The organism is Marinobacterium sp. xm-a-127, from assembly GCF_013283425.1.
GTDB lineage: Bacteria > Pseudomonadota > Gammaproteobacteria > Pseudomonadales > Balneatricaceae > Marinobacterium_E.
The window spans coordinates 576,716-692,058 of the sequence record NZ_WBYH01000001.1 but is presented as its reverse complement, the minus strand read 5'-3'; the positions used below and the strand labels follow the sequence as shown (position 1 = coordinate 692,058).

At 47.8% G+C, this 115,343-nt stretch carries 120 protein-coding genes, 6 tRNA genes and 1 riboswitch (2 of these 127 running past the window's edge); of the genes, 47 read left to right on the top strand and 79 right to left on the bottom strand.

Annotated elements, in window-relative coordinates:
- The 5 genes from XMA127_RS03370 to ppnN form a co-directional block, all read right to left on the bottom strand.
- A protein-coding gene (locus XMA127_RS03370) for a VacJ family lipoprotein (protein WP_173480601.1) crosses the window boundary here: on the bottom strand, positions 1-387 show its 5' portion. Its footprint begins 315 nt before the window's first position; 387 of the gene's 702 nt are visible here — the first part of the coding sequence; it begins with the start codon at positions 385-387; its stop codon lies beyond the left edge, outside the window.
- A gap of 77 nt (positions 388-464) precedes the next feature.
- The gene (gene hrpA / locus XMA127_RS03365) at positions 465-4,379 is read right to left on the bottom strand and encodes an ATP-dependent RNA helicase HrpA (RefSeq protein WP_371731498.1); all 3,915 of its coding nucleotides are present in this window, start codon (positions 4,377-4,379) and stop codon (positions 465-467) included.
- A 99-nt stretch (positions 4,380-4,478) separates the two neighbouring features.
- Positions 4,479-6,065, bottom strand: coding sequence for an AMP-binding protein (locus XMA127_RS03360; RefSeq protein ID WP_173480599.1), 1,587 nt, complete (start codon positions 6,063-6,065; stop codon positions 4,479-4,481).
- A 1-nt stretch (position 6,066) separates the two neighbouring features.
- Positions 6,067-6,849, bottom strand: coding sequence for a class II glutamine amidotransferase (locus XMA127_RS03355; RefSeq protein WP_173480598.1), 783 nt, complete (start codon positions 6,847-6,849; stop codon positions 6,067-6,069).
- Positions 6,850-6,968: 119 nt separating this feature from the next.
- Complete coding sequence (gene ppnN, locus XMA127_RS03350) at positions 6,969-8,336, bottom strand: nucleotide 5'-monophosphate nucleosidase PpnN (RefSeq protein WP_173480597.1); 1,368 nt, start codon at positions 8,334-8,336, stop codon at positions 6,969-6,971.
- 169 nt (positions 8,337-8,505) lie between these two features.
- Here ppnN and XMA127_RS03345 point away from each other — a divergent pair, with 169 nt between their 5' ends.
- Positions 8,506-9,894 carry a PhoH family protein gene (locus XMA127_RS03345; protein ID WP_173480596.1) on the top strand — a complete coding sequence of 463 codons (1,389 nt, stop codon included), beginning with the start codon at positions 8,506-8,508 and terminating at the stop codon, positions 9,892-9,894.
- A gap of 10 nt (positions 9,895-9,904) precedes the next feature.
- On the opposite strand, the gene XMA127_RS03340 is transcribed toward XMA127_RS03345, so the two are convergent.
- A complete protein-coding gene (locus tag XMA127_RS03340; RefSeq protein ID WP_173480595.1) occupies positions 9,905-10,444 on the bottom strand; it encodes a pyridoxamine 5'-phosphate oxidase family protein in 540 nt (179 codons plus the stop codon).
- Between the two features lie 284 nt (positions 10,445-10,728).
- Between XMA127_RS03340 and mqo the strand changes: the two genes are divergently transcribed.
- From mqo to XMA127_RS03325, 3 genes are all read left to right on the top strand, one after another.
- Positions 10,729-12,231 (top strand): malate dehydrogenase (quinone), encoded by a 1,503-nt coding sequence (gene mqo, locus XMA127_RS03335; protein ID WP_173480594.1) that lies wholly within the window; start codon positions 10,729-10,731, stop codon positions 12,229-12,231.
- Between the two features lie 78 nt (positions 12,232-12,309).
- Positions 12,310-12,615, top strand: a complete 306-nt coding sequence (gene yidD, locus XMA127_RS03330) for a membrane protein insertion efficiency factor YidD (RefSeq protein WP_371731412.1) — start codon at positions 12,310-12,312, stop codon at positions 12,613-12,615.
- Between the two features lie 2 nt (positions 12,616-12,617).
- Positions 12,618-14,777: a hypothetical protein gene (locus XMA127_RS03325; protein ID WP_371731497.1), complete on the top strand. Its 2,160-nt coding sequence runs from the start codon at positions 12,618-12,620 to the stop codon at positions 14,775-14,777.
- Positions 14,778-14,807: 30 nt separating this feature from the next.
- Here the strand turns inward: XMA127_RS03325 and XMA127_RS03320 are convergent, their stop codons facing one another.
- Complete coding sequence (locus XMA127_RS03320; protein WP_173480592.1) at positions 14,808-15,620, bottom strand: mechanosensitive ion channel family protein; 813 nt, start codon at positions 15,618-15,620, stop codon at positions 14,808-14,810.
- 104 nt (positions 15,621-15,724) lie between these two features.
- On the opposite strand from XMA127_RS03320, the gene XMA127_RS03315 reads away from it, so the two are divergent.
- The gene (locus tag XMA127_RS03315; RefSeq protein WP_173480591.1) at positions 15,725-16,300 is read left to right on the top strand and encodes a TIGR04211 family SH3 domain-containing protein; all 576 of its coding nucleotides are present in this window, start codon (positions 15,725-15,727) and stop codon (positions 16,298-16,300) included.
- 25 nt (positions 16,301-16,325) lie between these two features.
- A complete protein-coding gene (locus XMA127_RS11925; RefSeq protein ID WP_256368146.1) occupies positions 16,326-16,460 on the top strand; it encodes a hypothetical protein in 135 nt (44 codons plus the stop codon).
- On the opposite strand, the gene XMA127_RS03310 is transcribed toward XMA127_RS11925, so the two are convergent.
- The 4 genes from XMA127_RS03310 to XMA127_RS03295 are packed head-to-tail and all read right to left on the bottom strand — an operon-like array spanning position 16,457 to position 18,978.
- Positions 16,457-16,660 (bottom strand): hypothetical protein, encoded by a 204-nt coding sequence (locus XMA127_RS03310; RefSeq protein ID WP_173480590.1) that lies wholly within the window; start codon positions 16,658-16,660, stop codon positions 16,457-16,459. The two genes, XMA127_RS11925 and XMA127_RS03310, sit on opposite strands and share 4 nt — an antisense overlap.
- A gap of 44 nt (positions 16,661-16,704) precedes the next feature.
- The gene (locus XMA127_RS03305) at positions 16,705-17,391 is read right to left on the bottom strand and encodes a M48 family metallopeptidase (protein ID WP_173480589.1); all 687 of its coding nucleotides are present in this window, start codon (positions 17,389-17,391) and stop codon (positions 16,705-16,707) included.
- Positions 17,392-17,417: 26 nt separating this feature from the next.
- Positions 17,418-18,407: an NAD(P)/FAD-dependent oxidoreductase gene (locus XMA127_RS03300; protein ID WP_173483632.1), complete on the bottom strand. Its 990-nt coding sequence runs from the start codon at positions 18,405-18,407 to the stop codon at positions 17,418-17,420.
- 7 nt (positions 18,408-18,414) lie between these two features.
- Positions 18,415-18,978, bottom strand: coding sequence for a glutathione peroxidase (locus tag XMA127_RS03295; protein WP_173483633.1), 564 nt, complete (start codon positions 18,976-18,978; stop codon positions 18,415-18,417).
- Between the two features lie 317 nt (positions 18,979-19,295).
- Between XMA127_RS03295 and XMA127_RS03290 the strand changes: the two genes are divergently transcribed.
- Entirely contained in the window at positions 19,296-19,778 is a 483-nt protein-coding gene (locus tag XMA127_RS03290) for a peptidylprolyl isomerase (RefSeq protein WP_173483634.1), read from the top strand.
- Between the two features lie 351 nt (positions 19,779-20,129).
- Here the strand turns inward: XMA127_RS03290 and XMA127_RS03285 are convergent, their stop codons facing one another.
- Together XMA127_RS03285 and rlmKL are read right to left on the bottom strand one after the other, a co-directional pair.
- Positions 20,130-21,344, bottom strand: a complete 1,215-nt coding sequence (locus tag XMA127_RS03285) for an ammonium transporter (protein WP_173483283.1) — start codon at positions 21,342-21,344, stop codon at positions 20,130-20,132.
- 244 nt (positions 21,345-21,588) lie between these two features.
- Positions 21,589-23,751: a bifunctional 23S rRNA (guanine(2069)-N(7))-methyltransferase RlmK/23S rRNA (guanine(2445)-N(2))-methyltransferase RlmL gene (gene rlmKL, locus XMA127_RS03280; protein ID WP_173483284.1), complete on the bottom strand. Its 2,163-nt coding sequence runs from the start codon at positions 23,749-23,751 to the stop codon at positions 21,589-21,591.
- 275 nt (positions 23,752-24,026) lie between these two features.
- Between rlmKL and rmf the strand changes: the two genes are divergently transcribed.
- Both rmf and XMA127_RS03270 read left to right on the top strand, forming a co-directional pair.
- A complete protein-coding gene (gene rmf, locus XMA127_RS03275) occupies positions 24,027-24,233 on the top strand; it encodes a ribosome modulation factor (RefSeq protein ID WP_173480583.1) in 207 nt (68 codons plus the stop codon).
- A 99-nt stretch (positions 24,234-24,332) separates the two neighbouring features.
- A complete protein-coding gene (locus XMA127_RS03270; protein WP_173484654.1) occupies positions 24,333-24,824 on the top strand; it encodes a peptide-methionine (S)-S-oxide reductase in 492 nt (163 codons plus the stop codon).
- Positions 24,825-24,851: 27 nt separating this feature from the next.
- Here the strand turns inward: XMA127_RS03270 and XMA127_RS03265 are convergent, their stop codons facing one another.
- Positions 24,852-25,889 (bottom strand): quinone-dependent dihydroorotate dehydrogenase, encoded by a 1,038-nt coding sequence (locus XMA127_RS03265; RefSeq protein WP_173495227.1) that lies wholly within the window; start codon positions 25,887-25,889, stop codon positions 24,852-24,854.
- A gap of 119 nt (positions 25,890-26,008) precedes the next feature.
- On the opposite strand from XMA127_RS03265, the gene XMA127_RS03260 reads away from it, so the two are divergent.
- Positions 26,009-26,860 carry an ion channel gene (locus XMA127_RS03260; RefSeq protein WP_173480580.1) on the top strand — a complete coding sequence of 284 codons (852 nt, stop codon included), beginning with the start codon at positions 26,009-26,011 and terminating at the stop codon, positions 26,858-26,860.
- A 4-nt stretch (positions 26,861-26,864) separates the two neighbouring features.
- On the opposite strand, the gene XMA127_RS03255 is transcribed toward XMA127_RS03260, so the two are convergent.
- Positions 26,865-27,746, bottom strand: a complete 882-nt coding sequence (locus tag XMA127_RS03255; protein WP_173495226.1) for a TIGR01777 family oxidoreductase — start codon at positions 27,744-27,746, stop codon at positions 26,865-26,867.
- Positions 27,747-27,826: 80 nt separating this feature from the next.
- Between XMA127_RS03255 and XMA127_RS03250 the strand changes: the two genes are divergently transcribed.
- The gene (locus tag XMA127_RS03250) at positions 27,827-28,441 is read left to right on the top strand and encodes a riboflavin synthase subunit alpha (RefSeq protein ID WP_173495225.1); all 615 of its coding nucleotides are present in this window, start codon (positions 27,827-27,829) and stop codon (positions 28,439-28,441) included.
- On the opposite strand, the gene XMA127_RS03245 is transcribed toward XMA127_RS03250, so the two are convergent.
- Positions 28,420-29,316 (bottom strand): LysR family transcriptional regulator, encoded by an 897-nt coding sequence (locus tag XMA127_RS03245; protein WP_173480577.1) that lies wholly within the window; start codon positions 29,314-29,316, stop codon positions 28,420-28,422. The genes XMA127_RS03250 and XMA127_RS03245 overlap by 22 nt on opposite strands.
- A 116-nt stretch (positions 29,317-29,432) precedes the next feature.
- On the opposite strand from XMA127_RS03245, the gene XMA127_RS03240 reads away from it, so the two are divergent.
- Positions 29,433-31,046 (top strand): GMC family oxidoreductase, encoded by a 1,614-nt coding sequence (locus XMA127_RS03240; RefSeq protein WP_173484652.1) that lies wholly within the window; start codon positions 29,433-29,435, stop codon positions 31,044-31,046.
- Positions 31,047-31,089: 43 nt separating this feature from the next.
- Here the strand turns inward: XMA127_RS03240 and XMA127_RS03235 are convergent, their stop codons facing one another.
- The 14 genes from XMA127_RS03235 to XMA127_RS03170 all read right to left on the bottom strand — a co-directional run bounded on the left by XMA127_RS03235 (position 31,090) and on the right by XMA127_RS03170 (position 39,706).
- Positions 31,090-31,476 carry a hypothetical protein gene (locus XMA127_RS03235; protein WP_173483291.1) on the bottom strand — a complete coding sequence of 129 codons (387 nt, stop codon included), beginning with the start codon at positions 31,474-31,476 and terminating at the stop codon, positions 31,090-31,092.
- A 14-nt stretch (positions 31,477-31,490) separates the two neighbouring features.
- Complete coding sequence (gene pepN, locus XMA127_RS03230; protein ID WP_173495269.1) at positions 31,491-34,094, bottom strand: aminopeptidase N; 2,604 nt, start codon at positions 34,092-34,094, stop codon at positions 31,491-31,493.
- An 11-nt stretch (positions 34,095-34,105) separates the two neighbouring features.
- A complete protein-coding gene (locus XMA127_RS03225; RefSeq protein ID WP_173498907.1) occupies positions 34,106-34,948 on the bottom strand; it encodes a DUF2797 domain-containing protein in 843 nt (280 codons plus the stop codon).
- The gene (locus XMA127_RS03220) at positions 34,941-35,210 is read right to left on the bottom strand and encodes a YeaC family protein (protein ID WP_173480573.1); all 270 of its coding nucleotides are present in this window, start codon (positions 35,208-35,210) and stop codon (positions 34,941-34,943) included. Before XMA127_RS03220 ends, XMA127_RS03225 begins: the two co-directional genes overlap by 8 nt.
- 80 nt (positions 35,211-35,290) lie before the next feature.
- Positions 35,291-36,151, bottom strand: a complete 861-nt coding sequence (locus XMA127_RS03215; protein WP_173480572.1) for a rhomboid family intramembrane serine protease — start codon at positions 36,149-36,151, stop codon at positions 35,291-35,293.
- Positions 36,151-37,113 carry a metallophosphoesterase gene (locus XMA127_RS03210; protein ID WP_173494669.1) on the bottom strand — a complete coding sequence of 321 codons (963 nt, stop codon included), beginning with the start codon at positions 37,111-37,113 and terminating at the stop codon, positions 36,151-36,153. The genes XMA127_RS03215 and XMA127_RS03210 overlap by 1 nt, the downstream gene beginning before the upstream one ends.
- Positions 37,114-37,115: 2 nt before the next feature.
- Complete coding sequence (locus XMA127_RS03205; RefSeq protein WP_173480570.1) at positions 37,116-38,000, bottom strand: NAD(+) kinase; 885 nt, start codon at positions 37,998-38,000, stop codon at positions 37,116-37,118.
- 96 nt (positions 38,001-38,096) lie between these two features.
- Entirely contained in the window at positions 38,097-39,011 is a 915-nt protein-coding gene (locus tag XMA127_RS03200; protein WP_173494670.1) for a 1-aminocyclopropane-1-carboxylate deaminase/D-cysteine desulfhydrase, read from the bottom strand.
- Between the two features lie 16 nt (positions 39,012-39,027).
- A tRNA-Val gene (locus XMA127_RS03195) sits at positions 39,028-39,103 on the bottom strand.
- Positions 39,104-39,147: 44 nt separating this feature from the next.
- A tRNA-Asp gene (locus tag XMA127_RS03190) sits at positions 39,148-39,224 on the bottom strand.
- Positions 39,225-39,228: 4 nt separating this feature from the next.
- Positions 39,229-39,304 (bottom strand) — tRNA-Val (locus XMA127_RS03185).
- A gap of 51 nt (positions 39,305-39,355) precedes the next feature.
- Positions 39,356-39,432, bottom strand: a tRNA-Asp gene (locus XMA127_RS03180).
- Positions 39,433-39,436: 4 nt separating this feature from the next.
- A tRNA-Val gene (locus XMA127_RS03175) sits at positions 39,437-39,512 on the bottom strand.
- 117 nt (positions 39,513-39,629) lie between these two features.
- Positions 39,630-39,706: transfer RNA gene (locus XMA127_RS03170), tRNA-Asp, on the bottom strand.
- A gap of 169 nt (positions 39,707-39,875) precedes the next feature.
- Here XMA127_RS03170 and XMA127_RS03165 point away from each other — a divergent pair.
- Positions 39,876-40,433, top strand: coding sequence for a SecY-interacting protein Syd (locus tag XMA127_RS03165; RefSeq protein WP_173495224.1), 558 nt, complete (start codon positions 39,876-39,878; stop codon positions 40,431-40,433).
- A gap of 21 nt (positions 40,434-40,454) precedes the next feature.
- Here the strand turns inward: XMA127_RS03165 and XMA127_RS03160 are convergent, their stop codons facing one another.
- Both XMA127_RS03160 and msrB read right to left on the bottom strand, forming a co-directional pair.
- Positions 40,455-41,126, bottom strand: coding sequence for a DNA-3-methyladenine glycosylase I (locus XMA127_RS03160; protein WP_173484647.1), 672 nt, complete (start codon positions 41,124-41,126; stop codon positions 40,455-40,457).
- Positions 41,126-41,524 (bottom strand): peptide-methionine (R)-S-oxide reductase MsrB, encoded by a 399-nt coding sequence (msrB, locus tag XMA127_RS03155; protein WP_173484646.1) that lies wholly within the window; start codon positions 41,522-41,524, stop codon positions 41,126-41,128. The genes XMA127_RS03160 and msrB overlap by 1 nt, the downstream gene beginning before the upstream one ends.
- A gap of 163 nt (positions 41,525-41,687) precedes the next feature.
- Between msrB and XMA127_RS03150 the strand changes: the two genes are divergently transcribed.
- From XMA127_RS03150 to htpX, 3 genes are all read left to right on the top strand, one after another.
- The gene (locus XMA127_RS03150; protein WP_173484645.1) at positions 41,688-42,902 is read left to right on the top strand and encodes a pyridoxal phosphate-dependent aminotransferase; all 1,215 of its coding nucleotides are present in this window, start codon (positions 41,688-41,690) and stop codon (positions 42,900-42,902) included.
- A gap of 80 nt (positions 42,903-42,982) precedes the next feature.
- Positions 42,983-43,351 (top strand): hypothetical protein, encoded by a 369-nt coding sequence (locus XMA127_RS03145; RefSeq protein ID WP_173480564.1) that lies wholly within the window; start codon positions 42,983-42,985, stop codon positions 43,349-43,351.
- A gap of 80 nt (positions 43,352-43,431) precedes the next feature.
- Entirely contained in the window at positions 43,432-44,319 is an 888-nt protein-coding gene (gene htpX / locus XMA127_RS03140; protein WP_173480563.1) for a protease HtpX, read from the top strand.
- Here htpX and XMA127_RS03135 read toward each other — a convergent pair.
- Positions 44,316-45,428 (bottom strand): ATP-NAD kinase family protein, encoded by a 1,113-nt coding sequence (locus tag XMA127_RS03135; RefSeq protein WP_173480562.1) that lies wholly within the window; start codon positions 45,426-45,428, stop codon positions 44,316-44,318. The two genes, htpX and XMA127_RS03135, sit on opposite strands and share 4 nt — an antisense overlap.
- Positions 45,425-46,582 (bottom strand): 4-phosphoerythronate dehydrogenase, encoded by a 1,158-nt coding sequence (locus XMA127_RS03130; protein ID WP_173484644.1) that lies wholly within the window; start codon positions 46,580-46,582, stop codon positions 45,425-45,427. The genes XMA127_RS03135 and XMA127_RS03130 overlap by 4 nt, the downstream gene beginning before the upstream one ends.
- A 162-nt stretch (positions 46,583-46,744) precedes the next feature.
- Here XMA127_RS03130 and XMA127_RS03125 point away from each other — a divergent pair, with 162 nt between their 5' ends.
- The 3 genes from XMA127_RS03125 to XMA127_RS03115 are packed head-to-tail and all read left to right on the top strand — an operon-like array spanning position 46,745 to position 48,225.
- Entirely contained in the window at positions 46,745-47,182 is a 438-nt protein-coding gene (locus XMA127_RS03125) for a hypothetical protein (protein ID WP_173484643.1), read from the top strand.
- Positions 47,179-47,763, top strand: a complete 585-nt coding sequence (locus XMA127_RS03120) for an SCO family protein (RefSeq protein WP_173480559.1) — start codon at positions 47,179-47,181, stop codon at positions 47,761-47,763. Before XMA127_RS03125 ends, XMA127_RS03120 begins: the two co-directional genes overlap by 4 nt.
- Before the next feature lie 9 nt (positions 47,764-47,772).
- On the top strand, positions 47,773-48,225 hold the full coding sequence (locus XMA127_RS03115; RefSeq protein ID WP_173495223.1) for a copper chaperone PCu(A)C: 453 nt from the start codon (positions 47,773-47,775) through the stop codon (positions 48,223-48,225).
- Between the two features lie 4 nt (positions 48,226-48,229).
- On the opposite strand, the gene XMA127_RS03110 is transcribed toward XMA127_RS03115, so the two are convergent.
- The 20 genes from XMA127_RS03110 to XMA127_RS03015 form a co-directional block, all read right to left on the bottom strand.
- The gene (locus XMA127_RS03110; RefSeq protein WP_173480557.1) at positions 48,230-48,739 is read right to left on the bottom strand and encodes a hypothetical protein; all 510 of its coding nucleotides are present in this window, start codon (positions 48,737-48,739) and stop codon (positions 48,230-48,232) included.
- Positions 48,727-49,278, bottom strand: a complete 552-nt coding sequence (locus tag XMA127_RS03105) for an elongation factor P hydroxylase (protein WP_173480556.1) — start codon at positions 49,276-49,278, stop codon at positions 48,727-48,729. The genes XMA127_RS03110 and XMA127_RS03105 overlap by 13 nt, the downstream gene beginning before the upstream one ends.
- Positions 49,279-49,387: 109 nt before the next feature.
- Complete coding sequence (locus XMA127_RS03100) at positions 49,388-49,600, bottom strand: cold-shock protein (protein WP_173480555.1); 213 nt, start codon at positions 49,598-49,600, stop codon at positions 49,388-49,390.
- 378 nt (positions 49,601-49,978) lie between these two features.
- The gene (locus XMA127_RS03095; RefSeq protein ID WP_173480554.1) at positions 49,979-52,174 is read right to left on the bottom strand and encodes a YgiQ family radical SAM protein; all 2,196 of its coding nucleotides are present in this window, start codon (positions 52,172-52,174) and stop codon (positions 49,979-49,981) included.
- Positions 52,175-52,252: 78 nt separating this feature from the next.
- A complete protein-coding gene (locus XMA127_RS03090) occupies positions 52,253-52,945 on the bottom strand; it encodes an ABC transporter permease (RefSeq protein ID WP_173480553.1) in 693 nt (230 codons plus the stop codon).
- Positions 52,942-53,661 carry an ABC transporter permease gene (locus XMA127_RS03085; RefSeq protein WP_254442789.1) on the bottom strand — a complete coding sequence of 240 codons (720 nt, stop codon included), beginning with the start codon at positions 53,659-53,661 and terminating at the stop codon, positions 52,942-52,944. Before XMA127_RS03085 ends, XMA127_RS03090 begins: the two co-directional genes overlap by 4 nt.
- Before the next feature lie 20 nt (positions 53,662-53,681).
- On the bottom strand, positions 53,682-54,419 hold the full coding sequence (locus XMA127_RS03080) for an ABC transporter substrate-binding protein (RefSeq protein ID WP_173484641.1): 738 nt from the start codon (positions 54,417-54,419) through the stop codon (positions 53,682-53,684).
- A 27-nt stretch (positions 54,420-54,446) separates the two neighbouring features.
- Positions 54,447-55,229: an ABC transporter ATP-binding protein gene (locus XMA127_RS03075; protein WP_173480552.1), complete on the bottom strand. Its 783-nt coding sequence runs from the start codon at positions 55,227-55,229 to the stop codon at positions 54,447-54,449.
- 124 nt (positions 55,230-55,353) lie between these two features.
- Positions 55,354-56,862 (bottom strand): fumarate hydratase, encoded by a 1,509-nt coding sequence (locus tag XMA127_RS03070; protein WP_173480551.1) that lies wholly within the window; start codon positions 56,860-56,862, stop codon positions 55,354-55,356.
- 155 nt (positions 56,863-57,017) lie between these two features.
- The gene (gene yegQ / locus XMA127_RS03065; protein WP_173483372.1) at positions 57,018-58,370 is read right to left on the bottom strand and encodes a tRNA 5-hydroxyuridine modification protein YegQ; all 1,353 of its coding nucleotides are present in this window, start codon (positions 58,368-58,370) and stop codon (positions 57,018-57,020) included.
- 26 nt (positions 58,371-58,396) lie between these two features.
- Entirely contained in the window at positions 58,397-58,948 is a 552-nt protein-coding gene (gene thpR / locus XMA127_RS03060) for an RNA 2',3'-cyclic phosphodiesterase (protein ID WP_173498906.1), read from the bottom strand.
- An 87-nt stretch (positions 58,949-59,035) separates the two neighbouring features.
- Complete coding sequence (locus tag XMA127_RS03055) at positions 59,036-59,965, bottom strand: hypothetical protein (RefSeq protein ID WP_173498905.1); 930 nt, start codon at positions 59,963-59,965, stop codon at positions 59,036-59,038.
- Between the two features lie 109 nt (positions 59,966-60,074).
- On the bottom strand, positions 60,075-60,833 hold the full coding sequence (locus XMA127_RS03050; protein ID WP_173498904.1) for an ABC transporter ATP-binding protein: 759 nt from the start codon (positions 60,831-60,833) through the stop codon (positions 60,075-60,077).
- The gene (locus XMA127_RS03045; protein ID WP_173483300.1) at positions 60,830-61,585 is read right to left on the bottom strand and encodes an ABC transporter ATP-binding protein; all 756 of its coding nucleotides are present in this window, start codon (positions 61,583-61,585) and stop codon (positions 60,830-60,832) included. Before XMA127_RS03045 ends, XMA127_RS03050 begins: the two co-directional genes overlap by 4 nt.
- 22 nt (positions 61,586-61,607) lie before the next feature.
- Positions 61,608-62,723: a branched-chain amino acid ABC transporter permease gene (locus XMA127_RS03040; protein ID WP_173480546.1), complete on the bottom strand. Its 1,116-nt coding sequence runs from the start codon at positions 62,721-62,723 to the stop codon at positions 61,608-61,610.
- A 1-nt stretch (position 62,724) separates the two neighbouring features.
- Positions 62,725-63,741 carry a branched-chain amino acid ABC transporter permease gene (locus XMA127_RS03035; protein WP_173480545.1) on the bottom strand — a complete coding sequence of 339 codons (1,017 nt, stop codon included), beginning with the start codon at positions 63,739-63,741 and terminating at the stop codon, positions 62,725-62,727.
- Positions 63,742-63,830: 89 nt separating this feature from the next.
- Entirely contained in the window at positions 63,831-65,180 is a 1,350-nt protein-coding gene (locus tag XMA127_RS03030) for a substrate-binding protein (RefSeq protein ID WP_173480544.1), read from the bottom strand.
- Between the two features lie 282 nt (positions 65,181-65,462).
- Complete coding sequence (groL, locus tag XMA127_RS03025; RefSeq protein ID WP_173480543.1) at positions 65,463-67,103, bottom strand: chaperonin GroEL; 1,641 nt, start codon at positions 67,101-67,103, stop codon at positions 65,463-65,465.
- Between the two features lie 47 nt (positions 67,104-67,150).
- The gene (locus tag XMA127_RS03020; RefSeq protein ID WP_173480542.1) at positions 67,151-67,444 is read right to left on the bottom strand and encodes a co-chaperone GroES; all 294 of its coding nucleotides are present in this window, start codon (positions 67,442-67,444) and stop codon (positions 67,151-67,153) included.
- A 219-nt stretch (positions 67,445-67,663) separates the two neighbouring features.
- Positions 67,664-68,167: an FxsA family protein gene (locus tag XMA127_RS03015; protein WP_173483301.1), complete on the bottom strand. Its 504-nt coding sequence runs from the start codon at positions 68,165-68,167 to the stop codon at positions 67,664-67,666.
- 441 nt (positions 68,168-68,608) lie between these two features.
- Here XMA127_RS03015 and XMA127_RS03010 point away from each other — a divergent pair, with 441 nt between their 5' ends.
- Positions 68,609-69,370: an SDR family oxidoreductase gene (locus tag XMA127_RS03010; RefSeq protein ID WP_173483302.1), complete on the top strand. Its 762-nt coding sequence runs from the start codon at positions 68,609-68,611 to the stop codon at positions 69,368-69,370.
- A 111-nt stretch (positions 69,371-69,481) separates the two neighbouring features.
- Positions 69,482-70,888 carry an MFS transporter gene (locus XMA127_RS03005; protein WP_173498903.1) on the top strand — a complete coding sequence of 469 codons (1,407 nt, stop codon included), beginning with the start codon at positions 69,482-69,484 and terminating at the stop codon, positions 70,886-70,888.
- 66 nt (positions 70,889-70,954) lie between these two features.
- On the opposite strand, the gene XMA127_RS03000 is transcribed toward XMA127_RS03005, so the two are convergent.
- On the bottom strand, positions 70,955-71,437 hold the full coding sequence (locus XMA127_RS03000; protein WP_173480538.1) for a YajQ family cyclic di-GMP-binding protein: 483 nt from the start codon (positions 71,435-71,437) through the stop codon (positions 70,955-70,957).
- Between the two features lie 67 nt (positions 71,438-71,504).
- On the opposite strand from XMA127_RS03000, the gene XMA127_RS02995 reads away from it, so the two are divergent.
- From XMA127_RS02995 to XMA127_RS02980, 4 genes are all read left to right on the top strand, one after another.
- Positions 71,505-72,404, top strand: a complete 900-nt coding sequence (locus XMA127_RS02995; RefSeq protein WP_173498902.1) for a 2-dehydropantoate 2-reductase — start codon at positions 71,505-71,507, stop codon at positions 72,402-72,404.
- Positions 72,405-72,475: 71 nt separating this feature from the next.
- Positions 72,476-72,656, top strand: a riboswitch (cobalamin riboswitch).
- Positions 72,657-72,780: 124 nt separating this feature from the next.
- A complete protein-coding gene (locus XMA127_RS02990) occupies positions 72,781-74,652 on the top strand; it encodes a TonB-dependent siderophore receptor (RefSeq protein ID WP_173498901.1) in 1,872 nt (623 codons plus the stop codon).
- A 3-nt stretch (positions 74,653-74,655) separates the two neighbouring features.
- Positions 74,656-75,216 (top strand): cob(I)yrinic acid a,c-diamide adenosyltransferase, encoded by a 561-nt coding sequence (locus XMA127_RS02985; protein ID WP_173498900.1) that lies wholly within the window; start codon positions 74,656-74,658, stop codon positions 75,214-75,216.
- 18 nt (positions 75,217-75,234) lie between these two features.
- Positions 75,235-75,585, top strand: coding sequence for a hypothetical protein (locus XMA127_RS02980; RefSeq protein WP_173483927.1), 351 nt, complete (start codon positions 75,235-75,237; stop codon positions 75,583-75,585).
- Positions 75,586-75,588: 3 nt separating this feature from the next.
- On the opposite strand, the gene XMA127_RS02975 is transcribed toward XMA127_RS02980, so the two are convergent.
- Entirely contained in the window at positions 75,589-76,386 is a 798-nt protein-coding gene (locus tag XMA127_RS02975) for a helical backbone metal receptor (protein ID WP_173480533.1), read from the bottom strand.
- Positions 76,387-76,510: 124 nt separating this feature from the next.
- Between XMA127_RS02975 and XMA127_RS02970 the strand changes: the two genes are divergently transcribed.
- Positions 76,511-77,011, top strand: a complete 501-nt coding sequence (locus tag XMA127_RS02970; protein WP_173480532.1) for a ZapG family protein — start codon at positions 76,511-76,513, stop codon at positions 77,009-77,011.
- A gap of 34 nt (positions 77,012-77,045) precedes the next feature.
- Here XMA127_RS02970 and XMA127_RS02965 read toward each other — a convergent pair whose 3' ends face one another.
- Positions 77,046-77,807 (bottom strand): Nif3-like dinuclear metal center hexameric protein, encoded by a 762-nt coding sequence (locus XMA127_RS02965; RefSeq protein ID WP_173480531.1) that lies wholly within the window; start codon positions 77,805-77,807, stop codon positions 77,046-77,048.
- Positions 77,808-77,902: 95 nt separating this feature from the next.
- Between XMA127_RS02965 and XMA127_RS02960 the strand changes: the two genes are divergently transcribed.
- Complete coding sequence (locus XMA127_RS02960; protein ID WP_173483309.1) at positions 77,903-78,991, top strand: S1C family serine protease; 1,089 nt, start codon at positions 77,903-77,905, stop codon at positions 78,989-78,991.
- A gap of 20 nt (positions 78,992-79,011) precedes the next feature.
- On the opposite strand, the gene hisD is transcribed toward XMA127_RS02960, so the two are convergent.
- The 9 genes from hisD to XMA127_RS02915 form a co-directional block, all read right to left on the bottom strand.
- Positions 79,012-80,322, bottom strand: coding sequence for a histidinol dehydrogenase (gene hisD, locus XMA127_RS02955; RefSeq protein ID WP_173480529.1), 1,311 nt, complete (start codon positions 80,320-80,322; stop codon positions 79,012-79,014).
- Position 80,323: 1 nt separating this feature from the next.
- Complete coding sequence (hisG, locus tag XMA127_RS02950; protein ID WP_173480528.1) at positions 80,324-80,968, bottom strand: ATP phosphoribosyltransferase; 645 nt, start codon at positions 80,966-80,968, stop codon at positions 80,324-80,326.
- 14 nt (positions 80,969-80,982) lie between these two features.
- On the bottom strand, positions 80,983-82,245 hold the full coding sequence (gene murA / locus XMA127_RS02945; protein WP_173483311.1) for a UDP-N-acetylglucosamine 1-carboxyvinyltransferase: 1,263 nt from the start codon (positions 82,243-82,245) through the stop codon (positions 80,983-80,985).
- Between the two features lie 21 nt (positions 82,246-82,266).
- Positions 82,267-82,506, bottom strand: coding sequence for a BolA family protein (locus XMA127_RS02940; protein WP_173480526.1), 240 nt, complete (start codon positions 82,504-82,506; stop codon positions 82,267-82,269).
- Between the two features lie 106 nt (positions 82,507-82,612).
- Complete coding sequence (locus XMA127_RS02935; protein WP_173498899.1) at positions 82,613-82,858, bottom strand: lipid asymmetry maintenance protein MlaB; 246 nt, start codon at positions 82,856-82,858, stop codon at positions 82,613-82,615.
- Positions 82,858-83,478, bottom strand: coding sequence for a phospholipid-binding protein MlaC (locus tag XMA127_RS02930; protein WP_173498898.1), 621 nt, complete (start codon positions 83,476-83,478; stop codon positions 82,858-82,860). The genes XMA127_RS02935 and XMA127_RS02930 overlap by 1 nt, the downstream gene beginning before the upstream one ends.
- Before the next feature lies 1 nt (position 83,479).
- Positions 83,480-83,938, bottom strand: a complete 459-nt coding sequence (gene mlaD / locus XMA127_RS02925) for an outer membrane lipid asymmetry maintenance protein MlaD (protein WP_173498897.1) — start codon at positions 83,936-83,938, stop codon at positions 83,480-83,482.
- Complete coding sequence (gene mlaE, locus XMA127_RS02920) at positions 83,938-84,720, bottom strand: lipid asymmetry maintenance ABC transporter permease subunit MlaE (protein ID WP_173483315.1); 783 nt, start codon at positions 84,718-84,720, stop codon at positions 83,938-83,940. The genes mlaD and mlaE overlap by 1 nt, the downstream gene beginning before the upstream one ends.
- Positions 84,717-85,529, bottom strand: coding sequence for an ATP-binding cassette domain-containing protein (locus XMA127_RS02915; RefSeq protein ID WP_173495219.1), 813 nt, complete (start codon positions 85,527-85,529; stop codon positions 84,717-84,719). The genes mlaE and XMA127_RS02915 overlap by 4 nt, the downstream gene beginning before the upstream one ends.
- 181 nt (positions 85,530-85,710) lie before the next feature.
- Between XMA127_RS02915 and XMA127_RS02910 the strand changes: the two genes are divergently transcribed.
- From XMA127_RS02910 to yjgA, 12 genes are read left to right on the top strand one after another with little or no spacing between them, the layout of a single operon-like run.
- A complete protein-coding gene (locus XMA127_RS02910; protein WP_173498896.1) occupies positions 85,711-86,697 on the top strand; it encodes a KpsF/GutQ family sugar-phosphate isomerase in 987 nt (328 codons plus the stop codon).
- The gene (locus XMA127_RS02905) at positions 86,697-87,233 is read left to right on the top strand and encodes an HAD family hydrolase (RefSeq protein ID WP_173498895.1); all 537 of its coding nucleotides are present in this window, start codon (positions 86,697-86,699) and stop codon (positions 87,231-87,233) included. The genes XMA127_RS02910 and XMA127_RS02905 overlap by 1 nt, the downstream gene beginning before the upstream one ends.
- Positions 87,230-87,820 (top strand): LPS export ABC transporter periplasmic protein LptC, encoded by a 591-nt coding sequence (lptC, locus tag XMA127_RS02900; RefSeq protein WP_173494685.1) that lies wholly within the window; start codon positions 87,230-87,232, stop codon positions 87,818-87,820. The genes XMA127_RS02905 and lptC overlap by 4 nt, the downstream gene beginning before the upstream one ends.
- Positions 87,795-88,304: a lipopolysaccharide transport periplasmic protein LptA gene (gene lptA, locus XMA127_RS02895; RefSeq protein ID WP_173498894.1), complete on the top strand. Its 510-nt coding sequence runs from the start codon at positions 87,795-87,797 to the stop codon at positions 88,302-88,304. Before lptC ends, lptA begins: the two co-directional genes overlap by 26 nt.
- Before the next feature lie 2 nt (positions 88,305-88,306).
- Positions 88,307-89,032, top strand: coding sequence for an LPS export ABC transporter ATP-binding protein (lptB, locus tag XMA127_RS02890; protein WP_173494686.1), 726 nt, complete (start codon positions 88,307-88,309; stop codon positions 89,030-89,032).
- 30 nt (positions 89,033-89,062) lie between these two features.
- On the top strand, positions 89,063-90,562 hold the full coding sequence (locus XMA127_RS02885) for an RNA polymerase factor sigma-54 (protein ID WP_173495218.1): 1,500 nt from the start codon (positions 89,063-89,065) through the stop codon (positions 90,560-90,562).
- A 52-nt stretch (positions 90,563-90,614) separates the two neighbouring features.
- Positions 90,615-90,905, top strand: a complete 291-nt coding sequence (hpf, locus tag XMA127_RS02880; protein ID WP_173483917.1) for a ribosome hibernation-promoting factor, HPF/YfiA family — start codon at positions 90,615-90,617, stop codon at positions 90,903-90,905.
- 12 nt (positions 90,906-90,917) lie between these two features.
- Entirely contained in the window at positions 90,918-91,376 is a 459-nt protein-coding gene (locus tag XMA127_RS02875; protein WP_173483916.1) for a PTS sugar transporter subunit IIA, read from the top strand.
- 2 nt (positions 91,377-91,378) lie between these two features.
- Positions 91,379-92,239, top strand: a complete 861-nt coding sequence (rapZ, locus tag XMA127_RS02870; RefSeq protein ID WP_173495217.1) for an RNase adapter RapZ — start codon at positions 91,379-91,381, stop codon at positions 92,237-92,239.
- A gap of 8 nt (positions 92,240-92,247) precedes the next feature.
- Complete coding sequence (locus XMA127_RS02865; protein ID WP_173483320.1) at positions 92,248-92,517, top strand: HPr family phosphocarrier protein; 270 nt, start codon at positions 92,248-92,250, stop codon at positions 92,515-92,517.
- A gap of 29 nt (positions 92,518-92,546) precedes the next feature.
- Positions 92,547-93,902, top strand: a complete 1,356-nt coding sequence (gene mgtE / locus XMA127_RS02860; protein ID WP_173480510.1) for a magnesium transporter — start codon at positions 92,547-92,549, stop codon at positions 93,900-93,902.
- Positions 93,903-93,904: 2 nt separating this feature from the next.
- On the top strand, positions 93,905-94,426 hold the full coding sequence (yjgA, locus tag XMA127_RS02855; protein ID WP_173494689.1) for a ribosome biogenesis factor YjgA: 522 nt from the start codon (positions 93,905-93,907) through the stop codon (positions 94,424-94,426).
- 9 nt (positions 94,427-94,435) lie between these two features.
- Here yjgA and XMA127_RS02850 read toward each other — a convergent pair whose 3' ends face one another.
- Genes XMA127_RS02850 through XMA127_RS02825 form a run of 6 tightly spaced genes read right to left on the bottom strand, consistent with a single transcriptional unit; the run spans position 94,436 to position 102,671 of the window.
- Positions 94,436-98,155 carry a YhdP family protein gene (locus tag XMA127_RS02850; RefSeq protein WP_173498893.1) on the bottom strand — a complete coding sequence of 1,240 codons (3,720 nt, stop codon included), beginning with the start codon at positions 98,153-98,155 and terminating at the stop codon, positions 94,436-94,438.
- A gap of 49 nt (positions 98,156-98,204) precedes the next feature.
- Entirely contained in the window at positions 98,205-99,683 is a 1,479-nt protein-coding gene (gene rng / locus XMA127_RS02845; protein WP_173495215.1) for a ribonuclease G, read from the bottom strand.
- A gap of 11 nt (positions 99,684-99,694) precedes the next feature.
- A complete protein-coding gene (locus tag XMA127_RS02840; RefSeq protein WP_173483325.1) occupies positions 99,695-100,279 on the bottom strand; it encodes a nucleoside triphosphate pyrophosphatase in 585 nt (194 codons plus the stop codon).
- Positions 100,279-100,770, bottom strand: coding sequence for a rod shape-determining protein MreD (gene mreD, locus XMA127_RS02835; protein WP_173483326.1), 492 nt, complete (start codon positions 100,768-100,770; stop codon positions 100,279-100,281). The genes XMA127_RS02840 and mreD overlap by 1 nt, the downstream gene beginning before the upstream one ends.
- Positions 100,763-101,599 carry a rod shape-determining protein MreC gene (gene mreC, locus XMA127_RS02830; RefSeq protein WP_173480504.1) on the bottom strand — a complete coding sequence of 279 codons (837 nt, stop codon included), beginning with the start codon at positions 101,597-101,599 and terminating at the stop codon, positions 100,763-100,765. Before mreC ends, mreD begins: the two co-directional genes overlap by 8 nt.
- A 34-nt stretch (positions 101,600-101,633) precedes the next feature.
- Positions 101,634-102,671 (bottom strand): rod shape-determining protein, encoded by a 1,038-nt coding sequence (locus XMA127_RS02825; RefSeq protein WP_173480503.1) that lies wholly within the window; start codon positions 102,669-102,671, stop codon positions 101,634-101,636.
- Between the two features lie 195 nt (positions 102,672-102,866).
- On the opposite strand from XMA127_RS02825, the gene gatC reads away from it, so the two are divergent.
- The 5 genes from gatC to XMA127_RS02800 are packed head-to-tail and all read left to right on the top strand — an operon-like array spanning position 102,867 to position 107,649.
- Complete coding sequence (gene gatC / locus XMA127_RS02820) at positions 102,867-103,154, top strand: Asp-tRNA(Asn)/Glu-tRNA(Gln) amidotransferase subunit GatC (RefSeq protein WP_173480502.1); 288 nt, start codon at positions 102,867-102,869, stop codon at positions 103,152-103,154.
- Positions 103,155-103,173: 19 nt separating this feature from the next.
- Entirely contained in the window at positions 103,174-104,625 is a 1,452-nt protein-coding gene (gatA, locus tag XMA127_RS02815) for an Asp-tRNA(Asn)/Glu-tRNA(Gln) amidotransferase subunit GatA (protein WP_173480501.1), read from the top strand.
- A gap of 10 nt (positions 104,626-104,635) precedes the next feature.
- The gene (gatB, locus tag XMA127_RS02810; RefSeq protein ID WP_173483327.1) at positions 104,636-106,087 is read left to right on the top strand and encodes an Asp-tRNA(Asn)/Glu-tRNA(Gln) amidotransferase subunit GatB; all 1,452 of its coding nucleotides are present in this window, start codon (positions 104,636-104,638) and stop codon (positions 106,085-106,087) included.
- A gap of 12 nt (positions 106,088-106,099) precedes the next feature.
- A complete protein-coding gene (locus XMA127_RS02805; RefSeq protein ID WP_173480499.1) occupies positions 106,100-107,470 on the top strand; it encodes an FAD-binding oxidoreductase in 1,371 nt (456 codons plus the stop codon).
- Positions 107,470-107,649 (top strand): oxidoreductase-like domain-containing protein, encoded by a 180-nt coding sequence (locus tag XMA127_RS02800; RefSeq protein ID WP_173480498.1) that lies wholly within the window; start codon positions 107,470-107,472, stop codon positions 107,647-107,649. The genes XMA127_RS02805 and XMA127_RS02800 overlap by 1 nt, the downstream gene beginning before the upstream one ends.
- Here XMA127_RS02800 and XMA127_RS02795 read toward each other — a convergent pair.
- Together XMA127_RS02795 and XMA127_RS11990 are read right to left on the bottom strand one after the other, a co-directional pair.
- A complete protein-coding gene (locus tag XMA127_RS02795; RefSeq protein ID WP_173498892.1) occupies positions 107,618-108,301 on the bottom strand; it encodes a DUF3108 domain-containing protein in 684 nt (227 codons plus the stop codon). The two genes, XMA127_RS02800 and XMA127_RS02795, sit on opposite strands and share 32 nt — an antisense overlap.
- A 209-nt stretch (positions 108,302-108,510) precedes the next feature.
- Positions 108,511-108,933: a cold-shock protein gene (locus XMA127_RS11990; RefSeq protein WP_371731415.1), complete on the bottom strand. Its 423-nt coding sequence runs from the start codon at positions 108,931-108,933 to the stop codon at positions 108,511-108,513.
- A 176-nt stretch (positions 108,934-109,109) separates the two neighbouring features.
- Between XMA127_RS11990 and XMA127_RS02785 the strand changes: the two genes are divergently transcribed.
- Positions 109,110-109,319 (top strand): SlyX family protein, encoded by a 210-nt coding sequence (locus XMA127_RS02785; RefSeq protein WP_173480496.1) that lies wholly within the window; start codon positions 109,110-109,112, stop codon positions 109,317-109,319.
- A gap of 24 nt (positions 109,320-109,343) precedes the next feature.
- Here the strand turns inward: XMA127_RS02785 and XMA127_RS02780 are convergent, their stop codons facing one another.
- The 5 genes from XMA127_RS02780 to mpl are packed head-to-tail and all read right to left on the bottom strand — an operon-like array spanning position 109,344 to position 113,625.
- Positions 109,344-110,120 (bottom strand): class I SAM-dependent methyltransferase, encoded by a 777-nt coding sequence (locus XMA127_RS02780; RefSeq protein ID WP_173480495.1) that lies wholly within the window; start codon positions 110,118-110,120, stop codon positions 109,344-109,346.
- Complete coding sequence (locus XMA127_RS02775; RefSeq protein WP_173480494.1) at positions 110,120-110,932, bottom strand: undecaprenyl-diphosphate phosphatase; 813 nt, start codon at positions 110,930-110,932, stop codon at positions 110,120-110,122. The genes XMA127_RS02780 and XMA127_RS02775 overlap by 1 nt, the downstream gene beginning before the upstream one ends.
- Positions 110,929-111,618, bottom strand: a complete 690-nt coding sequence (gene tsaB / locus XMA127_RS02770; protein WP_173480493.1) for a tRNA (adenosine(37)-N6)-threonylcarbamoyltransferase complex dimerization subunit type 1 TsaB — start codon at positions 111,616-111,618, stop codon at positions 110,929-110,931. The genes XMA127_RS02775 and tsaB overlap by 4 nt, the downstream gene beginning before the upstream one ends.
- Positions 111,619-111,628: 10 nt before the next feature.
- Positions 111,629-112,249 carry a flavin prenyltransferase UbiX gene (locus XMA127_RS02765; protein ID WP_173480492.1) on the bottom strand — a complete coding sequence of 207 codons (621 nt, stop codon included), beginning with the start codon at positions 112,247-112,249 and terminating at the stop codon, positions 111,629-111,631.
- Positions 112,250-112,257: 8 nt separating this feature from the next.
- Positions 112,258-113,625, bottom strand: a complete 1,368-nt coding sequence (gene mpl / locus XMA127_RS02760) for a UDP-N-acetylmuramate:L-alanyl-gamma-D-glutamyl-meso-diaminopimelate ligase (RefSeq protein ID WP_173480491.1) — start codon at positions 113,623-113,625, stop codon at positions 112,258-112,260.
- A gap of 129 nt (positions 113,626-113,754) precedes the next feature.
- Here mpl and XMA127_RS02755 point away from each other — a divergent pair, with 129 nt between their 5' ends.
- On the top strand, positions 113,755-114,735 hold the full coding sequence (locus XMA127_RS02755) for a class 1 fructose-bisphosphatase (protein WP_173495209.1): 981 nt from the start codon (positions 113,755-113,757) through the stop codon (positions 114,733-114,735).
- A gap of 80 nt (positions 114,736-114,815) precedes the next feature.
- Positions 114,816-115,343 carry the 5' portion of an inorganic diphosphatase gene (gene ppa / locus XMA127_RS02750; protein ID WP_173480489.1) on the top strand. The gene runs 6 nt beyond the window's last position, so the window shows 528 of its 534 coding nt (coding positions 1-528); its start codon is at positions 114,816-114,818; the stop codon falls past the right edge of the window.

Here is a 115,343-nt window from a genome sequence, read left to right as displayed (position 1 = left end):
GTCTTCATCGTTTTTAGGAATATCCATGGCTGATGCCACATCAAACAGACCACCAATACCGATGGTGGTGTTGATGAGAACGCGCGATAGATCCTGGGTTGCTTCAACGGGTTTAAGCTGAAGAACGTTATTAAAGAAGGTGACCACATCACGCAGATTATCAAAGAAGTTACTGACGCCCTGCTCGGCCACATCTGGCATGATAAAACGGTAACCTTGAGCAACCGGCTTAAGAATGGCGCGATCTAGGGATTCATTAAAGTTGAAGACACCACGGTTAAAGCCTTCCCAAGGGTCATTTAACTCCGAATCTTGAGCCACTGCTGTGACCGAATTGAGTGACAGACTCAGTACAAAAAGAGCCAACAACTTATTTAAAACGTTCATTAAAAACTACCTAATTATCCGTTAGCGCCTAACCAATGATTTATGAAGTATAGGCCAAGAATTCTTTAATGGATCTATTATCCAGAAACTTCTGTGAACCTCTGCTTAAGACGCTTCTCAGAAATTTTAAATTCTGTGCCAAGCTCTTGAGCAAACAGTGAGACTCGGTACTCTTCGATCCACCACTTAAAGTCGATCAACTCGCTACCCACTTCGCCAGTATCACGCGCTTTGGCAACGGCTGCTTCATACTGTTGTTGCCATTTAACCAGCTCATCCGACCACAAAACCTGCTGGCGTAGGGTTCTTTGGTACTTATCTAATCGCACTTCAATCGCTTTGAGGTAGCGCGGTAGATGTGCCAGCCACTGCGGTGGCGTCTCGGTGAGGTAGGTTTTATCAATCAATCGATCAAGTTGCGCACGAATGTCATTCAGTACCGGTACCGTCTCTAATGAGACCTTACCGTTCAACGTCTTCGATATGCGATGCACGCGTTGATGAAGTTCTATGACAAAGGCTGCAATGGTTTTGGCCTGCTCATGCAGATCGGCTCTCACCCGATCTCGAGTTTGGCTAAACTCCGACTCACTGGTAGGCAGATTATCCTGATCGATCAGGCTCAATGCCGCGGCCATGATGATCTGCTCTTGCAGGAAGCGTTCATTATATTTCTTACCCGCCTGCAGAATCGCTTGCGCCAAATTAGGCAGGCTTTTACGAATATCTTTAACCTGAGTTTGCAGTGAGATCAGCACCAAACGTGCCACACCTCGATGTGACTGGCGTTGTGCATCCAAGGGCTGGCTCAATAGGGTCAGCTCGACATTCTCACCCTTATCGATCAGTGCAGGGTAGGCTTCAACTTCGATACCGCCTGCATGTTTAACGGTTTTCTGTTTATCGAGTTTGCCAAAACTCCACTCCGTTAGTTCTGTCTCACCCCAACTCTGTTTAGGTGCTTGCTGAATCGCTGTCTGTGCCGCATCACCCAGTTTACGTTGTAGCTCGGACCAATCACGCCCCTGCCCTAATAGGTTCCCCTGTTCATCGATTACGCGAATATTGGCTTGATGAATCGGTTCAAGCTGCACACTTTTCAGCTGATCCACCTGAACACGGTGCCCAGTCAGACGCAGCAGCTGCAGTGACACAGCCTCAAACAGGTCACCATCACCAAACGCCAGTTTCTCCATTAACTCAGTGACATAGTTGGGGATCGGCACAAACTGTTTACGCTCAGCCTTAGGCAGGCCACGCAGCAACGCCTCAAGCTTGGCGGCCAACATACCCGGTACCAGCCAGGCTAGACGTTCAGTACTGAGCCTTGGCAGCAGTGGCAGAGGGCAATCAATACTCAAGCCATCATCGACCGCGCCTAACTCAAATTTGTAGCTCAGCTTTAAAGGCGCACCCTCGATCAACAATACTTCTGGGTACTGTTCATCTCGAACATGATCTGCCGAGCGTTGCAGCACATCCTGCTCGGTCAAAAAGAGCAGCTTAGGGGAGGCCTGTTCTGCTTTTTTGCGCCAAGATTCAAACCCAGCTCCGTTGACGATATCTGATCCCGCGTGTTGATCCAGACGCTCTAAGTAGAACTGAAACAGTGTCTCTTCATCGACCAACAGATCGCGTCGGCGCGACTTATCCTCAAGCGCGGCAACGGACTCTAAAAGATCTCGATTGTGTTGGAAAAACGGCGCCTTAGTCTGATATTCACCCTCGACCAGTGCACTTCGAATGAAAATTTCATGGGAGACTTCGCGATCGATCGGACCATAGTGCACCTTACGTTTAGGCACAATAACTAGGCCGTAAAGTCTGACCTGCTCACTGGCCACTACCTGAGCACGTTTTTTCTCCCAATGCGGCTCTAAGTAGCTACGTTTGATGAGGTGCTTAGCCAAGGGCTCAACCCACTCTGGGTTAATCTCGGCAAGGGTATGAGCAAACAGCTGACTGGTCTCAATCATCTCTGCAGCGACCACCCACTTCGGTGCCTGCTTAAATACGCCTGAGCCAGGGAATATTTTAAAGCGGCGGTTACGCGCACCAAGATACTCACCACGCTCCTGCTTGAAACCGAGGTGTCCCAAGAAACCCGAGATAATTGCTCGATGAACCTGATCGTAACTGGCTGGCTCACTGTTCTCTTTCAGATCAAGCGACTTGATGCTCAGATGCAGCTGTCGATGCAGATCTCGCCACTCTCGCATTCTTAGGTAGCTAAGGTAGTGTTTAGTACACCACTTGCGCAGTTGATTCTGGCTCAGCTCAAGGCGTTGCTCCTCAAAGGCATTCCACAAATTAATCAGAGTGATGAAATCGGACTTCTCGTCATGGAACAACTTGTGTTTTTCATCGGCTGCTTGGCGCTTATTCTGCGGACGCTCGCGAGGGTCTTGGACACTCAGCGCACTGGTAACGATCAATATCTCACGCAGTGAGTGCTGACGACCCGCTTCAACAATAATACGTGCAATCCTTGGGTCGACAGGCAAGCGCGCCAGCTGTTTACCCAAATTGGTGATTGAACGCTTTGCATCGACCGCTTGCAGTTCTTCAAGCAGTTTATAACCATCATTGATGAAGCGTTTATCGGGTGGATCGATAAAGGGAAAACGATCAATATCACCCAATCGAAGTTGCAGCATCTGCAGAATAACGGAGGCGAGATTGGTTCGACGAATTTCCGCATCGGTGAACTCAGGACGAGAGAGAAAATCCTCTTCCGAGTAGAGTCGAATGCAGGTGCCGGGAGCTACTCGCCCACAGCGACCTGCACGCTGGTTGGCGCTCGCTTGTGACACTGGCTCAATCGGTAAGCGCTGTACCTTAGATCGATAACTGTAGCGCGACATGCGAACCAGACCGGGGTCAATGACATAACGAATCCCCGGCACTGTCACGGAGGTCTCTGCCACGTTGGTGGCTAAGACGATACGACGCCCTGCTGAGCGACCCGAGGTAAAGACCTTGTTCTGTTCCGCTAACGACAGCCTTGCATAGAGCGGCATAATCTCGACATCTCTGAGATCAGCCCTGCGCAATTTCTCTGCACTCTCTCGAATCTCTCGTTCACCCGGTAAAAAGATCAGAATGTCGCCAGGCATACCACTCGGTTTAGCTCTGTCGATGGCAATGAGTTCATCGACAGCGTTGAGAATGCCCTGCTGAATATCACCACTCGCCTCATCATCCTCATCCGTGGATTCGTTCAATGGGCGGTAGAGTGTCTCTACCGGGAAGGTTCTTCCGGAGACCTCTATCACAGGTGCATCACCAAAGTGTTTCGAGAAACGCTGCACATCGATGGTTGCAGAGGTAATGATCAACTTAAGATCGGGGCGTTTAGGCAAAATTCGTTTGAAGTAGCCCAATAAGAAGTCGATATTGAGGCTGCGCTCATGCGCCTCATCGATGATGATGACTTCGTATTTGTTCAGGTATCGATCGTGCTGAGTTTCGGCCAGAAGGATACCGTCCGTCATCTGTTTAATCTGAGTCTCTTCGCCAATCTGATCGTGGAATCGAACTTGATAACCGACTCTAGAGCCCAGTTCAGTTTTCAACTCATCCGCAATACGACTGGCAACCGTGCGCGCGGCTAATCGTCGTGGCTGTGTATGTCCAATCAACCCTTTACAGCCTAACCCCAACTCTAGGCAGAGTTTTGGCAACTGGGTCGTTTTACCGGACCCGGTTTCACCTGCGACCACCACCACTTGGTTATGCTGGATTGCATCGAGTATCTCTTGGCGTGCACCCGTCACCGGCAGGTCTAGGTAGTCGATCGGTAGCAGAGCTTTTTCGGTCTTCTGCGCCACTATCGCTTCCGATCGCTCTATGCGTTCAACCGCCTTTTGCAGTGCCGTTTCATCGATTTCTGCTGCCTCGGAGAGTCGTTCCAATGCACGACGAATAGGGTATTGGTCGCGTATTTGGCAACGCTCGAGGCGGTCAATAAACGGTTTTAATGTCGGATGCACAATGGGACTCATAATTTTTGATAGCCGCGAATTTTACCCAACTGGTAAAAAGGCTGCCAGAGAAGCGATTAAATAGTTGGTTTGGCCCAAGGGTTAGGGTTAATCAACCAGTCCCGATCGTAATACTCGACCGACAGAGCTATGGGGCAGAGCCCGTCTCAGCTCAATAAGATGTGGGACTTTATAGGCCGTTAAACGTTGACGACAGTAGTTACGGATCATTTTCTGCGTCAAACGACGGTTGTTGGTCACTACGAATAGACGGAGCTTGATTTCGCCATCCTCCTGATAACTGCCGAAGGCACAATCGGTGATGTCAGGGTGCTGGGAGATGAGCGCTTCGACTTCAGAGGGGTAAATCTTAAAGTTTCCAACCAGTGAGATGACATCAGACTGGCGCTCAATCATATGCAGTGAACCATCTGGGTCCACACGTCCTATATCACCTGTCCTAAACCAACCTTGCTCAAACTGGGTGTCAACTTGACCGGCATACCCCAACATCACTTGGGGGCCTCTAATGCAGATCTCTCCTGCACTGCCTTGAGGCAGTTCACTGCCAGACTCATCTTGAATACGTACCTCAGTCTCTTGCAGCGGTCGACCGACTGCGCCGGTCACGAACCTGCCACTCGAGTCCAGCGTCACAACGGGTGAACACTCGGTTAGGCCATAGCCCTGCGAGATAACGCAGTGAGTGATCGCTTGCCATTGATCACCAATGGCTTGATTGAGTGGTGCACCACCTGACAGAGTGCATTTGAGCATTGAGAAGTCGAGTTGAGGAAAGAGCGGATGCTGTACTAAGCCCATAAAGAGTGGAGCCACACCGGCAAACAGGGTCGGGCGAAAACGATCAAACAGCTCTGCAATGTGATTGATCTCTTTGACATCCGATGCCATCTCAACCACCCCACCCTGACACCAGGTCATTAAACAGATCATTGAGGGGTAGCTATGATAGATCGGCAAGGGCATCAGTAATCTTTGCGGGCCAGAGATACCGATATCTACAAGCCGATGATTTAACTGCCCAACATTACTGAGCAGGTTTCTGTGACTCAATTGCACCGCTTTTGCCTGCCCCGTGGTAGCGCTGGTCAGCTGTATCATTGCCACCTCATCCACCTCTGATCGTGCACTGAGCATCAAGGAGTCTGAGTGATAGACAATCGCTTCACGAAATTGAAAATCCGCCAAATTGGGTGAGCGTTTGCATATATGGCGCCAAAGTCGCTTAAGTGGAAACAGAAACCAATTTGAAAAGTCTTCAGGGGAGCAGCTTACAGTGGTTAGGCCATGGCCTCGACGGACTGCTAATTCGGCTAAGTTAGAGTGTGAGTGACAGGCAATCAGTGCCTTGGCTTGCGTCAGTTTCGCGACCCGCTCTAACTCGGTGATATCAGCGGAGGTTGTCAAACAGACTGGAACCAAACCGACACGCCAAAGCGACATTAACAGCACCGGGTAGTGAGCACCATTGGGCATCTGAACAATGACTCTATCCCCTGCTGAGAGGTTTAGAACCTCGACAAACCATTGTGACACGGCGCGGCAGTGACCATTCAGCTCAGAGAAGGATAGCTGTGTATTACCCTCCCGTACGGCAGGTGCATTGGCGTATTGGTTTGATAACCATTGAGGCAGTTGCGAAAGGCTGTTTATTGAGAGGGGCAATTGAGACATCTTATTCACTGCGATAGAAGCAGGTCTCTCCCTCTTTGAATACCCGAGCTTCACCTGACTGAATAGGCTGCCATACCTCGTTATCGGTCAGTGGCTCTGTCGCGATCACTGTGACGATATCGTTCTCCTGTGTCTCCCCTCTAAAATCGACCGTCAAATCACAATCTTTTAGCTGAGCGACACCAAAAGGCGCGCGCCGGGTAATCCAATGCAATTTAGTAGTGCAGTATGAGAAGAGCCAGTCGGAGTCACACAGCAGCATATTGAAAACCCCTAGCGCACGAAGCTTATGACAGCACTGGGTAATCAATTCAAACAGAGGTTCCGATTTTTGGGGAGGTTCTGGAAAGGCTAGTCGAACCTGATCCAACAACCAACAGAAGGCATACTCCGAATCGGTGGTACCCACTGGTTTGTAAAAGCGTAGAGGCCAATCAAAAATCACCGGATCCAACTGTCCGTTGTGGGCAAAGGTCCAGGTAAAACCCCAGAGTTCGCGACTGAATGGGTGGGTATTTTCTAGATTGACTGAACCTACATTGGCTTGGCGAATATGGCTGATGACGTTCTTGCTTTTGATCGGGTAGTGACAGACCAACTGAGCAATGGGTGAGTCGACACTGGGTTGCGGGTCATGAAAGGCTCGCTGAGCCTTTCCTTCGTAGAAACCGATACCCCATCCATCCTTGTGCGGTCCAGTACCACCGCCACGCTGCATCAAGCCGGCGAAACTGAAACAGATATCGGTGGGTACATTAGCGCTCATACCCATTAACTCACACATAGCGACTCCCTGTCTTTAAGCTAGTGGAAGTATAACTGATTAAACGACCGGGGGCTGACCTCTATTTTGGAGATTAACTAGATTGCGGATGACAGGCTAAAGCCAGTCATCCTTCTAAGTTAACTAGCAAGCTTAAAGCAGGGAACGTAACCCGCAAAATCAATCTTCATTCGACGCTGCTCAATGAATCCATTCAACAATTTATCGAGTGCAGTGATCACCTCGGGATCGCCATCTAGGATGAAAGGCCCCTTTTCCGCAACCGCTTTAACAGCAGGCTCTTTAACGTTGCCTGAGACAATACCCGATAGTGCTTTACGAAGTTCTGACGCCAGTTCAGAGATCGGCTGACCTTTGTGAAGATTCAGCGCGGCCATATTGTCGTGTGTCGGTTCAAAAGGCAGTTGCAACTCGTAAGGTATCTGCAGTTGCCAGTTGAAGTGGTAAGCCTCACCGGACTCTTTACGCTGTTCGGTGACTCGGTTGAGACCCTCTTTCATCAATGCAGCCACTTTCGACGGATGATCAATCACAACCTGATACAGCTTGCTGGCCTCTTCACCGAGCGTCGCTTTAACAAACTGATCGATCTGCTCGAAGTAGGCCTCGCTACCTGCAGGGCCTGTAAAGATAAAGGGCATCTCTACATTGCGATTCTGTTCTTGAAGCAAGATGCCAAGCATGTAGAGAATCTCTTCTGCTGTGCCCGCTCCGCCTGGGAATACAATGACGCCATGACCGAGTCGCACAAAAGCTTCTAGGCGTTTCTCAATGTCCGGCATGGTAATCAGTTCAGAGACAATCGGATTGGGCGATTCAGCCGCAATGATGCCGGGTTCAGTAATGCCTATGTATCTTGGGTCGCTAATGCGCTGTTTAGCGTGTGCAATGGTGGCCCCTTTCATTGGACCTTTCATAGCACCCGGGCCACAGCCGGTACAGATATTGAGGCCTCTTAAGCCCAGTTCGTAACCCACTTTTTTGGTGTAGGCGTACTCATGGCGAGCAATAGAGTGACCGCCCCAACAGACCACAATGTTGGGTTTAATGTTGGGTCTTAGCGATTTAGCGTGTCTTAAAATGTGAAATACTGTATTGGTCAGTTTCTCACCTGGCGTTAAGCCCTCACAGACATCATTAAGCTCGTCTACTACATAGACAAGGTCTCGTAACACCGAGAAAAGGTGCTCACGAATACCATCGACCAACTCACCATCCACAAAAGCCGACGCTGGTGCATTGATCAGATCCAGCTGCACACCACGGTGTTTATTGACGATGTGCACATCAAAATCTTGGTATTTCTCAAGCACTTCGGCCGTACAGTCCATCTCACTACCGCAGTTGAGTACCGCCAAAGCGCATTGGCGAAATAGAGGGTATAGCCCAGAATCGCTTCGATCCCGAATACGCTCTACTTCATAGGGTGAGAGCATATCCAAACTCTCAAGAGGTTTGACACTGGCACTGACAAATAGATCGCTCATAACACTCTCCTTCGCGTAATCACGATGTTATTATTTACGTTTATACATGAAGGATAGATGACATTCAGCTAATCGGCAGAACATATTTGCCAAAGGCGAATGCATCGATTAGTTTAAAGTTATCGGTGAGTTTTTCATCGATCCCTCTCTGCTGCAGAAGGAACCGCCAATGAGCGCATCCAAGCTTTATATCCTTGATACCAACGTGCTGTTGCACGACCCCAAGTGTCTTGTCGAATTTAAAGAGCAAGATATTGCCATTCCGATGACCGTGCTTGAAGAGCTCGACGACATCAAAGATCGGAAGAAGAACGTAGCGGCAGAAGCGCGTGCTGCGATTCGCGAAATTGATAAAATTCTGAGCAACGCCAAAGACCCTTCAGAGATTCTAGACGGTGTGCAGATTTTATTGGATGGTAAAGAGCGCGAGATCGTATTTGGTAAGCTCTCCATCTACCCTGATCATGAACTGGCTCATGACAAAGGGTTCTTGCCAGCAGACCACAATAAAGACAACCGAATCATTAACTGCGCCCTTCACTTACAGCGAGTGCTTCCTAAGCGCCAGGTGATTCTGGTCACTAAAGATTTGAATATGCGTCTTAAGGCGATGGGAGCTGGCTTAAAACGCGTTGAGGATTACCGTACCGACCAGCTCGTCTCGGACATCGATCTACTCCCTGCGGGCCATCTTCATTTAGAGACCCCTTTTTGGGAGGGGGTTGATTCCGTTGAAAGCTATCACGAAAACGAGCACACCTGTCACAGAGTAGACCGCGAGGTGCTGCCAGAGACCTACCCTAATGAATATATTTGGGACGACTCGCAGGATTTTGCCGCTAAAACCAGCCGTGTCGAAGGTGACAAGGTCATCCTTCAGGATCTGGGCTACCAAAACCTGATGCAGCAAAACTGCTGGGGCATTTCACCCATCAATATTCAACAAGCCTTTGCCATGGAAGCGATGCTGGATCCTAATATTGATCTAGCCGTTCTGCTTGGGTCCGCCGGTTCGGGTAAAACCTTGGTTGCCCTAGCCAGTGCTCTGGAGTTGGTTATTGAACAGCGTCGCTACAATAAAATTATTGTCACTCGCTCGACGCCACCGGTCGCTGAAGATATCGGCTTTTTACCAGGCACCGAAGAGGAGAAGATGACTCCATGGATGAGTGCGATTAACGATAACTTAGAAGCGATGCACGAACAGGACGAACGCCCGCAAAGCAGTGTTAAGTATGCGATTGAGAAGGCTAACATTCAGTTCAAGTCTCTCAACTTCATACGTGGGCGAAGCATTCAGAACGCCATTGTTTTGATTGATGAAGCCCAAAACCTAACGCCGCAACAGATGAAAACGATCCTGACTCGCTGTGGTAAAAACACCAAGATGGTCTGCCTAGGAAACTTGGCCCAGATTGATTCAAACTACCTAACCGCACTCACTTCAGGCTTAACTTACATTGTTGAACGCTTTAGAGACTATGAGGGCTCTGCCAGCGTTCACTTTGAGGGAATCTTCCGCTCTAAACTGGCCGAATACGCCGAAGAGCATCTCTAAACATCCCGTTTTAGGGTACCAGTGCTGTGACTCCATCTGGGGTCACGGCCACTCTTTGATGACCCTCGCGATTTAGCTGCAGAAGATCAAACGAGCTGATCTTAATCTCCACCACACAGAACCAGTTCTGTTCGACAAATTCCACCAGTGGATCAATTTCTGAACCCGGTGGTAACTTGGTCGTGTAGTCCGCAACCGTCGGCCCCTCTTTGACCCTATCCCAACGTTCATCAATGGCTTCCTTGTCACTCATTAACGTCGCTAACCCTTCAGCTCGTAACTGCTGTTTTAACTGTGGATTCCAGAAGCAGAGTGAGACATTTGGATTATGTTGCAGCTGCAAAATTTTTGGTGATCGGGAGTCACTATAGAAACGCAAAAGCCAGTTATTCGATTCGATCTCTCTTAAGACAACAGAGCGTGATTGCGGTCGACCAGCATCATCCACTGTAGAGAGAGTAAACACCCTCCAAGGGTGCCCTTTTTCCACCAGCGCATCTTCAACAAATCCCCACAATTCAAGGGGTTTTAGACTTTTTAAGTCGATCATTGGATACATCCATCTGAGACATTGGTCTATCTTGAAAAACCGTCCATTTCGCCGAAGTCCAGTAACTACGTGGCTTATAGTTATCTGTCATAGCTGTATAACAAAACAGTTAGGCGATAGAGACTAGAAACCATGATGCGGCGCAATATAATTGGCACCACTGAAATATGGGTGACACATTTATCTGTTACCCACCGCCTCACTTCCAAGGCCTATTTGCCAAAAGCTTATAGGAGATTGAGTCGTAAGGCACATTTGTTCAACACACAGATGGTAGTCGAGTTATGGATTCAGAAGTAGATGTATTGTTAGTTGGCGCAGGAGCGATGAGTACGACGCTTGCCGTTATGCTCCAGGAGCTGGACCCTAATCTGAAAATGATGATGGTCGAACGTCTCAACCACGTGGCTAGCGAAAGCACCGATGGTCTTAATAACGCGGGTACTGGGCACGCAGCCTATTGTGAGTTGAATTACACCCCTCGCCAGGCTGACGGCTCAATTAACTGCAGCAAAGCTTTCTCAATTAACGAATGTTTTGAGATCAGCTTGCAGTTTTGGTCATACCTTGTGAATAAAGGTGCGCTTCCTCATCCTAAGAAGTTCATCAACACAACGCCCCACTGCAGTTTTGTCTGGGGTGAAGATAACGTCGATTTCCTTCGTAAGCGCCACCAAGCACTTTCACAGCACCCTCTTTTTGAGGCGATGGAGTACAGCGAAGATCCTGAGCAAATTCGCGAGTGGATGCCTCTAGTGATGCAAAACCGCGAAGATAACCAGCCGATTGCTGCTACTCGCGTGCGATATGGATCGGACGTTAACTTTGGTGAACTTGCGCGCTTCATGGTCAATTTCCTTGAAGTTAGTGGCAACTTCGAACTCAAACTGTCGTCAACAGTCCAAGATCTTAAACAGGAAGAGGATGGCCGTTGGTGCGTCAAACTGAAACACTCTGCTAAGCCAGACACCTACAAAGTCCGTGCGAAGTTTGTCTTCCTCGGTGCCGGTGGTGGAGCTCTACCTCTGTTGCAAAAATCTGGCATCCCTGAAGGTGAAGGGTACGGCGGCTTCCCAGTTAGTGGTCAGTGGTTGATCTGTAAGAACAAAGAGGTCATCGAGCGTCACCAAGCCAAGGTATACGGCATGGCCCCCATTGGTGCGCCACCCATGTCAGTACCCCACTTGGATACCCGTGTTATCAATGGTGAAAAAGCACTGCTGTTCGGTCCTTTTGCAGGGTTCACTACTAAGTTCCTAAAAAATGGCTCGTTGATGGATCTGCCGATGTCATTGAGCCCAGACAACTTGATGCCAATGATGTCAGTTGCCCGCAACAACATGGATCTGACCAAATATCTAATCAGTGAAGTAATGCAGACGCACGGTTCACGTGTAGAGTCACTTCGCAACTTCTTCCCAGATGCTGAAGAGAACGATTGGGAACTCTCTTACGCCGGTCAGCGTGTCCAAATCATCAAACCGGGCAATGAAACCAAGGGTAAGCTAGAGTTCGGTACAGAGGTGATCTCTGCAGCTGATGGTTCGATAGCGGCACTATTGGGCGCATCACCGGGTGCATCAACGGCAACCAGCACGATGATCTCGATCATCGAAGAGTGCTTTGCTGAGCGCATGCAGAAGTCGAACTGGTCCGAGAAGCTAAAACAGATGATTCCATCCTACGGTGAATCATTGGCGACCAATAGCGATCTTCTTCGCACGGTGCGGGCTAAAACGCTTGAGACACTACAACTGGATGAGAAAAAGGCCTCTCAAGCGGCCTAACTCTTTCTATTTCTGGGACCCCACCGGATTGGTTTATTGGCGTTAAAGGACTACCATTGCGTCAATAAGGAGTCCGGTGTGGTTAAACATTTTTTTGAACATCTTCTCGTACTGACGGTTCGGTTCTATCAACTGTTCATCAGTCCTGTACTGGGTCCGCGCTGTCGATTCTACCCAACCTGCTCTAGCTATATGATCGAAGCGATTCAACTGTACGGCCCCCTCAAAGGCACACTGCTCGGTTTAAAACGCATTGGACGCTGCCATCCAGGGTCTGATGGTGGGATAGATCCGGTTCCAGGCAGTGAGCTTGAGAGCAGTTATCAACAAGAACTTGCCGAACAAAGCTGCGGCTGTTCACACCCTGAGAACAAGGAGCACTGATCGTGTTTTCTACTGCCAGCCTTACAGGCATTGCTCTGCTCTACATGGCTCTTCTGTTTGCATTAGCGATTTTTGTTGAGCGTAAGGTAAGGAAACAGTCTGGTCTTAGCTTCCAGGGACCCATCTACGCCCTCTCATTAGCGGTCTTTTTTACCTCTTGGACCTTCTATGGCAGCGTTGGATTCGCGCTCGAGAACGGACTCCAGTTCTTTGCCATCTATATCGGTGCCATTTTAGGTCTACTCTTTGGTGCCAAAGCGATCAAAAAAATGGTTCTGGCCAAAGAGAGTTTTCGTTTAACGTCCATTGCCGATTTCATATCAACGCGTTACAGACGCTCTCAGCGCATTGCCGCTCTGGTGACCATCATTGCGATTCTAGGGCTGCTGCCTTACATCGTTCTTCAGTTGCGTGCGATCAATAGTGCGTTTGATGTACTGACCAACGACTCAGCAACCCAAGGTAGCTGGTCGGCTGCCATCATCACACTGACGCTCGCGTTTATTACGATTCTTTTCGGTGCCCGAAAAATTGATCCGACTGAACGTCACCAGGGCATTATTGCCGTGTTAGCCGCCGAGTGTCTGGTAAAGTTGTTTGCCTTCATTGCCCTGGGTCTGTTTGTCACCTTTGGTCTGTTTGATGGGTTTGACGATCTCCTCAAGCAAGCGGAGCAGGCCAACTTACAGTCGGTTTACAGCTTTGGTGGATCGGACAGTTTCTTAACCTGGGTTGCCCTAATCATACTAGGCGCAGCCGCCATCCTGATGCTGCCAAGACAGTTTCATGTCACGGTCGTTGAAAATCCGGGTACGACACACATCAAGAGCGCCCTGACGCTCTTTCCTATCTACACGCTTGGCATCAACCTATTTGTTATTCCTATCGCACTGGCCGGGCTGTTGCTCGGGCTTCCAAAAAGCTCTGGTGATCAGTTCGTTCTATTGATACCTAAGCTCGCTAATAGTGAGGTGATGGCCCTGGTGGGTTACCTAGGCGGATTCGCCGCCGCCACGGGTATGGTCATCGTTACCCTAATTACCCTAGCGACGATGACATCAAACCACTTGGTGATTCCCATCTGGCGTCGTTTTAAACCGGATCTCAATTTAGGCGCCTCACTGCTCCATCTGCGCTGGATACTCATTCTAGGCATTGCGTTAATTGCCCATCTGTTTGCCAACCAACTCGATGCACCTTACTTGTTAGTTGCATTGGGTTTAATCTCGTTCGCGGCAGTTCTGCAGTTAGCACCCGCTGGGTTAATCGGTCTATTTTGGCGTAAAGGGAATAGTTTAGGCGCAGCACTGGGCTTATTGTCTGGCTTTATTCTCTGGGGCTTCACCTTAGTGCTACCGCCTATGGTTGGTGAGGGCTGGATCGATGCCAGTGTTATGACGAATGGACTGTTTGGCCACTCATGGCTGCGTCCTAATGCACTGTTTGGACTGGAATTTTTACCCCCACTCGCCCACGGCGTATTCTGGTCACTCTTGTTTAACATCACGCTGTATGTGGTTGGCAGTAAACTCTACAAGCCTCGTAAGGTTGAGAGAGCTCAGACAGAAGAGCTGTTTAACGCCACTAACGAGATGTTAACGGACCGATATCGCAATGCCCGCCCCACTGGGCTTGAAGCCTATATTGAGCGTGAGCCGAAAACCCAAGAGGCTGAGCTTCTTCTCAACCGTTTTCTAAGCAGTGATGCGGCGGATCAGGTACTTGGCAGCATTTTGACGGACCTCCAGCTAGGTGCTCGCACTCATTTCACCATTGTCGAATTGATGGAGTTTCATCGACTACTCGAGCAACGATTAGCCGGCTCTATTGGCGCAGCAGGTGCACATTCAGCAATTGAAGAGTCTATTCGCTACTCCGACCGAGAATCCGCCGATCTAAAAGCGCTCTTCTCTCACATTGCCAGCGAATTAAAATTGAGCAGTTCAGAAACCGAAAACAGTCCTCTGTTTGAGTCGCTGCAAGATAATAACGAACAGCTTAACAACGAGCTCGCTAAGCTAAAAAATGCGAACAAGGTGTTAGAGGAGAAGGTTGATCGTCAGTACGAAGTGATTCATGGGCATCGCTTAGAGATACAGAAGCTAACCCATGAAAACCAGACACTGAAAGCACGATTGGGGCTCTCAACTGATGAGAGTTAGTACCCGCAGAGTAAAGAATCAGAGGAGGCTTTAGGCCTCCTCTTTTTTGAGATGAACATCCATTTGCGGGTAAGGAATAGAGATGCCTTCCGCATCAAAACGCACTTTAATCTCTTCGGTCAGTGCCCAACGGACCTCCCAATAGTCTTCGGTTTTAACCCATGGGCGCACAATGAAATTAACGCTGCTATCGGCCAATTCTGATACCGCAATTTTAGGGGCAGGATCCTCCAAGACTCGACTATCGGCCGTCACAACCTCTGTTAAGATCTGTTTTGCTTTACGCAGATCATCGTCATAACTGATACCAAAGATCATATCGATACGACGTGTCGGTCTACGGTTGTAGTTCGTGATGATCCCTGAATAGATCGAACCATTTGGCACAATCACTTCGCGGTTATCTCCGGTACGCATCACCGTATTAAAAATCGTGATCTCTTCAGCTACGCCGGATATGCCAGCCACTTCGACAAAGTCACCCTCTTTGAATGGGCGGAAGAAGATCAGCAAGACACCCGCAGCAAAGTTTTTCAACGAGTCCTGCAGTGCCAGACCGATTGCCAAACCTGCGGCACCGACCAGAGCGATCAATGAGGTGGTATCAACACCCAATTGACCCAGCGCGGCAACGATAACCAGCAGCGTCAACAGAATGCTGATGACGGAGCGGACAAAGTTGACCAGCATATTGTCCATTGATGTACGGTGCAGCCCTCTCTCAAGCAGTCGGGTTGCAAATTTGACTAACCAACGACCCACCACAAAGATGGCCAAAGCCGTGGCGATATTGATAGACCATGGGACTAAGTAGGTATCCATAAGAGATTGCAAATCAGGCATAGTTAAACGTCCAAAAAGGCTAAATTTAAGCTGCGGGTAAGGTTGATAGTGATAAAATCACCCCCATATCTACACTATAACCTAGGTAAAGCAGTTTCCCAGCTATGCGTTCAGTTTTTTCTCTATTTGCTCTTCTAATGTCAAGCCACCTCTATGCGGCTGATTACCATATCGCCGATGATGTTCAGCTCTTCATGCACAGCGGCCCCTCTTACGAATACCGCATCGTCTCTAGAGTTCGCAGTGGCGATCCCGTGACTCTGTTAGAGCGCGGCAAAGATTACACCAAGATCAAACTGGCCGATGGCAAAGAGGGTTATGTTCTCACTCGCTACTTAGCAGAGGGACAAAGCAAACTGACAGTTCTGCAGACTGAGCTACCGGATCTAAAACAGCAGCTAGCGTCGCTTAGTGAAGATTTGGCAAAGAAAAACGATCAAATCGCCCAACTCGAAACAGAGTTGGCAAGCTACCGCGATGAAGCGACTGACTCGACCACAGAGCTTGTCATCAAAGATAAACGGATTCGCGAACTTGAGTTTCAAGTCGCTAATATGGATCAATCAAACCTAATGCGCTGGTTAACGCATGGCGGACTGATCGCCTTAGCAGGTTTGATCGTTGGATTGATCCTTCCCCACCTTCCTCGTCGTAAGAAGAGACAGGATGAGTGGTTTTAATTAACAAAAACAGAGAGAAGTGAGTATGGAAATGGTTATTCTAGGCGCTCTGTGTATTGCTGCAGCACTGTACATCATCAGCACAAATATTCAGTCTAAAAAGCCTGTTCTGCAGCCGATTCGTATCGAAGAGCGCAGCCAGAAAAAGCGTCGCCGCTAAGCTAAGTCTTCATCGGTAATGGGACGTGGCGTAAAGTCTGCGATCCCATTTTCAATGGTCCATGCACGACGCCCCTGCTCGACACGAATAACACCTTTGAATCGTGCTTGAAGGTAAGGTACGACCTCTTCAAGGGTGTCGATATCACACAAAATCACACCACCACGATCATCTTCAGTCGAAAATAGAAACGATTGCACCGTACACCTCTAATAAACAGTCACGCCAGTCTAACAACTTACCTCTACCAGTTTAAGTAGGCGAAGCGATCTTTTATCTCTTGTTTGGCCAACTGATAGTCTGGAAAGAAGCGGCTAACCAGGGCCCAAAAGCGTGGACTGTGGTTCATCTCTTTCAAATGACAGAGTTCGTGAATGATCACATAGTCCTGCAGAGTGTGTGAAAGGTGTATCAATCGCCAGTTAAGCGTGATCTCACCGCGACTGGAACACTGCCCCCATTTACTCGTATAGCTGCCTATATTGACGGATGAGGGCTTTAGACCAGTGAAACTCGATAACTGCTCAGAACGTGCAATTAACTGCTGTTGGGCAGCCCCCTTTAGTGAAGATTGAAGCTGTCGTCTGATTGACTGATCTGTTGAGCGCGCATTGACTTTAACCCTGACGGAACGGCCAGTGTGACAGATTGTTTTCTCTTCGGGTGTTAATTGAGAGACCTTCTCAAGTTGGTAGTTGATGCCATTAACGACCAGAGTCTCTGAATGCAGATCAATGGAGTGCTTACTCAATGCTTTCTGCTGTTGTACTAGCCTAGGAGTGACCCAGGCCTGTTTGCTCAGAACCCATTGCTGAATATCAGCCTCACTAATGAATAGTGGTGCTTTGACAACGACTCTACCCCTGTCGATTTGAATCGACAGAGTTCGACGTCTACTGGATCGCTCTAGGGTATATTCGAACTCAATCAATCTGTGCCATCTTAACTATGCGGGTGTTAGGACAGACTACCGCTTGTACTATAAGAGTCAATAATGACATCGGCCAATTCATTGGCACTCTTCCAAGCTCCTGCCAAACCGGGCTCATTAATCCAGTCTCCACAGGCGCCAATCGAAAGCTCAGCATCCCACAGAGGTTCCGTTAATTGAGCACTCTGCAGAGTTCGACTGTAGAGCCAACGGTGAATTTTTGAGGCGCTGGGCTCTATCGATTCGCCCAGCCAATCAGACAATAACCCCTCTATTTTTTTCAGAAGAAGCTCTCGATCATCATCAATGTGTGCTTCGCTCCAAGATTCACGCATTTCAACTCGAACCAATAGACCCTCTCGGCCGGGTTTGTCACTCTCGACCACGATACGGTAGAACTCAGGATGCTCTCCCTCAATCACAGAAACTCCGTCTAAACGCGAGGGTCGCTTCTCTAACTGAAACAGTGCAATCCAATTGGCTGAAGTTGCTGCTTGCTCAGCTCGATGAGCAAAGCGTGGTGAGGTTTCCAGAAGAGGCACCGCCTGTGGCGCGGGGGCGGCAACAACTACCGCATCAAAATAGTCGATCAGTTCACCTTGATCATCTCGAATGAGTACACCCTGCTTATCACTCCACACGACACCTATACGGGTTTCAGTGTGAAGCGTAGTGCCTTTGAGTAGTTCACGAGTAAACAGACTGTTACGACCCGCGCCAATCTTGTACTCAACGGACTCATGTTGTGTGAGGCTAAAATTCGAGCGCGTGGTGCTCCAGGTCTCAATCACACCGGTTTCGGCATAGGCATTTAAGAAACGCTCAAACTCGCTGGAACAGCCATCTAGATAGGGTGCACCCAAGTCAGCAGAGAGTTGACCAACGCGAGTAGAGGCTAAACGCCCACCCGTTCCTCGTGATTTTTCAAATAGATCAACAGTAAAACCTGAAGAGGTCAGTCTATTGGCGAGTGTAGCGCCGGCTAAACCAGCGCCGATAATGGCTATCCTTGGCATATTCTTCCTATGAATTGGGCTCTACTGCAATGGCTTTTTCAACGGTATTAATGAAGCCTCTGTTTTCGGGTGACGTGACACTTGAGTAGACATCAATGACTTTACCATCACGGCCAATCAAGTACTTGTAGAAATTCCATTTCGGGGCGGTTCCTGTTGCAGCAATCAAATCCGCCCATAGAGGGCTTGCTTGATCACCACGAACCACAGACTTCTCAAACATCGGGAACTTAACACCGTAAGTTAAACGACAAAACTCTCTGATCTGCCCCTCCTCACGATACTCCTGGTTGGCGAAATCACCGCTAGGGAAACCTAACACTGCAAAGCCTTGGTCTTTGTACTTAGCATGCATCGCTTCAAGACCTTCATACTGCCCGGTAAAACCACACTTACTGGCTGTATTGACGATCAAGACCACTTTGTCTTTGTACTCTTCGCAGAGGTTGACCTCTTTTTCACCGGCTAGCTCACGAACGGTATGATTCAGCACGTTAGTGCAAGTATCAGCTGAGGCTATTTTAAAGCCAAAAACGGCTGCCAGTAGGGTTAATATTTTCATAAGCTTCATTGTGCGCCTCGGTGTTGATTTTTACTTCAATATTTACGCTCAGATAGAGGTTTCGGATGACCGATACAGAGGATGACAGGTTGAAACCTGTTAAGTACACGGATGTGCTGTATGCGGTAATTGCAGGAGCAAATTACTGTCACCGGTGCTTTGAACTATCTACGGAGTAACCGTGACTGGCTTCAGCCTGTCATCGGCTCTTAGTCATCGGTGATTTACCCTACAACCTGCCCTTGTAGTTTGTTAGCATAGTCGCCTACATTCACGGAGCACTGCGATTCACTAATGGTCTGCATCTCCAATATAAGGAGAGAAAGATGAAAATCGCTGACAAAACTGTTGTCTCTATTCACTACACTCTTACCAATGCTTTGGGCGAGACGATTGATAGCTCTGTAGGACAGGATCCTCTTGTCTACCTACAAGGTGCTCAAAACATCATTCCCGGTCTAGAAAACGCCCTAACTGGTAAAGCGGTTGGTGATGCACTTCAGGTTACCGTTGAACCGGCTGAAGGCTATGGCGAGATTCGTGATGAATTGATCCAAGAAGTTGATCGCAGCGCGTTCCAAGGCGTTGATGATATCGATGTTGGCATGCAGTTTATGGCTCAAACACCTTGGGGGGAGCAGCCTGTAACCGTTGTTAAAGTTGAAGGCGACCAGATCACTCTTGATGGCAACCACCAGCTTGCTGGTGAAACGCTCAACTTTGATGTTGAAGTGGTTGAAGTACGTGAAGCAACCGCTGAAGAAGTTGAGCACGGTCATGTTCATGGAGCTGGCGGTCACCACCACTAATCCACCATCGATCTAACATTAAAAAAGCCGAGTTAAATAACTCGGCTTTTTTGTGATTGTTGCAAGGGAACCTGCGAACAAGTCCATAGTATCTCAGCGAGACCTGAAATGTGCAGATACAAGGCGCTTCTCGCCGCTAATGGCCGTAGCCCTTAGCAAGAGGAGCAACGCCGTAGATGCATATTGCAGGCCACGCCCTTGGGGGCTTACAGTCAAATCCACCCTCTGTGTTGCGCTTTCTTGACTTAGCCCGCTAGGTCTTCGAAACCACGCCTTGATGATGAATTCGACTGTAAGCCTGAGATGCCATGGACTTATTCGCAGGTTCCCTAGAGCAACGGGATCAATCGCTTATTTGCGATCATCCGAAGTGGCTTCGATACGGTGAATACTTAGATCCGCACCACGGAACTCGTCCTCTTCATCCAGACGGATGCCCGCTACTGCATTCACAATACCGTAAACCAGGAAGCCACCGATCAAGGCCACTGCGATACCTGCAAGAGTACCCACAACCTGAGCACCTAGGCTTACGCCACCAAGACCGCCTAGTGCTTCGCTACCGAAGATACCTGCTGCAATACCACCCCAGGCGCCACATAGACCGTGTAGAGGCCATACACCCAGTACGTCATCGATCTTCCACTTATTCTGAGCCAGTGTGAACAGCCAAACAAATAGTGCACCGGCAATACCACCTACAAACAGCGAGCCAATTGGGTGTAGAACGTCAGAACCAGCACAGATCGCAACAAGACCCGCAAGCGGACCGTTGTGAATGAAGCCTGGGTCGTTCTTACCAAGAAGGGTCGCAACGATGATGCCGCCGACCATTGCCATCAAGCTGTTGACTGCAACCAGACCAGAGATACCGTCCAGTGTTTGAGCCGACATCACGTTGAAGCCGAACCAACCGATACATAGGATCCATGCACCTAGAGCGAGGAATGGAATGTTTGATGGTGGGAACGCCACAACACGATCGTTACGGTAACGACCTTTACGTGAACCTAGAACCAAAACAGCCGCTAGGCCGATCCAACCACCGACACCGTGGACTACGACAGAACCAGCGAAGTCGTGGAAGCCTGCACCAAAGGTCTCTTCAAGCCAGCCCTGGAAACCGTAGTTACCGTTCCAGATGATGCCCTCGAAGAACGGGTAGACTAGACCCACACAGAGTGCAGCTGCGATAAGCATTGGGTAGAAGCGAGCACGCTCAGCCACACCACCCGAGATAATTGCAGGAATCGCTGCCGCAAAGGTCATTAGGAAGAAGAATTTCACCAACTCATAGCCGTTACCTTCCGCTAAAGTGGCTGCATCGGCAAAGAAGGTGACGTCGTAGGCAATCCAGTAGCCAACAAAGAAGTAGACCACTGCAGAGAAACCGAAGTCGGTCATGATCTTAACCAGTGCGTTGACCTGGTTTTTATGACGGACAGTACCTACCTCAAGGAATGCGAAGCCAGCATGCATCGCGAATACCATGATGGCACCCATCAAAATGAATAGTGTATTGGAACTTTGTACCAGTGTTTCAACGGCACTGTTGATCGTTTCCACCCTTAATCTCCTCAAATTGCTTAGAAATGCACATATAGGGTGCAGCTCTATATTTCATGCACACTTTTGGTGCATTTAATGACTATGCGATGAGTTTTAGACGGCTTAATAAAAAAAGATAAAATGTTTTTTCTATCTACTTTCAATAACTTAAAAACTAATCACTCACTTTCAGCAAACTCCGTGCTGCAAGACTGTGCATTAGTTAGCAAGTAACGTACCAACTTTGGGCATTAAACGAATTTTATGCCTTATGGCGGATCTCAAAGCTGTAGTGAATCTTCGAGTTACGTTTGAAATCAGGATCAATCGTACGATGAGAAGTATCCACAATCTCAAAAGCGTCGAGCTGCTCGTAGTCCAACTTAAAGCGGCGATAGTTATTTGAAAAGATCAGAAGCCCACCGGGTTCAAGCAACGCCATTGCCCCTTTAATCAGCATAACGTGGTCACGCTGCACATCTAGGATGTCAGACATTCTCTTAGAGTTAGAGAAGGTCGGTGGATCCATAAAGATGAGATCGAAGGTCTCTGAACGAGGGCGATCAAGCCACTGAATACAGTCCGCTTGAACAAAATCAGCACGTTTAGCGTCAAGTTTGTTCAGTTCAAAATTGCGTCGGGCCCAATCGAGGTAGGTTGCCGACATATCGACACTGGTCGTGCTGATCGCACCACCGGCAGCCGCATGGACACTGGCGGTAGCGGTGTAACAGAAAAGATTTAGGAAACGTTTACCCTTAGCGAGAGACTGAATCTGTTGCCTAACAGGACGATGGTCTAGGAAAAGACCTGTATCTAGGTAATCTCTTAGGTTGACCTCGAACAGACAGCCATGCTCTTGTACCGTCAGCGTCTCACCCTGTTCGGTCTGTCGTTGATACTGATCGCTGCCCTGCTGACGCTTGCGTTGTTTCAATACAATCGAGTCTGTGCCCAAAGCAAACACTCTTCCTACAACGGCCATCACATCTTGAAGTCGCTTAAAGGCCTTTACAGGATCGACTTTCGCAGGCGGCGCATACTCCTGAACCACAATCTGATCAGCGTATCGATCGATTGCGACCGCGTACTCTGGCAAATCAGCGTCATAGACTCGGTATGCCTCGATTGACTCACGTTTCACCCACTTAGAGAGCTGTTTAAGGTTTTTCTTAAGTCGGTTCTCTAACATCAGCGCCCCTTCAGACAGGGGTGCACTATCTTGGTGCACAACATCCGAATCGGAATCTGCACTGTTTTGCGGCACACCCTCCTGCGGGTAGACGGTAAATAGCAGTAATTGACTGGGCAGTGCGCCATTAAAGAGCTTGTAGAGCTTGTCTGCACGCAGACCCATCACCTTGCCAAGCTCAGGGTTCGAAGTGAACACCCCCACACGCCAGTGATGCGCTTGGGCTTTTAAGAAATCACCCAGCTGGCTATACAAAAATCTTAGGCTTGAACGATCACCCAATCGTTCACCATAAGGGGGGTTAGTAATTAACAACCCTTTATCTTCTGGCGAAGGAAGTGACAAGCTAGCCAGATCACAACGTTCAAAATGGACGAGTGACTCGACACCTAAGGCTTGAGCGTTGTTGTTTGCACGCTGCAGAACATTTGAATCGGCATCAAAACCAGTTAGACGAGGGTAACCCTCTCTGTTTAGCCCTGCTTCACGGCGCTGTTTTGCATCTTGGTAGATCTCTTGCCAGATAGACGGCTGGTGTTGGCACCAACGATCAAAGCCCCAGCGACGACGTAACAGACCCGGCGCAATATCCGCCATCATCAATGCAGCTTCAGTGATTAAGGTTCCAGAACCACACATAGGATCAACTAGCTGTTTAAAGTCACCTTGATTGGGCCAACCCGCACGCATCAATAGCGCTACTGCAAGGTTCTCTTTAAGCGGCGCAGCACCGGTTTGAAGTCGGTATCCACGGCGGTGCAGACTCTCACCGGACAGATCAATTGCTACCTGAGCTGTCGTTCTGCGCAGATGAACGTTGATGCGCAGATCAGGGTACTGTTTGGCAACGGAGGGACGACTGCCGGTCTCTTCACGAACGGAGTCAACAATCGCATCTTTCACTTTAAGAGCGCCAAAATGGGTGTTATTGATCGACTCATTACGGCCGTTAAAATCAACGGCCAAAGTCCCTTCAGCCCGGATGTGCTCCAGCCAATTAATCGACTTAATATCGTTATAGAGTGCTTCTGTCGAAGTCGCATCAGCCTCTTTCAATAGCAACAGTACTCTGTTTGCAAGACGTGACCACAAACAGATCGTGTAGGCTGTGGCGAGATCACCCTCTACCTGAACCCCTGCTTGAGTCTCTTTTAACCCCTCTATACCGATCGACTTCAACTCGGCTAGCAGTAAAGACTCAACGCCCTTGGGGCAGGTAACGAATAATTTCATTTCAACACTCAATTTGGTTAACGCCGAATGAAATGAAAAATTTTCATCCGCTATATTAGCCCTATTTTAAAGCATTACGCTTCATCTGTAAGTCACTGATTCAGCCGACTTTGCTGCTGACGCGAAAAGGTTAAACCTATTAGAAGGTGAATTTAAATTGAGCAATACAATTACTTAAAATTGCCAATCTGGTCTATTACTAGGTTGTGACTACCAATTGTTGTCGCCAAAACATCACTGCGAAAGCAGATACTCACTCAATACGAGGCGTATATATGAAAAGACAGAAACGAGAACGTAGCAATTCACTATACAAACGCGGTTTTACTGCCGGACTGGAGGGTAAATCACAGTCAGATTGTCCGGTATCAACGACAGACTTACGCAGCCACTGGATGACAGGATGGCGCGAAGGGCGAGAAGCCCACTGGAATGGCCAATCAGGTGTTTCAGCGATACAGGTCAATCCAAGTTATCACTAACAACATTTAATCAAGTAAGGCTCCTAATGATACCCATAGGAGCCTTTTTCGTTTTAAGATCCTCTCTTCACAGTTAAACACCAATGTTAAGCAGGGCTAATGGAACAGATTTACTTTGCTGGGGGCTGCCTATGGGGTGTCCAAGAGTTCATGCGGCATGTTCCTGGCGTCATCTCCACGCAAGCAGGTCGAGCCAATGGCACGTCTAACAGGACAGACGTTGAGTATGATGGCTATGCGGAGTGTGTACAGATCGACTTCGACCCTGAACAGATAGCCCTAGTCGAGCTGATCGAGTGCTTGTTTGAAATAATCGACCCCTACAGCATCAACCAACAAGGCCAAGATGTTGGGCCTAAATACAGAACAGGGATCTACAGTCGAGAACGCAAACACTTGGACGAGGCAAAACGAATTCTGAAAAGCCGCGAAGATTATAAACAGCTGGCTATTGAGGTACTCCCCCTATCCAACTACGTCAAAAGTGATGACGAGCACCAGGACCGACTGACACGTCATCCCGAGGATCATAGTTTCTGCCACATCCCGCTAGCACTGCTCTATAAATACAAAAAAGCCGCTAATCGATAGCGGCTATTCAGTGTCAAAGCGTTGAGCTTAACGGTGTCCTAATAAACGACGATCACGAATCGCTTCAGCCGCTTCAGTGATCAGTTTAGGACCACGGTAGATAAAACCTGTGTAGACCTGAACCAAGCTAGCACCCGCCTCGATCTTCTCGACAGCGTCAAAACCTTCAGTGATACCACCAGCACCTATGATAGGCAAAGCACCATCCAACTCACGCGCCAAGATTTGGATCGCACGAGTCGATAGGTTGCGAACTGGAGCACCGCTCAAACCACCCGCCTCTTTGGCAAATTCAGAGCTCTCTACACCACCTCGTTCAATGGTGGTATTGGTCGCAATCACCCCATCCATCTCGTAGGTTTTAAGTAGATTAGCAGTTGTTACAAAACCCTCTTCATCCATGTCGGGCGCAATTTTGATCGCGATCGGGACGTATTTGCCGTGAATACCTGCCAAGCGGGCCTGTTCATTCTTCAGCATGTCCAAAAGCAAGTTGAGACTATCACCCTGCTGAAGGTCACGAAGACCCGGCGTGTTTGGTGAAGAGATATTAACCGTTATGTAAGTAGCGTAGGGATACACCTTACGCAAACAGATTAGGTAATCATCGGCCGCATTTTCATTAGGGGTATCTTTGTTCTTACCAATGTTGATTCCCAGTACGCCTTTAAAGTTCGACGCCTCAACATTCTCGATCAGTCGATCTACACCCAGGTTATTAAACCCCATGCGATTGATGATCGCGCTGTGCTCAGGTATGCGGAATAGACGGGGTTTAGGGTTGCCCGGTTGAGGACGAGGAGTCACGGTACCGACTTCAACAAAACCAAAACCCATGGCCGCCAAACCGTTGATAGCACCCGCGTTCTTGTCCAGACCGGCTGCCAATCCAACGGGGTTGGGGAAACGAATCCCCATGACTTCAGTCGGGGCATCCACCATTTTCGCACCAAGAAGCTTCGGCATACCCAGATCGGCGGCCAAGTTCATACTGCTCAGTGCAAGGTCGTGAGACTTCTCGGCATCTAAGCGAAACATCAAAGAGCGGGCTAAGTCGTATAACATGATTATCCAATCGAAATTTTAGTTGGGCGAATTATACAGAGTGGTCATTCTGAATGACAGTTTGCTTAAGTCACCGGTGTCATAAATAATATTCATCTATCTATTCAGGAGATCAGCCGGTGACTCAGCACAATAAGCACAACCGTTTAATGGGCATTTTAGGGGTCCAAGGCGTTGATGTCCGTGAGAACCATAGAGCCAAACAGTGGGGACGACTCTTTGAGTGGCCACTCCTATTTCTGGCGTTTTGGATACTGATCGACTGGTATTTTCAAACCACAAACCATCACGAACAGCTTGCCATTATCGGTTTAAACGACTGGGTGATCTGGGGCTTTTTTGCCTTAGATCTTGTGGTTATGTTGGCGTTGGTAGACAACAGACTACGATACCTAAAAGGCAACTGGATGAGTCTGGTCATCGTGCTAACCGGAATTCCGATTTTATTGAATGCTTTAGGCTTACAAAGTGGCGTCTTAAGATCGCTGAGACTGCTGATTTTTGCCAGTATATTTACACGCCTATCTAGCGATCTTCGCTCGGTGTTGGGCCGGCATAACCTAGGGGTAACACTGGCGATCGCACTGGGATTTCTGATCCTAGCCGCCTTCCTCATCTCTGGACTGGATCCGGCGTTCAAAAACCCGATTGATGGTTTCTGGTGGGCTTGGGTCACGATGACAACCGTCGGCTACGGCGACCTTGTTCCAACCACCCTTGAGGGTCGTATCGTTGGCATGCTTCTGATTTTGGTTGGCATCGCGATCTTTTCAATGCTGACCGCTAGTTTCTCTGTCTTTTTTATCGAAAAAGATGAAGAGGAGAAAAATGACCGGGAAGACGCTATGGTGCGACGCCTTCAGATGCTTGAAGCTCGTTTAGAGCGAATAGAACAAAACCTCAATAAAGCGGTGACTTCGTTGGAGCAGATTCAAACGCTCGAGTCTGAAAAGCGCTCACCCAAAGATTAAAGGATTAGATAACAGCGGTTAATGCTTGATCCAGTGAAGGGTATTTGAAATCAAATCCGTGCTGAGTCAACTTCGCAGGAATCACAGCCACCCCTTCAGTCAGCAGTGCAGCCCCCTCTTTGCCAAGCATCAACTTGGGCATAAAAGCTGGCATTAGCAAAAAGGTTGGACGCTTCAAGACTCTGCCAAGCTCCTCTGTAAATACTTGGTTGGAGACTGGGTTAGGTGCGGTCAAATTGAAAGGCCCACTCGCATCTGGGTTATCAATCAAAAATAGAATGGCGTTGACCTGATCGTCCAGATGTATCCAGGACATCATCTGCTGGCCGTCGACAATGCGACCACCTAAGCCCAGTTTAAAGGCAGGTAGCATCTTCTTCAGGGCGCCACCCTTACCAAGCACGATGCCTGTTCTCAGTAGCGCCACTCTGACACCCTCTTGTTCAGCACTTAAGGCAATGTTCTCCCAGCTTTTGCAAAGCTCACTGGAGAAGTCTTGAACCAGAGGTTGATCCGCCTCAGAAAGCGTCTGATTACTGCGAGTCGCCCCGTAAAAACCGATCGCTGAGCCACTGACTAGCACCTTGGGTTTAACCTCTTGTTGAGCAATCCAACGCACTAACTGCCCCGTAACTCCTTCACGACTGGCACGCAGGGCCACTTTTCGCGAGTGAGTCCAAGGTTTATCAGCGATCGGTAAGCCTGCTAAATTGACAATGGCATCGACAGCGGTGTTCAAGTCAGACAAATTTGAGATTGTTTGAACACCGGCCACTTTCGAGGATCGTTTGTGTATCAATAGAGTGACTCGGTCACCTCGAGCGACGAGCGCTCTAGCGACTGCATCACCAATAAACCCTGTACCGCCTGTCAAAAGAATGTGCATGCTGTTAAACCCTTAACTGTTTGCTTTATCTACGTCCCATGCTAGCGTTCGGACTGCTAAAGCTAAAGGAAGAATCGATAATGTTTACTGGTATTGTTCAAGGTGTGGCGACTGTCACTGCTCTAACCCCAGCCGATAATTTTATGACACTGCAGCTTGAGTTCCCGGAAAACTGTTGTGATAACTTCCAGATCGGAGCCAGCGTCGGACTTAATGGTACTTGTTTAACGATTACCTCATTTGAAGGTAACAGAGCCAAGTTTGATGCGATCCAATCGACACTAGAACTGACCAACCTTGGCGATTTGCAGGTCGGGTCACTGGTCAATTTTGAACGTGCCGCTAAGATTGGCGATGAGATTGGTGGGCACCTAATGTCGGGCCATATTTGCGACCGAGTAGCGATAACAGCGATCGAAAAGACAGAGACCAATTGCCGAGTTGAGTTTGATCGTCCGAGCCAATGGGCACCCTATCTATTGGATAAAGGGTTTGTCGGACTGAATGGCTGTAGTTTGACGATGACGCAAGTAACAGAAGACCGTTTCTCTGTCTGGCTCATTCCAGAAACCTTGGAGCGTACACTGTTTGGCAAAGCAGAGGTAGGTGATCTGATCAACCTAGAGATCGACCCTCAAACGCAAGCGATTGTCGATACCGTCGAGCGTTACCTTCAGGAGCGCGGCAAAAACTGATCTCTGTGCTGCGCGATTAACTGCTCTAACTCAGTTGAGATAGAACGAACATTGGCGCGACGCCTCAGCTCTAGTGGCGTCAGCAGCCAGTAGCTTCGTATAAAGCTAATCTCCTTTGGCAGAACCTGAACAAAACGCGGGTCATCTTGCACCATATAATGGGGTAACACCCCAAACCCTCCACCATTAGCAATAAACTGGAATTGGGACATCACCGTTGCCCCCTGAAAGCGCTCAATCAGTTGGTCATCGATCAATCGGTTAAACCCTAACTGCTCAGTGTAGAGTATATCGGGAATATAACCGGCAAACGGGTGCTGTTTAACCGATTCAATATCCTCTAAATCTACGGAATTATTCTGCAGATACTCACGACCTACATAGAGAAAAAGCTGGTAGTCCGTCAGTTTCTTACAATGAATATCCCGCCTCTCAGAGGGCTCCAATGTGATCGCTATGTCCACCTCACGCTTCATCAAGTTAAGGCTCTGTGGAACGGGTACCAAGCGTAGGTTTAGATCAGGGTTACGATGGACAAAATGGGTTAATTGATTTGCTATAAAGAGGTTTCCCAAACCATCTGGCGCCCCAATTCTTAGGTTCCCGGATAGGGATCGCTGATCTGAAGCCGCTCTCTCTTTGGTCAAGACAGTAATGTCTTCACACTGTTGAGCCAGAGGCAAAACAGCTTCACCGGCCGGAGTGAGGTGCAAGCCTTTATCATCCGCCTCAAACAGTGGGGTTTGCAACGCATCTTCAAGAGCGGCTATTCGACGCGACACCGTTGTATGGTTCACGCCCATTCGTTTTGCTGCAGTCAAATAACGACCCGCGCGAGCGACCTCGAGAAAGTAACGCAGATCGTTCCAATTCAATTTATCATCCATCATCTGTGCAATTTAGCACAACAAACCAGCAAAATAATCAAAAATTACTGCACAAATAATCATAAGATGGTGCACACACTAATAAGCATAGAAAGGATAACGCCATGTCTACTGTCAAAGATCTTGGAACTTACGATTACGTCATCGTTGGCGCTGGGTCTGCCGGCTGTGTATTAGCCAACCGTTTGAGTCAAGATCCAAATACTCGTGTGCTTCTGCTTGAAGCGGGTGGCAGTGACAACCAGTTTTGGGTACATGTTCCAGTGGGTTACCTCTACTGTATAGGCAACCCAAAAACTGACTGGTGTTTCTCAACCGATGCCGAAGAGGGGCTTAATGGTCGTTCACTTATCTACCCTCGCGGTAAAGTAATGGGGGGCTGCTCTTCGATTAACGGCATGATCTACATGCGTGGGCAAGAGCGTGACTATGATGAGTGGGCATCATTAGGCAATGAAGGCTGGAGCTGGCAAGAGGTTCTTCCTTATTTCAAACGCTCTGAACGACACTACCAACCCGCTGATGAGTTCCACAATGATAAAGGGGAACTGTTCGTTCAAGAGCAGCGCTTGAGCTGGCCGATTCTAGAAGCCGTTCGAGAGGCGGCTGAAGAGGTTGATGTACCGAAAACCTCAGACTTCAACCGTGGTGATAATGAGGGTTCAGGTTATTTCCCAGTTAACCAAAAAAATGGCATTCGCTGGAATGCACGCAAAGCCTTTATCAACCCCGTTAAAGCACGTCCTAATCTCACCATTATGACTCACGCTCAAGTCACCAAGCTGCGTATTGAAAACCGACGCGTTGTGGGTGCTGATCTCATCGTTAACGGGCAAGTTGCGAGCGTAACGACCGATAAAGAGCTACTGCTCAGTGCCGGTGCGATCAATTCGCCACAAATTCTACAGCTTTCTGGCATTGGCCCTGCCAAGGTTTTAGCGGAGCACAAAATCGAGATGGTGCACGAGCTCCCTGGTGTCGGTGAAAACCTACAGGACCACCTACAGTTGCGAACCATCTACACCGTTGAAAACACAAAAACTCTGAATGAGTGGCAGTCAACCCTGTTGGGTAAAGCGCAAATTGCGGCTGAATACTTCTTAAAACGTTCAGGCCCAATGTCAATGGCCCCCAGTCAGCTCGGTATCTTTACTAAATCCTCGGATGAGCATGCTACGGCGAACATTGAGTATCACGTTCAACCTCTATCGCTTGAGAAATTCGGTGAGGATCTGCACGAGTTTCCGGCTATCACCGTCTCGGTCTGTAACCTGCGTCCAGAGAGCCGCGGTACCTGTCATATTCAATCGACCGATCCTAATGTTCCGCCAGCAATTAAACCGAACTACCTTTCGACGGACGGCGATCGCAAGGTTGCAGCAGATAGCTTACGCCACGCTCGCAAGCTAATGGCGACTCAGCGTTTACGTGAATTTAATCCAATTGAGTTAAAACCGGGCGCACAGCTTCAATCGGATGAAGAGCTCGCGAAGGCCGCAGGTGATGTCGGTACAACAATATTCCACCCGGTCGGCACCGCAAAAATGGGCAGTGATGAGATGTCCGTTGTGGATGCGCGATTGAGAGTGCACGGCATTGACGGTCTGCGCGTAGTGGATGGTTCAGTGATGCCAACCCTTACCTCGGGTAATACTCATGCACCGATCACTATGATTGCAGAGAAAGCGTCTGACATGATCCTTGAGGATAACGCTTAAACTAAAAGGGGCAGATCAATGATCTGCCCCTTTGGGATTGAGACTATTTGTAGATTCGCTCATCAAAAGGATCTACAGGCTCTTCCAGCATTTCGTCCTCTTTGAAGAAGAGTACGCGTCCTTCGAACTTAAACCCCTTAGTCGAGAACCAGCGTTCTGCCTGTTCACGCCCCTCTTCCGCTTTTCTCACCTCCAACCAAGCCATCACGACTCGATAGAAGAAGATACCAAACAGAGCAGCACTCGCGCCTAAGAAGAAATCAGAGGCTAGAGCGAAGATCAGTAGCACCAATGCAACAATCCAGACCTTAGAGCTTCGCGCATTTTTCAGTGCATCGTTTTCAGCCCCGTACTGATCTAGAAAGTTCAGGTAACGACGGTAGTTCTGTTGCAGATCAAACTTAATCGCAGAATCGATAGAGATAGCCATACCAATGACTCCTATTACACCAAGCTCTTACTAACGACTTCATAAACATCGGGCGACAGCGCCTTCTGCTTCATGATGCGTTCCAGTTGAGCTCTCATTAACTTTTGCTTATCACTAGTATAGCGCTTCCAGCGAGTTAAAGGCGTTAACATTCGCGATGCAATTTGAGGGTTCTGCTCATTCAAGCGAATGATCCAATCAGCCAAGTATTGGTAACCCGAGCCATCCGGCGCATGGAATTGAACTGGGTTTGCACTGGCAAAAGCACCAATCAGACTGCGCAGTTTATTGGGGTTTTTTGCATCAAATAGCTCATCGTTTTCAAGTGCTTTAACTCGATCCAGAGCGCCCTCTTTGGAGTCACAGGCCTGCAGTGAGAACCAACTGTTCATCACCAGCGCTTCACCTGACCACTGCTGCTTGAATGCCGCAAGCGCCTGTTTAGCTGCTTGGGCATCTTCAGAGTGAACCAGTGCCGCCAGTGCAGACTGTTGATCGGTCATATTGTCAGCGTTGTTGAACTGCTCCATTGCTAACTCAATGGCGCTTTCATGGTTTGCAGCGATCAAGTAACTCAAGGCTAAATTTTTCAGACTGCGCTTAGCCACCTGATCTGCTGTTGGTTGGTAAGCCTCTTCAGAGGTGCAACGCTGATAGACTGCCAACCACTCTGGTGCTAGGGCTTTGCCTAGGGCTTTGACAAAAGCTTTACGAGTCGCGTGAATCGCTTCAACGTCAATGACCTCAGCTAATTCACTCAGATAGGCTTCGCTCGGCAAGGTGCATAACTTAGCGAGCATCGCCTCATCTAAGGACTCATCTTCCAGTAACGCTCGCCAAGCATCTAAAAGCGCTGCGTTGGATTCGACCGCCGCACCCGCAATGCCTGCTTGCAGTTTGTTCACTAAGTAGCGCTGTCCCGACTCCCAACGGTTAAAGCCGTCAGTATCAAAACGCATCAGATGCAGCAGTTGCTCATCCGTGTAGTTAAAACGCAACTTAATCGGTGCTGAGAAGCCGCGAAGCAGAGACGGAGTTGGCTGTTCAGAAAGGCCTTCGAAACTAATGCTCTGTACCTCTTCCGTAAGTTCCAAAACACCTGAAGAGAGTTCCGTCCCCTCCTGTGTGAGCAGTCCAAAACGGATGGGCATATGGAAGGGTGCTTTATGATCTTGACCTGGAGTGCTTGGGCAGCTCTGTTTAAAGGTCAGCTGGTAGGTTCCTGATGCAGCATCCCACTGATCAGAGACCTCAACCACAGGAGTACCTGCTTGGGAATACCAGCGTTTAAACTGTGTTAAGTCGCGCCCTGAAGCCTCTTCCATCGCGGCCACAAAGTCATCCGTCGTAACGGCCTGGCCATCATGACGATCAAAGTAGAGATCCGTCCCTTTTCTGAAGGTCTCTTCACCCAAAAGCTGATGGATCATGCGCACCACTTCTGCGCCTTTCTCATAGACGGTCAGCGTGTAAAAGTTTGAGATCTCGATAAACGATTCCGGTCTCACCGCATGCGCCATGGGGCCAGCGTCTTCAGCAAATTGTGCCGTTCTCAGCAGTGTCACATCTTCGATTCGCTTCACGGTTCGCGAGTTCATATCGGCCGAGAACTCCGCATCACGAAAGACGGTAAAGCCCTCTTTAAGACTTAACTGGAACCAGTCACGACAGGTGACACGGTTGCCTGACCAGTTATGGAAGTACTCATGAGCAACCACCGCCTCTACTCGCTGAAACCCAAGGTCTGTAGTGGTCTTTTGACTGGCTAATACACAACTGGTGTTGAAGATATTGAGGCCTTTATTCTCCATCGCACCCATGTTGAAGAAGTCGACGGCCACGATCATGTAGATATCAAGATCGTACTCACGGCCATAGACCTCTTCATCCCAGCGCATCGATCTCTTTAGGGATTCCATCGCATAGGCAAGCTTGTCGTGATCTTTAGGTTCAGCAAAAATTTGCAGCTGAACTTCACGTCCAGAGGCTGTTGTGAACTGATCTTCAATGCAGCTTAAATCACCCGCCACTAAAGCAAACAGGTAGGCGGGTTTGGGGTGTGGATCCTGCCAAGTAGCCCAATGACGTCCGTCATCAGTGACCCCTTTATCAACGGCATTACCGTTTGATAGCAACACGGGATACTGTTCGGGATCAGCAATGATGGTTGTCTCAAACAGGGACATCACATCAGGGCGATCAAGGTAATAGGTGATGCGTCTAAAGCCCTCTGCCTCACATTGGGTACAGAAGACACCATCCGAACGGTAGAGACCCTCCAATGCAGTGTTCAGCTGTGGCTGAATGCGACAGAGCGTTTGCAGAGTAAATTGATCAGGAACAACCTCAATCGTCAGTGACTCATCCGTGACCTTATACTCGCCTTCAGGCACCTGTTGGTCATTAATGCAGATTCGTTTGAGCTGAAGGTCTTTATCGCCATTTAAAATCAGAGGGGCGTTGCGAAGATGAGATTCGGGGTTACGGCGCATCTGCAATGTTGCAAAGACTAACGTCTCCTCTTCATCCAATTCAAAACGAAGCGCTACTGAGTCGATCAAAAATTCAGGAACACGGTAATCTTTTAGATAAATTGTGTTGGGTTGTTCACTCAAGATTGTCTCTCCAATCACGCGAAAAATTTAATGTTGTACGCGCCAAACTTGCGCAGGTTGATCACGCCCGTATCTAACATGAGGTACTGGCCTTTAACCCCTTCTAGGATGCCCTCTACAATGGGCGTTTTATCAAAGTTAAAACTGGTTACCTTGGTGGGGTGGTTACGCACTGGGAAGTTAATTTCAACGACCTCTGCATCCAGCTTACGGATCGCATCGCCAGATTGAGCACTGATGAGCTGTTGCAAGGGCTCATCACAGAGTTCAAACAGACGATCGCGCTCCTGTTTCAGATCAAGAGGCAGAACATCGCCTTTCAACATGGCACGCCAATTGGTTTTATCGGCCACCTGTTTAGCAAATATCGTTTCAACAAGACCTGACTGCAGGCGGTTATCGACCTCCATAATCGGAAGTGCTTGCACAGCACCCTGATCAATCCAGCGAGTCGGGATCTGGGTTTGGCGAGTAATGCCCACCTTGAGCCCTGAAGAGTTGGCAAGATAGACGAGATGCGGGGCAAAACAGTTCTTCAAACCCCAGCTTTCATCACGACAGGTTCCTTCGGCAAAGTGACAGGTTTCAGGCTTAACGATACAGGTGTCACAGCCCGGAAGTTTTTTGAAACAGGGGTAACAGAAACCTTGATTGAAACTTTTATTGGATTTACGACCACAGGAGAGGCAGTTGATTTGTCCGATGTATTCAAGGCGAATGGGTTGGCCAATAAAATCATTCACTAACGGACCAGCCTCGCCGTTCAGGGATAGCTCATAACGGACAGGAGAGTCGAGATGCACTCGCATCTTCTCCAATATACCCTCTGCTCGCAGCGATAAAGCGTCATTAGTCATCGGTTAGGATTCTCAACACGTCAGGCTGCATTGGATCCGAACCATGCTGTTTTCCATCAGGACGAGTACGATCGATGAAACCTACACGCTGATCCTCTGGAATATCACGCGCCACCTCATAGGCAATGACCGCACGCATACTGGTCTCACGCTGTTCAGGAGATAGTTTTTCACCATTGGGCCATTTACCAATTTCAACGGCCACTTTGAGCGCCTGATAGACATCAGGCGTCATGGTTTCGATCATTTTTTCGTAATTCAAACCGCTACCCATTCATTCAAATTTCAAGCGTTCAGAATACCATAGAGAGGATCGTTTGAGAGGGCTTTTGATACTGGCTTTTAAGAGGATTTGGGCAGCCAAACTCGGCTAATCAGTGCGAAGGCCAAACCCGACAGCAGACCGGCCAAATGAGCGGTATTAGCAATAGCCCCTAAACCTATGAATTCCAGCGCTCCGGTATATCCCAGAGCCAACCAAAAAATCATGAACCCAAACAGCGCTTTAGGGAGCCTAAACAATGGCCTACTGCTCAATTGATCCCATAACCAGGTGTAACCCAACACAGCAAAGACGACACCAGAGAGGCCACCAAAGAGCGGGCCCGTCACCCAAAACTGAGCCAGATTAGAGAGAGCTGCCGAGAAAAGCACCAGCAGCAAGAAGTGGGTCGTCCCCTGAAGGCGCTCTATCGAACCACCGATCATCCAGACCCAAAGCAGGTTAAACAAGATATGTAGCAGAGAGAAGTGCATAAACATCGGAGTCCAAATCCGCCACAACTCTCCCGATGAGAGCATAGTACTCAGTGTGTGATACTCAATCTGGCTGGAGCTGAGTGTAAAGTCGGCAAAACTGAATCTCACCATCCAGCTGGCATTGCCACCGAAATCGATGAGCAGCGTGATGATGGCCGATAGGAAAATCAGTAAAGCCGTCGCAGGCAGTTGTTTTAGCTCTGAAATTTTAAAGGGGGATCGGCTTTTAGGGTTGTGAACTTGCACATTGATGCTAGCGAGATCCCCACCCTCTCGCCAATATTGAAAGAGTTCGAGGACTTTTTCGCGGTTAATGTGGGCCGCAACAAAGAGTGTTTGGCTGTCACCCTCTTCCACCACCCGATGAGGAATGGCGTTAGCCCATAAAAATTGGGTGAACTCTGTTAGATCGACCGTTAGATCGGTTTTAACCACAGGAACCACTAGCGCGGGAACTCCGCATCGACATCGACCCAGATGAACTTGCTGCTATCGAGCGTCTTTTCACCATCGAATCGGTAGGCCACCAACTTACCGTATTTAACCGCACTGTAATCTAGGCAGGCGATGTTATCGGCAACCGGTTTAGGTTCACCTTCACACCAGTAGTGGCCGATAAACAGTGGCCGCTCATCGCGCGAATAGAACTGCAGATCCACGTAATCAGCGGGTGTTAGCTCGGTACGAGCTATATGCTCCGGCAAAGGATCAGGTTGAAACACCACATCCCCCATTCGTTTAGGCTCTTGCGCCCAGAAACGAGTTCTGAAGAAGTGGCGTCTAAATCCATCTTTGCTGATCATCACTTCATTGTTGGGCAGTCGCAAATGGGTGCCACGGGTCAATCGATCCATGACCAAGAGCTCAAAACTGTGCGGTTTGACAGAGTTCAAAAGAAATTGCTTATCCACGACTGGAGCAGAACCTACTCGCTCTTTTAAACGGTTGATCAAGGTTGAGTGCCAACAGGCATGCACCACTCGCAGATCATCATGCTCGATGAACAGTGGAATCGACTCAATCCAATCCAACAGCTCTTGTTCATCCGATTGACGATGAGCAAATTGATCTAAAGTCTCTTGAACAATGCGTTGGTGTCTGGGCGTGTGCTCACGAAGAAAGTCACCACTACCATCACCCTTAGGCGTTTTATAACAATAGTAGTTGTATTCGTGGTTACCCATGACAATTTCGGCGCCCGACTTTTCCACCATGGCCCGAACGATCTCATAGGTCTCAACAATGCGTGGACCACGATCGATTACATCACCGAGGAAAATAACGCGGCGGTTAGGGTGACGGTATGCACCATCAATTTCCCTGTATCCCATGCGGTTGAGCAGAAGCTTTAAACTCTCGCCGCAGCCGTGGATATCGCCAATTAAATCTATACCCTGTCTCTGCAAAACTACTTATCCCAGAGCTTTGAGCTCCAACCGAGCTTGGTCCGGCAGGTGCTGTAAAAATCGTAGTTTTCTGGGTGGAGCAGGCGCAGCTTTTGTGGCTTCTTACTGATCGTCACGGTATCACCAGGCGCCAAAGCGATGTTACTTTGGCCATCACAGGCTACGGACGGGTATGTTTCATTATTTTCACTGATCACCAGTTTCAGCTCAGAGTTACCGTCTACCACAATTGGGCGGCTTGATAGTGTATGCGGGAACATTGGAACTAAGACCAACGCGTCCAGTTTAGGGTGCATCAGAGGACCACCGGCTGACAGTGAGTAGGCGGTAGATCCTGTTGGTGTTGCGACGATCAAACCATCTGAACGCTGGGTGTAGACATACTGACCTTCAATCCAGAGTTCAAACTCAATCATTCGAGTCGCTTTACCTGGGTGCAACACACAGTCGTTAAGGGCCGTTGTCTCGGCGATGGGTTCGCCATTGCGCTTCACGGTGACATCCAGCAAGAAACGCTTATCAACTACGTAGTGGCCTTCTAGAACCTGATCGACCATCTCTTCGATCTCTTCAGGTTTAATATCCGTTAGGAAGCCAAGATTACCGCGGTTAACACCCAACACAGGCACATTTGACGACGCCAATGAGCGTGCAGCCCCAAGCAGACTTCCGTCACCACCCACTACGATCACCAGATCAGCCACTTCGCCCATCAGCTTTTGCGGCGAGACCTGCAGACCATGGCCAGGCATTAGCTCTGAAATCTTATCGTCAATGACAATGTTCAAATGACGCTGCTCAAGAAAGCGAATGAGCTGCTTCATGGTATCGATGACTTTTTTACTTCCTAAGCGGCCTATAAGACCAATATTGCGAAATTGATACATACCCTGTGCGTTTCCCTGCGGATATCAATGAATGATTAGACAGCAGTATAAAGCTTGTAGAGGGAGAACGTTAGCCGACCTAGGTGTTAAAAGCCGTTAAAAAGGGAGAGGGCCGACAAACTCATTTGCCAGACGGTTGATACGTTCTTGCTGAGCCCTAAGACCTTGCAAACCTCCGGTATGAACCATCAGTAGACGCTTCCCTGTTAAACGATGCTTGAGATACTGACGATTCAGATAGTGGAATACTCGCAAGGTATAGATTGGGTCTAGCAGTAGACCTAGAATCTGAGCTCGAACCTGAGTGGCCGCTAGTTCAGCAGTCACCTTGCCATAGCGTTGCTGCAGAGCCACCTCAATAGACCACTGCACGGATTGCTCCGTTTGAAGATGACCTGCTTGTGTCAGCAGCTCACTGACACGTTCATTTAGGTCGGCGAGGCTTCCTAGAGCAGACAACCCAATCAGCTCGACTCCATCAGGCGCTCCAGCGACTAAACCCGCCAAAGTTCCCCCAGATCCCACCGCCACATAGACCTGATCGTAGACGCGATTCTGCAAACAGGCTTGATGCCAGATAGAGGCACAGCCTTCGACGGCGCTATGATTACTTCCCCCTTCCGGTATCCAGTAGGGATTGATTAACTGATATTGATCCGCCAGCGACTGAGTAGGCTTTTCACGATAGGTGTCACGATCGATGAATATCAACTGCATGCCGCAGGCTTTAGCATCCTCAAGTGTTGGTGTGGATTGAGGTTCACCGCGAATAAAACCAACCGACTTAAGCTCTAGATTCTGTGCCGCGTAGGCCAGTGCGTGAATATGGTTGGAGTGAGGACCTCCAAAGCTGGCCACTAGATCACCAAGGTTGAGTTTAGAGAGATTAGGGAGCAGTTTGAACCACTTATTGCCCGAAATCAGACGATCAGTTTGATCTAGACGCAATAAATCAAAACTAAAGCCGTTAGGTAGATTTATAGTTTCGATAGAGATTGAAGGTGTCTGCATGAATCAGAACTCGATATGGTGGGCGAAGAGGGGTTCGAACCCCCGACCCTCTGCTTGTAAGGCAGATGCTCTCCCAACTGAGCTATTCGCCCATATCGTAGGCGTGTCTTTCGACGATTCATTTTCTCAAGGAAAATGGCGGAACGGACGGGACTCGAACCCGCGACCCCCTGCGTGACAGGCAGGTATTCTAACCAACTGAACTACCGCTCCGTTATGGTGGGCGAAGAGGGGTTCGAACCCCCGACCCTCTGCTTGTAAGGCAGATGCTCTCCCAACTGAGCTATTCGCCCATAACGGTGGTTTGTCTTGCGACGTAATCTTTCAAACCAATTCATGAAAGATGGCGGAACGGACGGGACTCGAACCCGCGACCCCCTGCGTGACAGGCAGGTATTCTAACCAACTGAACTACCGCTCCGTTATGGTGGGCGAAGAGGGGTTCGAACCCCCGACCCTCTGCTTGTAAGGCAGATGCTCTCCCAACTGAGCTATTCGCCCATAACGGTGGCTTGCGCCGTATCTGTAGGAGCATTGTCGAAGACGATGCGAAAATCGCGACCTTTGCAAGATCGCTCCTACAAGAAGTGCAGAATTAGAGGACTGCAATCTCATAAATGGCGGAACGGACGGGACTCGAACCCGCGACCCCCTGCGTGACAGGCAGGTATTCTAACCAACTGAACTACCGCTCCAGCAGTAACTGAGCATTGCTGCTCAAGAACAGGGTGCGAATTTTAATGGCTTTTCGATCAGAGTCAAACCTTTATCCGATATTTTTCTAAAAAATAGCGATTTTTTTAAACCAAACTGAAGGTTGATTATTTGTTAACCTACGCGCTGGATAAATTAGAGAGAAATGACATGTCCGCCGTTACCGCTCAATTGACTCGCCTCTTCGACGAATTCAAAACCGAATGCAAACAACAGGGTAATCCAACACTTCTGGTTGAAGAGGATTGGTTGAGCCCTGCACTGCTGCCAGGCTATGAGGTTGACCAAGAGTCTGAGTGGTTACCCAGCCCTATCAATAACTCGACTCTGGACATGTTTGAGCGACTTTCAGAAGCTCTAGAGATAGAGATTCCCCAATCGATCATTGATTACTACACCAGTTGTTGGTCACAACCCATCTTAGCAACCCATACCGAGGGCGAATTAAGTCTCATCTTTGTCTGGAACCCTGAGGATCTGGAGCGCTTAAGAGAGAACCTCATTGGCCATGCTCTGAACAAAAGACGCTTGCGACAAAACATCAGCTTCTTCTTTGCTACTACTGAACCGGATGGCGATCAGATTCTTTCGGTGGAGAGCGACACAGGTCGTGTGCTTCTAGAGAAGCCAGGACAGAAAAAGTTCAGTGTCATTGCTGAAGATCTAGAGAGCTTTCTCAGCCAGGTGACTTGTATCCATCACCAGTGACCCTACTGATTAGGAGGTCGATTAACCAATCGACCTAGCCAAAAGACGACTGATTTGGCACAGATCAACGCCAGATTCACCGCGCCACTGATTGAATGCTTCTTGAACCAGAAGTAGATCACGCTTAGCCGTGGGACGCTTATCAACAACGCCCTGCGCCTTTAACGCGACCACCACATCATCTGTCAGGACTGGACTGTCACGACCAATAATTCTAAGTGCATAGGCTCCTGAGTTACCACCCAACTGTGCCCCCTCTTTTTTCAAGTAGCTCCACAACCCTAAGACAGTATCCTCGACCGGCCAATCAGCCAAAAACTGACCAAAGCTACCTTGTTTTTGGCTGACTTCATGAATCATCAAAGCGTTGATACGAGTTGCTTTAATTTTTCCAAAGTGGCGAATGAGATCCCTGTTCTGCATTAATGCATCGAGGTGATCATCACTCATCAACGAGACCTTTTCAGGATCGAAACCAAAGAATGCTTTTTCAAAAGCAGGCCACTTACCATCCACTAACGAGCGCTTGAGCCCTGCACAGAAGATACGCCAGGTCATTGCGGACAATATGCGATCATCCGGAGTGGCCATAAGCTCTGTCCGATTAGCCGCCCGTGGACCTAGCAGCTCGGCCTCACTCCAATCGGGGTAAAAATGCTTAGCCTGTTGCAGAAGGTGTGAAAAAGGTTTCATCAGTGATCCGGTTCAAAATTAAGAGATGCAGAGTTGACACAGTAACGAACACCGGTTGGTTGTGGGCCATCCGAGAATATATGGCCCAAATGAGATCCACACTGACTGCAGGTAATTTCAGTACGCACCATACCTTGTGAGTGATCAGGATGCTGATCTACCCTACCCTCACCCAACTCATCAAAGAAGCTAGGCCAACCGCATCCGGAATCATATTTCAGAGAGCTATCAAAGAGTTCAGCATCGCAGCATTTACAGCGGTATAAACCTGATCGCTTCTCATCAAAATAGGCACCAGTGAAGGCACGTTCTGTCCCTTTCTGGCGACATATGTAGAACTCTTCAGGTGACAATTTATCCCGCCAGTACTCATCGTCTTTTAAATCATCATATTGCATTATGAAAAACCTCTCTAAGAGCTCGGTAAACTCTATACCCAAACCGAGCAAAGTCGTATAGTTACTACTAACACGGTTTGCTTATCAACACGTTGGTAGTACGACGTATTCTACTCAAATCGATCCCCTTTAAATTAATCTCCCCGTGAGAAGAGCTCTACCGATGTCTCAGATTAGAAAGTCCAACAAACTCAACAATGTATGTTACGACATTCGTGGACCTGTCCTTCAAGAAGCAAAACGCTTGGAAGAGGATGGCCACAAAATTTTAAAACTGAATATCGGTAACCCGGCCCCATGGGGCTTCGATGCCCCTGACGAGATTGTTCAAGACGTTATCTACAACTTGCCAAGCGCGCAGGGCTATTGTGATTCAAAAGGGCTGTTTGCGGCTCGTAAAGCAGTCATGCAGGAGTCACAACGCAAAGGCATCAAAGATGTCACCATCGAAGATATCTACATCGGCAACGGTGTCTCTGAGCTGATCGTGATGGCAATGCAGGGGCTTCTCAACGATAACGACGAGATGTTAATCCCTGCGCCAGACTACCCGCTATGGACCGCTGCCGTCAGCCTAGCGGGCGGGACACCGGTTCACTATCAGTGTGACGAGGAGCGCGAGTGGTTTCCAAACATTGAAGACATTCGCAGCAAAATTTCTGAGCACACCCGTGGGATAGTGGTGATCAACCCCAACAACCCAACTGGTGCGCTGTACCCAGAATCGGTTCTTATGGAGATTATCGAACTAGCGCGTGAACACAATCTGATCATCTTTGCTGACGAGATCTACGATAAAATTCTTTACGACGAAGCGAAACACACCTCGATCGCATCACTGACAGATGATGTGTTGGTCTGTACGTTTAACGGATTATCCAAGACTTACCGTGCGGCGGGCTTCCGTTCAGGTTGGATGTTTATAAGTGGTCCTAAGCACACGGCAACCGACTACATCGAAGGCTTAGAGATGCTGGCGAACATGCGTCTGTGTGCAAACGTACCGGCGCAGAATGCCATTCAAACTGCACTTGGCGGATACCAATCGATCAATGAACTGATTGTTCCTGGTGGTCGCCTATGCGATCAGCGAGATATCGCCTACAAGATGCTAAATGAGATCCCCGGTGTCAGCTGCGTTAAACCCAAAGGGGCAATGTACTGTTTTGTGAAGTTAGATCCCGAGATCCATCCCATCAGCAACGATGAGAAATTCGCACTGGATCTACTTCAGCAGCAAAAGGTGCTAATTGTGCATGGTAGCGGTTTCAACCTTCCGGATACTCAGCACTTTAGGATTGTATTTTTACCGGAACCAAGACTCTTGGAAGATGCCATCTCTAGAATTGGCACCTTCCTGAAAACCTACAAACAGTAACCCGAGCTCTACGGAATGGAGCCATGTCGTATCACTGTCACAATTAGCGACTATAGTGCGACTAACTAACAGGAGTAGTTATGTTTTTAAAGATCAAAAAAGATCGCGGTATTAAGATGAACCACAACGGCATGGATAAGAAGCTGGTTGTGGACATCACATCAAACTTTCTAATCAACATGGCGCACATTGGTGAGATCTCTTTCTACTCACAACATGAACCGCGCCAGCGCGTTGACCTAGCGGGACACTCATTTACTCAACCGGCAGGCACTCTGGTCATTCACTTGCAAATGGCTCACACCTACGCATCGATGACCGGTGATAGTCGTGAAGGGATCAACCGCGTGCGTGAAAAGGTCTACTACAAACTCTATTTCGCACCAGAGAACATCGACTCTTACCAAGAGTTGCGTAACGCTATCGAAGCTCGCGTCGTTAACCTTTAAGAGTTCACCTTTAAGGTTGAATTTAGGTTGCTTCGCCACAATTTGTGTTAATAGATAAATTGTTTGAGGAAGCAACCTAAATGCTCAGAATAATCCTTTTCTTAGCGACCAACCTTGCCATCATTCTGGTGGCCAGCTTGACGCTTAACATCCTTGGCGTTGGTCCATACCTAACATCGAACGGCCTAGACCTTGGCGCTCTACTAGCCTTTTGTGCAGTGTTTGGTTTTGCCGGCTCATTTATCTCTCTGTTTATCTCTAAGTGGATGGCGAAGAGAACAACGGGCACTCAAATTATTGAGCAACCTCGCAATGCCGAGGAGAAATGGCTGGTTGAAACGGTGGCAGAACTGGCTCAAAAAGCCGGTATTGGCATGCCAGAAGTGGGGGTATTCCCATCCAATGCAGCGAATGCCTTTGCGACTGGCTGGAATAAGAACAACGCACTGGTTGCGGTCAGTAGCGGTCTGCTTTCGCGATTCAAAGCCGATGAAGTGAAAGCGGTGCTAGCACACGAGGTAGGTCACGTTGCGAATGGCGACATGGTGACTCTGTCGTTGATTCAAGGGATTATCAATACCTTTGTGATGTTCTTAGCTCGTATCGTCGGTTACGCCGTTGATAGCTTCTTGCGCCGTGGCGATAACTCAGGCGGTGTTGGTATAGGCTTTTACATCGCGACCTTTATCGCTGAGATGGTCTTTGCCGTATTTGCTCATATGATTGTGGCTTGGTTCTCGCGTCGCCGTGAGTTCCGGGCAGATGAAGCGGGTGCAGACCTAGCGAGCAAGCAGGGCATGATTAATGCTTTGCAAAGACTGCAGGCTGAATCGGGTCAAGCGCAAGAGCTATCCGGACAGCTCACGGCCTTTGGCATCAGCAGCATCAAGAAGCAGGGCTTTATGGAGATGTTTGCGAGCCACCCTCCTCTAGCAGCTCGTATTGAGGCTCTGCAAAACCGCCGTTAAATTCCGACTCGGTAGATAACGGCGTCTCGATAACCGGTGTGCACCGCCACCACACCGGTTAGTTTTCGATCCAGCTCTGGGTCACCACTGTCAATAATAAGCGGGCGCCCATTAAGTCCGACGATTTTAGAGCGTGTCGCAACGACATAGAGACCCGGTAGACCTACCTTTTGAATCAGCTGCGGGCTCAACTGTTGATTACCGCGACCAAGAAGATGCCCCTGCCCGCCAATCGGTGTGATGACAATCTTGAAAGGCGCATCCCCCACTAGCTCAAGTAACTGCTGTGCTGAACAATCACTAGCGACAACCTCTCCATCTTTAATAAGATCGGTACCCAACAGCGTATTTTCGAGTCCCAACTCATCCATGATCGCCGCGACGGTTGTGCCGGATCCCATCACATAGAGAAGTTCGGGATCCATCTGCTCAACAAAATCGGCCGCGATATCAGCGACTACAAGCTCTTCAACCTCTTTGCCGCCCTCTTTCACAGACTGCACATACTGATGCTCTGCAGGCACAAGCAGTTCGCCATAATATTTTGCACGAACTCGGCCCTGCCTAAACTCAGACTCATCAATATCGCGAACCTCAGCCTGCTCCATGCGAACCAGACGCCCTTCGATAAGATCAGTAATTAATGACCCTGCTAGCGAAGGGGTCAGGGTATAGACGCCTGAATGAATCTTCACACCCGCCGGAACGCCAAGGACAGGCACCTGTTGCCCAATGGCTTCATAAATATTGCGTGCCGTACCGTCACCACCCGCAAACAGAATGAGATCGACACCCTCGTCAACCATTGCTCTAGCAGCGATCAACGTATCCTCTGCACTGGTCGGCCAGTGCTGCGGTGAACCTAAGACAAGGCACTCTAACTTTAACTCTTTAATTGACTCTTCACCCATGGCACCGCCCCAGGTAAACAGCTCAATTTGATCACTCTTTATGGCCTCAAGGGCGTGACGCATTTTGACCGGAGCAAGCTGCTGAGCACCTCGGCTTAAAGCCTCATCTCTGATCGCTTCACCATCACTCCCTTTCAATGCAACACTGCCACCAATACCGGCATAAGGGTTGACCAATACGCCTAAGCGAAACTTCATACCTGCACCTCATCCACCTTAAACCCTAAAGCTGCAAGCTGAACTTTCATCGCGCCTGTCGTCTGACCGGTCAGCTTCAGCGATGAAAACTCTCGACGCACCGGGTAACTCTTTCTCAATTGATCAAAGGCTTTAGGTTGATTTTTCGCAGGGGTCAAAGAGTCCATAAAATGCTGATGATCCTCTTTTATGGAGTAGACAGATTGAATCACTTGCTGAACGGTTGTTTGTCGAGTTAATTCAAGCATTGGGGTTGGATAATCAATAAATAGGCTGTCGAAAGAGACAGAAACCTCAAGACCCAAAATCTCACAGTAACGCTCGTACAGCATATAGGTTCCGCGTAACTTACCCTCTAAACTGTAACCCGCTATATGGGGCGTACCGATCAACACCCGACCGGCCAATTCACTGTCGACTGTCGGCTCCTCTTCCCACACATCCATCACCAGTGTGACGTCAGTTCTCTGCTTGGCAAACTTTAAGAGTGCTTCACCATCAATGGTTGGCCCCCGTCCAGCATTTAAAAGCAGTGCTCCTGGACTCAGCTGCTGCAGAAGCGACTCGCCAATCAAGTGATGGGTTGCATGCTCACCGCTGGTGGTTAACGGCAGATGACAACAGACAGCATCCGACTGGGCCATTAACTCTGCGAGAGGGGTATCTATAAAGGAATGATCCCGAAGAGCACGAGGGGGATCTGATACAAGGACATTAACCCCCAGTGCAGTTAAACGGCTAACTAACCGAGAGCCTACATTACCGGCACCGACCACCCCGTATGAGAGGCTCAGTGGATCTAAGGCTCTCTGTTCGGCATATTCATAAATAGCTGCTAGCGCATAATCCACAACCGAATCGGCATTACAGCCTGCTGCGTTAGTAAAGGGGATTGCGCGCTCAGTCAGGTAGTGAGAATCCATATGATCCATACCTATGGTCGCCGAACCGATAAATTCTAACGGTTTAGCCTCACTCAATAACTGTGCATTAACTTGGGTAATAGAACGTACCAGAAGCGTATCAGCATCAGCCAACTGACTGGGTTCTATTGAGCGACCCGCCACACGGCGAACTTCACCGAAGGAGGAGAACAGTGCCTCAACGGCCGGCATATTCTCATCTGCAACAATGACTTTTTTGAGCTTTATCATGAACACCCCTTTTGAAGAGCTGTATTATACGGTCTATCGATAAAAGTGCGATCTGAACTGATACCACTGAGGCTGTGTAAAAAGCCGTGTAAATAAACGTAAAGTTGGTTCACTGTTAGACTCGAGCATGAAAACATACGCACAATAGAGTTAGGAATTTAAGTGACTAATCCACCTAAGCGAATCGTTATCAGTCTGTTTCTGCTCAGTTCCGTAGTACTGTTAATCTGGGCTTCGCAACTCTTTTTGGGACCAAAACCGGTGTCACATTGTGATATCAACAGCGGCAGATGCGAAGTCGTTAACGATGATATTCGGTACCGCTTTACACTGGGTCCGATGCCAGCCCGGTCTTTAAACAGTATGACACTGACGGCTGAAACTGATCTACCTGAAGTCAATCGAGTTTGGGTCGATCTGCAAGGTGCCGATATGTACATGGGTGTTAACCAGTTTGAAATGCAAAAGAGTGAACACCTATGGCAGGGTAAGACTCAGTTAGCCGTCTGTACCACTGGAACGATGACCTGGCTAGCAAAGGTGATTTTTGAAACGGATTCGAAACAAGAGATTGTTGAATTGAGGTTTGACGCACGATGAAGACTCGCAATAAAAATCTACTCGTTATTGTGATGCTGATATTGGCAGCCGTCATTGTTAGCTTGGTTTACCTAAAGCCCAATAACAGTTACCAACCGATTCAGCTGGGTGGTGAGTTTCAGGGTAAAAGTATTGATGGCGATCTGTCACTGAGTGACTTCAGAGGCAAGTTGGTACTGCTCTATTTTGGCTACACCTCTTGCCCCGATATATGCCCCACCTCTTTAACCAGTATGAAGTTTGCTTTCAATGAACTCGATGATGAGCAACTAAACCAAATTCAACCCATTTTTTACAGCGTCGACCCTGATCGGGATTCACTGGAACAGCTACAGGTCTACTCTCAGTTTTTCTCGCCTCTCATTCTTGGTATGACCGGCAGCCGTCAGCAGATCGACAGCGCGATTAAACTGTACGGGGCTTACTATCGAATGGTCGAGCAGCCTGATTCAGCGATGGGCTACACCGTCGACCACTCTTCTAAAATCTATCTAATCGATCAACAAGGTGAGTTTCTAGGAAGCGTCTCACACAACAATCCCAACCAACTTGTTGAGAAAATCCGTTCCATCTTGCAGTAGGAAACTAAGATGAAAAAACTGTTAATCGCGTCACTTTTAACAAGCACCCTTGCCCAGGCCGAGGTCGAGATTTCAGATGCGCGTGTGCGTGCTGTTCCACCGGGCCAGAAAATGACCGGCGCATTCATGGATATCAAAAACAGTGGTGCCGATCTTCAAGTGGTTTCAGCTGAGTCCTCTATCTCTAAAGTGGTCGAGCTGCATACTCATATCAAAGATGGTGAAGTGATGCGTATGCGAAAAATTCCTGCCATTGATCTGCCAGCAAACAGCACCACTCATTTGAAACCAGGCGGCCTACATGTGATGTTTATCGGACTAAAGGAGCCACTCTCCATCGATCAGACAATCGATCTGAAATTAAATTTCAGTGATGGAGCTAGCCAAGCATTAGAAGTGCCCGTCAAAATGATTCAAAAGCCTGGTATGAAAAAAGAGATGAAGCAGGATATGCAGCATTGATCGATCAGCACATCTTACAGCCACGGGTACGACTGTCGAAGTGGCTGTAGAGTGCTAGACAGGCATCAACCTCTGACTCCAACACTCCCAGCAGTGCCGCTTTATAACCGTCAATATACTCCACCCGATATCCGTCTATCTCTTGAGTCACCCGATAGGATTTGAAACCGACACGATAGACCCCTGAGTAGTGTGGATAATCCATTAGAGATTGCTCTTGGTATGCCACCACTGGCCAACTCTGCTCAATTTTCAGCGCCGGCACTTTTAATGGGTTGTCGTTATGCAACGCAAGAAAGTACTGTAACTGCTCGACATGATCAAATACACCGAGCACCCACACACCTCGATCTGATTGACCCAGTTCCTGCTCACCTTCAGCGTAAAGATACTCTTTTGTCGGCAGCGTCAATCTTAGATAGTTAAAGCGATTAGTAACGCTAGCAAAGAGAGACCAGTCATCGCCTTTGGCCTGTAAAAGCCAATCGGTTGCAGTGATACTTAACTGGCGCACGAATAACTCTCTAATTGGAACTGATCGACACTCAGAGGCTCCACAGCATAGAGTGTTCTCAGAGCTTCGCTGAGCGCTTTCAAGCGTGGGTTCATTCCATTGTCGAGTAGTTGATGCACCCTGTTAAGAACAGCCTCTTTAAAGCTATCTGAAGCTCCTAACCCTTGAGAGAGGTTATCGGCACTGAAATGAAATTTTCGACCCGCCGATACCGTTAGAATCCACTCATAAGCTTGAGGGGATACCTCCACTCGCTCAAACTCGGCTTGCTCTTCTTCTGTACGGCCATCTGGCTTGTACCAGTAACCGAAATCTTCAAGCAGTCGTCTTTTTGGACCCGCCACACACCAGTGAGCAATCTCGTGCAATGCGCTTGCAAAGAAGCCATGTGCAAAGATAATTCGATGATGAGGATAATCGGAATCGGCAGGCAAGTAGATAGGCTCCCCATCACCGCGAACCAGTTCGGTATTAAGGGATTCCAAAAAGAGAGTATTAAAACACTCAATCAGTTGATCGACTTGAGGATCGAGATCCATATAAGGCTCCAGAAAAAGACCGTTAGATTATAGTCGGGTTAAAGTCTGTAATTAATCTGACAGGCACAAAAAAAGCGCCATATGGCGCTTTTTTCTAAGAATCTTACTCTTATGCTACAACAGTTACGTTGTCAGCTTGAGGACCTTTCTGGCCCTGAGTAACCTCGAAAGTTACCTGCTGGTTTTCAGCTAGTGTACGACGACCAGTACCGTTGATAGCACGGAAGTGAACGAATACGTCTGGACCGTTCTCCTGCTGAATGAAACCAAAACCTTTCTCGTCGTTAAACCATTTAACTGTACCAGTTAGCTGCTCTGACATTTCTTGCCTCTTAATCCTGTCCCATTTAGGAACTTTAGTGCATCCCCGAGGGGAGTTATCTACCAAGTCAATGACTTGGCCTGAGTGCGACCTGTGCCGCGAACTAAATTACAAGCCTATCTTGTAACCCAGTTATTTATTAGCAGGATGAAGTGACAAAACGATGACACAACACTCAAAACTAACAAAATTAGTGCTTAGTTCAGAGTGGAAAAGGAGCAGAAGATCAGATGCGAAGTTTTACTTTCGGTGTTCCAGCCAACCCTAGGGTTAAGCTCTAGTGCAACTTGTTTCTCTGGACGTTTCAAACGCCACAACGTAAACAACTGAGTTAAGTTTAATCCAGTGAGTGCCGAATACAACTATTTTTTATCAATGTTACGCTTTTTGCCGCTTTTTAACGCTAGATGACCCTTTTTTAGCCTTACCACGAGGTGGCAAGCCTGTATGCTGAGTCAATAATCTACCTTTTTTAACACTCTTACTTTGCTTATTAACGTTCTTACGGCGCGGACTCTTATATTGATCACCCTCTGAATTGTTTGAAGGAATCAAATGATTAGGGCCATCGCCTATCAAGTCAGCACGTCCCATCGACTTCAGAGCCTCACGTAACAGCGGCCAATTTTCAGGGTCGTGGTAGCGTAGGAATGCTTTGTGTAAACGACGCTGTTTTTCACCTTTGACCGTCTCAACCCGCTCTGAAGACTTTTTGTAGCTTTGACGTTTCAGAGGGTTACGACCGGTATGGTACATGGCGGTAGCGGTCGCCATCGGTGAAGGGTAAAACGCCTGCACCTGATCCGCTTTAAAGTCATTGCGCTTTAACCAGACAGCGAGATTCATCATATCTTCGTCAGTGGTACCGGGGTGCGCAGCGATGAAGTAAGGAATCAGATACTGATCCTTCCCTGCCTCTTTAGAGAAGCGTTCAAACATCTTCTTAAACGCATCGTAAGTACCAATGCCCGGCTTCATCATATGATCGAGCGGACCTCGTTCAGTATGTTCAGGCGCGATCTTTAGATAACCACCAACATGATGGGTCACCAGCTCTTTCACGTATTCAGGGTCTTCCACAGCCAAATCGTAGCGAAGACCTGACGCAATCATCACCTTCTTCACCCCTTTTGTTTTGCGTGCTTTGCGATAAAGCTCCGTCAATGAGGAGTGATCAGTATTTAAGTTGTGGCATATCTCCGGGTAGACACAAGAGAGCTTACGACAGGACTTTTCGATCTCCGGTGACTTACAGGCGATGCGATACATATTGGCCGTGGGCCCGCCTAAATCTGAGATAACCCCTGTAAAGCCTGGGACTTTATCTCTGATCTCTTCAATCTCATTTAAAATCGATTCGTGAGAGCGATTCTGAATAATGCGCCCTTCGTGTTCTGTAATGGAGCAGAAAGTACAACCGCCAAAACAGCCGCGCATGATGTTCACCGAAAACCGAATCATCTTGTAGGCAGGGATCTCTTGCCCTTTATAGATCGGGTGTGGAACACGTGCGTAGTTAAGCCCGAAAACGAAATCCATCTCTTCAGTGGTCAATGGAATCGGAGGTGGATTCAACCACACCTCTTGATCACCATGCTGTTGGACTAACGCGCGAGCATTACCGGGATTTGTCTCTAAGTGGAGTACTCTGCTCGCATGAGCGTAGAGAACAGGATCTTTAGAGACTTTTTCAAATGGGGGAATGCGAATGACTGTTTTACTGCGATCAAGGTGCACCTTAGGTTCAATATGCAGAACCTGAACTTCATCAGCCTCAGGCTCCTCTTTGGAACCCTTTTCCAACGCACACTGTTCAAGGTCTCGGGTGTTAACATAGGGGTTGATCATTCGATCAATTTTGCCCGGTCTATCGATACGAGTGGAGTCTATCTCCATCCAGCCCTCGGGCGTATCCGTGCGAATAAAAGCGGTGCCTCGGACATCGGTCAAGTCGCCAACCGATTCGCCGGCTGACATTCGCTGAGCCACTTCAACAATGGCACGTTCAGCATTACCGTAGAGCAATATATCCGCCCTGGAGTCGAGCAGTATTGAGCGACGAACTTTGTCTTGCCAGTAGTCATAATGAGCAATACGACGCAGTGACGCTTCGATACCTCCCAATACAATGGGAACCTCTTTATAAGCTTCTCGACAGCGCTGGCTGTAGACAATGCTGGCACGATCAGGTCGGCTACCGGCTTTACCACCCGGCGTATAGGCATCATCAGAACGAATTTTACGATCGGCCGTATAACGGTTGATCATAGAATCCATGTTACCCGCCGCAACACCAAAGAATAAGCGAGGCTTACCCAATACTTTAAAGGCCTCAGCACTCTGCCAATCTGGCTGAGCAATAATACCTACCTTGAAACCCTGCGACTCCAGCAGACGGCCAATGATGGCCATACCAAACGATGGATGATCAACATAGGCATCACCGGTCACGATAATGATGTCACACTGGTCCCAACCCAACTTCTTCATCTCAGCTTTAGACAGCGGCAAAAACGGTGCGTGCGGAGCATCGTTACGCTGAGCAATCGAGGTGATTGTTGGAGTGGCTTGCATGATCAATCCAGAGATCTAATGAGTATGGTGAAATTATACGTGAGAGCAGTTAGAAGATCTGCTCAGAATCGATAAAAGTTATCGCGGGTATTGATAGCGATTTAGCCAGCGCTCAATAAACCGGAACGCCAAAATAAATAGCGCAGCGATAGCAAGATACAACATACCTGCCGCAAAAAAGATCTCCAGCGGGGTATAAGTACGAGCAATAATGGTTCTCGCCATACCCGTAAGATCCAACAGAGTAATGGTTGAGGCGAGCGCACTACCCTTCAACATCAGAATTAACTCATTCCCGTAAGCAGGAAGCACAATACCGAAAGCACGAGGCAGGACGATACGTCGTATCTGAACCAGTTTCGACATACCAAAAGCCTCTGCAGCTTCAATCTCCCCCTTTGGAATAGACTGGATTGCACCACGAACAAGCTCAGCACTGTACGCTGCAGTGTTCAGCGTTAACGCTATCAGTGCACACCAGAAGGGTTCACTGAAAATTTCCCAAAGGGATGTATTTCGAATGAGATCAAACTGAGCTGAGCCATAGTAGATCAAAAATATTTGGACCAATAACGGCGTGCCACGGAAGAAATAGATGTATGCCCAAGGAAGCGCAGAAACTAAGCGATTTTTAGAGGCACGCATCAGCGCAAGAGGCACTGCAATCGCTAGCCCCGTTAAGGCTGAATAGAGAACCAATTCTAGTGTTAACCAAACGCCATCAAAGAGGCGTGGAAAATATTCCCAGATCACATCCCATGACCAGTTCATGCTGCAACCCTCTTCTCAGCAGGATTTGATGCGCGCTCAAGATAAGTAGTTATCAAAGTAGATATTGCCGTGAGACCAAGATAGATCAGTGCGGCTGCCATGTAGAAAGTGAACGGCTCTTTTGTAGACCCCGTCGCAACGTAGGCCTGTCGCATAATGTCGTTCAAACCAACAACAGAGACGAGTGCGGTATCTTTTAGAAGTACTTGGAAAAGGTTGCCAAGACCTGGCAGCGCAAGACGCCAAACCTGGGGCAGAATAATTCGATAGAAGGTCGTCAGGCGAGGCAAGCCCAAAGCATAGGCTGACTCCCACTGGCCCTTCGGGAGCGCTTGAATAGCCGCTCGAAAAACTTCAGTAGCGTAGGCACCAAATGCAATAGAGAGCGCCGTGACACCCGCTGCAAAAGCACTCACCTCTATGTAATCTGTATAACCAAAACGCTCTGCGATAGCCATCAACAGCATCGAGCCACCAAAGTAGATGGTGAGCACTAAAAGCAGTTCCGGTATTCCACGAATCAGCGTTGTGTATCCGGTTGCTAACCAGCGAAGTGGCGCAATCGAGGATAGTTTCGCAGAGGCACCAGCAAGCCCAATAATAAGGCCAAAAAATAGGCTAGCGAGCGCAAGCTGAATAGTTATCCAGGCACCCTCCCAAAGAAGGTGACCGAAGCCGTGAAGATCAAACATAGAGTAAGATATTGGCTGCGCCATTTAGGCACAGCCTGTCCCGATTAGTAGATCGAGAATGGGAAGTACTTAGCGTTGATTTTCGCGTAAGTACCGTTATCAACAATCGCTTGAAGTGCTTTGTTGAACTTCTCTTTTAGAGCATCGTTTTTACGAATTGCGATACCGATCTTATCGTCGATGTCGATATCCTGGCCTTTGAACTCAAAGCCTTTGCCGTCATCAGTTCGTAGCCAGTCGTATGCTGGGAACTTATCTGACAGCATGCCATCAAGACGGCCGGCAGCAAGGTCTAAGTATGCGTTATCTTGAGTATCGTACAGTTTTACGCTCGCGCTTCCTGACATGTTGTCTTCAAGGTACTGGCCAGCGATAGTCGCACGCTGCGCACCAAGCGTTTTACCCTTCATGTCACCCATAGACTGAACTTTAGGACCCACGTAAGCGAGAACGTTTGAGTAGTATGGGTTAGTGAAGTCGACAACTTTTAGACGCTCTTCTGTGATCGACATTGATGCGATGATTGCATCGTACTTACGGCTCATAAGACCAGGGATAATACCGTCCCAATCCTGTGCCACTAGCGTACAGTCTGCTTTCATTTCAGCACAAAGTGCATTAGCGATATCTACGTCAAAGCCCTGAAGCTGACCTTTGTCATCGACCATATTGAAAGGCGCGTATGCACCTTCAGTAGCGATACGGATTTTATCGCCTGCGAAAGCTGAAGAGGCTGCAACAGCACTCAAAGTAAGACCAACGACGAGGTTTTTTAATTTCATTATTTTCTCCTATTAGGATCTACTGTCCTATTGATGACTCGACATAAAGGCCTTCACCCTTGCAGATGAAGGATTTTCGAATAGTTTCTCTGGTGTTCCCTGCTCTTCGATATGTCCTTCATGAAGAAAGACAACCTGGCTCGAAACATCACGTGCGAAGCGCATTTCATGGGTTACTATCAGCATAGTGCGTCCCTGTGAGGCCAGATCCCGCATGACCGCCAGCACTTCATTGACCAACTCAGGATCAAGCGCTGAAGTTGGCTCATCGAACAATAACAGCTGTGGATCCATCGCTAAAGCACGTGCTATCGCAATACGCTGCTGCTGGCCACCTGAAAGATGACTAGGATAGGCATCGATCTTATCTACGAGACCGACCTGCTCTAGGATCAGTTTTGCCTGCCCCACCGCCTCATCTTTAGACTGTTTTAAAACTTGAATGGGAGCTTCTGTAATATTCTCTAACACAGTACGGTGCGGCCAGAGATTAAAGTTCTGGAATACAAAACCGATACGCGAACGCATATTTTCAAGCTGCTTTCGACTTTTAGCCTGCAACTCGCCACTCTTAGATGGCACCAACTCAAGTTTCTCATCCCCAAGATAGATCTCACCCTTGCTTGGATTTTCAAGCAGGTTAATACAGCGCAGTAGCGTACTCTTACCCGAGCCACTCGAACCGAGAATAGAGATCACATCGCCATCTTTCGCCTCCAGTGAGACCCCTTTGATAACGTTCAGGGATCCGTAGGATTTATGAATATCGATCATGCGAAGCGCAGTAGCGGGTTGTGAATCTTGAGACATTAAAACTTAACCAAACAGTCATGTAATCAAGGGACTTTAGCGAGAATAGTGACACACGGCAAGCCTTCTATATTCCACAAACAAAAAAGCCGCGATAAACGCGGCCCTTAATGTGAGTTTTCGTTTAGCCTTTCGCTTTAACGATTATGTCGTGCCATTTAGCTGGACCAGATGTATGAACAGACTCACCATTCACATCTACAGCCACAGTCACCGGCATATCTTTGACTTCAAACTCATAGATCGCTTCCATGCCCATCTCTGGGAAGGCTAGCACTTTTGAGTCAGTGATCGCTTTAGATACAAGGTACGCTGCACCACCTACAGCCATTAAGTAAACAGCTTGGTTATCTTTGATCGCATCAATAGCGATTGGACCACGCTCTGATTTACCAATCATGCCCAGTAGGCCCGTTGACTCTAGAATCTGACGTGTGAACTTATCCATACGTGTTGACGTTGTTGGGCCAGCAGGGCCTACAACCTCATCACGGACAGGGTCGACAGGACCCACGTAGTAGATGAATCGCCCTTTCAGATCAACTGGCAACTCTTCACCGTTGTTAAGCATCTCTACCATGCGCTTATGGGCGGCATCACGACCGGTCAACATTTTACCATTAAGCAAAATAGTCTCACCAACCTTCCACTCTTTAACCGACTCAGGTGTGATCTCATCTAGATTGACGCGGCGTGTATTAGCACCGACTTCAAAGGTCACTTCTGGCCACTGATCCAAGCTTGGCGGTGTGAGAACGGCCGGCCCATCACCTTTCAAAGTAAAATGAGTATGGCGAGTCGCAGCACAGTTAGGGATCATACAGATTGGCAAAGATGCCGCGTGCGTTGGGTAGTCCATGATCTTAACGTCTAGAATCGTTGTCAGACCACCAAGACCCTGTGCACCAATACCTAGCTCATTGACCGCATCCATGATCTCTAAACGAAGCTCTTCGACACGGTTCTGCGGGCCACGCTCACGTAGCTCATGAATATCAATTGGGTCCATCAAAGACTCTTTGGCCATGACTGCTGCCTTCTCGGCAGTACCACCAATACCAATACCCAACATACCTGGTGGACACCAACCAGCACCCATAGTCGGTACCGTTTTAACCACCCAATCCACGATGCTGTCAGATGGGTTCAACATCACCATCTTCGATTTATTCTCTGAACCACCACCTTTAGCAGCCACATGAACTTCTACCTCATCGCCCTCTACAATTTCGTAGTGGATAACAGCAGGAGTATTGTCTTTGGTGTTCTGACGTTTGCCAGCAGGGTCTGCAAGAATCGAAGCGCGTAGAACATTATCTGGGTGCATGTAGGCACGACGAACACCTTCATTGACCATATCGGTGACGCTCATTGAAGCATCCCACTGAACGTTCATACCCACTTTAAGGAATACGGTAACGATACCGGTGTCCTGACAGATAGGACGCTTACCTTCGGCACACATACGTGAGTTGATTAGGATCTGCGCCATCGCATCTTTAGCGGCTGGGTTCTCCTCTTTCAGGTAGGCTTCGTGCACACCTTCAATAAAGTCGATTGGGTGGTAGTAAGAGATGAACTGTAGCGCATCAGCAACGCTATCAATAAGGTCGTCTTGACGAATAACGCTCATTGGAAAACTCCATTTATAGTGATGATCACGGGGCTCCACCCCTGCAGTGCTGCCAGATTATACATCATCCAATCGAGATGGGATGACCACACTTTGTCTAACGGCTAAGCAGAACCTGTAGAGACAAAAAAGCCGGCTTGCTAGCCGGCTAACATTTACGCCCTCTCTGGAGCGTTTGGAAGATCACGCATCAGTAGCGCGTATTCCATATCGGTATCAAAGTCGAGTGGCAGCGTTACACGGTGTCCAGAACCTGGGGCAACGTGGACTCGAGCACCTTTCTTGTCATACAGCTCATCGAGCTTGAAGCGACGATTACCCTGAGGGGTCATCAACTCAAGTGTGTCACCCACCTCAAATTTGTTCTTCACATCGATAACAAGCTTGCCAGAGTCCGCGTCACGCTCAACCACTTCACCGACAAATTGCTGATGCACACCCACAGAGTTACCCGTTTCATAGTTCTGGTATTCATCGTGAACATGACGACGGTAGAAACCTTCGGTGTATCCGCGGTTCGCAAGATTCTCAAGGACATCCATTAGGCCCTTGTCGAATGGGCGACCAGCCGCTGCATCGTCAATGGTTTGACGGTAAGCTTGCGCGGTTCTGGCAACGTAGTAGTGCGACTTAGTGCGTCCCTCAATTTTCAGAGAGTCGACTCCCATTTCCGTTAAACGATGCACGTGCTGAATGGCGCGCAGATCTTTTGAGTTCATGATGTAGGTACCGTGCTCATCTTCAAAGGCCGGCATATACTCGCCAGGGCGAGTCTCCTCTTGGAGCAGGTAGATCTGATCTGATGGCTTACCTTCACCTAGGGCAGGCTGCTTCTCTTCGCTTGGATCAAAGCTCTGAACGGGAACCACATCACCAGACTCATCTTCCTGAGCTTCATGAGCATCGTATTTCCAGCGACAAGCATTTGTGCAAGTACCCTGGTTTGGATCTCGGTGGTTGATGTAACCCGATAGCAGACAGCGACCTGAGTAGGCGATACAGAGTGAGCCATGAACAAAGACCTCAAGCTCAATATCCGGACACTGTTGACGTATTTCAGCCACTTCATCTAGCGAGAGTTCACGAGACAGAATGATTCGCTCAATACCCGCTCGCTCCCAGAACTTCACTGCAGCCCAGTTCATCGTATTCGACTGAACAGAGAGGTGAATCGGAAGATCTGGATACTTATCTTTGACCATCATAATCAAGCCAGGATCGGACATGATCATAGCATCAGGATTCATCGCTACAACAGGATCGATATCCTTCATGTAGGTACCCAACTTTGAGTTATGCGGCAGAATGTTACTGGCGACAAAGAACTTTTTACCCAGTTGATGCGCAATATTGATCCCCTCTTCAAGGTTCTGAAGAGTAAAGTCGTTATTACGTACGCGAAGGCTGTAGCGCGGTTGACCGGCATAGACCGCATCAGCACCATAGGCAAAGGCATACTTCATATTTCGCAAGGTCCCTGCAGGGGACAAAAGCTCGGGTTTTCGCATCATGTTCTCAAAATTGGTTAAACGGTTTAGCGTGTAAGTGGCACTTCGAAAAGCGGCTTATAGACACTGCCATGATCACCCTCAATGCTCTGAAGCAGCACAATCGAGTCAGCCGGCAGGCTATGATCGATAGGTGGTAACTCTCTGTCGACAGCAAATCGATTGTCCGCTGGCAAGCGTGCCAAGGTGACATGAGGCATAAAGTTCTGATCTTTACGAGCAATGCCAACCTCTTCGGCTAACGCCACTAACTGCTCATGGAGCTTCGTTAGCTGACTATTCTGCGCGGTCATCGCCGCGATCAGGGAGAGTCTTGGGTTGACAGCATAGTAACTGACCTGATCAAGCTGAACGTTAAAACGACTGCCAAAATCTATTTCAGTAGCGCGTTTCTCAAGCTGTTCTATCTGTTCCAGACTGACATCTCCCAAAAAGCAGAGCGTCAGGTGATAGCCAGAAGAATCAAACCAGGTTGCGTCCAGCCCTAGATCAAACTGACACAGCTCATCAGAAAGATTAGCTAGCTCTCGAGCCGTTCTATCAGGAATGCGTAAAGCAAAAAAGGATCTTAGCTTCACGTCTTAACTCAGCCCCATTTCATGTGGCGCGTATTGTGCCCATTGGCAAGGATTTGGACAAGTATTGATCAGTTGCGAATAATTCAACTAACGAATAGCTCCCTCAAGCAGCAGCGTATTGAGCTGTTGTTTGATGTTCAGTAGTTCTGCATTGACCGACTGGCGGCTTGAATCAATGGAGCGGAGGCGATCTTCAATGGTCGCTAAACGGCCATCAAGATCACTGGAATTGGAACCTGCCTTAACTTGTTCAAGCTGCTCTGAAAGCCTTGCTCTCTCGTCCCGCTCAATAGAGAGCTGAAACTCGAGATCACTGTTGAGTTGAGCTACCCGTTCACTCAATTGAGCGATCTGCTTATCTTTACTGGCTACTAGGTCATTAAGTTTGGATAGCTGCTGGTCACGTTTTTGCAAACTGCTATCAAATCCTGAAACTGATTTGGACAGTTTATTAACAGACCCTTCGCTCTTTTTAGCTTGTGCTTGAACTTGATCCACACCTGACTGAATGCTTTTAATCGATTCAGCCTGAGATTTAATCAGTTTAGCTTGCGCTTCAATCGTCTTGCCCTGCTTCTCTAGCTGAGGCTTATTGCGCTGATACGAAACGGTCCAAAGCTTAGCGATCTCAGAGTCAAAATGTTTAATACGATCTTCAACACGACCATTAAGCTGCTCTAATCGAGAAGAGAGGGTTTCACCTGATTGTGACGCTGAAGTCGTTGTCTTCGTCAGCGTTGCATCGGTACTCTCAAGCCATAAGTTCATCTGTTCCAAAAGAACGGATTGTTGATCCATCTTTTGAGTCAGTTGGTAGTTCCATACAGCAATAGCTACAGCCACTAACAGCGCAATAACAGCGACACCCGTTGCTAAGGCACTACTTTTAGGGGAGGACTTAACAGCGGCATTAGTGGGGTTGTTAGGCACTTGAGGTTTTTGCTTTTCAGGTTCAAGAGTGGGCACTGGCTCGGCCAGTTGATCTAAATTGAATCCTGGTTCGCGACGTTCAGACATTGAAGAGGCTTCTTACTCAATTAGAAAGGGATACAGTACCAGTTTTATCCCCCCCAAAAAAGAGTGCCCAGCAAAGCTGGGCACAGGTGGAGTACTGATAAGAGCGCGATTAAATCGCTAGGTACTCGTTACGAAGTGCTTCGTTATCAAGAACTTCTTGAGCGGTTCCGTCGAATACAACGTTACCGGTATCAAGGATCACTGCGCGATCTGCAAGCTTCAGTGCAGCAATTGCATTCTGCTCGACAATCACGGTAGTAATACCCAGCTCTTTGATCTCACGCAGGGTACGCTCAATCTCTTGCACGATAACCGGAGCCAGACCTTCATAAGGTTCATCAAGAAGTAGAACTTTGATATCTCGACAGAGCGCGCGACCGATCGCAAGCATCTGCTGCTCACCACCTGAAAGCGTGACGCCCTCTTGGTTACGACGCTCACCCAAACGAGGGAATAGCTCGTAGATGCGTTCGATATTCCAACCTTTAGGAGGCGCAATTTGAGCCAGCTGCAGGTTCTCTTCTACCGTCAAACCAGGAATGATGCAGCGATCTTCAGGAACCAGTGCAATACCCGCTTGTGACGCTTCATACGCTGTCATTTCGTGAATATTTTGGTGATCCAACCAGATCTCACCGCTTTTCAATACTGGGTCATCACAACGTGCGATGGTACGCAACGTCGATGTTTTACCGGCACCGTTACGGCCAAGTAGAGCAAGAATCTCACCCTCATGGATATTGAAACTCACACCCTGAACGATGTAAGACTCACCGTAGTAACCATGAATATCGTGGATAGAACAGTAGGTAACCGGTGTACCCAGGTTTTGAGTTCTAACGGCTTCAGTTGCGACTGTATTGGTCATACTTCCGCTCCTCCCAAGTATGCTTCACGAACTTTAGGGTTCACTTTAATTTCATCTGGAGAACCCTCAACGATCACGTGACCTGCTGCCATTACACTCACTTTATCAGCGAGTGAGAAGACTACATGCATATCGTGCTCGATGATGACCATCGTCATTCCATCCGCTTTGATCTTCTTCAACAGATCGATGGTGTTGTTGGTATCGGCACGTGCCATACCCGCGGTTGGTTCATCAAGAAGTAGTAGTTTTGGCTCTTGAGAGAGACACATTGCCAACTCAAGACGACGCTTATCACCACGGCTCATGCTGCCCGCGTGAGTATCAGATTTACCTAGCATGTTCACATACTCTAGGTATTTAGCAGCCTTCTCTTGCAGGTCTGCATCCTGATCAGAACGTTTCCAAGCATTTAGCTTGAATTCGCCATCGCGGTGAGCCAACAGTGGGATCATCATGTTTTCCATGATCGTAAGATCAGCAAAGATCTCAGGAGTCTGAAATACGCGTGAAATACCCAACTGGTTAATCTTATGTGGCTTAAGGCCAATCATGCTGTTACCAGAGAACGAAATCGTGCCGTTATCTGGAATCAACTTACCAATGACTGCGTTCAGCAGTGTTGATTTACCGGCACCATTCGGACCGATGACCGCATGAACGGTTTTCTCTTCAATTTTTAAGTTGACGTCATCCAGTGCTCTCAAGCCACCGAATGTTTTGTTTACGCCAGAGATTTCTAGTACTGACATATAAATATCCTGTTAGCTTGAGTTACTCTTCGCCCTGCTTCGAGAAGCGAGCTTTGATTCGACGGTAACCTTCCATGATGCCACCAGGCAGGAAGATAACGACCAGCATGAAGATTAGACCTAGCGTTAGGTGCCAACCTTTACCTACGAACAGAGACAGTACTGGAACAAGGCCAGAAACCAAGAAGTCTGGTAGGAAATCTAGAGCACTAGTCAGAACTGCACCATCGATAGCAGAGAAGATGTTCTCGAAGTACTTGATAGCTACCGCACCAAGGAACGGGCCAACCAATGTGCCGACACCACCAAGGATTGTCATAAGAACAACCTCACCTGATGCAGTCCACTGCATACGCTCCGCACCCGCTAGAGGGTCCATCGCTGCCATTAAGCTACCAGCAAGACCCGCATACATACCTGATATTACAAACGCTGCCAGTGCATATGGGCGAGTGTTCAAACCTGTGTATGACATACGGTTTTGGTTAGTTTTAAGGCCACGTAGCATCGAACCGAAAGGTGAACGAGTGATACGTAGAGCGACATAAAAACCAACAATCAAGAATGCTGCACAGATGTAGAAGCCTGCTAGGCCACCAAAGTCTGTCATCTCAATGCCGAATAGGTTGGTACGAGGTACCGCACCTTCAGCTAGAGGCGCATCCCAAGCACGTGGGTCAGCCGCTTCAACCTGCAGACCTGTCTCACCCATGGTGATAGGTGTGAGTACAGAGTAAGCAAGGTTGTAACTCATCTGAGCTAAAGCCAGTGTCAGGATCGAGAAGTAGATACCTGTACGACGAAGACAGATGAAACCAATAACTAGGGCGAAGATACCTGACACCACAACACCGGCAACCATCGCTGGAAGGATGTTCAGTGTAAACAGCTTGAAGATCCAAACCGTTGTGTAAGACCCCACACCGATAAACGCTGCGTGACCAAACGACAGGTAACCTGTCTGACCGAATAGAATGTTAAAGCCAATTGCGAACAGACCGAAGATAGCGAAACGCTGCATTAAGTCTGGGTAGGCTGCACCGAATGGCTGAAGCCAAAGTGGCATTAGCAGGACGGCTGCTGCAAAGCCCAGCAGCATCATCATGTCTGATTTAGGTGTAAATTTATCAATATGCATCTTAGTCCTCCATTACACCCTTGCGACCCATTAGACCACGTGGACGAACGAGCAGTACGATCATTGCAACTAGGTAGATAATTACCTGGTCGATACCTGGGATGATTTGTTTGATTTCGTTCATCGATGCGAACGATTGGAGGATACCGAGTAGGAAACCTGCCGCTACCGCACCCGGTAGTGAACCCATACCACCCACTACTACAACCACGAATGACAGAACTAGGAAGTCCATACCCATGTGGTAGTTAGGAGAGAGTATTGGTGTGTACATCAAACCTGCCAAACCTGCGACGACCGCAGCTAGACCGAAGACGATACTGAAACGTTTGGTGATGTTGATACCCAACAACTGAACCGTTTGACGATCCGCCATACCGGCACGAACCACCATACCAAAGGTTGTAAACTGCAAGAAGGCAAACACTGCAGCGATGACAATCGCAGCAAAGCCTAAATAAACAAGACGCCATTTCGGGTAGACGATATTGTCACCTAAGCCCAAGAGTGCGCCGATGTTCGCTGTACCCTCAAACATTTCTGGTGCTGGCTGTGGAATCGGGTTTGCACCGTAGATAGCTTTGATGATCTCTTGAATAACGATCGCAAGACCGAAAGTTACAAGGATCTGATCAGCATGTGCGCGACGGTAGAAGTGGCGAATTAGACCACGCTCCATCACCAAGCCAATCACAAGCATGATAGGTATAGCGATTAAAATCGATATTGGAACAGACCAGTCGATAATGGCTCTACCCGTATCACCGAGCCAGAGCTCTAGGTATGGGATCTCTTTGAATGCTTCAAAGAAAGTAACCGACTCATCTTTAACTTTTGTTGAAATAGTAAGTACTTCGCGAACTGAAACTGCGACGAAAGCACCCAACATGAAAAGAGCACCGTGAGCAAAGTTCACGACACCTAAGGTACCGAAAATCAACGTTAGACCTAGGGCAATCAGTGCATAAGCACCACCCTTATCTAGACCGTTCAAGATCTGGAGGATTATTGCATCCACAGCTATGAATCTCCAAAAAAGCTAATAAAAAACGAAGGGGTCCCTTGGACCCCTTCGCGTGCCAAGGTGTAATTAAAATTACACTTGGATTAAGACCACTGAGCGCCGCCGGCGAATGGGCCTTCGTTTGGATCGTAAGTAAGCTTCTCACGTGAAACCACATCCAATACTTCAAGACGGTCGAAGTCAGATGTTGGGTTCATGTTACCGCGTACCACTAGGCCATTCTTCATTACCTGGTGGTCCGCTTTACGGTATAGAGAAGCACCGTTACCCATGCCATCGAACTCGTGATCTTCAAGAGCAGCGATAACTGCTTGTGGATCGAAAGTACCAGCACGCTCAACAGCATCTGCGTAAAGCATAGTCTGTACGTAACAAGTGTGAGCAGCCTGTGATGGTGGGAAACCGTATTCCTGACCGAACGACTTAACAAATGCTTTAGAACCTTCGTCAGTTAGCTTCCAGTTCCAGTTTGTAGAACCTAGGATGCCCTTCATGTTGTCGCCCGCACCTTTCGCCATTAGACGAGAGAATAGAGGAACGATGATCTGGAAGTCCTTACCGTTAACTTGCTTATCTTTCAGGCCGAACTGAATCGCCTGAGTCAAAGAGTTAACCATGTCACCGCCGTAGTGGTTAAGGATAAGAGTATCTGCACCAGAGTTTAGGATTGGTGTGATGTACTGAGAGAAGTCACCTGCACCTACTGGTGTTTTAACGTTAGCAACTGTGTTCCAGTTTGCTTCAGCAGCCATACCCTTCTCGATAGAGTCCTGCTGAGACCAGCCCCAAGTATAGTCAGCTGTTAGGTGGTAAACCTGACGATCTGTACCGTACTCGTTTTTAAGTACTGGACGTAGCGCTAGTGCTGATTGGTGACAGTTGAACATGTGGCGGAAACCGTGACGACGACGGTCTTTACCAGTTGTATCGTTTGAGTGTGTTAGACCTGCCATGAAGATGGTACCCATCTCTTCAGCTAGAGCCTGAACTGCGATAGCTACACCTGAAGATGAACCACCAGAGAACATGATAACGCCATCTTTCTCGATCATACGTTTAGCCGATGCACGTGCTGCGTCAGACTTAGTCTGAGTATCACCAGTTACGTACTCAACTTTCATACCAAGAATACCGTTACCTTTAAGGTTCATTGGTTTCATGGTTTGCATCATGCCGCCATCGCCTTCGCCGTTAAGGTGTTTAACAGCAAGTTTGAATGCGCGTAGTTCGTCTGCACCCTCATCTGCGTAAGCGCCTGATTGAGGTACGTTAAAACCTAGGACACACTTACCAGAAGCCTTAGGGTCGTTACGGAACGAACCTGCAGCAGAAGCAGTTGGGATGTAGAAGCTTGGTACTGCGATAGCCGCTGCAGAAGCTGCAGTGCCTTTAAGTACCGTACGGCGTGAAACGCCTTGAGTCTTATCAGTCATTACTTTGTAACTCCGTTGTTGGGTTTGTTTTTATTACAATCGGAAACTGCAAACTACTAGAGTCAACACTGAGTGACTACCCTACTAAAGGTTGATTTAGACCAATGTACTAGGAAAACTCTTTCAAGATATGAAATCTCATACCAACCTATAACCAAAGTAAAAATATTAAAGTAAATACAAAAACTTAGCGGTATAAAGAACCTCTTCAACTACTGAATTATAGACATAAAAAAACCCCGAGCGGCTGACCGCTCGGGGCTTCACATTTGGGGGGGATGATTACATCATGCCGCCCATACCACCCATGCCACCCATATCAGGTGCACCCATAGCTGGCTTATCTTCTGGGATCTCAGCAACCATCGCTTCAGTCGTAATCATTAGACCCGCAATTGACGCTGCCGCCTGAAGTGACGAACGAGTTACCTTAACAGGGTCGATGATACCCATCTCAAGCATATCGCCGTAGACTTCTGTACCCGCGTTGTAACCGTAGTTACCTTTACCGTTACGAACTTCGTTGACAACCACTGATGGCTCACCACCTGCGTTTGCTACGATTTGACGAAGTGGTGCTTCCATTGCACGTAGTGCTAGCTGAATACCGATCGTCTGATCATGGTTGTCACCCTCTAGGCTCTCGACAGCCTGAAGTGAGCGAATCAGAGCAACACCACCGCCAGGAACGATACCCTCTTCAACGGCTGCACGAGTTGCGTGAAGTGCATCGTCTACACGAGCTTTCTTCTCTTTCATCTCAACTTCAGTCGCAGCACCCACTTTGATCACTGCAACACCGCCTGCTAGCTTAGCAACACGCTCTTGCATCTTCTCTTTGTCGTATTCAGATGTAGTATCTTCCATCTGTACACGGATCGCTTGAACGCGAGCGTCGATGTTTGCTTTAGCGCCAGCACCGTCAACAATGGTAGTATTCTCTTTGCTAATCTCTACGCGCTTAGCTTGACCAAGCTGCTCAAGTTCAACTGCATCTAGGCTCAGACCCACCTCTTCAGAGATCACCTGACCACCAGTAAGAATAGCGATATCTTCTAGCATTGCTTTACGACGATCACCAAAACCAGGCGCTTTAACAGCACACACTTTCACGATGCCGCGCATAGTATTCACTACAAGAGTCGCTAGCGCTTCACCTTCAACGTCTTCCGCTACGATAAGCAGTGGACGTGATGATTTAGCAACACCTTCAAGTGCTGGAAGCAGCTCACGGATGTTAGAGATCTTCTTATCAACTAGAAGAATGAATGGATCTTCTAGTTCAGCAACCATAGAGTCTTGGTTAGTTACGAAGTAAGGAGATAGGTAACCGCGATCGAACTGCATACCTTCAACAACGTCTAGTTCGTTTTCGAAACCAGAACCTTCTTCAACAGTGATAACACCATCTTGGCTTACACGCTCCATCGCTTCTGCAATGATGTTACCCACTTCAGCGTCAGAGTTTGCAGAGATAGTACCAACCTGAGCAATCGCTTTAGAATCAGCACATGGCACAGCCATTTCAGCAAGCTGAGCAACTACAGCAGCAGCCGCTTTATCGATACCACGCTTAAGATCCATTGGGTTCATTCCCGCTGCAACAGACTTAAGACCTTCATTAACAATCGCTTGAGCTAGAACAGTTGCAGTCGTAGTACCGTCACCAGCAACGTCGTTAGCTTTAGAGGCTACTTCTTTAACCATCTGTGCGCCCATGTTTTCGAACTTATCTTTAAGTTCGATCTCTTTAGCGACTGAGACACCATCTTTAGTCACTGTTGGTGCACCAAATGATTTTTCTAGTACAACGTTACGACCTTTAGGGCCTAGAGTTGTTTTAACCGCATTTGCTAGAACGTTTACGCCAGCAAGCATGCCCTGACGAGCATCATTTCCAAAGAGTACTTCTTTAGCAGACATTTCTTAGAATCCTTTAAATTTATTCAATTCTTTACCAGTAAAACGAATTAGGCTTCTAGTACGCCGTAAATTTCGCTCTCTTGCATGATCAGCAGCTCTTCACCATCTACTTTGATAGTGTTAGTGCCCGCGTACTGACCAAAGATCACTTTGTCACCGACTTTGACAGACAGCTCAACAACCTGGCCATCATTAGTGACACGACCAGCGCCTACTGCGACAACCTCACCTTGGTTTGGTTTCTCTGCAGCTGCACCTGGCAATACGATACCGCCAGCCGAAGTAGCTTCTTCTTCGCTACGACGAACTACTACACGGTCATGAAGTGGACGAATTTTCATCTGGTTCTTCTCCTGAATCTAGGATCCAATACGATGTTGGTTTTTTGTTTAAAGCCAGTGAACCAATAATTCACCGACAATTCTTAGGTGAAATATTTAATTGGGGAGGGGGGAAAAGATTTCAACACCCAAGCTGAAAAAAATTTAAATTTCCAACTTAGGTCTTAGCAAGCCATAAGCAGAAAGTGCAGGACTTATTAATGGACAACCCAGTGTAAATTAGTGCAACCGTTTGTCGTCGTTATTGCTTGATGGGTCATTCACCTCAACAAAATCACCATCAATGATGTCACTTCTATTTTGAGAGAAGGGATCCTGGGAGTTCTGGGTCGATGAGTAAAAGTGTGCTTGCCCACCACTCTTAGTAAACGCATCACTTATGCGTTGTCCGAAAAGATTAAAAAACAGGCCACGAGTGAATGGCAACAGGCAGGAGAAACCAATTACATCGGTCACAAACCCAGGAGTAACCAAAAGGGCTCCGCCTATCGCTATCAATATCCCATCTCTCATTTCTGATAGCGGAATCTCTCCACTCTCAATACGACTGCGAGCTTTTAACAGAGTCGTCACACCCTGATAACGCAACATATTTACCCCGATAAAAGCTGACAGCAGAACCAGGCCCACGGTATACCAGCCACCAATCGCTTGACCGACCTTTATAAGGATGGTGATTTCAATAACGGGGATTACGACAAAGATAATAAAGAGTATTGGCATGCTGTTCTCGCTCTGTTTTAACAAAGGCTATCAAGGCTTAAAAGAAATCTAAAGAGAACAACAGGTGGTTTAACTTAAATTTACATTCAGGCAACTATTTACATATGGGCTACATTCGAGCCACAACCGGACTACAACTGGGCTTTTGCAGCGCAATATCACTTTTTTGCAGTGGCCTTTTACCTATGTCTAATACCAATAATGATGGGTATAACCAACTTGAATAAACAATAAATTCAATTACTTAAATGCACAAAAAAGGGTTTGACCCGAACCTCTGCAAACAATTCTTTTCAATTTTTAAAAAACTCCACAAAAGCTATGGATTTTGCACTGCAGAAGGCTTAGTTTGTGCAGTGCACTAGCTGCAACGCAAAATAAAAACAGGCAGCAATCAGCCTTAAGCGCTGAAAATATTAGATTGTTGGTAGGAGTCCGGAAATGGATCTAAAAGATAAAGTAGTAGTGATCACTGGTGGTGGTCGTGGTCTTGGCCGTGCAATGGCACTTGAGCTAGCAAACAAAGGTGCACGTCTTGCACTGGTAGACCTTAACCAAGAAGACCTTGATGAGACTCTCAATCAAGTAAAAGCTGCTGGCAGCGATGGCCGCACTTACGTATGTAATGTCTCTAAAGAGGCTGAAGTTGAAGCTCTATTCGAATCGGTGGTTGCTGATATGGGTGGCTTAAACGGTCTTGTTAACAATGCTGGCATCACACGTGACGGTCTATTCATCAAAGTAAAAGATGGCGAAATCGTCTCGAAAATGAGCATGGATCAGTGGAACCTAGTAATGGATGTAAACCTTACTGGTACTTTCCTTTGTGCCCGTGAAGCTGCGGCACAAATGATCAAAAACAAGCAAGAGGGCTGCATTATCAACATCTCTTCTATCTCGCGCAGTGGCAACATGGGTCAGACCAACTACACCGCGACTAAGGCAGGTGTTGAAGCGATGGCCGTTACTTGGGCGAAAGAACTTGCTCGCTACGGTATCCGTGCAGCATCGATTGCACCAGGCTACATCGGTACTGAGATGGTTATGGCGATGAAAGAGGAAGCACGCGAGAAAATCGCTGCGGGCATCCCGGCTAAACGTCTTGGCAAACCTGAAGAGATCGCTCACACAGTCTCTTTCATCCTTGAAAACGACTATGTATCAGGTCGTTGTTTCGAGGTTGATGGCGGTCTTCGAATCTAATTCGAATCGCTCTCTAAAAAAGCTGGCTTCTGCCGGCTTTTTTATTGCTTCATTTACCGTTCATACACGAATTGATAGCATCAACTTTAAGTTTTAAGGATGCTATAAAAAATGTTAACAAACTGGATCGATACCCTTCGAGTTTATAAAGATAAGCGCCTACTTTGGGTCTTCTTGATGGGGTGTAGCTCCGGCTTCCCCTGGGTTCTAATCGGCTCCAACATGAGCGGTTGGCTCAAAGATGAGGGCCTATCTCGAACCGCCATCGGTTTCTTCGGTTCGATCTTTGCCGTCTATGCATTTAACTTTTTATGGGCCCCTTTGGTCGATCGTGTTCGCCTGCCGGTTTTAAGCCGTTTAGGACAACGCCGCTCTTGGATATTTTTATGTCAGGGCATCATGCTGTTTATGATTCTGCTAATCACTCAGGCAGACCCAAGCAGTGCCTATTCCGCGATGGGAGAACCAACCACAGAGTCTGGTAAAGTGCCGGGCATGCTCTACATCTCTCTGATCGCATTGATGATTGCCATCGCATCGGCCACCCAAGATATTGCAGTCGATGCCTTTCGTATCGACCAGTTTGATATCAATGAAACCACGAAGATGCCGCCCGCTTCAGCTATGGCCGTTGTCGGCTGGTGGACTGGCTACTCGCTTCCAGGCTACCTAGCCTTCGTTAATGCCGACTCAATGGGTTGGAACGGTGTCTACGGTGTTATGGCAGTAATAATGGGGCTACTAATGGTATTTACTCTGTTAGTGAGTGAACCGGTCGATCGCCGCTCCAACCTTCAGAGCAAACTGGAAGAGAACTACCAAAACCGCTTTGGTTTAGGTCGCTTCGCCAGTTGGTTCGCAGTTACGGTCATTGAACCCTTTGCCGATTTTATTCGCCGAAACGGTCTATCGGTAGCCATCACCCTAATTGCCTTTATCTTTATGTTTAAGATTGGCGAGGCTTTCTTGGGCCGGATGTCAGTGGTCTTCTATAAAGAGGTTGGCTTCACCAACGAGCAGATTGGTGAATACACCAAGATGCTAGGCTGGATCGCGACGGTGGTGTTCACACTCATCGGCAGCGCCATCAACGTTCGCTTCGGTGTGCTTAAAGGGCTTATGATTGGTGGTATTGCAATGGGCGCTTCTAACTTAATGTTCGCACTGATAGCAGAAGTTGGGCCGGTAGAGTGGCTGTTTGCAGCAACCATTATCGTCGACAACTTTACTACCGCTTTCTCAACAGTTGCCTTTGTGGCCTTCCTTACAGCACTGACAGGACGTGCATTCAGTGCGACTCAATACGCCCTACTCGCGTCGCTGGGCAACCTCGGTCGTACAACGCTGGCGAGCTTCAGTGGCACCATGGTAGATGGTCTTGATGGTAACTGGTCAATGTTCTTTGTCATCACCTTCTTGATGGTCATTCCATCACTGGTCATGCTGTGGATGCTGCGCGACAAACTGGAGGTAGCTCAAGCCAAGACCCTAGAACAGAATCAACGTGAGCAAAGCTGATCACGACTCTTAAGAAACAAAAAAGCGACCTCTTTTCAGACGTCGCTTTTTTATTGAGCGTAACCTCTAGTCGCGGAAGTTTTTGTACTGTAAAGGCAGTTCAAAATCTGACTCACGCAGCAGCGCCATGACCGCTTGAAGGTCATCACGTTTCTTACCGGTGACACGCAGTTGTTCGCCTTGCACTTGAGTCTGAACTTTTAGCTTTGAGTCCTTGATCAATTTACCTAGCTTCTTGTTCGCCGCCTGATCTAGACCTTGCTTAAGAACAATCGTCTGGCGAGCCTGTTTACCATTCTGCTCAGCTTTTTGAATGTCCATGCAGTTTGGATCGATCTTACGATTAACCAATTTTGCTCGAAGCACATCGATCATCTGCTTTAACTGAAAGTCCGCTTCAGCAACCGCTTTAACCGACTCACCGTCTAGCTCAAAACTGGCATCCACGCCCTTAAAGTCAAAACGTGTTGAGATCTCACGATTCGCTTGATCGACCGCATTAGCCACTTCATGAGAATCTACTTCAGAAACAATATCGAACGATGGCATCGCCCTCTCCTCTCTTAAAACGAATGAATGGTCGATATAATACCTTTTTTCATTAGGAGTGGTACGTGTGACTTGGCATATTATTGGTGCAGGTGCGATTGGCAGCCTTTGGGCTGATCGATTACATCGACAAGGCGAAGCGATCACATTAATACTCCGCTCCTCTGAGCAGGTCGACGCCTTCAATCACAACGAACAATCACTTCGTGTTGAGAGCCCTAATAAAGAGTTGAGAGTGGTTCAATGCAAAGCGACCTGGGCAGAAGATCTTTCAGACACCATTACACATTTACTAATCACTACTAAAGCGTTTGATGCACTTGATGCCATTAACAGGGTTAAGAACCAGTTAGCGAGCGATGCCACCATCGTCGTTATGATCAATGGCTACGGCGTACAACAGACGATTCAAGAGACCTTTCCAGATCACAACATTCTATTTGCCAGTACGACCGATGGTGCTTTTAATCTAGCTCCTTTTCATACAGTTCATGCGGCAAAAGGCACTACGCTAATCGGAAGCCTTAACAAAAAAATTGATAGTAAAGAATCACCGCTTTCTGGAGCTGACTGGATCGATGATATCGATACCATCTTATGGCGAAAAGTCGCGATAAACTGCTGTATAAATCCTGTCACTGCCATACATAAATGCACTAATGGCGAAATATTCTCGACAGAAGAGCGGGCAAAACTGACAACCAACCTAGCAAAGGAAATTGAACAGCTTGAACGCAAGATGGGGGTTGATCGTCACACACCACTGATTGAAGAAGTTAAAAGCGTTTCCGAATTAACCTATAGAAACCGATCATCCATGTTGCAGGATGTCGCAAAGGGTCGGCGCACAGAAGTTGAGCATATTAACGGGGCCATTGTGGACCTCGCTAAAAAGTACGCAATCGATGTTCCCCATAACCAAGAGATGCTGAATACCATCCAAAGCCTAACGCTTGCCGGTCGTTAACAGGAGTGAATAGCATTCAACATCGCTTGAATCGATTCAAGTTGCCTTACCTAGCCGCGCTGATACAATGCGCGTCACTCATCGGAGTTGGTGCCCTTTAATGGGGTTAAACGGGAAGTTCAGTGAAAAACTGACGCTGCCCCCGCAACGGTAAGGACGGTTATTTCAACATCATGCCACTGGCGACAGCTGGGAAGGCGTTGAGATAGAGACCTCCAAGCCCGGATACCGGCCCACTCTCAATTCCATCCAACCATGCGCGGTGGGCGCATCGAGAGAGATCATGAAATTATTTACGACCCTTTTACTGGCAGCGTCGACTGCTTCTTCTTGTGCCTTGGCGAATCCACTGAAGGTTTTCGTCACAGGGAGCAGAATGGAATCATCAACAATCGGACTTCCTGCTGCTAAGACTGTTATAACCGCAGATGAAATTTTGAATAGTGGCGCTTCTACTTTAACCGATATTCTCCGCCAACAGAGCTTCATTCAAATCACTGACAGTTCTGGAGTGAACGGCAAAGGGAATATAGATATGAGAGGGTTTGGAGAATTCAGCTCTTTCAATACTGTCATTCTAATTGATGGTCAAAAAATTAACCGCGCTGCTGACCAATCTTCAATAGATCTAAATATGTTCAACCTAAAACAGATAGATCGAATTGAAATCATAAAAGGAAGTTCTGGAGTCCTATATGGACATGAAGCTGTTGGTGGAGTTATTAACATCATCACAAAAAAGAACAATAGACGCCATAACAGCGCATCAGTAGAAGTTGGCAGTTTTGAAAGAAGCACCATTAGAGCATCAGCTGGTGACTATTTATCAAAAGATAGTTCATTCAACTTCACCCTAGAAAAAACAGAGGCTAATAATTTTAGAGACCACAACGACTCTAACTTGAAGAAATTGAATATTAATTTTGAGAAAAATAGTCAGCTAGGTGATACACAAATTTCAATTCAACGAATTGAAGATTACTGGTTGAACAGCGGTCCATTAAGTTCTGTGGACGATGTTCTAAACAATCCTACAGTTTCACAGAATATTTATGCCGATGATTGGTACGATAAAAAAGGGACCTCAATTAAACTTAATCACATAAAATCAATAGACACTTTTAATACCATTACCCTAGATGCATTTGTAAACAATGAAAAAACTAATGCGAATGCTTACATTGGCGGCTCTGTTGATAACACCAATCAAGATAGAAAGAGCGTCTCGTTTAGCCCAAGAGTTACAAGCAATCTAAACGAAGACACAACCCTTCTAACAGGCATCGACTACACATACACAGACTATGCTTTTTCGTCTTCTTATGGTCCGATGAACATTGATCAAAACATTTATGCCATTTACGCTGTTCTTGATCAAAAGATAAACGACAGAGTCACAATCAACACTGGATTACGCCATGCATATATGGAATACACCCATGTTGGCAACACTCATTCATCTCCGATTTCTCAAAAGAATAATGACAATCAAACTGTTGGCAACATTGGATTAACATTACACCTAACACCAAACTGGAGTGTTGATTTAAGGGCTGACCAAAATTATAGATTCGCATTGGTAGATGAGCACAACAATTACCTTTATGCTGGTTCAACAAGTGCACTTAAAACCCAAACCGGCGACTCTTATGAGGCAGCGTTGACGTTTGAAGATCAAGGTACTACTGCTCAAATTCAAGCTTATACGTTAATACTGAATGATGAGCTAATTTATGATGGTGCTAACTATCTAACAACTAACTTTGATAAAACAGAGAGAAATGGCATATCCATTTCACTTAAGAAAAATATTAACGCAGTAGCTGACCTTAGCGTGGGTTACGATTATTTAGATTCAAAAGTAAAGCAAGCCGCTATTTATACCGACTATCTAGGAAATCAGCACAACTTCACCAACAAAACAATTCCCTTAACTGCAAAACACTCAGCAAATGCTGGAATCACATGGAAAACCGACAACGGTTTGATTAATAACTTAAACTGGAAATATATCGGGGACCGTTACATTGGTGCAGACTTCCTCAATAATTACGATAAAATTAAGGGCTATAACACATTCAATTTCAGCAGTTTATTGAAACAAAAAAGCTGGGAGTTCAGCTTTAAGTTAAACAACATATTCGACAAAAAATCGGTCAATACTGCTAGTTTATCTGGAAGCACTATTGGTTATTATCCAAATACTGAAAGAAACTTTTCAATTACTGCAAAACATTACTTTGAGTAAACAATGAGCCGACTCACCAAAATCTATACACGCACTGGCGATAAAGGAACTACCCGACTCGCCACTGGTGCAGAAGTGCATAAGACACATCCGCGTGTTGAAGCGATGGGTACTGTTGATGAGTTAAATAGTCTGATTGGTGTGATCGATTCACACCTTTCAGAAGCTGATGATCTATCGCCAACCTTTCGCAGAATTCAAAACGATCTGTTCGATCTTGGTGGTGAGATTGCCATTGCTGATGACAGCTATGTGGTTATTTCACCCGAGATGGTTAATTGGCTTGAAGAGGTGTTGGATCACTACAACGACACCCTCCCAACACTAGAGAATTTCATTCTTCCAGGCGGAACACCTGAAGCGGCTCACACTCATCTCGCCCGAGCGGTCTGCCGGCGAGCTGAACGCGGCTTGGTGGAGCTAGCACAGGAGAGTAGCGTCAATCCGCAAGCCATAGCCTATATAAACCGCCTGTCGGATCTGCTGTTTGTACTAGGCAGAGTCCTAGCTCGACGCGATGGACAAGAAGAGATACTCTGGCAACAACGTTCACCTAAAAATTAATCTATCGAGAACCCAACCATGCGCCTTCTGGCTTTTCTTACGCTTCTTACCTTCAGCACAACCAGTTTTGCAGACTGTGCGTTTGATCAAGATGTGTGCGAAGCATCCTGTAAACTTCGCTTCATTACCAATGATGCTGAAAAAGCGGGTTGTATCTCGCGTTGCGTTGCTGAAAGAACTCTCTGTTCGGCTAAAATCGGGGCGGGTAAAGCGAAAGAGTTTGGTGAAGAAGCACTAGAAGAGTCAAAATCCTTTATTGAAGGATTTACGGCTGATCAAGCTAAAGATCTGGGTAAAAAGGCTTGGGAAAACACCAAATCGTTTATCGATGGAATGATCGACAAACCTAAAGATGAAGCAACAGAGTAGTGGTTAATCCAAGCGACTCAAAATTTCACAGACCTCATCCACTCCATCCAAAGTTCTCATCGTCAAACGGTGCAGATAATCAGAATTGATTTTATAGAGATTCTGGTGCCTAACCGCATCAAGAAATGGCCACTGCTGCCAAGCCTCTTGCCAAGCATCGGGAAGACCATCGGATGCTAAAATCAGCTCTGGATTCATACCGATGACCGATTCAATACTGACTTGCGGTGCCATTTCAGGCCGATCTTTGAATACATTGACTCCACCGCAATGATCCACAGCTTCTGAAACAACCGATTGGGCGTTAAGCGTGAGCATCGGATCTGACCATAGTTGGTAAAAAACTCTCTTAGGCTCTTTTACCTTGACGGCGCTGCTGGCCAAGCGGCGATTAAACTCGGCAATCAAATTACTCGCCTCTGCCTCTGCATTGAGCAATCTACCCAACTCCGTTAACTGAGCAGGTATCTCAGTGAGAGTATCGCCTTTAATCCTGATCAAATTCAGACCCAGAGATTCAAGGTAAGTTAACTGCCGTTCGGGGTTACCCCCCTGCCAAGCCAATACATAATCGGGATCTAACTTCACAATCGCTTCGGCATCGAGCGATTGGTAGTCCCCTATCACTTGAACATCTAAAATCTCTTTAGGGTAATCCGCGGCAGATACCCTACCAACAACCCAACCCCCTTTTCCCAGTGCATAAATATTTTCAGTAAGGTCCGGCGACAACACCACCAACCGAAGGTCTGCTAGAGCCGAAGCAGGAATGAGTAGAATAATCAGAAAGCGCAGCAGCAAAACTAGCCTCATTAATACTTATTACTGAGCAATAATTGAATTAAGCCTCAAGTTTAGCATGGGCTTTAGCGCGACTTTCATTTATTCTTATCGGATAGAGTTCGAGTCACACAAAGGAGTTAACGTGGATCAGAATACTGTTTGGGTTATTGCAATCGCTGCGCTTATTATCGGTACTTTATTGGGTTTCTTGTTTGGCCGCAGTGGCAGTAACGGTTCACGCGAAGTACAACTTGCGAACGATCTTGAGAAGGCTCAGCTTGATTTAGAGCGCTACCGTGATGAAGTTAACCAACATTTCAGCAAGACGGCTGAACTTGTGAACGGCTTAACCAACCAATACCAAAAAGTGCACCAGCATTTAGCCGAAAGTGCTGAAACACTGGTTCGTGATGAAAAACTGGTTGCTAGTCTAAAAAGCAGTGCAGGCAGCCAACTGGAAGACAAGTCTACAGCTTCTAGCACTCAAGCAGAGCCACCGACTCTATCAATGCCACTAGACTATGCTCCGAAGAGAGAAGATGAACCTGGCACACTGTCAGATAGCTTTGGACTTCACTCTGAAATTGTTGAGAACCCAGCGGACCCCGCCAAGGTTTACAACCGAGACGAAAAGAGCGCCTAAGCGCTCTTTTTTATTGCTAATTAGCCAGTCAACATCAGGCGGGGTTATCGATATCGATAAATTGATGTTCGATACCAAAAGCATTCGACAAATGCTCTCCCAGCGCTTTTGCACCGTAACGCTCCGTCGCGTGATGTCCAGCTGACAGGTAGTGAATACCCGCTTCTCTGGCATAATGAACCACTGGCTCAGAGATCTCACCACTAATGAAAAGGTCAGCCCCAAGCTGATCAGCACGCTCTATCATGCGTTCTGCCGATCCGGTGCACCAGGCAATGCGTTGCACAGAACGATCGTCACCCAGCACCAATTCAGCCTGACGGCTCAGCTTTGTGGAGACTAAATCTGAAAACGCTTGAGCACTCATCGGTTGTGATATTGACCCGACATTTCCCACGCTGAACGGGTTACCCTGATCCATGCCATCTTCTATCTGCATGCCGATGATCTCAGCCAACTGAGCATTGTTTCCCACTACAGGATGCGCATCCAGAGGCAGATGATAAGCCAATAGGCTGATATCGTTTTTCATCAGGGTACGAATGCGATTGCCTTTGATACCGGTTAATGGCTCGGACTCCCCTTTCCAAAAGTAACCATGGTGAACCAACAGAAGATCAGCACCGGCTTCAATTGCCGCATCAATCAACGCTTGGCTTGCTGTAACACCACTGACAATTTTCGAGACATTTCTCTTACCCTCAACTTGCAATCCATTGGGGCAGTAGTCTTTAAACCGATCAACGGATAAATAGTCGTTGCAGTAACTGACAAGATCTTTCAACGCGACAGACACCGAATACCTCTTAGAAAAATAGTGTTCAAGTTACATCTTACCCCGCTATCGCCTTATAATCAGTAATCATTACAAGCTGGTAAGAGCAATTTAACATGGGCAAGTATCTGAACACCTTGGTTTGGCCAACACTGGCTGGCATTCTAGCGGCAGTATTGATCGTTCAATTCTTCCCACAGCTCAGCGGTTCTAACAGTACCGAAATTAAGCTGATCAACACACCCGCAGATCAAGCTGGGCCGCAATTGATTACAAGCTACTCTGAAGCCGTGAAGAAGGCAGCGCCATCAGTTGTCAGTATCTATGGTCGCTCTTTAGAAACAAATGAGAACAACCAGATTTCACTCCCTCAAAGTTTAGGTTCTGGCGTTATTATCAGCAAAGATGGTTTCGTCATGACCAATAACCACGTTGTAGCTGCTGCTGAACAGATCATCGTTTCGTTAATTGATGGACGTGAGGCAGTGGCTTCCATTGTCGGCACCGATCCAGAATCAGATTTGGCACTGTTAAAAGTAAACCTGGAGAATCTACCCGGCATAACACTGCTTCCAACCAGCAGTGTAGCGATCGGTGATGTTGTGCTGGCCATCGGGAACCCTTTCGGTGTTGGGCAAACCGTTACCCAAGGAATTATCTCTGGCATGGACAGACACAGTTTAGGGCTGAATACCTACGAGGACTTTATTCAGACCGATGCTGCTATTAATCCAGGCAACTCCGGTGGTGCACTGATCACGGCCACCGGCGATCTGGTTGGCATCAATACTGCCATTTTTTCAAAGTCAGGTGGCTCACAGGGCATTGGCTTTGCCATTCCAACTGAACAAGTCATAGATGTTCTATCCAATCTAGTCCGTTATGGCCGAGTCATTCGCGGCTGGGTAGGCGTGGAAGCTCGTCCGATGCTTCCAAATGAGGCGGAGGCCTCTGGTCTGAGACGAGACATCAAAGGTTTGTTGTTAACCGGCATCTATCGCAATAGTCCTGCGGAGCTGGCAGGCCTACAACCGGGTGACGTTTTATTAGCGATCAACGGTGAACCCGTTAAAGGTTCCGGAGTCGCATCAATGAATCAGATTGCTCGCGTTAAACCGGGTGATGTAACAGAGATGAAGATCTTTAGGGACAACAAAGAGTTGGTACTTGAGGTGACAACCAGTGAGAGACCTCCAAGCCGATAACCATCAGCTTGGAGACTAAGTTAAGTGTTGTCCTTAATTCGGTACTCAGCAGAGCGAGCGTGAGCTGTTAGCCCCTCTCCTCGCGCTAGAACAGAAGCAACCTTGCCCATCTCTGATGCACCCTCAGCAGAGAACATGATCAGTGAAGAGCGTTTCTGGAAATCGTAGACTCCCAATGGTGAACTGAATCGCGCAGTACCTGAAGTAGGCAGAACGTGGTTCGGACCCGCACAATAATCACCTAGAGCCTCTGCCGTATAGCGACCCATAAAGATGGCACCAGCGTGCTTAATCTTCTCAGTCAAGGCGACAGGGTCTTCAACAGAGAGTTCAAGGTGCTCTGGCGCAATTCTATTAGAGAGTGCAGCCGCTTCATCCAAATCAGCAACTTCAATCAATAGAGCACGATCTGCTAAAGATGCTGAAATAATCTGCTCACGCTCAAGAGTAGGCAGTAATTTGGCAATACTCTGTTCAACACGATCAATGTAAGCGGCATCGGTTGCGATCAAAATAGGCTGAGCGTCTTCATCATGCTCCGCTTGAGAGAAGAGATCCATCGCAACCCAATCTGGGTCCGTTTTGCCATCGCAAATCACAAGAATTTCCGAAGGTCCTGCAATCATATCGATACCAACAGCACCAAAGACCGCACGCTTAGCTGTAGCAACATAGATGTTACCTGGACCAACTATTTTATCGACTCGAGGCACTGTCTGTGTTCCATAAGCGAGAGCAGCAACGGCTTGTGCGCCACCGATTGTAAAGACACGATCGACGCCAGCAATCGCTGCGGCGGCTAAAACCATCTCATTGATAACACCATCCGGTGTCGGCACAACCATGATAATCTCTTCAACACCGGCTACTTTCGCAGGCATTGCGTTCATCAAAACTGAAGAGGGGTATGCCGCCTTACCACCAGGAACGTAGATACCTACGCGATCCATAGGGGTTACTTTCTGGCCTAACAACGTGCCGTCAGCCTCTTCGTACTGCCAAGAGTGAGAGAGCTGTCGTTCGTGGTATGAACGCACACGATCAGCAGCCACTTCAAGTGCATTACGCTGTTCTGGCGAAATAGCCTCAAGTGCCTGCTGCAAACGAGCTTTTGACATCTCTAACTGAGAGATCTCAGATACAGACGTGCGATCAAAACGATTGGTTAACTCAACTACCGCCTCATCACCCATAGCTCGAACCTGCGCAATGATGTCATCAACACGCTCATTGACGGCTTTATCTGAGACACTCTCCCAAGCCAACATCGCATCAAGTTGCTGATCGAAATCGGCTTGTGAACTTTTTAGACGTTTAACTTGAGAAGTCATATTACTTTCCACGTTTATCAATAACCGCTTGTGTTAGTTGATCAAGAATTGGTTGAATCAGATCGTACTTCATCTTCATAGAGGGCTGCCCTACTACGAGACGAGAGCTGATATCAGCAATGTGATCCATCGCTTCTAAGCCATTGGCACGTAATGTGTTACCGGTATCGACAATATCTACGATTCGATCGGCCAAACCCATGATAGGTGCCAACTCCATCGCGCCGTATAACTTAATAATGTCGACCTGACGTCCTTGACGAGCAAAGTATTCACGAGTCACGTTGACGAACTTGGTAGCAACACGCATCCGACCTTCAACCGCTTCAGCATCTTTCATTCCTGCTACGCGAAGTTGGCAGGTAGAGATCTCCAGATCTAAGGGTTCGTAGAGTCCAGCCCCGCCGTGCTCCATTAAAACATCTTTACCGGCAACACCCATGTCAGCACCACCGTACTCAACGTAGGTTGGAACATCGGTCGCACGAATCACTACTAGCTTAATATTCTCGTGATTAGTATCAAAGATGAGCTTTCGGCTTTTAAAAATATCTTCAGTCGGCTCTATGCCCGCTGCAGCAAAAAGCGGTAGGGTCTCTTCAAGAATTCGACCTTTAGACAACGCTATGGTTAATTGCTCTTTCATCACTAATCCAATTATTAAGCAGGAACACGGCGAATTTTAGCGCCTAAGGACTGCATCTTCTCTTCGATACACTCGTATCCACGGTCAATGTGGTAGATGCGCTCCACTGGAGTCTCGCCTTCTGCAACCAAACCAGTGAGTACAAGACTTGCTGATGCACGAAGATCTGTCGCCATAACCGGTGCCGCTTTAAGTTTTTCGACCCCTTCAATCGTGGCGGTATTACCATCAATAACTACTTTCATTCCAAGACGAATCATCTCTTGAATGTGCATAAAGCGGTTTTCAAAGACAGTCTCTTTGATTCGACCCACACCATCAGCAATGCTGTTGAGCGCTGCAAACTGAGCTTGCATATCGGTCGGAAACGCCGGGTATGGAGCTGTAGTAACACTGACCGCTTTCGGACGGCGGCCTTCCATATCCAGCTCGATCCAGTCATCACCTTGTGTGATTTTGGCACCAGCCTCTTCAAGCTTTTTCAAAACCGCTTCAAGAATATCACCGCGAGTATTACGGGTACGCACTCGACCAGAAGTGATAGCGCCAGCGACTAGGTAGGTACCGGTCTCAATGCGATCCGGCATAACTGAGTGAGTACACCCTTTAAGAGTCTCTACACCCTGAACACGAATCGTATCTGTACCAGCACCTGAAATTTTAGCGCCCATAGCGATAAGGCAGTTGGCTAGATCGACCACTTCGGGTTCACGTGCCGCGTTTTCAATGATCGTTTCACCTTCGGCCAAAACTGCAGCTGATAGGATATTTTCGGTACCGGTAACCGTCACAGTATCAAAAAAGACCGTAGCCCCTTTTAAGCGGCCATCAACACGAGCATCAATGTAGCCATCCATGACTTCAATCTGAGCCCCCATCGCTTCCAAGCCACGCAGGTGAAGATCGACCGGACGACTACCAATAGCACAACCACCAGGCAATGAAACCTGCGCACGTCCATGTCGCGCTAATAGAGGTCCAAGCACGAGAATTGAAGCACGCATGGTTTTCACCAACTCATAAGGTGCTGTGAATTCGGTGATCGTAGTGGGATCAAGCTCAACACTCATCTTCTCACCCACGGTAAGCTCAACGCCCATACGACGCAGCAGCTCAAGCATGGTGGTGATGTCATGCAGGTGTGGCAGGTTGCATATAGTGACTGGCTCACTGGCGACTAGGGTTGCAGCAAGAATCGGTAGTGCAGAGTTCTTTGCACCAGAGATCCACACTTCGCCGTCTAAACGAGCGCCACCTTCAATGATTAATTTATCCATCTGATTACCTAAGCAGATTAATTACTGCTGTGACTCCCACTGATCTGGAGTAAACGTTTTAATGGAAACAGCATGGATAGCACCTGATGCAATTTGATCAGTCAAACAAGCGTATACCGCTTGCTGCTTCTTAACCGGACTCATTCCGGAGAACATTTCACCAACAACCGTTACCTGAAAATCACAGCCTTCGCCCGCCGTATGGACCGTACAACCCTCAAGCTGACTCTCAACCAGTTGCTTCACTTCATCGGCGTGCATAGTAATCTCCAGATAATCCTTAAATTTAGCCGCGTATGATAACGAAAAAGGGCCCTGATATCATCTATCAAGGCCCTATAAATGTATTCAAAACGAACTCTACAGATTATTGAATATCAACGCCCACTAGGTCCGCAATGGTCTCCATCTGAGTTGGAAGATTGACCCAACCTATATTTGCGTTATTTCGTTTGATCTCTACCCACAAGGCGACCGCACAACTATCGACTTTCGTTACATTAGATAGATCGATCGCGCTTGCTCCGGCAGCAATAGCAGAGCAAACCTGTTCAACAACTTGGTTGTAAGTGTTTCGAGTCAACTCACCTTGAATCTTAAACACCGGATCCATTAGGCACCTGACACTTTTTCAGACATCGCTTCAGACCACTGCTCGATCACTTTAGCAATTTTTCCATGCTGCTCCATCAAGCCAGCAAATTGGTTACGGAAGGTGATTCTCAGATTAATACCATCGACAACCACATTGACCAATAACCAACGGTCATCTTTGTAAACCATGTAATAAAGAAGAGAATAGACTGTTCCATCTTCCGCTGAGACATTCACATTGACGATCTGTTTGTCGGGATCTGGGCTCTGCTCAACTGGAGGGATGATTTCAAACTCTTTGAAGTTGAACCCAACGACTGCTTTGGCATAAGTCCTAAGCAGAGTGCTTTTCACAACGACCGCAAAATCAGCGACCTCTTTGTCACTAGCGCGGCGGTAATATTTACCCATGATCGATTTCGCAATGTACTCAAAATCAACCGACTCACCGACCAGCTTATCGATCTCCCCCATCAACTCATCAACATTCTCTGGCTGTCGAAGGCGCTCATCATTAACCAAGGCGAGCATATCCGCAGTCGCTGTCTCCATGATCTGACTGGCAGAGTCCCAATTAGCCTGCGCAGGAGATAACGTCCCCATCAAGAGAGTAGCCAGAAAAATAAAACGACCTAACATGTTACTCACTCACCTTATTAAACAGGAACTTACCTACAATCTCTTCAAGCACTAATGCTGACTGCGTATCTTCAATCGTCATACCATTTTCCAAAAGATCATCTTCAAACCCAGGGGTAATACCGATGTACTTCTCCCCTAAAAGACCTGCCGTTAGAATTTGCGCTGAGCTATCAATGCTAAGGTAGTCAACATCATCAAAGATCTGCATCTCCACTTCGGCCATCAGGCGCTTAGGATCAATGCGAATAGCTGAAACCTGACCAATTTGAACACCGCTCATGGAGACTTTTGCACGCTCAGTTAGACCCCCAATATTGTCAAAGCGAGCATAGACGGTGTAGCCAGTCCCCTTCTGAGAGAGGTTTAAACCGCTGACATTTATTGCCAGAGCGACAAGAGCCAAAATACCGGCGAGGATAAGTGCGCCAACACTGATTTCGAGGGCACGAATACGCATTAAAAATCTCCAAACATCATTGCGGTTAGAAGAAAGTCCAACCCTAATATAGCCAGCGAAGAGTAGACAACTGTTCGGGTGGTCGCCTGCGAAATGCCTTCTGACGTTGGCACACAATCATTACCCTGAAAAACAGCTATCCAGATCACTACAAAACCAAATACCAACGATTTGATTACACCATTTAAAACATCTTCAGAGAAGCTGACTGAAGCCTGCATATTGGCCCAGAAACTCCCAGAAAAAATACCTAGCCAGTCAACAGCGACTAAAGATCCACCCCAGATACCCACGATTGCAAAGATCATAGACAGTAATGGCATACTGATAAATCCTGCCCAAAGACGCGGAGCAATAATGCGTCGCATAGGATCGACACCGATCATCTCGTAACTGGCTAACTGCTCGGTCGCCTTCATCAAACCAATTTCAGCTGTGACTGCGGAACCTGCTCGTCCAGCAAATAGCAGTGCTGTAACCACAGGGGCCAACTCACGAACCAGTGACAGCGCCACCATCTGACCAACAGCCTGTTCTGAACCATAATCAACCAGAATAGTGTAGCCCTGCAAACCGAGTACCATTCCGATAAATAGACCCGAAACGATGATAATAACCAGCGATAGCACACCAATAAAATAGAGCTGGCGAACCAACAGCGGCAACATCATCATAGGAGCCGGCTTGGCAATCAGAGATTGACTCAATAGCTGCCCTGCACGACCCACTGCAGCCACGCGATTAAGGGTTTTAGCACCCAATTGTTGCAGGAACTGAATCATTGTGAGCCACCAAACAACTGACCTTCAAAAGAGGGCGCCGGGTAATGGAAAGGAACGGGGCCATCTGGTCGACCTTTCATGAACTGTTCAACGCGCGGATCTTCAGAACCATTGAGTTGATCAGGTGCACCTTGAGCCAGCACCTTACCATCAGAGATAAGATAGACGTAGTCTGCAATGCTCAAGGTCTCTTGGATATCGTGCGAAACTATGACGGATGTATGACCAAGCGCCCTGTTCAAACGAGAAATCAAATTAATTAGAACGCCCATGGCAATAGGGTCCTGTCCTGCAAAGGGCTCGTCATACATCAAGAAATCCGGATCAAGGGCTATTGCCCTAGCCAATGCGGCTCGCCTTGCCATACCGCCTGATAACTCAGCTGGCTTTAGTTCACCGGCACCTCGCAAGCCGACAGCGTTCAACTTCATCAAAACCAGATCTCGAATAACGCTTTCAGGCAAATCTGTATGAACTCTCAAAGGAAAGGCGACATTTTCAGCTACTGTCATATCCGTAAATAGAGCACCGCTTTGAAACAGCATCCCCATTTTTGCCCGTAACTCGAAGAGACGGCGACGTGAAAGTGAGTGAACATTGTCACCGTCGACTTTAATTGAGCCCTGATCAGGCCTAAGCTGTCCCCCAATCAATTTAAGAAGGGTCGTTTTTCCCGTTCCTGAGGGCCCCATGATCGCTGTGATCTTGCCGCGAGGAATGGTTAACGATAGATCATCAAAGATCTTTCGTTCACCACGCCAAAAACTGAGATTACTCACTTCGATATGTGTGTCATTTAATTGAGCCATCAGTGCCTATCGATGAAGAAATAGAAAATATTGGTGGAATTCTAGTCTAAAAACATAGCTTATCAAGCAGACCTTTAGATTAAGAGAAAAATATCGAGACTCTTTACCGGACAGTCACTTATAAAAACAGTAATATACTGTAAATTAATCAGTATTAACGCGAACTTAAGGATCTCGACCCTTGTCCGACTCCAATACCACTCGATTCGATTTCGTGAGCGCAGGCAAACAGACCATCTCGATTGAGCAAGAGGCTATACAAGCCCTAAATGACTCTCTTGGAGAGGCGTTCAACCAAGCTTGCCACTCTCTTTTGAACTGCAAAGGGCGTGTCATCGTGACTGGCATGGGCAAATCAGGGCACATTGGCACCAAAATAGCAGCAACTCTAGCAAGCACCGGAACACCCGCGTTTTTTGTGCACCCAGGCGAGGCGAGTCATGGCGATCTGGGCATGTTCACGAAAGAAGATGTTGTCATTGCCCTATCCAACTCAGGTGAATCCAACGAAGTCGTTACTATTTTACCTCTGCTTAAACGCAAAGGGATTACGCTCATTTCAATCACCTCTAAACCCCTTTCAGCGTTGGCAACCAGTGCTGATATCAGCCTTGTGACCCCTATCGAACGCGAAGCTTGCCCACTTAATCTTGCCCCCACCTCCAGTACAACCGCACAACTGGTGCTTGGCGATGCGATCGCAACGGCTCTTTTAGAGGCGAGAGGATTTAGTGCAGAAGATTTTGCCTTTTCACACCCCGGCGGTGCGCTGGGTCGTCGACTGCTGTTGAAAGTGAGTGATTTAATGCACTCTGGAGACGAAGTTCCCTCAGTTGCACCAAGCACTCCCATTCAAGAAGCGCTTTTGGAGATCACCCAAAAACGCCTAGGCATGACAACCGTTGTGGATGAAGAACTCCAACCTCTTGGCATTTTTACCGACGGGGACCTCCGCCGAGCCATTGACCAGGGCGTGAATCTTAACCAAGCGACAATCGACACGGTCATGACGAAGAGCTTCACAACGGTGAGGCCTGAGATGTTGGCCGCCGAAGCTTTACAGATCATGCAAGATAAAAAAATTAATGCACTCATTGCTTTAGATGAGACAGGGAGAGTTACTGGGGCATTGAACATGCATGATATGTTAAAAGCAGGGGTCATCTAATGCGTCCCAACCCAACACAAGAACAGATAGCACTAATCAAACCTATTCAACTACTGGTGATGGATGTTGATGGCATACTGACCGAGGGCAATCTTAGCTTCTTAGCCGATGGCAGTGAGATTAAGAGCTTCAATATACTGGACGGCCTTGGCATAAAGCTGTTAATGGAATCCGGCGTAAAAACCGCCATCATTACCGGTAGACAATCTAATCAAGTCATCCAACGCGCTGAGTCACTGGGTATTAATTACATACAGCAAGGTCGAGAAGATAAATTAACAGCACTTCAAGAGCTTTGGAAAAACACCGGTTACAACGCTTCAAACACGGCCTATATCGGCGATGACTTACCTGACCTATCTGCCATTGTAGCCGCACGCTTTGGGGTCACCGTTCCGAACGGTCACTGGCTCGTAAAAGAGAACGCTGATCACATTACAACTCAATCAGGTGGTCGCGGAGCTGCACGTGAGCTGTGTGAATTGATCATGGCTTGCCAAGGTACGCTAGACAACGCGTTGGAGCGATTTAAGTGATCACTAATCTCAGAGCGAAAATTCGATTAGCCATTGCGTCGACGTTGATTGCTCTTTTTTTGATCTTCACACTGTTATTGAATCAAGGCGATATTGAAGAGGGCGTACTCCTTAAAGAGAACCCAAACAGAATTGATTTTTTTGTAACTGACGCCACTCTCACTCGTTGGTCTGAAGAGGGCAATCTAAGCTCTGTCACCCACACCCCGCGAGCAGAGCATTTAGTTAACTCAGAACAGATGAAGTTAACAACACCTTTCTCCGTAGGCTATCGCCAAGATGGCACGACTGAACACACCATCAATGCTGGTCTAGGCTATTTTGCGGACGATAACAGTCAACTAGACCTTGAAGGCAGTGTACAGCTTCACCATAATCCAGATTCTGAGAAAGACACTGCACTCTTCACAGAGCAGTTGAGCTACTTTCCAGAACAGAATCTGGCGACCAGTGATGTAGCCGTCGAATTTCTGAACAACCAGGGTTCAACCAAAGGGGTTGGCATGACACTGAATACGGAATTAAACACCTTAGATCTTCATTCAACCGTGAGGGGGGCCTATGTCGCTTCGAGCACTGACCAGTAACCTATTTCTAGCCTTTACAGTTGTTCTTAGTGGATCAGCTTTAGCGCTGCCAACCGATAGAGACGAGCCTATCTACGTTGAGGCAGACTCAGCTAATATTGATGAGGCCAAAGGAGTCACTCGATACACAGGCAACGTCATCATCACCCAGGGATCAATGGTGCTTAAAGGTGAAACCGTCGATCTGTTACGTGGTAATGATGACACCATCAATCAGATCATCTCAAAAGGTGCTCCAGCCTACTTCGAACAACGCCCTCAACTGGACCAAGAGATTACCTATGCAACCGGTTCAATTCTGGATTACACAGTAAGCTCTCAACTGCTGTTAATTACGGGGAACGCTAGAGTGACTCAGGGTGGTGACGAGTTCACTGGGGCTAAAATTAATTACGACATGGCGAACTCTAAAGTAAAAGCCTTTAGCAGTGAGAGCGGAAGCCAGCGTGTCAAAATGGTTCTTCAGCCTAAAAAAGATAATTAACCATGAGTTCACTCGAAGCCCTCCACCTAGCCAAAAGCTACAAAGGACGCTCTGTTATTGAAGATGTGTCCGTCACTGTTGAGCCCGGTGAGATTATAGGATTGCTTGGGCCCAACGGAGCGGGTAAGACAACCTGCTTCTATATGATTGTAGGTCTGGTCAGAGCGGATCGAGGCAACATTCGTCTCAATGGCGACGACGTCACTAGAATGCCTATTCATGAGCGCGCAAAACGCGGCTTAGGCTATCTTCCGCAAGAGGCCTCTGTATTCAGAAAGCTGAGTGTCTACGACAATCTAATGGCCATACTGGAGCAGAGAAAAGACCTGACCAAAGATCAACAACACGAGAAAGCTCAGTCACTGCTTGAAGAGTTTCATATCACTCACATCAAAGAGTCCAAAGGGATGGTCCTATCCGGAGGTGAAAGACGCCGAGTTGAGATTGCAAGAGCCCTAGCAAACGATCCTGACTTCATCCTACTGGACGAGCCTTTTGCTGGTGTAGACCCCATCTCTGTCAGCGACATCAAACAGACCATCAGACACCTTAAAGATCGAGGTATTGGCGTCCTGATAACAGATCACAATGTCAGAGAGACTCTCGACATTTGCGAACGGGCTTACATCGTTAGTGAGGGTAACATTCTTGCAGAGGGTGAGCCTGAGCAGATCATGATGAATCAAGCCGTTAAAGAGGCTTATCTGGGCAATGATTTTCGCTTGTAACTCTCACACTTTTAAGTAATTATCATTTTAATGAAGCACTCTTTACAGCTCAAAGTCGGACAGAACCTGTCCATGACCCCACAATTGCAGCAAGCGATCAAATTGCTGCAACTCTCCTCCTTAGAGCTACAGACAGAGATTCAAGAGGCACTCGATAGTAACCCACTACTGGAGGTAGCCGATGAAGAAGATCAGAGTGAAGAGAACTCTCAGAGCATTGAGCAAAAAGAGTCATCAACCTTAGATGAGACCCAATCTAATTCAGAGATCGAAGAGACGCTCGAATCGTCTCAGCCGGAAGATAGCTGGTCTACTGATGACATCCCTGAACAGCTTTCAACCGACAGTCAATGGGACGATACTTACCAAAGCTCTTCAAATTCCAATCGTGATGATGATTGGATGCCAGGTGATAATGACGCTGCGGTTGAAACCATCCAAGACCACCTTAACTGGCAACTGAATCTGGTTAATTTCAGCGATGTTGATCGATACATTGCTGAGATGATTATTGACTCTATCGATGATCGTGGCTATCTGATCACCGATCTGCAGGACATTCTTCTCAGCTGCCAAGAGGAGCTACCTGAACTCTTTTTTGAAGTGGAAATGGATGAGGTAGAGACAGTACTTCACCGTATTCAACAGTTTGACCCACCCGGTGTCGGTGCCCGTGATCTTGCAGAGTGTTTGAAAATCCAGTTAAGACAGCTACCCATAGAGACCCCTTGGCGAGCCGAATCTCTGCGCCTAGCGACCGACTATTTAAATCTGTTGGGCAGTCGAGACTTTAAATCTTTGATGCGCCGTATGAGGCTCAAAGAGGAGCAACTGTCAGAGGTGGTTAGGTTAATTCAATCACTTAACCCAACACCAGGAGACTCGTTAGATCTGGGTGATACTGATTACATCGTACCGGACGTGATCGTGCGTAAACGCGCTGGGGAGTGGACACTCACTCTCAATAACGACGTAGTCCCTGAACTACGTATCAATGATGTCTACTCAGGCATGATTAAACGTGCAGACAACTCCGCGGAGAACCAATTTTTAAAAGACCATCTACAAGATGCACGCTGGTTCATAAAGAGCTTACAAAGCCGCAATGAGACCCTCTTAAAGGTCTCAACGGAGATCGTTACTAGACAGATCGGTTTTCTCGAGCAGGGTGAACAGGCGATGAAGCCTCTTATTCTTCACGATATTGCTGAAGCCGTTGATCTACATGAATCCACCATCTCCCGTGTTACAACTCGAAAATACATGCACACCCCGCGCGGTGTCTTTGAATTGAAGTATTTCTTTTCGAGTCAGGTGGCTACCAGTGACGGCAGTGGTGCATCGTCAACTGCGATCCGAGCAATCATTAAAAAATTAATTTCAGAAGAAGACCCTCGCAAGCCACTAAGTGACAGTAAGCTTGCTACACTACTAGATGAAGAGGGGGTGAATGTTGCAAGACGAACCATTGCTAAATATCGCGAAGTTCTCAACATTCCACCTTCAAATGAGAGAAAGCGTTTGGTTTAATTGAGGTAGGCGGCCTCATTTTTTCACTCCGCCTAAGACGAGGAGAAGTCATATGCAGATAAATATTACTGGTCATCACGTAGACCTGACTGAAGCTCTAAGTGAATACGTACGTAACAAGTTCGATAAGCTAGAACGTCACTTCGACAACATTCAGAATGTACAAGTTACTCTCAGTGTCGAAAAGCAGGGTAAAAAAGCCGAGGCTGATATTCACTTAGCCGGTGGCCAAGTGGTCGCTTCTGATGAGCATGATGACATGTATGCAGCGATTGATGGCTTAGTGGATAAGCTTGATCGCCAAATCATCAAGCATAAAGAAAAAATGAAATCTCACAAATAAACGAACGACAACATGCAACTAGGTGACCTACTGACGACTGAAACAACCGCCTGCCGGGAGTCAGTCGCCAGTAAAAAACGCCTTCTTCAAGTGGCCAGCGAAAAGCTGGCCTCTTCAGTTGATGGCGTAACAGAAGATGAAATTTTTACAGGCCTTCTTAATCGTGAACGATTAGGCAGTACAGGAATTGGCTCTGGCGTGGGTATACCCCACTGTCGAATTCCGGGCTGTTCAACAGCATCCGCCTGCTTAATCACACTCGATGGCGGTGTCGATTTTGATTCAATCGATTCAGCGCCGGTCGATCTTGTCTGCGCACTGATCGTGCCCGATGATGGAAATGATGAGCACCTTAAGACACTGGCTGGTCTAGCAGAGCTGTTCAGTAAGCCCGAAGCCCTCAATTCTCTCAGAGACTGCACGAACTCTGAAGCCCTACTCAATAAAGCAACTGAGCTATCAAAGGTCTGATCATGAGAGTCGTTGTCATCTCAGGTCGCAGTGGTTCAGGGAAGAGTACCGCCTTGCAAGCACTTGAAGATGTTGGGTTCTACTGCATAGACAACCTACCGGCGACGCTATTGCCAGCGTTGGTCGAGCAGATGCTTAACGACCAGAATAACGCACCCCTGATTGCTGTGAGCATTGATGCCCGCAACCAGCATACCGACCTAAAAGCCTTCCCAGAGATCATGGAATCCTTGAGGGCTAGAGAAGATATAGGCATCGAGATCACTTATCTTGACGCATCAGAAGCGACCCTATTGAAACGTTACAGCGCCACTCGAAGAAAACACCCGCTGAGCAACCAAGATATTGGACTGGAAGAGGCAATAGCCTTAGAACGAGACCTGCTTGAACCCATCGCAAGTTCTGCAGACATGAGAGTTGATACCACTCGGCTTTCACTCTATGAACTGCGTGACACCATTAAATTGAGGGTCGCACAGCGTAAAGAGCAAGCGCTCTCTTTACAGTTTGAATCCTTTGGCTTCAAACACGGCGTTCCATTAGATGTTGATTTCAGCTTTGACGTCAGGGTGCTTCCTAACCCCTACTGGTTTGTAGAGTTGCGCCCTCTCTCTGGGAAAGATGAACCGGTTAAAAAGTTTCTCAACGCTTCCGATGAAGTGAATGAAATGATTAATGACATAGAGCAGTTCATTGTGAAGTGGATTCCCCATTTCAAAACAAATAATCGAAGCTATGTTACTGTAGGCATTGGATGCACGGGCGGCCAACATCGCTCTGTATACATTGCTGAGAGCCTTGCATCTCGCTTTGCTGACAGAATGGATAACGTCCAAGTACGCCATCGAGAATTATCAGAATAAGTTTCGCAATGATTGAAAAAAACGTTACTATAATCAACAAATTGGGGCTACACGCGCGTGCGGCGGCTAAACTTATTGGCGTAACAGGTAAGTTTGGTTGTGACATCAAAATCACAAAAGATGGCAAAACAGTCGATGCTAAAAGCATTATGGCCATTATGATGTTGGCTGCATCCCAAGGAACAGATCTAATCATACAAACGGATGGCGCGGATGAATCCGCCGCGATGGATGCTGTGATTGAGATCATAAATAACCGTTTTGACGAAGATGAGTAGAGACTAACCTACTCGTAAAGGAGGGCTGCATGAGTACGGACGAAGCACCGATCGCTCTAGATACGTTAAGCGAAGCCCTTCAGTCAGACAATCTTAAACAGATTCGCTACATGCTCAATAAGGGCATGAGACCTGTTGAAGTTGCTCACCTTCTAGAGAAAACCCCTCCTCGCGAACGTCGCATTGTATGGAACCTGCTCAACCCAGAGATAGAGGGTGAGGTTCTACAGCACCTCGGTGAAGATATTCAGGCTGAAATTGTCAGCGATTTAGACGCGGCAGAAATTCTGGCGATGACAGAGTCACTCGATGTCGATGACTTAGCCGATATTCTTCAGCAGCTTCCTGACACGGTCATGCAAGAGATGCTGCAAAACATGGATTTGCAGAATCGCCAACGGGTTGAAGCGGTACTCTCCTACCCCGATGATACTGCCGGCGGTCTGATGAATACCGATACGGTAACCATTCGACCTGATATCACGGTTGAGACGGCGCTTCGTTATCTACGTCGACACAGCGAGATTCCTGATAGCACCGACAGCATTTTCGTGGTGAGTCGCAAACGCAACGCACTAATAGGTGTACTTCCTATTACTCGACTTCTCATTTCAGACCCACAGATGCTGGTTCGTGAAATCATGAAGACCGAGAATGACCATGCGATCCCTGCCGATCTTCCTGAACGAGAGGTAGCTCGCATCTTCGAACAGCGCGACTTGATCTCGGCCCCTGTTATCAATGAGGATCGACAGCTTCTAGGTCGTATCACCATCGATGACGTAGTCGACGTCATTCGAGAAGACGCCGATCACTCACTGATGAGCATGGCCGGTCTGGACGAGGATGAAGACACCTTTGCTCCGGTACTAAAAACCAGTCGGCGTCGTGCAGTCTGGCTGGGAATTAACCTTATTACCGCTTTTTTGGCCTCGGCCGTCATTGGCCTATTCGAAGCCACCATCGATCAGGTTGTAGCCTTGGCAGTACTGATGCCAATCGTCGCCTCAATGGGTGGCATCGCCGGCAGTCAAACCCTCACTCTTGTCATTCGTGGCCAAGCACTTGGACACATTGAAAGACACAATATTGGCTGGCTGTTTAACCGTGAGTTAATCGTTAGCATCATCAACGGGTCACTCTGGGCTGTTGTAGTGGCCGCCATTGCTGTCCTCTGGTTTCAAGATATGACCATCGGTATAGTGATCGCAATGGCCATCGTGATCAATCTAGTCGCGGGCGCTATGGCAGGCAGCCTTCTGCCACTGACCCTTAAGCAAGCGGGAATCGACCCAGCACTAGCCGGGGGTGTTCTACTCACCACCATTACAGACGTGGTAGGCTTTTTTGCCTTCCTCGGACTAGCCACCTTTTTCTACGGTTAATTATGAGCAGTAAAGATTTTTCAAAAGAGAGTGATCAAGAGATCGAACTCGTCAGCCGCAGCCAAGTTAAACGGGAAGCTGAAGAGCTTCAAAAACTGGGTGGTCGCATCACTGAGTTACGACTTGATCAACAAGCGAAAGTCCCCATGTCTGAACGCCTAGCAGAGGCCTGTGCAGAGATGGCAAGAATCACCTCTAATGGTGCGAAAAAACGTCAACTTCAGTACATCGGCAAATTGATGCGCACAGAGGATGCCGATGCGATTCGTGTCGCCATTGACCAATTTGACTCGGCTAGCGCTGCTCACAACCAGAAATTTCATGCACTTGAGCAGTTGCGTGAACGATTGATAGCCGGAGACAAGTCAGCGCTCTCTGAGGTGATGGAGAAGTTTGAAAACTGCGATATGCAGCATCTACGAGCTTTGATTCGAAATGCTCAAAAAGAGCGCAAAGAGAACAAGCCACCGGCCAATTTCAGAAAGGTATTTCAGTACCTTCGTGACTTAGATGACGAGTCTTGAGAGTAACATTTAACGATCTCTCTTATTAATGATTTCAAGCACAGGTTCTCTCCATGGGCCTGTCATTGAATAGCTAAGTTTAGTCGCTTCGTTGATCTTATCCCCAATCAACTTATCGATAAGAAACAGGGCTCCTGCCACCTGAGGGGCCCCAAGTAGAACCGCTGCCAAGGGTGTATTGCCTGTCAGTGGCAAAATCACATCAACCCGTTTATCCACCGTTCTATTGATAAGATTTAAAGAGCCTTCTGCAGTCAAATCGGCCGAAGCGCCTCTCATAATGAGTGGCTCTTGAGTCTTAGCAACCCCATCCTCTAAATGGTACTTACCAACCAACTTATCAAAGGTGATACCGGATTTATAAAGGTCACTAAAATCGAGGCGCAGACGTTTAAATAGATTGTTAAAATCGAGTATTCCAAACAATCGAAGAAGCGCTGAGTTACCTTTTGCTTCAGTAATCTGCCCGTCTCGAAGGTCAAATTGCAGATCACCTCCTAGGCGATAACGACTGAATGACCAAGGCGCTCCAGGCCAGCTCAGTGCAAACTCAGCGGAGAGACTTTTGGTCTCTATCGCTCTTGGGTCACCCATTGATTCAAGATAGTCAGCAAGGTTGCTGCCTTTTGCGCTAAGAGCAATGCGACTCTGTTCACCCTGACCGACTGACCAGATACCCTGTCCGGTTATGCTGATACCTGCGACATCGGCCTCCAATTGATCGATCAAGAGGCTATTGCCGGATGGAAGTAGATGGGTTGTCCAACGACCCCAATGATCATCATTCCACACAAGATTTTCAATCAGAAGGTTGGTTGAAGGTATTTTGCTAATCACCTCGATGGGTGTCGGATCAGGCAATGGAACTTCTGGTTCTAATATCGATGGATCGCTCTCTGGTGTGCGCAGGTGAAGGTGGCGAAGATTTAAGTTCAAGCTGGAATCAGCAAGCTTGTAATCTATAACACCCTGAATATCACGGCCATCCAGTGCAATAGACCACCGATCGTTAGGATTGCTCGCCTCAGCAAGGATTGACTCAAATTTAAGAGCTCCAACATTCAGCTGTCCGATCTCGATGGCTGTTGTAACGGAAAGCCTTTCTTTAGTTCCATTTTTAGGCTCTGATAGAGCATCAATAAACCCAAGTAGCTCCTCAACTTCAATTGAAGGAAGGGATCCATCAATGTGAAGGCGATCAGATATTTTATAGCTCGCCTGATTTCCGCCTAGACGAATATTACCGGTTAAGGGTGAATCTAAATTTAGGTGAGCCTTTAAACGATCCGCATAATTAAGCTGTATTGTTGGTGATGAGTGCAGGGTCATCAGTAGGCTCAAGCGGCTAATATCGGAAGATTGATGTGCTAAATAGTCTGGAGCATCTACTCGGGTACCGGTTAATTGAGACTCCACTTTTAGAGTCGATTGACACTGTTTAGAACAGAGTTTTAATGTCGAGTTGAGTGGAATTTCACCCGAGATGACACCTGACAGTGGGATACCGGCCCATTGCATTAACCTATGAGAATCGATTCGACCGGCAATCTGAATATCAGTTGCGGTTGAGTCATTTGAGATATCAACATCAAATGTTCGACCTAAGAAGCTTGCTTTCAAACCCTCAGCCGACAGTCCACTTGCCAAATTAAAATTAACTGTGCCATCTATATCCGTTACGGCAACCCGTTGAGTTTCAGATATAAAGACACCACGATTCAGCTCGGATTGAATCTGCAGTTTAGGGGCCCCTCCTTTGAGAGGAACGTATAGATCCACTAAAGATTTATGACTACCCGATAGCTGCCAATCCCCTAGCTTATTGCCAACGCTGTTGGCCAACGCCTCACTGTGAAATAGGCTGTTCAAATCAAAAGCTGAACCCTCAATCGCTAACAAGGTCTCGAGTTCACCCGACCCACTCTCCATCCAAAGATCTGCAAAACCGATCTCAGTACCTGCAGCACTGCCCTGCTCTAACTGAACACGAGCTGCCCCATCTCGAGCATGAATGATGGCTTCGGCCCGGTTCAACACGGGCCAGGGTGATTGATAATCTAGTGTTGTATTCTCTACCGCTACGTAGAGCTCGCTCAATGGCTTAGGTCTATCAGCCATAAGCCTAGTCGGAGTCACCAGAACTAAACCGGCCTCTTTGACATCACCTTGAATCAGCGCTCTGTTTAACCAGCTATAAAGCCCTTCACCGACAACCTTAGGCGGAGTTAGCAGTAGAGCCTCTCGGGCTATTGCGCCCTTAAGCCCCATCGATAGATTAAGTAGCGCTTGTTGCTCTTTATCATAGGGTAGATCAATCGAGAACTGGCCTCGTGTTCGGATGTTATTCAACCCCAGCTCTAATAGATCAGATCCAACGGCCACATAATCACTGTGGAGCTGCCAGTTAACACGTCCTTGCGCAAAATTAAACGGCAATGCCCAGTCGTAGACCGTTGGGAATTCCATGACAAGCTGCTGACTGTCAATATCTACCCAGCCGCGGTCACTTGAAACATAAAACGAACCATTCAACTGTGATGCAGCAGGTGAACCTTTCCAGGATTTGACCGACACATCTGACAACTCACCGACCACAGAGAGGTTTTCAAATCCCTGGCTAAGATCAACGGTTAACCCTTTGACTAAACCACCGGGAGAGAGCGATTTAATCACCTCTCTGCTTTGATCACCCAAAGGCTGGTTAAGCGCAAGAGCCGACAGGTCTGATAGATTAAGCTCAGCCAGTTGAATTCGATTAGCCATCCAACCATTGACGCCAGTACTTAAATCGATCGCAGTCGGTGGCAGTGAGAATTCACTGCCTTGATAGAGGGTTGAAAAGTCTTGAAGTTGCAGCTGATAATCACGATCAACCGACTGAACAGAGAAATTTGTTGAAAGCTGCTCTAGTGCCAGCTCACCAAGCTCATCGGGCAGTACAAGTTGCAAGCTATTGGCTGATAAATTACCGACAAGATAATCCAGACTGGCGCCACGCAACTGCCCCCATAGCCGCGCATTCGCACTAATAGAGAAGCGCTGTTCGACACCTGCAAGATCGGCCAACTCTGAGCCAATGTTATCGAGTTCAACATAGAAAGGTAATAGTAGCTGACCGTTTGTGGATTGACCTTGGTGCTGAATAGCAAAACGCATGCGACTATCTTGACCCAACACTGGCATCCAAAAACTACCGCTCAATTGATGCTCTGTTTCACTGCTTTCAAGAGACATATTGTCCAGATTGATGAAACGAGAGCGACCTGATTCTGGAATCAGATGAAGTTGTGATTCAGAAAATTCGATGGAAGGCTGTTCAAATAGAATAGCAATCAACGTATCGATTGCGCGATTATCCGTCTTTGATTGATTCGAGTCAGCTAACCACCGCCCTTCAGACTGACGCCATTTTACGTTCAACCCCTTTGCCGTGACCCGTTGAAAAATAGGTGCAGCATCAATCAATGAACGCCATGGATCCAATTCAAACGAGATGTTTTGGAGGTGAAACTCGATCTGCTTTGGTTTGAGGTAGTCGATATCCGAATGGATCTCTTTAAACTCAAAAGTTGGATAGGGGCCGCGCCAGCCAGTCTCAAGCTCACCTATCGAGACTTCAACGCCAAGATATTGACTAAGCTGAGCCGCAATATCGGTTCGGTAATCGCCCAGCAAAGGGAAGGCTAAGCGCACAGCCGTTAGCAAGATGGCTAACAGTGCTGCTACCATCAAAACCCACCAACTGACCCAAAGCGTATGCCGAACCATGAATTCCCCGCTACCTCAGAACCACATCAAAGTGTTCTGGGTTGTAGTGAGTGTCGCTCTGGAAGCGAATCGTTTTCCCAATAAACGACTCCAGTTCAGCGACATGGTCTGATGCATCATCCAGCAAGTAATCAACCACGGCTTTAGCCGCAATGACCAAATAGGAGTCGGTATCGTAGGCCCTATGTTGACGCAAGATCTCTCGAAAGATTTGATAGCACACCGTCTCAGGCGTGCGAATCATGCCTCTACCTGAACAGGTCTCACAGGTTTCACACAGAACCTGCTCTAAACTCTCACGAGTACGTTTACGCGTCATTTCAACCAGCCCCAATTCGGATACGCCAGTCACTTTGCATTTAGCGTGGTCTTTATCTAGCTGTCGCTGAAGAGTTCGCAAAACTTGACGCTGGTGTTCTGGGTCTTCCATATCGATAAAATCGATAATAATAATGCCACCCAAATTACGAAGCCTCAGTTGGCGACCAATCGCTGTCGCAGCCTCCAAATTAGTTTTAAAAATCGTCTCTTCCAAATTGCGATGGCCTACAAAAGCGCCGGTATTGATATCAATCGTAGTCATCGCTTCGGTTTGGTCAAAGATGAGGTAGCCACCTGACTTAAGCTCAACCTTGCGGCCCAGTGCCTTCTCAATCTCCTCTTCAACGTTAAAGAGGTCAAAAATGGGACGTTCGCCTGGGTAGTATTCCAGCTTTGATTCAATTTCAGGGACTAGTGTTCGAGCGAAACTTTGTGCACGCTGAAAGGTCTCTTTAGAATCAATTCTGATACGTTCAATCTCAGAATGAGTCATGTCTCTGAGTGCTCGCATATTTAGCGGCAGGTCCTCATAGACGGTTGCCGGCGCTTTCGCCCCTTTGACTCGGTTCTGAATACTCTCCCACAAGCGATGTAAGAAACTGATATCGGCTTTTAATTCCAATTCTGTCACGCCTTCAGCCACAGTTCTCAGAATGTAACCATACTCAGGCTCAGCTGTATCATCGTCAGGGTGGATCAACTCAGATCTGAGAATCTGCTTTAAGCGATCTCGTTCCTCTTCATCCTCAATTCGTTGAGAGACCCCAATATGAGAGGCATCGGGCATTAAGACCAGATAGCGTGATGGCAGAGATATATGAGTCGTCAATCGGGCCCCTTTACTGCCAATAGGGTCTTTAGTGACTTGTACTAGCAACGATTCGCCTTCACGCAACACCTGAGCAATGGAGAGAGCAGCACGCTCATCCGGTGTCAGAGATTGATCAACGACTTCATCAACGTGTATGAAAGCAGCTCGCTCAAGTCCCACATCGACAAATGCAGCCTGCATGCCTGGAAGTACTCGTACCACTCGTCCTAAATAGATATTGCCTAAAATCCCGCGACGTTTTGCACGCTCAACATAGATCTCTTGCGGCATGCCATTTTCAATGACTGCGACTCGAGTCTCCATCGGTGTGAAGTTAATCAGTATCTCTTCACCCAAAACCTTACTCCTTACTCAACAGACCCTTGGGTCCACGCTGAGAATCCAAATTTTTCTAAAATCTTTCCAGTTTCAGCGATCGGCAAACCCACGACTGCGCTGTAACTTCCCTTAATCTCTTTGACAAACAGTGCACCCATGCCCTGAATGCCATAGCCACCCGCTTTATCCTGAGGTTCTCCGCTGAGCCAATAGCGCTCCATCTCTCTCTTATTTACAGGATAGAAGCTGACCTGAGTAATCACCACTTCGCTGCGAGTCTGTTGACCATCAGAAATAGCCACTGCGGTCATAACCTGATGTTGGGCACCCGACAGGCGTTTAAACATAGTAAAGAAGTGATCAGGACTTTCAGGCTTCCCTAATATCTGATTATCGATCACTACACTGGTATCGGACCCTATTACCAGAGCCCCTGGGTAGTGTTGTGCAACGGCTTCGGCTTTATTACGTGCCAGGCGGTTTACATAATCCTCAGGTGTTTCCTCGCTCAACGGTGTCTCATCGATATGAGCCGGATGCACTTCTGGAGAGATCCCTATCTGTTTTAATAACTCCAGTCGTCTAGGTGACTGAGAGGCCAAAACCACGTTCATTAGTTCAAATCCAAGGATCGTGCCAAGCGACGCAAAGTCATAAACACGAATGGCCAGAGAAGCGCACTGGTCAAAGCCGGCAAAAGAAACAGCAGTGTATCAGCAGAATTTCCAACCAGACCTTGCATCCAATAGTAGATCAATTGATTCAGCCCCACCAACAGCAGCAACACAAAGGACTGCTGAAGCATTGGAAACACTCTTAACCGACTGTGCAGTAACTGTGTAATGAAGGCAATCAGAGTCAGAGATAGAGCACCTAAACCGAGCACTGAGCCTCGCATTAAATCCAGTAATAGCCCAATAAAAAACGCATAGACTAAGCCAACACGATTGGGGGCCCAAATAAGCCAAAAGAAAAGAACCAACAGAACGAAGTCTGGCCGGAACCACTGCAGAGAGCTGTCCAAAGGAAATTGACTCAGCGTTATTGCTAGCAGAAAAGTAGCCAGTGTGACAAAAAAGCCACCACCAGAGGCTTGATCACTCACTCTCCAACCTCTTTAATCCATTCACCTGCTGAACCAAAAGCAGATAGCGGCTCTTATCAAGCGTTGCCGTTGGCCTTGCTCTGACCACTGCAAAGGAGCGACCAGGCTCCTGTCTAAATTCGGTTATCTCAGCGACGGGGTAACCCATTGGAAAGACGCCGCCCAACCCAGAGGTAACAAGTAGGTCACCAATACGAATATCTTCAGTATTGGGGATGTGGTCCAGTTTGAGCTCAGTAGTGGATCCACTACCGAGCGCAAGGGTACGGAAACCCGTACGTAAGAGTTGAACAGGAACAGAGGATCTAGAGTCAGTCACCAACATGACTCGACTGGTGACGGGCGCAAGATCAACGACAAGACCCATGATACCGCCGGAGTCCAGTGCAGGTTGCCCAATAACAACTCCATCCTGTTCACCGCGGTTAATCAATATTTCATGCTGAAAAGGGTCAGAGCTAACGCCTATCAACTCTGCCATCTGAACCTCTTCCTCCACCTTTTGGCGAGCATTCAGCAAAGTTCTTAAACGGCGATTTTCACTGGCAAGAGTCGCGTTTTGTAGCACTTTTTGTTCTAGCAGAATGGCTTCTGTTCGCAACTCATCATTCTCTGCAATCAGTGTGGCTCGACTGACCACCACATCTGAAACGCCACCTGCCATTTTGACTGGCAAATCCACCAACCACTGCAAGGGGGTAGCAACAAGGTTTAGATAGGCTTTGCCTTCACGAAATTTATTGGAGGTAAGATCGAGCGCAACGATAGAGAGCGCTACGATTATGAGAAGAGTAAACAGCAAACGCGACGGACCACTTTTAAAGATCATGACTTTAAACCCTTCGCGTTGCCGTTATTAAAGATCAGTCACGTGACAGTAACTCAAAACCTTGTTTATCCAGTATCTCAAGTGCTTTACCGCCACCACGAGCCACACAGGTCAATGGATCTTCTGCCACAATCACTGGAAGGCCGGTCTCTTCCGTCAGAAGGCGATCAAGATTTCTTAGCAGTGCACCACCGCCTGTCAAAACAATACCGTGCTCAGCAACGTCCGCTGCCAATTCAGGTGGACACTGTTCTAGTGCACCTTTAACGGCTTGAACAATCGACTGGAGAGGCTCTTGAAGGGCTTCAAGAATCTCGTTCGAGTTAAGCGTGAACATACGTGGGATACCTTCAGCAAGGTTCCGACCACGCACATCAATCTCTAGCACTTCAGGTGCTGGGTAGGCTGTACCTATCTCTTGTTTGATTCGCTCGGCTGTCGCTTCACCAATCAAGCTTCCATAATTCCGACGAACGTAAGTAACAATCGCCTCGTCAAATCGGTCACCGCCGACACGAACAGATTCAGAGTAGACGATACCGCTCAACGAGATCACCGCAATCTCCGTGGTACCGCCACCGATATCGACAACCATCGAACCAGTTGCCTCATCAACTGGGAGACCAGCACCGATCGCAGCCGCCATTGGCTCTTCGATTAGGTAGACCTCTCGAGCACCTGCACCTACTGCAGACTCTTTGATTGCTCGACGCTCAACCTGAGTTGACTTACAAGGTACACAAATCAGAACGCGAGGCGATGGACGAAGGAAACTGTTGTTGTGAACTTTACTGATGAAGTACTGAAGCATCTTTTCAGTCACGTGGAAATCAGCAATGACACCATCTTTCAATGGACGAATAGCGGTAATATTGCCTGGCGTTCTACCCAACATTCTTTTTGCATCGGTACCGACAGCCGCTACGGTCTTCTGGTTGCCTTGCTGGCGGATAGCCACTACAGATGGCTCATCTAGCACGATCTCACTATCTCGAAGATAGATCAGCGTATTGGCAGTTCCCAGGTCGATGGAAAGGTCGCTAGAAAAGAGACCACGAATCTTTTTAAACATTGGATTTAAAACCTTATAAGCGATGACTTTAGAAGCCAATTCATTAATCAAAGAATGTTAGCAACGACGGGGATTTTGGGCAAGGCGCAAATGTGATAGATTACGCGCCATCACAATGTTTTTACGAAACTATTTTCCACTTCTTACAGCCGCAAAATAGTTTCAATCACACCATTTAAAGAAAGAAGGTTAAGCATGTCCATCGATCGCTCCGATGTTGAACGTATTGCCCATCTTGCCCGTTTAGAGTTGAACGAGCAGGATATCCCGGCCTACACCGAAAACCTAAGCAGCATTTTAAATCTTATTGATGAGATGCAGCAGATTAATACAGACGGTGTGGAGCCATTGGCACACCCACTGGATGCAGTCCAACGCTTGCGTGCTGATGAAGTTACCGAGCTGAATCAACGAGATAAACTTCAAGCGGTTGCACCAGCTGTTGAAGAGGGGCTTTTCCTTGTCCCTAAAGTCATTGAGTAACAGGATTCGGATTAGAGATATGTTTGAAAAAACACTGAGCGAACTGGCTCAAGACCTTCGCAATGGCACTGTGAGCAGTGTTGAGCTTACCCAAGCGTTTATCGATCGCATCAACCGTTGTGACAGCGAGTACAACTCGTTCATCACCACCACCCCTGAACTGGCTCTGCAGCAAGCAAAAGCAGCTGATGAGAGTATTGCAGCGGGCACAGCGGGCACCTTCACAGGACTTCCGATCGCGCACAAAGATCTGTTTTGCACCGAGGGGGTCAAAACCAGTTGTGGCTCCAAAATGTTGGATAACTTTGAGTCCCCCTATGACGCTACCGTAGTAGCAAAGTTTAAGTCAGCGGGCGCCGTTATGTTGGGTAAAACCAATATGGATGAGTTTGCGATGGGATCAACCAACGAGAGCTCTTTCTATGGTGCTTGTAAAAATCCTTGGGATACAAGCCGTGTACCAGGAGGCTCTTCAGGTGGTTCTGCTGCTGCAATCGCAGCACGACTAACACCTGCAGCAACAGGTTCAGATACAGGTGGTTCGATTCGCCAACCGGCAGCGTTCTGTGGCATTACCGGCATCAAGCCAACTTATGGACGCGTCTCTCGTTACGGCATGGTTGCCTACGCCTCTTCGCTTGATCAGGGCGGTCCAATGGCTCGCAGCGCTGAGGATTGCGCTCTGATGCTGAATGTCATGGCGGGACAGGACTCAATGGACTCAACCTCATCGGCACAACCGACCGAGGACTACACCGCGTCACTCAACAACTCGCTTCAAGGCCTAAAAATCGGAGTTCCAAAAGAGTTTATGAGTGCCGATTTAGACAGCGCAATGGCGGCTCAAATTGAGACAGCGATCAAACAGCTTGAATCGCTGGGCGCCACAATCAAAGAGGTTAGCCTTCCGAATACACGCATGTCGATTCCGGCCTACTACATCATTGCTCCGGCGGAGGCATCGTCAAACTTATCACGGTTTGATGGCGTACGTTACGGCTACCGTTGCGAGAACCCACAAGATTTGGAAGACCTCTACAAACGGACTCGTGGCGAAGGCTTTGGCTCTGAAGTTAAACGCCGCATCATGGTTGGAACCTACGCACTCTGTGCCGGCTACTACGATGCCTACTACAACAAAGCTCAACAGATTCGCCGCTTGATCCAACAAGATTTCATGCGCATCTTTGAAGAGGTCGATGTCATTGTTGGGCCGACAACACCAAGCCCTGCGTTTACCATTGGTGAAAAAGTGAATGACCCTGTCGCAATGTACATGGAGGACATCTTCACACTGTCGTTAAACCTGGCTGGTCTTCCCGGTATGTCCGTACCTTGTGGACAGGTAAACGGCTTGCCTGTTGGCCTTCAGTTGATAGGGAACTACTTTGACGAAGCTCGCCTATTGAACGTAGCTCACCAATACCAACAAAATACAGAGTGGCACACCCTGTCACCGGTTACGGCATAAGGAGATCGATATGGAATGGGAAACAGTTATCGGTCTAGAGATCCACGTTCAGCTCGCGACCAATACGAAAATATTTTCAGGTGCTAGCACTGCCTTCGGTGCCGAACCCAATACACAAGCGTGCGCCGTTGATCTGGCATTGCCGGGCACACTGCCGGTATTCAACGATGGCGCACAGAAAATGGCCATCATGTTTGGCTTAGCGATTAATGCCGAAATCGGTAAACGTGCCGTTTTTGAGCGCAAAAATTACTTCTATCCAGATCTTCCCAAGGGTTACCAGACAACCCAACTAGAAGCACCTATTGTTGGCGAAGGTTACGTCGATATTGAAACGGAAGATGGCGAACGTCGTGTTCGTATTCATCACGCTCACCTAGAGGAAGATGCCGGAAAATCCTTACACGAAGATTTTCACGGCCAATCCGGTATCGACCTTAACCGAGCCGGTACACCTCTAGTCGAAATTGTCTCTGAACCCGATATGCGCACCTCTAAAGAGGCCGCTGCTTACGCTCGAAAGATCCATGCGATAGTAACTAATCTGGGCATCTGTGACGGTAACATGGCCGAGGGCTCAATGCGTTGTGACTGTAACGTCTCCATTCGCCCTAAAGGCAGTGACACCCTAGGTACTCGCACCGAGCTGAAGAACATCAACTCGTTCCGCTTCATTGAGCGTGCAATCGACACCGAGGTAGAGCGTCAAATCGACCTAATAGAAGATGGCGGCACAGTAGTACAAGAGACTCGTCTTTACGATCCAGACAAAAACGAGACTCGAAGCATGCGCTCGAAAGAGGATGCTAACGACTACCGTTACTTCCCTTGCCCAGATCTACTTCCTGTCGTGGTCGATGATGCCTATGTAGAAGCCATTCGTCTAACGCTTCCAGAACTGCCGGACGCACGAAAAGAGCGTTTCATCAGTGAACTGGCTCTATCTGAATACGACGCTGGTGTTCTGTCAGCTTATCGCAACCAAGCGGACTACTTTGAGTCAGTGGTTGAGTGTTGTGGTGATGCCAAACTGGCTGCCAACTGGGTGATGGGAGAGTTGGCCAAAAACTTAAACGCAGCCGATCTGAGCATTGATAACAGCCCCGTTAGCGCAGAGCAGTTAGGCGGTCTTCTAGTTCGCATCAAGGACAACACCATCTCTGGCAACATTGCTAAGAAAGTCTTTGAAATCCAATGGAACGAAGGCGGTACAGCTGACGAAGTGATTGAAGCCAAAGGGTTGAAGCAAGTCACCGACACCGGTGCAATAGAGACCATGATCGACGAGGTCATTGCCAATGCAACAGCACAGGTTGAACAGTATAAAGCTGCTGAACCAGAGAAACGGGGCAAAATGCTTGGTTTCTTTATGGGCCAGGTCATGAAAGCATCCGGCGGCAAAGCCAACCCAGGTGCGGTCACCGGCATACTTAAATCTAAACTGGATGCTCTTTGCGACTAACAGGTAAACACTATGTCTGAACTACTGAATGCAATCCACGCCATTGTAGGTGATAAAGGTCTCATCACCGACGAGCGTGTTGCTCAACGACCTAATGAGAGTTGGAGTAAAGGCAGCTGTCCGGCGAAAGCGGTGATTCGACCCGCGTCGACGGAAGAGGTCTCAAAAGTGCTCGCCCTGTGTCACGAGGCAAATCAGACCATCATTCCACAAGCCGGCATGACCGGCTTAGCGGACGCGACCAAAGCGACTGAAGGGGATTTTGTTCTAAGCCTTGAGCGCATGCGTTCCATTGAGCAGTTAGATACCCAAGGTGCCACTGTGCTCGTTCAAGCCGGTGTGGTTGTTGAGGATCTTCAAAATGCAGCAGCCGAGCACGACCTCCTTTTTGCAGTAGATTGGGGTGCTCGGGGTTCAGCACAGGTTGCAGGAATGCTTGCAGCCAACGCCGGTGGCAATAAGGTTATTCGCTACGGTATGGCACGTGATCAAGTTCTCGGTCTAGAGGTGGTGCTAGCCGATGGCACCGTCCTAACCAATCTTAAAGAGACACTGAAAGATAATACCGGATACGACCTAAAACAGCTGTTTGTCGGCTCAGAAGGAACTCTAGGTATTATCACACGCGCCGTTTTGAGACTTTGGCCTTCAGCGCCAGCACGTCAAACCGCACTGGTCGGCGTCGAGAGTTTTGATAACGCACTCTTACTGCTTAACACGCTGAAACAGAAACTCGAAGGTAAGCTCTCGGCATTTGAAGCGATGTGGAACAGTTTCTATAGCTTTATGGTTAACGAAACCGGTAATCATCAAAAGTTTATTGATGACTCCCTACCCTACTACATCCTAGTAGAGTCAGAGTGTGTCGATGACACTCGCGGAAAAGAGCAGTTCATTGAGGTGCTTGGCGAACTTCTAGAACAAGAGGTCATTGTCGATGCTGTGATTGCCGAAAGTCAGCAGCAGTCAGCGGCACTCTGGGCAGTTCGAGATGACATTGAGGCGATGGTTCAAGCCTTCAGTCCTCTGATTCCTTACGATATCAGCCTACCGTTGCGTCATATGGAAGCCTACACAAACGAAGTCAAAGAGGCACTGTCAGAACAGTTCCCTGAATCGACCTGCCTGACCTTTGGGCACCTTGGCGATGGCAACATTCACTTCTGTGTAGGTCCGGTCAGCGATAAAAAAGCGATCGACACGGTAGTCTATAAGATCCTAGAGAAATACAAAGGCTCTGTTTCGGCAGAACACGGCATTGGACTGAGTAAAAAGCCCTATATCCAGCTAAGCCGAAGTGAAGCTGAACTCGCCGTCATGCGCAGTATTAAAGCCGCTCTGGATCCTAAAGGGATTCTTAACCCTGGGAAGATTATTGGCTGATGAGCTCAATAGATTCTCTTCAGGAACCGATTCCACCAGGGGATTACGACTGCTGCGAAAGTGGTTGTGAACCCTGCGTTTGGGATATCTACTATGCAGATAGAGCCGCATGGCAAAAGCAGCAGGCAGCACAAAAATCAGCAGAGACTAAGGAAGATCAATCAACTGAAGGCGATTGATCTTCTCTCCTTCTCGTTGCTCAAATGAGTACAGAAGGTTATTTAATTCAGGAATTAAGCCGACCTTTTCAATTTTATCACCATCGACCCTTTGCCAAGTTTCCAGAACCAAATCCTTATCACGGCTCTTAATTAAAGAGTCCTCACCTTTAACAAAAACAACCTCCGAAACCCCTTTCGACTTCACAAGAGGTATCTTCAGCGTTTCAATAGATTCACCGCAACTAGTCGCTGCTTGAAGCTGAAGGATGAAGGTCAAAGGATCCTGAAAACCCTGCGGAAGCTCCAACTGAGACGCCTTACCTTTTCTATTCACTTCAGCCGTTGTGCCATTGAACTGAATGGTCGTTTTACGTGCCCCAAGCCCCTGCTGTTCAAAGCGGTAATTAATCGGAACGATGCCTTGCTCATCAACAATAAAATGGCTCTCCTCTTCTAGCGAAGCCAGCAGAACAGAGACAGACTGAAGCAATCTGAACTGACCTGAATCTGATTGAGAGAGCGCTCGGGCCCCTTTCGCCCGAATACCATCAATTTCAACACGATACTCAAGAGTCTCGCCGACTCTGGATGCAAAATAATTCTGTATACATTGAGTGTCTGCCGACGCCAAAGAGCTGAGAAACAAAAAGAGTAGAGGGTAGATTTTCATAAAATTTATTCTAACCCACTTAACTGAGTAGAAAATGAATACGCATACCGTCCTGGACATTCACAGCTCATTTCCATCCATGGAATCGCTGTATACCGTCCGTCCTGGACATTCACAGCTCATTTCCATCCATGGAATCGCTGTATACCGTCCGTCCTGGACATAAAAAAGGGTAGCTTGAGCTACCCTTGTGTGAGACATCTTATTCATTACTCACGGATGATAGAGACATCCTCAGCCTGAAGACCTTTATCGCTGTCGTGCACATTAAAACGAACACGTTGGCCTTCGTTTAATGAACGGTGTCCACGGCCACGAATGTTACGGAAATGAACGAAAACATCATCTCCATTGGCACGAGTAATAAAACCGAAACCTTTAGAAACATTGAACCACTTAACAGTACCGACTTCACGACCATCATCGATGTCATCCTCTTCATCCGCACCGTTTACACGACGTGAAGATTGAGATGCTGATGCGGAGCCAGAGCTAGCCACAAGAGTACTGATGAAAACAGCCACAAACGAAACGGCAAGCACTGGTAAGTAGTGCGATTCCGCTTTAAAGAAGTGACCAGCAGCTGCGATAACACAGGCTGCAATTACGCTGATAATGATATTTTTAATCACTGATTAACCACCCATTGGAAATATTTCTTTGTATTTTTTGGAACAAACAAATTAATCTGTACGACATTAAAAAACCCGCACAGAAAGTGAGATATAACGTATTAGTTATATTTTTTCAACAACTTAGGGGTTTACGGCGGATAAATTAACCCAAAGAGTAAGAAGAACACGAAATTATGAGTGAATCGAACAGTCGTTTAGATGATCTGGAGAGTCGAATAGCGTTTCAAGAGGAAGCGATCGATCAACTGAGTGAAATCACCATTCGCCAAGCGAAAGAGCTGGATGAACTGCGACGCATGATTATGATTCTGAACGACCGTGTTAAGAACGCTGATAATAGTGGCTTTTCACCAGCGGCGGATGTGCCACCACCACACTATTAATCGACTCATTTAGCGGTTAACAAACTAACTGCCTAACTTGCGTCTCGCATAGATATCAAAACGCCCAGACTTACCCTCTAATGCATAGCTAGGCTTCGGTCCTTCAATAATAGGCGCCTTTCTTGGTCGCTTCACAACAACCCTTGCTGGGTCATGTTGCAAAGCGGCGTCTAGCAACTCTGCACTGTCCTGATCGGCACCCACAAGCGAGCGAAAGGCTAGCATCTCTTTTTTCACCTGAGCCGACTTATCCGTGTGAGGGAACATCGGATCGAGATAGATCACGTCGTACTGATTAGAGGTCGTTTGAAGGAACTCAACCGCTTGGAGGTGACTTAATGAGAGTCTGGCCAGAATCTCCTGCAACTCTGGATCGGATGAGAACTGAGCTCTGTGCAACCCATCTCTCAACAACGCATGAACTACTGGCACCCGCTCCACCATATCCACACGACAACCTAAGGTCGCCAGCACAAAACTATCACGACCCAGCCCAGCGGTCAGATCGGCTATGTAAGGGGTAAATGCAGAGGATACGCCACAAGCCTTAGCAATCTGTTGCCCTTTACCGCCACCAAAACGACGACGATGAGCCACCGCACCCGATTCAAAGTCTACTCGAATAGGACCGGGCGCTTTAGGGCCAAGCTGGACCAGCGACAGACCATCAAATCCCACCTGAAGTAGATAGTCGAACTCAGAACCTGATTGACCACTTTTTACCAAGGGAAGATTTAAGCCATTGCTAAGCTTTTCGGCTTCCGGAAGCAGTTCATGAGACTCAACGGAAAGACCAATCATCAGCGAGTCAAAGCCCAAACTGCGATCAAAGTAACACCTAGAATCAAACGATAGATTACAAAAGGACGCATGCCGATTTGATCAAGCAGCTTCAGAAACAGATGAATACACGCCCAAGCGCTGAGGGCCGCTACGAGTGCACCAACACCAATCATCTGCCAATGCGCGTCTGCGCCGATATCGATAAGCTCTTTACCCTTCAATAACCCTGCCCCCAGAATAACTGGGATTGAGAGCAAGAATGAGAAACGGGCGGCACTTTGACGGTCAAATCCCAACATAAGCGCTGCTGTAATGGTGATACCCGATCGAGAGGTTCCAGGAATGAGAGCGATGGCCTGAGCTACACCAATCACAATAGCATCCTTAAAGCCGAGCTCTTTCATAATACGCGTCGCCTTATTGGTAGCGTCTGCCCAACCGAGTGCAAGGCCAAATAGAATGGTGGTGCCAGCAATAACCAAAATGGATCGACCATAGGTATCAATCCAGTCGCCCAACAGCAGGCCTGCTATGACAGCTGGGATCGTCGCAAATGCTACAAACCAACCAAGTTTCCCATCATCCGAGGTTCTACCAGCCAGAGTTAATGTTGACGCTGCCACAATCGACACCACTTCGCGCCGAAAATAGATGATGACAGCCGTCAGCGTGCCAACATGAACACCAACATCAAATGCTAATCCCTGATCACTCCAACCAAACAGCTGGGAGGGTAGAATCAAATGTGCAGAACTTGAGATCGGTAGGAATTCAGTTAACCCCTGTATCAGGGCCAATATCAGAGTATGTATCCAATCACTGAGCGTCACTGCTCACTCCTTTTTTTCCAAGTGCCCTCTCGAACATAAACGGGTAAAGCCTCTTCAGGCGGCACTTGATCACCCCTTTCTAGAGCTGACACTGCCATATTGAGCATACTCTCAGCCTGAGGGTACTGATCAGACAACACCCTACCCAAACCGTTTTGAACTAATGAATTCAACTGATCCAAGTAGTTAAGGCCTGGGCCAATTGCTACGCATTGAGAAACCTTTTCAGGCAGAACAACGGCTGAGGGTGCCGTCACCTGCTCCTCAGTCAAAGCAAAGATTGTGCCATTTTCCACCTTATAGACTGCCCAATAGACCTCATCCATTCGGGCATCCAAAGTCGATAGAATAAAGCCAGCCTCTGGGCATAATGCAAGCGCCTGATAAGCCAAGGTCTCAAGGGTCGATAGGGGGATCACAGGAGTATCAAAGGCGACTGCTAGCCCCTGTGTTGCTCCTGTTGCTATACGAATGCCGGCAAATGACCCTGGCCCGCGCCCAAAAGCGATCGCATCAAGCTCTTTTACCGATAGCTTGGCCTCTTCAAGAACACTTTCAACCATCGGCAACAGCAGTTGGGTATGCCCTCTGGGTACCACTTCAAACCGACAAATGCGCTGTTCGCCGTTTAGTAAGGCGACTGAACAGGCATCAGTTGAAGTATCTAGTGCTAGAACCTTCGTCATAATATTACTCTTAAATTAAATCTGAGCCCCAGGATGGCATGATCGATTGATCATAACCGAGCTGACTCAACACCCTTGCGACCACAAAATCGATCATATCTTCGACCGTGGTGGGTTTATGATAGAAACCTGGTGACGCCGGCAGTATGACCGCCCCCATGCGGGTCAACTTCAACATATTCTCAAGATGTATCTCAGAATAGGGAGCCTCTCGCGGCACCAAAATAAGTGATCGACGCTCTTTTAGGGCAACATCCGCAGCACGCTCAATCAGATTATTACTGGCCCCAGTCGCAATGGCTGACAGTGTTCCTGTTGAACAGGGACAGACCACCATCTGACTGGGAGCGCCTGAGCCTGAAGCGACAGGAGCAAACCACTGCTCTTTACCAAAGACTTTAATCTGCTCCGCTTTAGCACCCGTGAAATCAGTAAAAAACTGCTGCTGAGCATCAGGAGTCCCTGGCAAGCTGTGCTCTGTTTCAGCCGCGACAACAACTTGAGCCGCTTTGGAGACCATCACAAAGAGTTGAACGTTCTGCTGAACCAAGCAGTGCATCAAACGCAGTGCGTACTGAACCCCCGAAGCTCCGGTAATGGCTAGGGTTACTCTTGAGTCAAAATCTGCCACGGTTCACCTCAATGTGTCGTCGAAATAAGGAGTTGTTTAATTCGCTCGTGAATGCCTTCGAATCCACCGTTCGACATCACTACGATATGACTGTTGTGTTGTAGCTCTGATTCGAGAGACTCAAGCAGAAGATCAATGCTATTAAATACAGCCTGCCCGTCAAAGCCAGCAATCTGATTCTCTAAAGACCACCCCTGAGAATCCGGTTGATACCAAAAAACAGTATCAGCTTGCGCGGCGGATTCAGCTAACTGGCTCTTAAATACGCCTTGTTTCATGGTATTAGACCTTGGCTCGATGATGGCAATCAACTTCTCATCGTGCACTTTCGCTCTCATACCTTGCAAGGTCGTCGCAATAGCCGTCGGATGGTGAGCAAAATCATCATACAGAGAGACCCCTGAGAACTGACCTAACAGCTCCATGCGGCGCTTCACGCTTTTGAATTGGCTTAATGCCTCCGCACTCACTTCGGGGGTAATGCCAACGTGTCTTGCTGCCAACAGAGCATGCAGTGCATTGCGTTGATTGTGCTCACCGGTCAATTCCCAATCAACCCAGACAGGGGCCGTCTCTTTGACGCAAATTTGAAAACGCTGACCACCAGACTCTTGCTCACCGATTGCAGCACCAGAGTGACCAGGATTCATTGAAGTTGACTCTAACTCACTCCAACACCCCTGCTCTATCACCTGCTCGACTGCCGGAATATCCGAGGGGTAGATCACTCGCCCAGTAGCAGGCACCAAACGCATGAGGTGATGAAACTGCCTCTGAATCGCTGCAAGATCATCAAAGATATCTGCATGATCAAACTCTAAGTTATTAATCACCAGTGTTCTTGGGTTGTAGTGGACAAATTTAGATCGCTTATCAAAAAAAGCGGTATCGTACTCATCTGCCTCGATAACAAAAAAGTCGGTCTCTCCCAAACGAGCTGAGCAGTCAAAATCGAGCGGAACGCCACCAATCAAAAAACCAGGCTTCAACCCAGCGTACTCCAGAATCCATGCCAACATGGTCGCTGTGGTGGTTTTACCGTGAGTACCTGAAACAGCCAATACCCAACGATCCTTGAGCAAGTGATCATGTAACCACTGTGGTCCCGATGTGTGGTGAATCCCTCTCTCAAGCACCGCCTCAACACAAGGATTGCCGCGCGACATCGCGTTACCGACTATCACTAGATCGGGATTGGAGTCCAATTGAGTGGGATCGTAGCCTTGAATAATCTCAATGCCTAAGGTTTCAAGTTGCGTACTCATTGGCGGATAGACGTTCTGATCCGAACCGCTGACACGATAACCTAGCTCTTTGGCCAAAATCGCTAAAGAGCCCATAAAGGTGCCACAAATACCAAGAAAATGAAGATGCAAACCGGTGGTATCCCACAAAAAATTATAAAGATGGGCTTTAATTAACCGAAAAACCCATTTCGCACATGCAATAGCGTACCAACTTGCCTATAATTTTCATCATATTTCACACGACTAAGAGATTCTCTAATGCAGTTACTGAGCTCCTTCCTAAAGCACAACAAAACCGATGCAGACCTTGTAGAGGTGATCGAAGTCTTAATGATCGCCTGTAAAGAGGTTGCATTGCAGCTTCGCGAAGGCGCTCTGGCCGGCGTTTTGGGCACCAGCACTCTGACTAACGTACAGGGCGAGACCCAAAAGAAACTCGATATCGTTTCTAACGACATCATTAAAAAAGTCCTTCTGGATAATCGACTTGTTCGTGGCGTTGCCTCAGAAGAGGAAGAGGAGCCAGTTTGGGGATCTCGTGATGGTCGCTACCTTGTGACTTTTGACCCGCTGGATGGCTCATCAAACATCGACATCAACGTCTCGGTTGGCACGATCTTCTCAATCATCGAAGCCCCAAAACCTTGGGCTAAACAGGACACCAATGAGTTCCTCCAGCCAGGACGTAAGCAAGTGGCGGCAGGATACGTGCTTTATGGGCCTTCTGCAGTATTAGCCCTAACCACTGGTAGCGGTGTTAACATGTTCACGCTGGCTCATACCGGTGACTTTATCCTGACAGAGGAGTCGGTCAAAATTCCTGAAGAGACCAGCGAATTTTCGATCAACATGTCGAATAAGCGTCACTGGGAACCTCAGATGCAAGAGTACATCGATGATCTACTGCTTGGCGAAGAGGGTCCTCGCGAGAAGAACTACAACATGCGCTGGGTGGCCTCTATGGTGGCCGAAGTGCATCGCCTACTGACCCGTGGGGGCATCTTCACCTACCCATGGGACTCACGCGATCCGAGCAAACCGGGCAAACTACGCCTGATGTACGAAGGCAACCCAATGAGTTTCCTTATCGAGCAGGCTGGTGGCGTCGCTTCGACCTGTTACGAAGAGATTATGGATCTTAGCCCAGAGCACATTCACCAACGTGTTTCAGTCGCGCTAGGTTCAAAACAGGAGGTAGAGATGTTGAAAGCCTACCACCGTAAGAAAAGTGAAAAATAGCGCTTAGTAGCATTTAGTTATATTACCAAGGTGCCTATAATGCGCCGCAGAAATTAATGAAACGTTCATAGGGAAACAACATGAGCTTTGAAAAAGTACCAGCGGGTAAAGACCTGCCAAACGACATCTACGTTATCATCGAGATCCCAGCTGAGAGCTCGCCTGTAAAATACGAGATCGATAAAGACTCTGACTCTATCTTTGTTGACCGCTTCATGGCTGCGCCAATGTTCTACCCAGCGAACTACGGCTACGTAAACAACACACTAGCTGACGATGGTGACCCTCTGGATGTACTTGTACTGACTCCACATCCAGTCATGACAGGTTCTGTTATTCGCTGTCGTCCAGTCGGCATTCTAAACATGACCGACGAAGCGGGTGAAGATGCGAAACTGGTTGCTGTTCCTCACGAGAAACTAAGCCAGGCTTACAACGACATCCATGACGTTGATGACCTGTCGCCACTTTTGAAAGATCAAATCTCTCACTTCTTCGAGAACTACAAGAAGCTTGAAAAAGGCAAGTGGGTTAAAGTTGAAGGTTGGTCTGACGCTGCTGCAGCTCGCGACGCGATCATCAAATCAGCTGAAGCTTACGAAGCAGCT

Coding starts and splice junctions, on each gene's coding strand:
- XMA127_RS02805 (WP_173480499.1), top strand. CDS start 106,100: ATGTCTGAACTACTGAATGCAATCCACGCCATTGTAGGTGATAAAGGT.
- mreC (WP_173480504.1), bottom strand. CDS start 101,599: ATGATCTTTAAAAGTGGTCCGTCGCGTTTGCTGTTTACTCTTCTCATA.
- XMA127_RS03080 (WP_173484641.1), bottom strand. CDS start 54,419: ATGAAATTAAAAAACCTCGTCGTTGGTCTTACTTTGAGTGCTGTTGCA.
- XMA127_RS03000 (WP_173480538.1), bottom strand. CDS start 71,437: ATGCCATCGTTCGATATTGTTTCTGAAGTAGATTCTCATGAAGTGGCT.
- XMA127_RS03320 (WP_173480592.1), bottom strand. CDS start 15,620: ATGCCTGATTTGCAATCTCTTATGGATACCTACTTAGTCCCATGGTCT.
- XMA127_RS02840 (WP_173483325.1), bottom strand. CDS start 100,279: ATGAACGTGGTTTTGGCCTCTCAGTCACCTAGACGACTGGAGTTATTA.
- XMA127_RS03200 (WP_173494670.1), bottom strand. CDS start 39,011: ATGCAGACACCTTCAATCTCTATCGAAACTATAAATCTACCTAACGGC.
- hisD (WP_173480529.1), bottom strand. CDS start 80,322: ATGACTTCTCAAGTTAAACGTCTAAAAAGTTCACAAGCCGATTTCGAT.
- hpf (WP_173483917.1), top strand. CDS start 90,615: ATGCAGATAAATATTACTGGTCATCACGTAGACCTGACTGAAGCTCTA.
- XMA127_RS03095 (WP_173480554.1), bottom strand. CDS start 52,174: ATGCAAGCCACTCCAACAATCACCTCGATTGCTCAGCGTAACGATGCT.
- yegQ (WP_173483372.1), bottom strand. CDS start 58,370: ATGCGAAAACCCGAGCTTTTGTCCCCTGCAGGGACCTTGCGAAATATG.
- rmf (WP_173480583.1), top strand. CDS start 24,027: ATGAAAAGACAGAAACGAGAACGTAGCAATTCACTATACAAACGCGGT.
- XMA127_RS02985 (WP_173498900.1), top strand. CDS start 74,656: ATGAGCCGACTCACCAAAATCTATACACGCACTGGCGATAAAGGAACT.
- mlaD (WP_173498897.1), bottom strand. CDS start 83,938: ATGCGTATTCGTGCCCTCGAAATCAGTGTTGGCGCACTTATCCTCGCC.
- XMA127_RS02800 (WP_173480498.1), top strand. CDS start 107,470: ATGAGCTCAATAGATTCTCTTCAGGAACCGATTCCACCAGGGGATTAC.
- gatA (WP_173480501.1), top strand. CDS start 103,174: ATGTTTGAAAAAACACTGAGCGAACTGGCTCAAGACCTTCGCAATGGC.
- XMA127_RS02940 (WP_173480526.1), bottom strand. CDS start 82,506: ATGCACGCCGATGAAGTGAAGCAACTGGTTGAGAGTCAGCTTGAGGGT.
- XMA127_RS03205 (WP_173480570.1), bottom strand. CDS start 38,000: ATGTATCAATTTCGCAATATTGGTCTTATAGGCCGCTTAGGAAGTAAA.
- XMA127_RS03290 (WP_173483634.1), top strand. CDS start 19,296: ATGAAAATCGCTGACAAAACTGTTGTCTCTATTCACTACACTCTTACC.
- XMA127_RS03120 (WP_173480559.1), top strand. CDS start 47,179: ATGAAGACTCGCAATAAAAATCTACTCGTTATTGTGATGCTGATATTG.
- gatB (WP_173483327.1), top strand. CDS start 104,636: ATGGAATGGGAAACAGTTATCGGTCTAGAGATCCACGTTCAGCTCGCG.
- mgtE (WP_173480510.1), top strand. CDS start 92,547: ATGAGTACGGACGAAGCACCGATCGCTCTAGATACGTTAAGCGAAGCC.
- XMA127_RS02825 (WP_173480503.1), bottom strand. CDS start 102,671: ATGTTTAAAAAGATTCGTGGTCTCTTTTCTAGCGACCTTTCCATCGAC.
- XMA127_RS02755 (WP_173495209.1), top strand. CDS start 113,755: ATGCAGTTACTGAGCTCCTTCCTAAAGCACAACAAAACCGATGCAGAC.
- XMA127_RS02795 (WP_173498892.1), bottom strand. CDS start 108,301: ATGAAAATCTACCCTCTACTCTTTTTGTTTCTCAGCTCTTTGGCGTCG.
- XMA127_RS03040 (WP_173480546.1), bottom strand. CDS start 62,723: ATGCATATTGATAAATTTACACCTAAATCAGACATGATGATGCTGCTG.
- XMA127_RS03240 (WP_173484652.1), top strand. CDS start 29,433: ATGTCTACTGTCAAAGATCTTGGAACTTACGATTACGTCATCGTTGGC.
- rlmKL (WP_173483284.1), bottom strand. CDS start 23,751: ATGAAATTATTCGTTACCTGCCCCAAGGGCGTTGAGTCTTTACTGCTA.
- XMA127_RS03160 (WP_173484647.1), bottom strand. CDS start 41,126: ATGAAACCTTTTTCACACCTTCTGCAACAGGCTAAGCATTTTTACCCC.
- XMA127_RS03225 (WP_173498907.1), bottom strand. CDS start 34,948: ATGACTAATGACGCTTTATCGCTGCGAGCAGAGGGTATATTGGAGAAG.
- ppnN (WP_173480597.1), bottom strand. CDS start 8,336: ATGAGCGATCTATTTGTCAGTGCCAGTGTCAAACCTCTTGAGAGTTTG.
- XMA127_RS02865 (WP_173483320.1), top strand. CDS start 92,248: ATGATTGAAAAAAACGTTACTATAATCAACAAATTGGGGCTACACGCG.
- XMA127_RS03270 (WP_173484654.1), top strand. CDS start 24,333: ATGGAACAGATTTACTTTGCTGGGGGCTGCCTATGGGGTGTCCAAGAG.
- htpX (WP_173480563.1), top strand. CDS start 43,432: ATGCTCAGAATAATCCTTTTCTTAGCGACCAACCTTGCCATCATTCTG.
- XMA127_RS03355 (WP_173480598.1), bottom strand. CDS start 6,849: ATGTGTGAGTTAATGGGTATGAGCGCTAATGTACCCACCGATATCTGT.
- XMA127_RS02960 (WP_173483309.1), top strand. CDS start 77,903: ATGGGCAAGTATCTGAACACCTTGGTTTGGCCAACACTGGCTGGCATT.
- XMA127_RS03340 (WP_173480595.1), bottom strand. CDS start 10,444: ATGATCGACTTAAAAAGTCTAAAACCCCTTGAATTGTGGGGATTTGTT.
- XMA127_RS03255 (WP_173495226.1), bottom strand. CDS start 27,746: ATGCACATTCTTTTGACAGGCGGTACAGGGTTTATTGGTGATGCAGTC.
- XMA127_RS03295 (WP_173483633.1), bottom strand. CDS start 18,978: ATGAAGCTTATGAAAATATTAACCCTACTGGCAGCCGTTTTTGGCTTT.
- XMA127_RS03235 (WP_173483291.1), bottom strand. CDS start 31,476: ATGGCTATCTCTATCGATTCTGCGATTAAGTTTGATCTGCAACAGAAC.
- XMA127_RS02875 (WP_173483916.1), top strand. CDS start 90,918: ATGCAACTAGGTGACCTACTGACGACTGAAACAACCGCCTGCCGGGAG.
- groL (WP_173480543.1), bottom strand. CDS start 67,103: ATGTCTGCTAAAGAAGTACTCTTTGGAAATGATGCTCGTCAGGGCATG.
- XMA127_RS03130 (WP_173484644.1), bottom strand. CDS start 46,582: ATGATAAAGCTCAAAAAAGTCATTGTTGCAGATGAGAATATGCCGGCC.
- XMA127_RS02885 (WP_173495218.1), top strand. CDS start 89,063: ATGAAGCACTCTTTACAGCTCAAAGTCGGACAGAACCTGTCCATGACC.
- XMA127_RS02935 (WP_173498899.1), bottom strand. CDS start 82,858: ATGGATCCGGTGTTTAAGATTCAAGGTGAGTTGACTCGAAACACTTAC.
- XMA127_RS02785 (WP_173480496.1), top strand. CDS start 109,110: ATGAGTGAATCGAACAGTCGTTTAGATGATCTGGAGAGTCGAATAGCG.
- XMA127_RS03315 (WP_173480591.1), top strand. CDS start 15,725: ATGCGTTCAGTTTTTTCTCTATTTGCTCTTCTAATGTCAAGCCACCTC.
- gatC (WP_173480502.1), top strand. CDS start 102,867: ATGTCCATCGATCGCTCCGATGTTGAACGTATTGCCCATCTTGCCCGT.
- XMA127_RS03265 (WP_173495227.1), bottom strand. CDS start 25,889: ATGTTATACGACTTAGCCCGCTCTTTGATGTTTCGCTTAGATGCCGAG.
- XMA127_RS02915 (WP_173495219.1), bottom strand. CDS start 85,529: ATGGCTCAATTAAATGACACACATATCGAAGTGAGTAATCTCAGTTTT.
- XMA127_RS03165 (WP_173495224.1), top strand. CDS start 39,876: ATGTCCGCCGTTACCGCTCAATTGACTCGCCTCTTCGACGAATTCAAA.
- mqo (WP_173480594.1), top strand. CDS start 10,729: ATGGATTCAGAAGTAGATGTATTGTTAGTTGGCGCAGGAGCGATGAGT.
- XMA127_RS02850 (WP_173498893.1), bottom strand. CDS start 98,155: ATGGTAGCAGCACTGTTAGCCATCTTGCTAACGGCTGTGCGCTTAGCC.
- XMA127_RS03005 (WP_173498903.1), top strand. CDS start 69,482: ATGTTAACAAACTGGATCGATACCCTTCGAGTTTATAAAGATAAGCGC.
- msrB (WP_173484646.1), bottom strand. CDS start 41,524: ATGCAATATGATGATTTAAAAGACGATGAGTACTGGCGGGATAAATTG.
- XMA127_RS03360 (WP_173480599.1), bottom strand. CDS start 6,065: ATGTCTCAATTGCCCCTCTCAATAAACAGCCTTTCGCAACTGCCTCAA.
- mlaE (WP_173483315.1), bottom strand. CDS start 84,720: ATGATTCAGTTCCTGCAACAATTGGGTGCTAAAACCCTTAATCGCGTG.
- XMA127_RS02990 (WP_173498901.1), top strand. CDS start 72,781: ATGGAATCATCAACAATCGGACTTCCTGCTGCTAAGACTGTTATAACC.
- XMA127_RS02930 (WP_173498898.1), bottom strand. CDS start 83,478: ATGTTAGGTCGTTTTATTTTTCTGGCTACTCTCTTGATGGGGACGTTA.
- XMA127_RS03050 (WP_173498904.1), bottom strand. CDS start 60,833: ATGACCAATACAGTCGCAACTGAAGCCGTTAGAACTCAAAACCTGGGT.
- XMA127_RS03100 (WP_173480555.1), bottom strand. CDS start 49,600: ATGTCAGAGCAGCTAACTGGTACAGTTAAATGGTTTAACGACGAGAAA.
- XMA127_RS03030 (WP_173480544.1), bottom strand. CDS start 65,180: ATGACTGATAAGACTCAAGGCGTTTCACGCCGTACGGTACTTAAAGGC.
- XMA127_RS03045 (WP_173483300.1), bottom strand. CDS start 61,585: ATGTCAGTACTAGAAATCTCTGGCGTAAACAAAACATTCGGTGGCTTG.
- rapZ (WP_173495217.1), top strand. CDS start 91,379: ATGAGAGTCGTTGTCATCTCAGGTCGCAGTGGTTCAGGGAAGAGTACC.
- XMA127_RS03250 (WP_173495225.1), top strand. CDS start 27,827: ATGTTTACTGGTATTGTTCAAGGTGTGGCGACTGTCACTGCTCTAACC.
- XMA127_RS03085 (WP_254442789.1), bottom strand. CDS start 53,661: ATGGCGCAGCCAATATCTTACTCTATGTTTGATCTTCACGGCTTCGGT.
- XMA127_RS03010 (WP_173483302.1), top strand. CDS start 68,609: ATGGATCTAAAAGATAAAGTAGTAGTGATCACTGGTGGTGGTCGTGGT.
- XMA127_RS03020 (WP_173480542.1), bottom strand. CDS start 67,444: ATGAAAATTCGTCCACTTCATGACCGTGTAGTAGTTCGTCGTAGCGAA.
- XMA127_RS03115 (WP_173495223.1), top strand. CDS start 47,773: ATGAAAAAACTGTTAATCGCGTCACTTTTAACAAGCACCCTTGCCCAG.
- XMA127_RS02980 (WP_173483927.1), top strand. CDS start 75,235: ATGCGCCTTCTGGCTTTTCTTACGCTTCTTACCTTCAGCACAACCAGT.
- XMA127_RS03145 (WP_173480564.1), top strand. CDS start 42,983: ATGTTTTTAAAGATCAAAAAAGATCGCGGTATTAAGATGAACCACAAC.
- XMA127_RS02780 (WP_173480495.1), bottom strand. CDS start 110,120: ATGATTGGTCTTTCCGTTGAGTCTCATGAACTGCTTCCGGAAGCCGAA.
- XMA127_RS03345 (WP_173480596.1), top strand. CDS start 8,506: ATGAGCGCATCCAAGCTTTATATCCTTGATACCAACGTGCTGTTGCAC.
- XMA127_RS11925 (WP_256368146.1), top strand. CDS start 16,326: ATGGAAATGGTTATTCTAGGCGCTCTGTGTATTGCTGCAGCACTGTAC.
- XMA127_RS03090 (WP_173480553.1), bottom strand. CDS start 52,945: ATGAACTGGTCATGGGATGTGATCTGGGAATATTTTCCACGCCTCTTT.
- XMA127_RS03015 (WP_173483301.1), bottom strand. CDS start 68,167: ATGCCAATACTCTTTATTATCTTTGTCGTAATCCCCGTTATTGAAATC.
- XMA127_RS03300 (WP_173483632.1), bottom strand. CDS start 18,407: ATGCCAAGGATAGCCATTATCGGCGCTGGTTTAGCCGGCGCTACACTC.
- XMA127_RS02905 (WP_173498895.1), top strand. CDS start 86,697: ATGCGTCCCAACCCAACACAAGAACAGATAGCACTAATCAAACCTATT.
- XMA127_RS03070 (WP_173480551.1), bottom strand. CDS start 56,862: ATGAGCGTTATTCGTCAAGACGACCTTATTGATAGCGTTGCTGATGCG.
- lptB (WP_173494686.1), top strand. CDS start 88,307: ATGAGTTCACTCGAAGCCCTCCACCTAGCCAAAAGCTACAAAGGACGC.
- tsaB (WP_173480493.1), bottom strand. CDS start 111,618: ATGACGAAGGTTCTAGCACTAGATACTTCAACTGATGCCTGTTCAGTC.
- XMA127_RS03105 (WP_173480556.1), bottom strand. CDS start 49,278: ATGGATCTCGATCCTCAAGTCGATCAACTGATTGAGTGTTTTAATACT.
- hisG (WP_173480528.1), bottom strand. CDS start 80,968: ATGAAAGAGCAATTAACCATAGCGTTGTCTAAAGGTCGAATTCTTGAA.
- yjgA (WP_173494689.1), top strand. CDS start 93,905: ATGAGCAGTAAAGATTTTTCAAAAGAGAGTGATCAAGAGATCGAACTC.
- XMA127_RS03135 (WP_173480562.1), bottom strand. CDS start 45,428: ATGAAGTTTCGCTTAGGCGTATTGGTCAACCCTTATGCCGGTATTGGT.
- XMA127_RS03075 (WP_173480552.1), bottom strand. CDS start 55,229: ATGTCTCAAGATTCACAACCCGCTACTGCGCTTCGCATGATCGATATT.
- XMA127_RS03150 (WP_173484645.1), top strand. CDS start 41,688: ATGTCTCAGATTAGAAAGTCCAACAAACTCAACAATGTATGTTACGAC.
- XMA127_RS03055 (WP_173498905.1), bottom strand. CDS start 59,965: ATGTCTGAACGTCGCGAACCAGGATTCAATTTAGATCAACTGGCCGAG.
- murA (WP_173483311.1), bottom strand. CDS start 82,245: ATGGATAAATTAATCATTGAAGGTGGCGCTCGTTTAGACGGCGAAGTG.
- lptA (WP_173498894.1), top strand. CDS start 87,795: ATGTCGCTTCGAGCACTGACCAGTAACCTATTTCTAGCCTTTACAGTT.